The sequence below is a fragment of the Paenibacillus sp. JNU01 genome, assembly GCF_059130585.1.
Genome location: NZ_CP169723.1, coordinates 5940159 through 6055501 on the forward strand (window position 1 = coordinate 5940159; position 115343 = coordinate 6055501).

Here is a 115343-nt window from a genome sequence, read left to right on the forward strand (position 1 = left end):
TCAAAAGTTCTCTGAATGAAACTCTTTGCGGCGATAATCGTTCGGTGTAACACCGTTGAACTTTTTGAACATGCGATAGAAATAGGAACTGTTGGTGAATCCGGTCCTCTCGGCAATATCGGCAACGGAGTTCTCTGTCTCTACCAGCAGATGTTGAGCCTTGGCTATGCGGGTTTCATTAATCACGTCCGTTAGCCCTTTCAGGGTGAGCTGTTTGTAGAGCCTGCTTACATAGATGGGCGACATGCTAAGCTCATCTGCAATAGAAGTTAGACATAGGTTAGGGTCCGCATAGTCCCGCTCAATAATGCCGTTGATTTTGCGAATCAACTCTTCGTGCTTCAGTGTACGTTTCTCTTCAACTTTGGAACCAAGCTCATCAAACATACGATAGAAGTGTTCATGCACTTCACTGATGTCTTCCGCTTCTTTCACAGGCAGCATGAGTCCATCTGATACTGAATCAAGCGTGAGTTGATTATTTTTCTTAAGGGTATTTCGTACATGGTTGAGTGTCATCGTCAGATGGGATAAGGCCAGCTGGAAGACGGTGAAGGGATAAGCGGCTGTTTCACCGACGATATCTGCATAGACTTGCTTGGCTTCTTGCGTCTTGCCTGTCATTAGATGATCGACAAGCTGTCTTTCCTTACCTGCCGGGAATGCGTACTCTTTGGCGTGATAAGCCATAATGTCAGAAGTATAGATCAGACAGCCGGGTCCCATGAACAAACGATGCAGTGAAGCTTCGGCTGATCTGGTGTAGGAAGCAATACTGTCTTCCAATGAATCTTCCTCCGTGCCGATCGTACAGGAGATGGAGCATTTCAGATGGGTCATCACAGCAGCCTGCATCATGCGCAGCAGCTCTTCTATCCGGTTGTTAGCAGGTTGCTCAAGTTCCTGGTATTCCACTTTCTCGTTGAAAATGAGTGTGATCAGATCACCGCCCATATCCACAGCTTCCGCATTATAGTGGAGATCGGCTGTCTCGGTGCAGATGTTCATCATGGCGTATTTGACAAGCTGGGTCTCATCACGATACGTTTCGCAGAATTCCGTAAAATGATCAATACGCAGCAATACGAGTCTGGAAGCACGCTGAACATCAATGGAGGAACCGTAGAACTTCATCCGTTCTTCCAACATACCTCCAGTTACTGTTTCACGACCCTGCAAGGCCCCACGCAGAAAATCCTGCCGTAACAGATGAAGACTGCCACGTCGCTCTGCTTCCATCACACGTAAACGAACAAGCACCTTATCAATAGGGTGATATAGTTTTCGGGATACAAGGTAAGAGAGCAGCAACCCTGCGATGAGAAGTCCAACACAAAACAGAACGGTATGTGTACGCATACTCCGTATATCTGAGGTAATCAGATCATACGGTGTTATTCTCACATAACGCCAGCCCAGATCATCGGGAGCGGTATAGGTGATGAGTGATTTTTCTCCGTCGACCTTCTCGGTAAAATAAGCGGAATGCTCCGCATCCTGCATAATTGGCTTCATAAAAGCTTCACTGGAGAGATTTTTCATCAATGAACGATCACCAAAGTCGGATAATAGATCCCCATTCTCATTCACGATAAAGGTCTTGCCTGGTTGATCCACAGCATTCATGTTCGGACTGAGCCAATCATCCTTGATATTAACGATGACAGCATAGTTTAATTTCGCGTTGTCATTGATCGTGTCGTAACAGAGATAAGTGTAGCTGTTGACCTCTGTTTCTTCAGTAGAGCCGACCTGATATGTACGCGGGATGGGAACAAAAGGTTTATAGTCATGGAAGCGTTGGAGGATGCTTGTAATCCCCTGATCGTCGATCTCCGAGACGGACTGCTGCCCATTACGCACGTTGGAACTGATAAAAAAATCATTGCTTTTAGAGTTATATACATAGATAGATTCGATAAAGGGAAGGGACATGCGGTAGTTGTCGAGCTGCTCCATCGCCGATGTAATCTCATAGATATTTGGTTTGGAATAAAGCAGTAATGATGAGATGGTGTAGTCCTGATAAATCTGATATGACAATGATTTCGCAGTCTCGGTCATTTTGGCTACTTCACGGCTGGTTTGTGTAAGGCTGTTCATATCAGTACGATACACCTGGCGAAGAGCAATCCGATTATAGTTGACATACAAAATAGAAGAAGCCACAAGCAAGGTGGCGACGGTACTGATGATAATGCCGATCAGAATCCGTGTGAAGACCTGCTGACTGTCCTCTGAACGTTTACGCATTCTTTTTCCCCCTTGGACCTCTTGTTATGGGTGGAGAACATAGAACTTCATATACATACGCCAGACTTCATACCTGGATGAGCAGAAGAACAAGAGTATCTTGAATTATATACTATGTATGCGTTTACATCAACGCTGGACAGGCTGTTTTGCCTACTTTCTCTACATAAAGTTCAACTTTCGCAGGATTGTTCACCAGTTGCGGCCTATGCACGATATCAACATTTGTGAACGGATGCGTGTGGATGTCTGTTCATTTCACGGTTCGTTCGTTTTGTTCATAGTTCATTTCGCAGAATCGTTCATTTTCTGAGGGGAAGCTTCAGTATCCGTGAGCGAAGGGAGCACCTACAATAAAAAGAGAGCTCCACCACGCAGCACCGCAAGAAATTCGGGAGGGATCGAGCCATGCTCAAAGAATTGAACAAAAACAAAATCATGTTTCTGATGCTGTTGCCCACGCTGATCTTTTTTCTGATTAACTCGTATTTTCCAATGGTCGGTATCTATTATGCGTTCACCCGGTATGATTTTGAAGGCGGACTGTTTGGCAGTCCATTTGTCGGTTTGGAGAACTTTAAGTTCCTATGGCAATCCGGAATGCTGCTGAAGCTCACAACCAACACTGTGGGTTACAACCTCGCCTTCATTATATTAGGAAACGGACTGGCGATCTTCTGTGCGATCATGCTTAGTGAAATCCGTGGCAGGTTATTCAAAAAAATTACGCAATCCGTCATGTTCTTGCCGTATTTCATCTCATTTGTACTATTAAGTGTAATCGCTTACAACATGTTCAACTACGAGTCGGGTTTTGTGAACACGGTTCTCAAACGTTTCGAGGCTGGACCGGTGGATATTTATAATACACCTTGGATATGGGTATTTTTGATCATCATTTTTTATCTGTGGAAGAATCTCGGATACAGCATGGTCATCTATTTGGCCGCCATAACGGGGATCAGTGACGAGTATTATGAAGCTGCCCGAATCGACGGGGCCAACATTTTTCAGCGGATCTGGTACATTACGGTACCAATGCTGAAGCCAACCTTTGTCATCCTGCTGTTATTCTCGCTCGGCAGTATTATGAAGGGGCAGTTTGACCTATTTTATCAACTGATTGGTAACAATGGGGTGCTGTACAATGCTACAGATATTATTGATACGTATGTGTATCGTTCACTGAAAGTAACGTTTGATATCGGGATGGCAACGGCTGCTGGTCTGTATCAGTCCTTATTTGGATTCATTTTGATCATGACCGTCAATTATATAATCCGCAAAGTAAATGAGGACTACGCCTTGTTCTAGAACGCCCCCAGGGCAGAAGGGAGAACGATCATGAACACGCCAATGAATACTCGCACGCGTACGAATACACGTCTCAGAGATTCGGAGTTTACTTTCATGTTTCAACTGATTTCCTATAGCTTCATCATCATCTTATCCATCATGTGCCTGCTACCTTTTCTTCTGATTCTATCCGGTTCGTTTAGCAGCAACGAATCCATTGTAAGGGATGGCTATCACCTCTTTCCAACGGACTTTTCCCTGGAAGGTTACAAAATGGTGTTCAAATTCCCAACTCAGGTACTCAAGGCTTATGGGGTAACCGTTTTTACAACGGTGGTGGGGACCACGCTAGGGCTGTTTCTCATCACGATGGCCGGCTTTGTGCTCCAGCGTAAGGACTTTAAATATCGGAACACGTTCTCATTTTTTATCTACTTCACAACGTTGTTTGGTGGGGGACTTGTGCCTTGGTACATTATGCTGGCGAACTACTTCAACCTCACAGATACGTATACCGTACTGATTTTCCCGGGGTTGATGACACCGTTCCTCATTATCTTGATGAAAAACTTCATTCGTTCGGCTGTGCCGGATGAGTTGATCGAGTCAGCCAAGATTGACGGAGCTAACGACTTCCGCATCTATTTCAGCATTGTGTTGAAACTGGCGATGCCTGGGATTGCTACTGTAGGTCTGTTTCTGGCATTGGGGTACTGGAATGACTGGTTTACCTCATCGCTCTTCATTAACAATCCTGATATGTACCAACTGCAATTTTATCTCTATAACACGATGAACACGATTACTTTTATTGACCAGATGGCGATTGGCACAGGGATCACGCTTAGTCAGGATGTGCCTACGGAATCAACCAAGATGGCGATGGCGATCGTTGTGACGGGACCGATTTTGTTCCTGTATCCGTTTGTACAACGTTATTTTGTCAAAGGACTTACGATTGGTGCAGTGAAAGGTTAGAACGTGAACACGCTCTGGATATCAGGCTGCTAGCATCATCTTCGGTCTGAAACATGGCGAGTCTGCGCTAACATATAAAGGTTCACCACAAAAAGGGAGGATGCGTATGCGTAACAAAACAATTCGGCACCTGTCTCTGGTACTTGCCCTGATGTTGTTCGCCGGGGTGCTTGCCGCATGTAACAATGGTTCGGGGGGATCGGCGCAAGGAAGCGAGCAAGGGGGAACACCCGAGAATAAAGGTGATAAAGTAACACTGCAATTTTACATGCTTGGGGATGCTCCGAAAGATCTGCCTGTCATTGAATCCGAGATTAATAAGCTGGCTGAGGCTGATCTGAACGTCAATGTGAAATTCAACTACACCTCCTGGACCGACTGGGATCAAAAATATAAACTGCTGCTGTCTTCCGGACAGCCGATCGATCTGATCTTCACAGCGGATTGGACATTCTACCAGTCCTATGCCAAGAAGGGAGCGTTTCTGGCACTGGATGAAATGCTGCCTAAAGCAGCGCCAGCGCTTAAAGCTCATGTTCCTGATGACATGTGGGATGCTGTCAAAATCAATGACAAAATCTATACGGTTCCATCTACTTGGATTGAGTATGTAACCGAGGGGATTGCGTACCGCGAGGATTTGCGCGAGAAGTACAATCTTCCGAAGCCAGAATCGCTCGAGACACTCGAAGCGTATCTGGAAGGCATTAAGGCCAACGAACCCAATATGATTCCGATCGCGGATAGCAATGCCAACCATACGCACGGTATCCGTCAACTGACATCCAAGCTGGTGAATACAGCGGGTCAACTTCCATATGGATTGGATATTATGTATGACACACCTTCGACCGTGACGTCCTATTGGGGATCGGCACAACATCTGGAAGACCTGAAAACATACAAACGCTGGATGGACAAAGGATTCTTCCCGAAAAACGTACTGAATGTAAAAGATACTTCCAACTCATTGCTGCAAAATGGAAAAGCGGCTGTTGTTCTGTCCGGGGAGAACCCTAACAAATTTAATGCAGATGTTATCAAGGTGCAGTCTACGCATCCAGATTGGAAACTGGCTTATTTCCCTTACCCGAATGCAAAAGGGTTTGCACAACCTGTTCACCCGATTCACAATGGGTTTGCGATTCCACGCAGTAGTAAGAACCCGGAAAAAGCATTGGCATTTTACGAAAAGCTTGTGACAGACAAACGATATAATTGGTTGACTGAATACGGCGTGGAGGGCAAAAACTTCGAGGTAGATAATGGATACTACAAAATGGTGGGGGATGCACAAACGAACGGCTTCCCGCGTGAGGGCATGAATGGCTGGGCTTGGCGTAATCCGGAATTTATGCTCTATGATAAAACCTTTGATGATGTCCTGACCATGTTTGAGGATCTGGACAAAATCAAAAAGCCAGATATTTTTACCGGATTTGCGGAAGACTGGACTCCATATCAAGCCGAGAAAGCTGCATTGGAGCAAGTTGAGAAACAATATTTGTATCCGCTTAATGTGGGTTTGGTGGCAGACGTAGAGGCTGGGTTGAACACATTTATGGAGAAGGCAAAACAAGCGGGATTAGAAAAAATTCAGTCAGAATACACCAAGCAGTGGCAGGAGTACTTGAAATCAGCAGGCATTCAGTAAATTTGTACTTTCCTTCATACAGAAAAGGTGCCTTCAAAGTCGAAGGCACCTTTTCAATGTGGTTGCAGGTTTGTTTAAAGCCGCCGCTTAAAGGCGTAATTGGACGAGATATGCGGGAAGCAGCAAATGTTCGGATAAATTCATATATGGGCCTCTTCTGCGGATGAAGGACGAACGTCCTCCAACAGATCGAGAATACTTTGAGCGCTTTCCATTGGATGAACCTTGGCAATTTCCGCCAGATGACGTTTGCGTTTACGTACGACATCCGGATAGTGGTGCAGCAGTTTGTTCATCCATTTAATAACTACGTCAGGCGAAGATATGGGTTCTCCCAACCCTCTAGCGGTAAAATAATGGACGTTTTCTTCTTCCTGACCAGGAATAGGGTTGTGGAACAACATCGGAATTCCTTTGGCTAAGCCTTCGCTGCATGTCATTCCTCCAGGTTTGGTGATCAGCAGGTCGGAGACTTCCATCAATTTGTCCACTTCGTTGGTGTACCCGATAATATGAATGTTCTCTTTGCGATACATCGGGTTCTGTTCCATGCTGATCCGTGCTTTATCATTGCGACCCAGACAAAAAATAATCTGAATATCTTTATGCCACCGTGTCAGCAACGGATGGACCAGCTCGTCGCTGAGCATACCCCAACCACCGCCCATTACCAGTACAGTGGGCATATTTTTGAGGTTGAATCTGCTTCGGATCTCTTCTCGTCCGGGATGTTCCCAGAAGTTCGGATGCACCGGAATGCCGGTGACTCGAATTTTGTCTATAGGTACGCCACGAAGCAATAGTTTGGACTTAACCTCATCTGAAGAAACCAGATAAAGGTCTACTTCACGGTTAATCCATGTTCCATGTGCATCATAGTCGGTGATGACTGTGCAAAGAGGAATCTGTGCACCCAGACGTTTCAGTCTGGCTATGACAGCACTGGGGATCGGATGGGTACAGACAATTGCATCGGGACGTAACTGGCGCACAACGCTGCGTGTATGGGTATAGAACAGCTTGTGCAATGCGAGTGTTGTCAGCCGATTCAATGATTTTTTATATTGGTGTCTGTATACGTATCCGACAAGTTTGGGTTGGTTGGTAACCGTTTTTTTGTATGCTGTTATAATAAGAGGTGCAACCTTGGGATTTAAGAAACTTCCCAGTTCCAGCACTTTCGTCTGCACATCTGACGAGAGCTTTCGCAGATTGCTAGACAGTGCATAGGCGGCTTGAGTATGACCCGTACCAAAGCCTTCAGATAATAGTAATACTCTTTTTTTCTCCACGCTTACTTCACCTGTTCCTGCTAGGTTTTTCTGAGTCTAACATATCGGCTTTAAGACCAGAATGCAACTGTTGCAAGTGCGACTAAAGTACCTATTGTGGCACCTGCCAGAACATCGGAAGGGTAGTGTAATCCCAGATAAATGCGAGAGAATCCGACAATTAGAGCCACAGGCAACAATATTAGCAATAAGATCGGATCAGTGGTCATAAATGGAACAGTGACCGAAAAAATGGCAGTTGTGTGTCCTGATGGAAACGAATGGTCCGTCAGGGGATTCCGAAATGTAATTGTATCCGGCAAGGCCAGATAAGGTCTAATGCGGGGATACAATTTTTTTGCGATGGCTACAGGAATGTGGCTGACCGCAAGAGCGATGCAAGCTTGGAGTCCTGTTGTGCTCCATGGAGCCGGAGCAAACAGCCAGATTAACAAAGATACTGCAATAGAAGAAGTTGCTCCACCCAGATGGGTGAAATAATACAGCCAAAAATTCATAAAACGGTTATGAAGTCGGCCGTTGATCCACATAAAAACATTTCGATCATAATCTTGAAACTTTAAGAATAAACGGCTCATATTGGCCTCCTGCCAGTCAGGCCGCCTGTAATGGCGGCATTATTTCCGGTCATTTTCTGCATCCGGTTTCGTCCTGATTAATATATAACCGTTTTTCATGAACTTGAGGTTATTTCAGGTATATGTTTATCATATTTTTAAATGTTGTCCTTTTCAAGAAGAACCCATGTAAAGAACGTAAAATTCATGTTAAAGAGTGGATATATACCCATCTTAACTTTTTGACTTGGGTTAGCCAAAAAAGATACAATGATTCAACATGGCTGAAATGAGGTAAAAAAAATGTGAGTTTTGGTTTAAACTTTTTGAGGTCTGTTTGCGTTATTTGTTATAGAGCCTCTGACGAAGAATAACATGCTGATGAAAAAAGCAGGGACTTTAGAAATAAAAATCAAGTAAACGGCTGAAAATAAGATATAACAGGCATGAATGCGAGGTTGTGGTATCACGAAGTGTCTATTCAGCGTTTAAAGATCACATTTCTCGTTCAGAAAGTGGAATTGGGGTTTTGACAAATGACTGAAAAGAATACAGAATCGATAAAGCAGCCAACTGATAGCAACCAAGCTTTGAAACATTGCCTGATAAATTCACGTATTACACAAAAGAACAGGGTCATATTCTGCACATTACAAAAAAAATAAATTGCAGAATCAGGAAGAGAAATGCTTAAGTAAACTGGGTTTGAAAAAAAGGGGGTAACAGAGAACGATGTTGGACGCTATATTCGTCACGATGCAGGTCATTCTGGCACTGCTAGCCGTGTACCAATTCACGTTTTCGCTGTTCGGTCTGATTAAGAAAAAGAAAAAGAAACATTATCCAGCCACAAAATCATTCGCTGTACTCGTCGCAGCACACAATGAGGAACAAGTCATTGGTGCCTTGATGGAGAACTTGAAACAACTTGATTATCCGGAAGATCTGTACGATGTGTTTGTCATCTGTGACAACTGTACGGATGGAACGGCTCAGATTGTTAGAGAACATGGTTTGAATGCCTGCGTACGTACCAACGCTGATCTAAGAGGTAAAGGGTATGCCATTGAATGGATGCTTAAGTACCTGTGGAAATTGCCACGTCAGTATGACGCAGTTGTTATGTTTGACGCCGATAACCTGGTTGACCGTAACTTCTTGCTTGAGATGAATGATGACTTGAACAATGGTTCACGTGTGATCCAAGGATATATTGATACGAAAAATCCGGAGGATTCCTGGATTACTGCAGCTTACGGCGTATCTTACTGGTACATTAACCGTCTGTGGCAGTTGTCTCGTCATAACTTGAATATGGCGAATTTCCTCGGAGGAACCGGAATGTGCTTCGAGACCAACCTGTTGAAGGAAATTGGCTGGGGCGCAACAAGTCTGGTTGAGGATCTGGAGTTTACGATGCGTAGTGTTCAACGAAACGTGTATCCTGTTTTCAACTATGACGCCAAAGTATTTGATGAGAAGCCATTAACATTCAAAGCTTCAGCGAGACAACGTCTGCGCTGGATGCAAGGACACTTTACAGTTGCACGTAGATATTTCTTCCCGCTGCTCTGGCAGTCCATTAAGGAAAGAAGCCTGGTGAAATTTGACCTTGCCATCTATGGAGCCAATGTCTATGTTGTGTTGCTTACGTTCCTGATGACGGCTGTGATGTGGGTAGACATGGCCATATTCAATGGTCCGCACATTGCGAATATTTATGGGTACTTCCCGTTATGGGTTGGATTCGTCGCTATTGGTCTGAATATTCTGACGTTCCTGTTATCCATGGCGCTGGAGAAGGTTACCTTTGCCAAAGTTTATCTATATCTGATTTTGTTCCCAATTTATCTGCTGTCTTGGTACCCGATTACGTTCTACGCTTTCTTCACGCAGAACAACAAACAGTGGAGCCACACCCAACACACACGTGTTGTGCGGCTCGATGAGGTGCAGAGCAAACAAGGATAAGGAACATGCATACGAGACTTTGTCGACATTGGATATAACAAATGTATAATTCAGAAAAAAAAGTTGTGAAGATGTTGACAAAGCATTTCGTGGATGTTATAGTATTCAAGTGCTTTAAAACGGATTCAAAATGAATAGCAATGGAATCACAAGTAGAAGTCCGACTTCTCACCTGATCAACACTATGTTGGCTGGTCAACGATCCCAATAATTTATGAAGTGTATACTCATGAAGAATTGTGTTGATTACAGGGATGTCGGTAGCTTGACCGGCATCCCTTTTATTTTTGTGTAACTGGATATTCAAAATGACCTGGAGGTGGACGGTTATTAGTAAAGATCACATGATTAATGATGAGATTCGGGCGAAGGAAGTACGCCTTGTCGGAGCTGAAGGAGAACAAATTGGGATCACGCCCATTCGCGAAGCACTGCAAATGGCGATTGACCTGAATTTGGATCTGGTCAATGTGGCACCACAGGCTAAACCGCCGGTGTGTCGTATTATGGACTATGGCAAATTCCGCTATGAGCAACAAAAGAAAGAAAAAGAAGCCCGTAAGAACCAGAAAATTGTTGACATTAAAGAAGTATGGTTCCGTTCCAATATTGAGGAGCACGATTATCAAACGAAGCTTCGTAATGTAGTTAAGTTTTTGAACGAAGGCGACAAAGTGAAATGTTCTGTTCGTTACCGCGGACGTGAAATTGCACATGCCGCGATTGGTCAACGGATTTTGGAGCGCGTTAAGGTAGAAGTTGCAGAACTTTGTACTATTGAACGTCAACCGAAATTGGAAGGCCGCAGTATGATCATGATCTTGGCTCCTAAAGCCTGATAACATTGGAGGAGGAAACACAAAATGCCTAAAATGAAAACACACAGCAGTTTGAAAGGACGCTTCAAAATTACCGGTTCCGGTAAAGTCCTTCGTTACAAAGCTCACAAAAACCACTTGCTTTCCCACAAATCTAAACGTGCTAAGCGCGTTCTGAACGGTAACCCAGTTATGGCTGCCGGGGATGTTAGACGTTTGAAACAAGGTTTGGCTAACTTGAAAGGCTAATTCTAATTAGTACATTCCGTATGGGGGATCGGCTACGGCCGTACACATACCACGGATACATTTATATTTATTTGGGAGGTTCTTTAATATGGCAAGAGTAAAAGGCGGTTTTGTAGTACGTCGTCGTCATAAAAAGGTTTTGAAACTGGCAAGAGGTTATTTCGGTTCCAAACACCGTATCTTTAAAACAGCTAACGAGCAAGTAATGAAATCCCTGGTATACGCATACCGTGACCGTCGCAACACGAAACGTAACTTCCGCAGACTGTGGATCGTTCGTATCAATGCAGCAGCACGTATGAATGGTTTGTCTTACAACAAACTGATCCATGGTTTGAAACTTGCTGGTGTAGACATGAACCGCAAAATGTTGGCTGATCTGGCCGTTAACGACATCAATGCGTTCAACTCTTTGGCTACTGTAGCTAAAGGCAAAATCAACGCTTAAAATTGTATGATAAAAGCCGCCGTACCTATATGGCGGCTTTTTTTACGGCTTGGAAGCAATCCGAAGGTGAATCTCTGAATGAGTAGAGCGAATAGGCTATGGTCTGGCAGGGAACAATGAAAACCAGATAACCGGTGAATAACAGTCCGTGGAAATACATAAAATACGAACGGTGAAATAATACAAATGAAAACAGGTAAATTCCATTCCTCACTAAAGTTCACGATATGTTTTTGTTATATAACATCACATCGTTGTAACGTTAGCGTGTTAAAACGCTAAATTATTAAGCGTTTTCAATAAAAAAAGAACAAAAATATGTGATATTTGGTGATGAAACATCTGGATTTTAACACTGGTTGATTGTATAATCACCTCTAGTAGGCTAGTCCTAAATTTTTCTCTCCATGTCATAATGTTCGGTTTTTCGACAGATGATAGAATGCTTCAAGGGTGAGAATGCGCTTTTAATGTCGAAGAAACCATACATTCTGCATAAAAGCCATTCCTGCTATCTGTTAACCGTTCAATTGTAGGCTGGATTGGAATGAAGGATATATCATTAAGGGGGAAAAAGAGAAAATGAAAAAGATGCTCAGCTTGTCTTTGGTAATGTTGCTGGCGGTATCGGTTATGCTCGCAGGTTGTGGTAGCAAACCGAAAGAAGAAACAAATGCCGGAGGAGATACAGGTGGCACATCCACTGAAGCGAAATCCGATCTCAAAATCGGTATGGTTACTGACGTAGGTGGAGTTAATGACAAATCCTTTAACCAATCCGCTTGGGAAGCTCTGCAAGCGACTGAAACAGAAACAGGTGTAGCTGTTAAATACCTGCAAAGTAAATCCGATGAAGAGTACATTCCTAACTTGAACGAATTCGTTAAAGGCGGATATGATCTGACTTGGGGTATCGGTTTCCAATTGGCTGATGCAATCAAAACGGTTGCTGACCAAAACCCGGATTCCAAACTCGCGATCATTGACAGCGTAGTGGATTCTCCTAATGTTAAGTCCGTAACTTTTGCTGAAGAAGAAGGATCCTTCTTGGTTGGTGTTGTTGCCGGTCTGACAACAAAAACGAACAAAATTGGTTTTGTAGGCGGTATGGAAAGCCCACTGATCAAAAAGTTTGAAGTAGGATTCAGAGAAGGCGTAAAAGCAGTTAACCCTGATGCTCAATTCATTTCTAACTACACAGGTGCATTTGATAAACCTGATTTGGGTAAAGCAGCAGCAGCAACACTTTACAATGAAGGCGTAGACATTATCTTCCACGCGTCTGGCGCAACAGGTAACGGTGTGTTTAAAGAAGCAAGTGCTCGTAAAAACCAAGGTCAAGATGTATGGGTTATCGGTGTCGACAAAGACCAATCTCTTGAGTTTGGTGATGAGATTACTTTGACTTCCATGATCAAAAAAGTAGACGAAGCGGTTAAACGCGTAAACAAAGAAGTTGTTGATGGTACATTTGCTGGCGGTTCTGAGAACCTGACACTGAAAGAAAACGGTGTAGGTATTGCTGATACTTCTACTGCTAACGTATCTGCTGATATCCTTGCTAAAGTAGATGAGTACAAAGAAAAAATCATCAGTGGCGAAATCAAAGTTCCTACAGAGTAATTTTGGTCTTAGTCACAGATGAATAATCATTGAGGCCGGTCTAGACCGGCCTTATGATTGCAAAAACAGGAACATTTGATCAAGTCATCATAACAATTGTACAAGGTCACTGTGTATCAACGCTCCGGGTAGGAGCTTTTCTTTCGTTTGCGGAACCACACTATATCAGTTATAAGGGTGATTACATGGGTGCAGCAACCCCCGTCGTTGAGTTAAAACAAATTACGAAGCGTTTCCCAGGCATTGTTGCCAACGACGCTATCAGCCTTCAGCTTCGTAAAGGCGAGATCCATGCGCTACTGGGCGAAAACGGCGCTGGTAAGTCAACGTTGATGAATATTGTATTTGGTCTCTATCAGCCAGATGAAGGTTCCATTGAAGTGAATGGCAAGCCTGTCATCATCGACAGCCCTAACCGAGCGATCGATCTTGGCATCGGCATGGTGCATCAGCACTTTAAGCTTGTACAGCCGTTCACGGTAACAGAGAACATTATTTTGGGATCTGAACCAACGAAGGGTCTCAATATTAATTATAAAAAAGCAGCCGCTGAAGTTCAGCGTCTATCCGAACAGTATGGACTGAAAGTAAATCCTCATGCCAAGATTCATGATATCTCTGTCGGAATGCAGCAGCGTGTGGAGATTGTTAAAACATTGTATCGTGGTGCGGACATTCTTATTTTTGACGAGCCTACAGCCGTATTGACTCCTCAAGAAATCAAAGAACTGATGATCATCATGAAGAAGCTCGTCGCAGAAGGCAAGTCAATCATCTTGATTACGCACAAATTGAAAGAGATTATGGAAATCTCCGACACCGTAACGATTATCCGTCGGGGGAAAGTCATTGATTCCGTCAAAACTTCGGAAACGAACCCGAATGAGCTGGCAGAGAAAATGGTGGGGCGGAATGTCACATTCAAAGTGGACAAAAAACCGGCTACACCTGGAGCCAATGTGCTCGAAGTTAGCAAACTAACTTCCAAGAACAAAGAGGGTATTGCAGTTCTGAACCAACTTAACCTGAACGTTCGTGCTGGAGAGATTGTTGGTATCGCAGGCGTGGATGGTAACGGTCAAAGTGAACTGATTGAAGCCCTTACCGGACTTCGTAAAGTCGACAGTGGTTCAATTCTTTTGGAGGGCAAGGAGCTGTCCAATCATTCTCCGCGCCATATCTCGGAGTCGGGTGTAGCCCACATTCCGGAAGATCGACATAAACACGGACTTGTACTTGATTTTTCAGTGAGCGAAAATATCGTTCTGGAATCGTACTATAAGGCACCATACACTCGTAAGGGGTTCCTTAACTTTGATGCCATCAAAAAGCAGGCGAAGCGGCTTGTGGAGGCATTTGATGTGCGTACACCAAGCATCGAGACCAAAGCCCGTTCCTTGTCTGGAGGAAACCAGCAGAAGGCCATTATCGCACGTGAGGTGGATAAAAATCCTGAATTGCTTATCGCTGCACAGCCAACCCGTGGCTTGGATGTAGGGGCTATTGAGTTCGTGCAAAAGCAGCTGATTGCACAACGCGATCAAGGCAAGGCTGTTCTGCTAATTTCATTTGAGCTGGATGAGATTATCAATGTATCTGACCGAATTGCTGTCATCTATGAAGGCCAGATCGTTGGCGAGGTGCTGCCGGAAGAAACCAATGACAGGGAGCTCGGCTTGATGATGGCGGGCAGCACCCAAAAGAGAGGTACTGCGCATGAATAACGTATTGAAATGGTTTACCCGAGATTCATTTATATTGCCTGTAGTCGCCATTATTATGGGTCTGATACTCGGTGGGGTTGTCATGCTGATTGGTGGCTACAATCCAATTGAAGCTTACGGCGCATTGTTCACCAAGGTATTTGGAGACATGTACAACTTTGGTGAAGCGGTACGGGAAATGACACCGTTAATTATGACTGGACTGGCATTTGCATTTGCATCACGTGCAGGGTTGTTTAACATCGGGGGAGAAGGCCAATTTCTCGTCGGTATGACTGCTGCAACATTTGTAGGAGTTAAATTTGCAGGTTTGCCAATCTACCTTCATGCACCACTGGCTTTGATTGCGGGTGCATTGTTTGGTGGTCTGTGGGCAGCTATTGCTGGTTATCTGAAAGCATCACGTGGGGTCAATGAAGTTATCAGCAGTATCATGTTGAACTGGATTGGTCTATATCTGGCGAACCTTATCGTACGCCAATTCTTGTTGTTGAAGGGCGAGAATCGTTCGGTGGATATCAGCGAATCGGCTTCAATCAGTCTCACATGGTTATCTGAACTAATGGGTAACTCCCGTGTGCACATGGGGACATTGATTGCTCTTGTGATGGCTGTGCTCTTCTATATCTATATGTGGAAAACTAAACAAGGTTTCGAAATTCGCGCGGTAGGTTACAACCCGAATGCGGCTGAATATGCAGGTATGCATGTTAACCGGAATATCGTAAAAGCAATGTTTATCAGTGGTATGCTTGCCGGTCTTGGTGGTGCATTCCAAGTTCTTGGTGTGTTCCATTACCAGACTGTAATGTCGGGTTCACCAGGTACAGGTTTTGACGGAATAGCAGTTGCCCTGATTGGTTTGAATCATCCGTTTGGGGTGTTGTTGGGTGCAGTGTTGTTTGGTACCCTCACGTACGGATCTGCAGGTATGAGTTTTGCTGCGGATGTTCCGCCTGAGATTATTCGGATTGTGATCGGTTCGATTATCTTCTTCATTGCGGCACAAGGCATCGTGCGCTGGATACTCAAACCGTTCTATTCGAAGCGTAAGAAAGAGAAGGTGTTGTAGATGGACTTGTTGACAATTGGGCAGATTATCAATACGACGCTTGTCTTTGCTACGGCATTGATTTTTGCTTCACTCGGCGGAATTTTTTCGGAAAAATCAGGTGTTACGAACCTTGGACTTGAAGGTTTTATGGTCTTCGGTGCATTTGCAGCGGGAATCGGGGCGCACTATGCTCAAGAAGCGGGTATGGGCGGAACGACATCGGCTTGGATGGGCGTTTTGCTTGCGATTGTACTGGGCGTACTGGTATCGTTGATTCATGCCGTTGCGTCTATCACATTTAAGGCAGACCAAATTATCAGTGGTATTGTCATTAACTTTTTGGCAGCAGGCAGTACGTTGTACTTGGTTAAGCTGTTGTTCGAAGGTTCTGGTGATTCACCATTGGTTCAAGGCTTCAACAAATTTGATGTGCCATTCTTGAAAGACATCCCGTTGCTTGGAGAAGCTTTTTTCAAAAACGTATATCCAACGACATATCTGGCCATTCTTTTCGTATTCCTGACGTATTACATTATGTTTAAAACACCATTTGGTCTGCGTCTTCGTTCTGTCGGTGAACACCCAAGTGCGGCTGATACGGTTGGTGTTAAAGTACGTCGTTATCGCTATGTTGGCGTTATGATCAGTGGTGCGCTTGCAGCCATTGGTGGTGCTGCAATCACGTTGACGACAACGGGTACATTCTCACACAATACGGTTTCCGGCCAAGGTTATATTGCCATTGCAGCCATGATCTTTGGTAAATGGAATCCGATTGGTGCGTTTGGTGCGGCTGTCTTCTTTGGATTCTCACAAGCGATTCGTAACTATGTGCAGTTGTTTGAATGGTCACAAAGTATTCCCCAGGAAATTATTTTCATGTTGCCATACCTGCTTACCATCATCGTTCTTGTTGCAGCGGTTGGACGTTCTTCGGCTCCGTCTGCACTCGGTGAAGCATATGATCCGGGTAAAAGGTAACGACGTGCAACATATTGATTTACTTTCCAAAAGCTTGATGGAAAGGTCCGCCATGTGCGGGCCTTTTTTGTTTTTATGAGCTTCGGCAGGCCGCTTTTTCACGTTCACTTTGGTTCTCGTGCAGATACCCATATTTTCAGGTAGGGACAAAGAAACAGGCGAATTCAGTGATGGACGAATACACTGTTTTGAACGATCCGAGGAGGAGGGGAAAGTATGAAACAACAAGTTACGCGTGATGAAGCGATGAAATTAATAGGCAAAAATATTGTTGCAATCAAAAAAGACGGCACTCGGGTTACGGGAAAGCTGTTGAAAGTATCCGGCAACAAACTGGTACTGAAGCGTTTGAATGGCAAAAAAGTACGCACAAAAGCGATTTTGCCGTTGGTACTGTTTGATCTGCTCGCTATTGCCACACTGCCTTATGCTTATGGACCTGGTCCCGGCTTTGGTCCCGGATATGGACCTGGCCCGAAACCGGGTCAGGGATATGGTCCAGGCTACGGGCCGGGTTATGGACCAGGAGGACTTGGTGGCGGTTTTGGCCCAGGGCCTGGGTTCGGTCCTTATGGACCAGGACCACGTCCACCAGGATTTTTCTAGGGGATTCTATAATGTTTTTTCCAATTCGTAGCAGCGGCTCATCATGATGTATCGAATCGCGCTGTACCCATTTTTTTGATAAAACTGAAGCCCTTTGGTATTGCCTTCATCCACCATCACTTTCGATCTTCGACATCCCCGGGATGCCGCAAAGCTCTCTGCTTTGAGCAGCAAAGTTTGGCCGTAACGTTTGCGTTGTTCTTTCAGGCTAACAGCCATCATATCGACATAGAGCAGTTCCCCATGCATGAGAAAATGGATGAATGCCACAGCAGCTTTATCTGGCTCCGGCGAGACAACAAAGGTCATGCCCCTGTTCATTCGCAGGGGTATTTCTTTGCGGATTTTGTTAATTTCTTTTTCACTCATGTGAGAGAGAGGCACAAGTTGAGTGTCAATCAGCTTCATGATGGCGCCATCATCCAGCTTGGATGTGCGTTGCCGAATCACCATACGGAGCCTCCTTTCAGGACCAGTCGCGCTGCTCGTATATCCTATGCCCGAAGCAAGATAAAAGGTGACTGAATGAAGCGCTGGGATTAGGGCAACCTTAAAGGTTGAAGAGGGAGGAAGAAAGGTTCTCTGAATTTTTATGCAAAACAGGTATTGACTTATCGGTTGGAGGAATCATATAATGTTCCTAACATTTAACGAGAATATTTCATCGGCTATGAAGAGGACGAAGTTTTAAGGGCTCTTTTGCTCAGAGAGTGGCTGGAATTGCTGAAACCACCACCATTATCCCTTATATACGAGCTCACCTCGGAGCTGTTTTCCTGAAAAGCACTGGATGTCACTCCTTTCGCGTATTAGGGAAAATCGTATGTCTGCGTTACAGACAACAGGTATGGGAAACGACTATGTTCGTTTGAGCTATTCGTTTTGTTGTACCTGGTAAGGTCCGTTATTGCGAAATTTCGGGCAAAGTTGGGTGGTACCACGGAAGCGATAACCTTTCGTCCCTCGCAAGCATGAACTTGTTTGCAGGGATGGAAGGTTTTTTTTGTAACTTTAAATGTCAGAATGGTGTAAATTTCGAGAGGAGGATGACTGATGGGAGCTCAAATTCCAGAAGTACGGTCAACAGATGAATTACGTGAAAAATGGATGAAGCCGGAGGTCATTAGCGGATCCGAAATTCTGCTGAGAAGCTTGTTACTTGAAGGTGTTGAGTGCGTATTTGGTTACCCGGGCGGCGCAGTGTTGTACATTTACGATGCGATGTATGGTTTCGAGGATTTCAAACACGTTCTCACTCGTCACGAACAAGGAGCAATACATGCAGCTGACGGATATGCACGTGCAAGCGGCAAAGTTGGTGTCTGCATCGCTACTTCCGGACCAGGAGCAACGAATCTGGTTACGGGTATTGCAACAGCATATATGGATTCAGTACCACTCGTAGTCATTACGGGGAATGTTATTTCGAGCCTGATCGGGTCAGATGCTTTCCAGGAAGCGGACATTACCGGGATTACAATGCCAATCACCAAACACAGTTACCTGGTGAAAGATGTAAAAGATCTGTCCAGTGTAATTCATGAGGCATTCCATATTGCCAATACCGGTCGTAAAGGTCCTGTCCTGATTGACATCCCGAAAGATGTATCAGCGAACAAAACATTGTTTGAACCGACAACTGAACCTGTTATATTGAGAGGGTACAATCCACGGACAGTACCAAACAAACTGCAGGTTGACCGTTTGGCCCAAGCCATTCAGGAAGCAGAACGTCCAATGATTCTGGCTGGTGGCGGTGTGGTGTACTCGGGTGGACATGAAGAACTGTTCGAGTTTGTTGAGAAGACAGGCATTCCAATTACAACGACTCTCCTTGGTCTGGGTGCATTCCCAAGCGGTCATGAATTATGGACGGGTATGCCAGGTATGCACGGAACGTACACTTCCAATCAGGCTATTCAAAAAGCGGATCTGCTGATTAATATTGGCGCACGGTTCGATGACCGGGTAACAGGCAAGCTGGATGGATTCGCTCCACATGCCAAGATCGTTCATATCGATATCGATCCGGCGGAGATTGGTAAAAACATTGCAACTGATATCCCAATTGTGGGTGATGTGAAGACTGTGCTGGAAATAGCTAACAAAGAAGTTGGACGTGCCGAGCGTGCAGATGCATGGAGAGACCAGATCAAACAGTGGAAGCAAGAGAAACCTTACAGCTATACGGATTCAGACGAAGTGCTGAAACCCCAGTGGGTTGTTGAAATGCTGAATGATACAACCAAAGGTGAAGCGATTGTAACTACGGATGTGGGACAACATCAGATGTGGGCAGCACAATATTACAAATTTAATCAACCGCGTTCATGGGTAACTTCAGGTGGTCTCGGAACGATGGGCTTTGGATTCCCTTCTGCCATTGGTGCTCAGATGGCCAATCCGGACAGACTCGTAATCTCGATTAACGGTGATGGCGGAATGCAGATGTGTTCCCAAGAACTCGCGATCTGTGCCATTAACAATATACCGGTTAAAATTGTAATCATTAACAATCAGGTGCTCGGAATGGTCCGCCAATGGCAGGAGATCATCTATGAGAACCGCTACAGCCATATTGATCTGGCAGGAAGTCCGGATTTTGTAAAACTGGCTGAAGCATATGGCGTAAAAGGATTGCGTGCAACGAATAAAGAAGAAGCGGCACGTGCTTGGCAGGAAGCTCTGGATACACCAGGCCCAGTCGTTGTAGAATTCGTGGTACGCAAGGATGAAAATGTGTATCCGATGGTTCCGCAGGGAGCAACAATTGATCAAATGCTGATGGGGGATGCTGAGGAATGATTAGACATACGATTTCAATATTGGTTAACGATCAGCCAGGCGTCCTTCAGCGGGTATCGGGGTTGTTCGGTCGACGCGGATTTAACATTGAGAGTATTACAGTGGGTCAATCAGAAGAACCCGGACTCTCCCGGATGGTTATTGTCACCATTGGTGACGATAAAACGCTGGAGCAGATTGAGAAACAATTGTACAAAATCATCGATGTGATCAAAGTGGTTGATTTCAGCCTGAAACCGATGGTAGCCCGTGAACTTGCCCTGATCAAAGTTAAAGCAGAGCCTTCCGAGCGTCCTGAGATTCTGGGTGTGGTAGAAACATTCCGCGCATCCGTTGTAGATGTTGGTCCAGGCAGCCTGATTGTTCAGGTGGTCGGAGATACGGACAAAATTGATGCGATGATTGAATTGCTCAAGCCATACGGCATTCGCGAATTGTCCCGTACAGGCATAACTGCATTGGTACGCGGCAACGCATAAGGCTATAATGAATGAAAAGGGACGACGGTGAGCTAACATATATAGTTGATCTTATGTGAAAGTGTCAGTCCCTTACTAGTTGCAATATAACATTTTAGTGATGTAACGCTTGAAAAGATAGATACATTCCCGCATTAATGGGCGGGTGTCTGAACGGATCGATCAGACCTGAGACGCTTTGGACACTTCAAGCGAGTCGGTCCCTTGAGACACCCGCTCATTAATGAAGGGTTCTTTACAATAAAAGGAGGACTTATAAACATGCCAGTAACTACTTATTATGAACAGGATGCAGAGCTTAACGTATTGAAAGGAAAAACGATTGCGGTAATCGGTTATGGTAGCCAGGGCCACGCCCAAGCCCAAAACCTTCGTGATAGCGGATTGAACGTGGTCATCGGACTTCGTGAAGGTAAATCCTTTGACTCCGCAAAAAATGACGGATTTGAAGTTCTGTCCCCGGCTGAAGCAACAAGCCGCGCAGATGTAGTTCAAATCTTGCTTCCTGACGAAACTCAAGCGTCTGTATACAAAAACGAAATCGAACCAAACCTCAAAGAAGGCGCTGCATTGCTCTTCTCCCACGGTTTCAACGTTCATTTCGGTCAAATCGTTGCTCCAAAAAACAGTGATGTATTGCTGGTAGCTCCTAAGTCCCCTGGTCACATGGTACGTCGTACTTACGTGGAAGGTTTTGGTGTACCGGGCTTGATCGCGATCGAGCAAGATGCAACGGGTAAAGCTAAAGAAATCGGTTTGGCTTATGCTAAAGGTATCGGTTGTACACGCGCAGGGGTTATCGAAACTTCCTTCCGTGAAGAAACAGAAACTGATTTGTTCGGTGAGCAAGCTGTTCTGTGTGGTGGTGTAAGTGCATTGGTAAAAGCGGGATTCGAAACTTTGACAGAAGCGGGTTACGCTCCTGAAATGGCATACTTCGAATGTCTGCACGAACTGAAGCTGATCGTTGACATGATGTATGAAGGCGGACTTGCAAGTATGCGTGATTCCATCAGTAACACAGCTGAGTACGGTGACTATGTAACTGGACCTCGCGTTGTAACGGAAGATACGAAGAAAGCAATGAAAGAAGTACTGACGGATATCCAACAAGGTAAATTCGCACGTGACTTCATTCTGGAGAACCAATCCGGTCGTGCATTCTTGACAGCAACTCGTCGTAACGAAGCTGAACATCCAATCGAAGTGGTTGGCGGACAATTGCGTGAGATGATGCACTGGATCAAGAAGTAAGCATTAACTTTTAGAATATGCACTTTAAGGTATTCAAGTAAACTTAAAGCTTTAACTGGGAATAGCGGCCGTGCTTATGCGTGTGCCGCTATTGCTGGTTCAGAGAAACATTATAATACAAGTACAGGAGGTGCGAAGCGTGCGTAAAATCTATGTATTTGACACAACGCTGCGTGATGGAGAGCAATCCCCGGGAGTCAATCTGAACACTCGTGAAAAGGTGGAAATTGCCCATCAGCTCGAGCGGCTTGGCATTGACCGGATGGAAGCTGGTTTCCCGGCGGCATCTCCAGGCGACCTGGCAGCTGTCAATGCAGTAGCAAAAGCGGTTAAAAATGTTACCGTAATTGGCTTGTCCCGTTCCAGAGAGCAAGACATTGATGCGGTTAAGGAAGCACTTAAAGGTGCACAGGACCCATGTATTCACGTTTTCCTGGCAACTTCACCTATTCACCGCCAACATAAATTGCGTATGGACAAAGGGCAGGTACTGGATACAGCTCGTTCTGCGATTCGTTATGCGAAGAAAACATTTTCGAAGATCGAGTTCTCACTTGAGGATGCAGGTCGTACTGAATATGATTTCCTCGTGGAAATGGTGAATATGGCTGTTGAAGAAGGCGCAGCCGTAGTGAATATTCCGGACACGGTGGGTTACCTCAGTCCATATGAATACGGAAACATTTTCAAACATCTCAAGGAGAATGTGCACGGGATTGAAAAGGTACAGCTGAGTGCCCACTGTCATAATGACCTGGGTATGGCGACGGCCAATACACTAGCAGCCATCCTCAACGGGGCCGATCAGATCGAAGGTACGATCAATGGCATTGGTGAACGTGCAGGTAACACGGCGATCGAGGAAATTGCTATGGCGCTGGAGACACGTCAGGAATTTTTCCAGGCGAAAACCTCGTTGCAGTTATCTGAAATTGCACGGACCAGTCGTTTGGTTAGCCGTTTAACAGGTATGGTTGTGCCAGGAAACAAAGCCATTGTTGGGGCGAATGCCTTTGCACATGAATCCGGCATTCACCAGGACGGCATGCTGAAGGAAAAAACAACGTACGAAATTATGACGCCAGAGTCCATCGGTTTGAAGGAAAGCAAGCTTGTACTGGGTAAACATTCCGGTCGTCATGCCTTCCGTGAGCGGTTGATCGATCTTGGCTATGAGTTGGAAGAAGAAGCTTTGAATCGGGCATTTGCCCAGTTCAAAGAGCTGGCTGATAAGAAAAAAGAAGTTACTGACGAAGATCTGCTTGCCGTAATTGAAGAGAAATTGCAGGATGCACCCGAGGTGTATAAACTGGAATCGATCTTTGTTACGTACGGAGATGAATCGGTACCAACAGCCAAAGTCCGCATTGCAACGCTTGACGGGGATACGGTTGAGAAGCAGGCGGAGGGTAATGGATCGGTAGATGCGATCTACAATGCGATTGACCAAGTAAGTGGGGAAGACGTAACGTTGTCTGACTATTCGATCAAATCGGTAACACATGGCAAGGATGCATTGGGTGAAGTACATGTTGTGCTGACTCAAAATCAGGTTTCCGTACAAGGGCGTGGTGTAAGCACAGATATATTGGGTGCAAGTGCACGTGCCTATGTAGACGGTCTGAATCAATTAATTGAGAAACGCAAGACATACACAAATCGTGTAAATGTGAACCTGTAGGCTCCGTTCCGGTGCAGCAATGTACGCTGACAGGAAGATGTATCTCATTTCGAATGGATATAGAAGATCGTGCGGCCTGCTTTGTTCCGTTCAGTGAGGTACGTAAAGAGTCTGACTCTCCTATGGAGGGTCAGACTCTTTTGCTTTTAATATATATAATTAGGGCAGGTCCACACAGTGTAGTTTCTACGGTGACCTCGTGCATTACCATACGCTATCAAGTTATTACCACGCGTATGCATTAGGTGCATGTCCACCTGGACCTGGGAAAATCTCATCCAGACGTTTGAGCACGGCTTCATCCAAAGTCACATCCAGACATTTGAGTGCGGTCTCAAACTGCTCGAGTGTACGCGGTCCAATAATTGGAGCGGTTACTGCGGGATTGGCTGCAACCCATGCCAAAGCCACCGTATCCTGTGGTTCACCGAGATCACGACAGAGCGCTGCGAAGTCTTCAAGCTGAGTCTGTTGCTGCTCAATTCGTCCCGCGATGCCGCCACTGCGTGTTCCTTCCAGCTTCTGCAGAGCATTACGTCCCAGTAACCCACCATCAAGCGGACTCCATGGAATGACGCCGAGGCCCAGTTCTTTGGCAGCAGGCAGTACTTCCAACTCAGGCAAACGACAGTTGAGGCTGTATTTATGCTGTTCGGAAACAAGGCCAAGGAAATGGCGGTTGTTGGCTTCGCTTTGAGCGATTGCAATCTGCCATGCAGCAAAGTTGCTTGAACCTACATAACCGATTTTACCTTGATGAACGGCATTCTCAAATGCACCCCACAGTTCATTCCATGATACAGCTGGGTCAACATGGTGCATCTGATACAGTTCGATATGATCGGTCTGCAAGCGGCGGAGGGAACCCTCCAGATGCCGTCTGATTTTATAGGCAGAGAGGCCAGCTTCGTTGTTGGGGCCATCTGTATCATCATGCATGGAGCCATAGACTTTGGTGGCCAAAACTACTTTTTCACGTCTGCCACCGCCCTGATTGAACCAGCGTCCGATAATTTCTTCGGTAAGCCCAGAATTTTCACCCCACCCGTAGATGTTAGCGGTATCAAAAAAGTTTACCCCTGCATCGAGTGCTGCGTCCATAATGCGGAAAGCTTCTTTTTCATCTGTAGCAGGCCCGAAATTCATGGTACCGAGACAGATTCGACTGACCTTGAGGCCTGATTTACCCAAATACGAATATTGCATGTTGCTTATCCCTCCTGCGTACCTGATTTGAATTCAGCTATATTTTACCCTACCGGGAGGGTCAGGAACAACTTGTGAAAGTTAATCTCTATCGGCTTATAGGTAAAATCTATTAAAGTCATAGATTGTATATCTTGGTCAAATGACCTTGGAATATGATACAAAAGAGAGAGTTAATATGAGACGTTACTTTATGAATAATAATGAATGAAATATAAGGAGTGGACAACCCAATGGCAGACGTGAAAAAAATTGCAGTTATTGCAGGTGACGGAATCGGCCCTGAAGTCGTAGCTGAGGCTGAGAAAGTTCTTAAACGTACGGAGGAAGTATTCGGTTATCGTTTTGAGACAGAGCATGCCCTGTTTGGTGGAATCGCGATTGATGAGAAGGGTACGCCTCTTCCAGAAGAAACACTGAGCGTGTGTAAAAGTGCAGATGCAGTCCTGCTTGGAGCGGTTGGCGGTCCAAAATGGGATAACAACAGCAAGGAGCTTCGCCCGGAAACAGGCCTGCTGGGTATTCGCAAAGCACTCGGATTGTTCTCCAACCTGCGTCCGGCTGTCGTATTTGATTGCTTGAAGGATGCCTCAACGTTGAAGCCGGAAGTACTTGAAGGTACAGATCTGATGGTGGTACGTGAATTGACAGGTGGTATCTACTTCGGTGAGAAGTTCAGACGTGAAAGTGCACAGGGTGAAGAGGCCGTAGATACTTGTGCATATAATGTAACAGAAGTGGAGCGAATCGTTCGTCAGGCATTCGAAATTGCGCAAGGACGTCGCAAGAAGCTGGCTTCTGTAGACAAAGCCAACGTATTGGAAACTTCCCGTCTCTGGCGTGAAGTTGTGAATCGGGTAGCACCGGATTATCCGGATGTTGAACTGGAGCATGTGTTGGTAGACAACTGTGCGATGCAATTGCTTCGTCGCCCAGCCAGCTTCGATGTTATTGTAACGGAAAACATGTTCGGAGATATCTTGAGTGATGAAGCAGCGATGCTGACGGGTTCCATCGGTATGCTTGCATCTGCATCACTGGGAGAAGGCAGCTTCGGACTCTATGAGCCGGTACACGGTTCTGCACCGGATATCGCAGGTCAAGGCCTCGCTAATCCGATTGCAACCATTCTCTCTTTGGCGTTGATGTTCCGCACAACCTTTGGTTATGCAGAAGGTGCGGATGCCATTGAAGCAGCTGTGTCGAATGTATTGAACGCAGGACACCGCACGAGTGATATTGCTGTAGACAAGAGCACAGCGATCAGCACGACCGAAATGGGCGATTTGATTGTAGCGGCTATTCAGAAACAGGCGTAATTATATTATCAAGAACATGGCAGCCCTTTGTTTCCAGTTATGGAATGTACAGAGGGCTGTTCCTTTATGATTTTTGGCACGAAAAATCCTTATTTATAATTATTATAAAAAAATAATGGTTATAATCTTGACTTTGGGAAGTCCGGATGATAACATTTTACTTGTACTTGTTATCAAGTATCAAATCATTTTAATTACAGGAAAGGCGTTCGCGTTTTTCTTGATGATGAGCAATCCATATGGATGCTTACATAATCCCAAAGGAGGAATTTTTAGTTATGGCAGAACGTTTGGTTGGTAGACCAGCACCGGATTTCGCAATGGAAACAGTATCGGGAGATGGACAAGATTTTGGTTCCGTTAAACTGTCCGATTATCGTGGCAAATGGCTTGTATTCTTCTTTTATCCTTTGGACTTCACATTTGTGTGCCCAACTGAAATTACAGCTTTGAGCGTTGCTTCCGAGCAATTCAAAGCTTTGGATACTGAAATCCTTGGCGTGAGCGTAGACTCCGTACACAGCCACAAAGCATGGATCAACACACCTGTAGATAGCAATGGTCTGGGTCAGTTGAACTTCCCGCTGGCTTCCGACATCACGAAGCAAGTGGCTAAAGATTACGGCGTTCTGATCGAAGAAGAAGGCGTAGCATTGCGCGGCCTGTTCATCATCGATCCAGAAGGCGAATTGAAATATCAAGTGGTTAACCACAACGATGTAGGCCGTAGTGTTGAAGAAACACTTCGCGTACTGCAAGCACTGCAATCCGGCGGATTGTGTGCAATGAACTGGAAACCAGGCGACAACAACCTGTAAGGCCAGGTTAACTTGAACGGTTTTTGTTCAAGCCCTCATCCCGTTAGGGATTGAGGGCTTTTTGCACCCTTTTGCCAGAAGTTATCACGAAGTTAATCAAAAGTGTTTGAACAAGCAGCTAAGCGTGTTAATAATATATTAGAAGAAAGTCTTCTTTTTATTTGTTGAAAGAGGAATTGATGGCCAGTAAGGCGAATAGGGTATGGAAACCCGGTAAATATTCCGGTGCTCTGCATTTATAATCTGTACATGAATGTGATACACTGATGGAACTATTCCTTTTCGGAAGTGCTGGAAGTGTACGGGATGCATTTTAACAAAAAAAGTCCCGGCACGTAATAAGGAGGGTGAACAAAAATGAGTTACTGTTGTGGGGCAAGTATGGTTGGAACGAAGGGCACGCTGAAGCATTACCGCACCCAGGTTCATAATGTTCCCCTGCTGTTTTGCCCGGTGTGTCATCGGGTTGAGGTGCATTATAAAGTGGAAAACGAATATGAAATTCTCGCCGAATATGCGCATGGAGACGGTGCATCCGAGATCGACTTTCAAGATTATGTTACAGAAGATGAGGATGCCATTTTCGAAAACTGTGTAAACCGTGAGAGCGAGGATGCCATGGTCATTGTGCAGCGCCAGATTGATATGGCTCTGGATTTGCTCAGGCTCGCCAAAGAAACCAAAGACGAGAAGTGGGAAAGTGAACTTAAACGTCGATTAGCTGTGATGAGTCAGCGCAGACTGAAAATTCAGCATAATAAGACCGGACTATAGATGAATTTGGATATATCACAAATTAAAGATATTAAAAACGAAGCTGATTTGCCTAAGGGGTGAAACGGCTTCGTTTTTGTGCTGTTGTTCTGGAACTAATTCGAGGTTTTTTTTAAAATAATTTCCATTCGACACTTTCTCCGATTGACTCTCTTCTATAAACTTGTCTATGATAAAAGCAGACTTGCAAAAGAGGCGGAGCAAAAAAATGTTCGTGTTTGGGAATAGGAGAAGGTCGGAATGGAACAAACGTATATGATTTTCCGGATCGAGTGTTGGTTACCGGGAATAGACCAGCTTGAGTTCCGGACATGCCATCCATATTTTCGGCTCAGCCCCCCAACGAAAGGGCACCGGTAATGAAAAATAAAATCGGCCCTTCCTGTTTCTGTGATGATATGATGTCCGAATGGCAAGTTTATCATTTACGTGAAAAGGAGGAACCTGACATGATTAGTGAATTTCAGGATACAGTGCCTCAACCAACGGATGGATTCCCGCCTGTGCATCTGGATAACAACAAGTACGAGAATGTACTGGAACATCTGGATAGCGGTATTATGTTGTTTGACAGTCACGGTGTATTGACGTTTATTAACGTTCAGATGGCAAAGTTGTTGGAACTTCCGAGAAGTCTGTTGAGCGGCTGCACCCTGATGCAAATGCTGCATCATCCGCAGATGAGCCGATTCAAGAAAAAGAAAATTTTACGTATTTATCGGGAAACCATTTTTCATCGTAAGCGCTATCATGAGTTGATCGATGAATACGGCAGGCATTGGCTGGTTACTGTAACGTACGGTGATCAGATGGATGGCGACTTTTTGTTCAGCGTCAAAGATGTATCTGATTATAAACAAATCGAACAGACCGCTTATCAAAATGACAAACTTGCGATGCTGGGGCGGATTTCAGCATCTATTGCTCATGAAATTCGTAATCCGTTGACTGCAATCCGTGGGTTCATCCAACTGCTCAGGCCCCATTTGCTGCAGCTCGGCAAAGACGAGTACGCGCGAATCATACTGACGGAGATTGATCGGGCGAACGACATCATCTACGAATTTTTGAATTCTTCCAAGCCATCGGCTCCACAGAAGACCGTGATGTCTGTCGACTCTTTACTCAAAGAGGTGGTCCTGCTGACAGAAAGCGAAGGTTTGATGAAGGGATGCGAGATCGTCCTGGATGAAGGGGATGCCCCGCTGAATGTGTCCATTGATGTCAAACAGATTAAGCAGGTTATTTTGAATATGGTGAAAAATGCAATGGATGCGATCGAGGAAGTCGGTGAAGAACATACCGGTCTAATTCGAATATCTACTGCCACGGAAAACAAGTTCGTGCAGATCTCCATCGCGGATAACGGTCATGGGATGGACCATAATACGCTTGTACGTCTGTTTGATCCATTCTTCACGACCAAGGAGAGCGGAACGGGACTTGGACTGTCAGTAAGTTACCGAATCATCAAGAACCATGGAGGTACCATCTCTGTGGATAGCAAAAAAGGCGAGGGTACGCGGTTTATGATTATGTTGCCTTTGGTATTTTGAGAAGTGCGGGGAGTCAAGGAGTCGGCCATCTGCCGACTCCTTTGTTTTATGTTGCCAATTAGGGTTATAGTTAGTAATGAATGCGAATACATAAGCTCCATAACGGAAGGATGAGATGCAGATGGAAATCCAAGGAATGGAACGAATGAATCAACAATTGATGGATCACGTGGGAAAAGTAATTGTGGGAAAAGAGCATACCATAGAGCTGGTGATGACCGCGATTATAGCGTCAGGACATTTACTGCTGGAGGATGTACCGGGTACCGGGAAAACGATGCTCGCCAAATCGGTGGCCTCTTCATTGGACTGCACCTTCCAACGGATACAGTTTACACCAGACTTGCTGCCCTCTGACTTAACAGGAATTCACTTTTTTAATCAAAAAGAAGGTGATTTTGAATTCAGACCGGGGCCCTTGTTTGCCAATCTTGTACTAGCCGATGAAATTAACCGGGCTACACCGCGTACGCAATCAAGCTTGCTGGAGTGCATGGAAGAGCGCCAGATCAGTATCGACGGCTCAACGAGACAGCTGGAACGGCCATTTATCGTTATCGCCACCCAGAACCCCGTAGATAATCAGGGAACTTTTCCGCTACCTGAGGCTCAGATGGATCGTTTTATGATGAAAATTCGCATGGGTTATCCAAGCAGTGAAGAGAGTGTAGAAATCTTGAGACGTACGGTAGCCAGACGCTCTGTTGATGATCTCACGGCAGTGATCAGTCGTGAAGAACTTTTGAAGGCGCAGGATACGTATAAAACCGTGCAAATCAACGAAGATTTGCTACGATATATCATTCAGTTAACGGAAGCGACAAGGCAACATCCTGAGCTCTCACTTGGCGTAAGTCCACGCGGGGCTCAGGCATTACTTAAGGCAAGTCAGGCATGGGCTGCACTGCATGGCAGAGACTTTGTTTTGCCTGATGATATTAAGGTTCTGGCGGTACCTGTGCTGGCCCACCGACTTGTATTTCGTAACCGGATCAGACAACAAGAAGGCTTGGCGGAGCGTATCATCCAGGAACTTCTGAATCAGACAGAAGTGCCTACGGAGAATCTCGCTACAAGCGGGCGTTAATCTTATGGCATTATTATGGCTTGTCCTTGTTGGAGGCATTGTCGTTGTTATACATGGTGTGTGGTTCGGACGACCTGCACTGCGAAAGCTCAAGTACAGTAGACAATTCAGCAAGCTGCGTTGTTACGCTGGAGATGAACTTGAGATGGTGGAGACGATATCGAATGAGAAGCGAGTCTCCGTACCGTGGCTCAGACTTGAATCGATGATGCCCGTGTCGTTTGTATTTCGTTCCGGCTCAGGTATGGATATTAGCCAAGGCGAAATCTATCAGAACCACAAGAGTATTTTTACGTTGAAACCGTTTACTCGTATTACGCGCAAGCATCCTTTTACATGTACTCAGCGTGGGATTTATCCATTAAATACAGCAACGATGACAGGTGGGGATCTCTTTGGCGTGTGGCGTTCCACCAAACCGATTCCTTTGCAAATGTCTATGGTCGTGTATCCTTCATTAGTGAATGCAGAGGATCTTCCTGCAATTTATCAGGTATGGCAGGGAGAAGTGGAAGTATCACGATGGATCGTTGAAGATCCTTTCTTGATTCTGGGTGTTCGGCCTTATGGCGCAGGTGACCCCATGAATCGCATTCACTGGAAAGCGAGTGCACGTACAGGTGAATTACAAGTCTACAAGCAGGGATGGACAGCTGATCCGCAATCCTGGATTATAGTCAATATTCAGGAATCTGCAGATATGTGGAGTGTTGTCACTCGACCCGAAAAGATTGAACGGGCACTCCGTTACGCTGCCACGGCTGCAGTGGATGCTATCGGTAGAGGGCTACCGGCAGGCTTCGCCCATAATGGTTATCATGTGGGTGGCGGCCGCGATACACTTCGGATTGAGCCAGATTATGGCACACCCCATCTGGAAAGATTATTGGAAGCTATGGCGGAGACAGAGCTGAAATGCATGGTACCCATGGAGCAATTCCTGAATGATGAAGTGCGGTTGAATGAAGAAGCACAACAAATCCGTAGCTATCTGCTGATTACATCCTATGTATCTGCCGCTATGGAGCATGAGATTGCACGTCTGCATGAACAAGGGCATCGTGTGACGATTCTCCCGGTAGAAGACGTAAAGGGGAATACGAAGGCGGTGAGTGCATGAGCAGCAGACAGGCAGCGACGACCAAGGGACTCATAGCGATGTTTGCCGTCTTGATGGCTGGTATATACCTATTTCCGATATTTACACTCGCTTCATTCTATGCCATGGAACATTTGCCGTATATATTATTCATCCTGGTTGTTCTCGTGGGTTGGTTGGGACAATTCATTCAGTATAAAATTCCGGGTTTTAGCGAGAAAAGTACATTTATTCGTGGAGTAACGGCACTTTTCGTAGGATTTTTCTTCGGACTCGTTGTAGGAATGAGCCTCATTCTCCCGATGCCGGATATCATCACATTGATACTGTGTGGAGTCATCTCGGCTTATGCAGGTCTGACCTTCCAGCCAGTCTTTCATTCTGTATTGTTATGGCGTTTGCAGATTATGGGTGTAATCAGTGCGATTGTACTTATGATTGCTTCGAATTCATTGGAATTCATGCAGCCGATACGAACCTATACCCTATGGATCTATATTGCGGGAGTGATCAGCTTTGCCTTTTGGCTGGTTGGACGATATATGCTGCAACTGGACCAGGCAATGCTCAATGATGGCAAGAGAAGATTGGTTTTACGAGATTTTGCACGTGCGAATCATCAGCGGTTCATGTGGATGTTTATTGTCATCGTCGCGATCGGTGCTTTCCCAAGTCTCGCATCATGGCTGGGACCGCTACGTGACCGCTTGCTCGCATGGATCAGGGGATGGTTTGGCCCGATATCCGGCGAGGAGCCACGATTGCCAATGGACACTCCTGATCAGCAGCTAAATCTCCCGAATGACTGGAGAGAGCCCCCATCCGAGCCCTCAGTCTTCTGGAACATTCTGGGGTGGGTAGTGATGTGTGCTGTAGCAGGAGCAATCCTGTGGCTGCTTCTGAGGTTGGGACGAAAAACGATAAACAGACTCATGGAACGATTCAAGGGAATGTTACAACCTGGTGAAAAGAAGGCAGAACCACGAACGGAGTATATCGATGTGAGTGAGACACTTGATGCGCCAGCAAAAGTTCGGAAGAATTGGTTTCGGAGAAAAGAAGTGGTACCTGCTCAGGAGACTGAACGTGTTCGGTATTACTATCGGACTTGGATCGATAGAGCTACTCATCGAGGAGTGGGAATACAGGGGACGCATACTCCGCTCGAGGCTGCACAGACCATTATTCAGAATGGTGTGAAGCTAGAGGAAGATGAGCTGTCTGCGAGACTGCCAGATGCGTATAACAGCGTGCGGTATGGAGGAAAGGTTCCAGATGCATCAGATATGGTTGAGATTGATCGAATCTGGAAATCTTATCGAAGTAAATAAGTCCGGAATCCCTTTACTTTTCTTGTCACGTTCAAGTATCATGAGAGGAATACACAAGTTGGTCAGAAAAGGAGCAGACATTAATGAAGACAAATCATTGCAAAATTGTAGATTGTACGATCCGTGATGGCGGATTGGTAAATAATTGGGACTTTAGCGTGGACTTTGTTCAACAGCTGTATGCTGGGTTGAATGAAGCTGGCGTTGATTATATGGAAATTGGATACAAAAACTCTCCGAAGTTACTGAAAGGTGCTGAGGAAGCAGGACCATGGCGTTTCCTGAATGATGATTTCTTGCGTAAAGTGATTCCTCAAAAAGGCAATACCAAACTGTCTGCACTGGTTGACGTTGGACGTGTGGACGAGAATGATATCTTGCCTCGCAGTGAGAGCATGCTGGATCTGATCCGGGTTGCCTGCTACAGCAAAGATGTAGATAAGGCGCTTGCGCTGGTTCAAACATTCCATGATCGTGGATATGAAACTACACTTAATATTATGGCACTCTCTAATGTTATGGAGAATGAGCTGCTCGAAGCATTTGAATTGATCAAAGAAAGTACTGTGGATGTTGTCTACATTGTCGATTCTTACGGTAGTCTGGATCATAATGATGTGAAATATCTGGTAGAGAAGTTCAAGACTCATTTGCCTAACAAACGTCTTGGTGTTCACACACATAATAATATGCAGCTTGCGTTTTCTAACACATTGGTTGCGGCGGAACTTGGCGTTGAGCTGCTTGATGCCTCTGTGTATGGTATGGGACGCGCGGCAGGAAACTGTCCAACCGAATTGCTGGTAGCTCATCTGAAAGGAACTAAATACAATCTGCGTCCAGTACTTGGTGTATTGGAACAGTTGATGGTTCCACTGAGAGAAAAAGAAGAATGGGGTTACATTCTGCCTTACATGATTACAGGGGCGTTGGACGAGCACCCACGTTCAGCGATGGCGATTCGCTCATCGGAAGACAAGGATAAGGTCGTTGATTTCTATGATAAATTAACAACGCCAGAAGTGAATTTTGATAAGTAATATAGTCTGATATACAGTTGCAAATTAGGAAAACATGGACTCTAACTGGAGATCCATGTTTTTTTAGTTCTTAATGCCTTGTTTTTCTCTATATTTATGAATAAATATTCCTAGGAGTGACTATTTTTTAGTTCACGTATGCAGATTTAAATGTTATTATGTACCAGATAGCATGTGTATGCATGTGAATTGAACGTTGGTTAATATGTTTTTTTGTCGAATCATGTAGTAAGCTGTTGAGTTTGGTTAATGTAATTCAGGATAGGTGACCCCGGGAAGGAAAACACGGCATGAAGGTTAATCTGCAAGATCAGAGAAAAATAATTTGGGTCGCTGTTTGCGGCTTATTGTGTTTCCTCGCAAGTCAATGGTTCCGTTCCTCTTCAAGCTCTGATCTGACCCTATCGGGTTACCCGGTTTTGACACTCTTGGGTGGATTCGCTGCGGCAGCGGCCTGTATCGGTATCTACAATCAAAGCTGGTTGTTTCGGACACAGAAGCTAACTCTTCGGAGAACATTATTGACAACACTCTTTTTATTGATTGGTCTGTTTGAACTGGTTCATATCGTTTCATTTGCAGAAGAGATTCCAAATGGAGCCATGATGGAATCAGAGTTCTCCTTAATGATGTCAACCATGGGATCTTTGGTGTGTTCAGTAGGTTTGCTGCTCGTATATACCCTAAATGAGAAAGAAATTGCATTACCACGAAGGTTCTTGCTCTTCAGTGGAACATTGGGTGCCTTTGTTATTTTGTACATATTGGCGATTCAGGAGTGGAGCATGTTGCCAAATATGCTTGATGGGGATGTGCTTGGTGGAATCTTCACCCGGGTTCATTTTATGGTCGGGTTGCTCTATGCCATTATTGCAGTTCTTTTGTTTGTACAATGGAAAAAATCCAAAGATGGTGATGTACCAACCATTCTATGCGGCATCTTATGTTTCTTTTTTGGAGAATGTTATTTTGTTTCAGCAACGGGGGTGAATGATCTCAATCTGCTGCTGGGGTTGCTGAGTAATTGTATGGCATATTTTTTCATTCAAAAAGGACTGTATACGTCCGTAGTGGACACACCTTTCCTGCAACAGCAGGTCGCGGAGGCCAAGATGAACTATATTGCTCATCATGACGATGTAACAGGACTTCCAAATCGTCGTCGGCTTTCACAACGATTGAAAATAATGATGGATGATGCCGTGGTCGAGGAACAGCTTGTTGCTGTACTGGTCCTGAATATTAACCGGTTCAAGACCATTAATGATTCGCTCGGACAGCAAGCAGCTAACCGTGTTTTGCGTCAGGTAGGTCAACGACTGAAACATTCGTCACTTCCAGGAGAAGAAGTCTTTGGGCTGGGAAGAGATGAGTTTGCGTTGACAATGACAGATTTCAGTTCAACCAATACGGCGTTGCGACGGACAAGATCCATTCTTCAACTTTTTGAAAAGCCCGTTTTGGTTGATGGCAATGAGTATCACCTTACCCTTGGAATCGGTATGGCCATTTTCCCGCATGATGGTGAGTCGCCACAGGAGATCATTCAGAATGCGGATACGGCTCTGCACAGTGCCAAGGAACAAGGAATGGAACTGAATCGTTTTGCCCATGCGATGCAGATGAAGGCACAGGAGCGTTTGCAGCTTGAGAATGATCTGCGCAAGGCGTTGGATCGAGGTCAGTTCTACCTGGTCTATCAGCCGCAGGTTAATCTGCAAAGTGGTCTGATCGTGGGTATGGAAGCATTGGTTCGTTGGCAGCATCCGCAGCGAGGCTCGGTATCTCCGGCGGAATTTATTCCTCTGGCAGAAGAAAGTGGGCTCATTGTGCCTCTTGGCGAATGGGTGCTTCGTGAAGCGTGTGCACAGAACAAACAGTGGCAGGAAGCTGGTTATCGTAAGCTGTGTGTTTCGGTGAATCTGTCGATGAGACAATTCAGGCATTCCCATTTGTTGGACAATATCAATGGCATTCTCAAGGAGACAGGACTAGAGCCCGTATGGCTTGAACTGGAGATTACAGAGAGCATGACATTTGATAAAGACCGATCCTTCGAACAGTTGCGCAAAATCAAAGAAATTGGTGTGCATATCAGTATTGATGATTTTGGAACGGGATACAGCTCGTTGCACTATCTGAAGGATCTGCCGATTGATCGGCTCAAGATTGACCGTTCATTCGTTAATGAAGTCATGGAGGACAGCAATAACGCTGCGATTGTATCTACCATCACTTCAATGGCGCATCATTTACAATTGAAAGTGACTGCCGAGGGCGTGGAGAACGAAGACCAGATGATCTTTCTCCGCAATCAGCACTGTCATGAGGCTCAGGGCTATTTCTTTAGCAAACCGATTAAAGCCGCTGAATTTGAAAAGCAGTTTTTGAGAGATGTGGATAAGCCCACAGGATAGGGAACAGCGGGGGCGCAAGAGTGCTCCTGCTTTTTTAATGTTGATACGTAATGAAAAAAATGGAAAACATGACTTGCATGCTATAAAGGATCATGGTATATTATTATTTGTAAAATCACTGTTAACTTCCTAAGGAACTTAACAATTAAATCTTCATTCATGCGGGTGTAGTTCAATGGTAGAACTTTAGCCTTCCAAGCTAATAGCGTGGGTTCGATTCCCATCACCCGCTTAACGAAGCAAAACCGAAGTCCTTGCGATGCAAGGGCTTTTTTTCTGTCATAAAAGAAACTTTTGAATAAAAGCAATCATCAGAAGACTGCATGTCATCAGATTGGTGAGTAGTATGTATTCTTTCAGAATAATTTATAACCTTTGCTTTTTTACAATGATCTGGTACAATAACGGAGAAATTGATACTACACATGAATGAGAGGTAACCATACGTCCCATGAAGTAAAACACATGAATTGACCCCAGTTAACTGCAGACAGTTTTATGACGCAGTCAGCCAGAGCGGCTGAGCAATGAGGGGATTCGTGTGTCCAAATTCAGCTATGGGATCAGGTATGGAACAAGTAGACCTTGGAGGTTTACGTGTACCCTGTGTTTGGGGTTTCTTTGTTCATGCCGTAGCTTACCTTAGATCTGTCTTTGAATGCTTGATCCAACCCTGAATTGCCAAACCGCCGGCTGATGCCAGCGGTTTTTTTGTTTAGCAAAAAGGATGCAGGAAGGATGAGGCCTCATGATGACATTGGTACGCTTACATGAAGTATCAAAAGAATGGAACGGCATTGAATTGTTTACAGGATTGAATTTGGAGATTAATGAGGGCGAGCGACTTGCCATTCTGGGTCGTAACGGATGCGGCAAGACGACGTTGTTACGAATCATTTTGGGAGAAGAGCACGGTGGTGGACGGATTGAACGGCATATTCCGCAGCAGGATTGGGGATTCATGCGCCAGCGCTCGGAGATTGAGACGGGCATGAATGTATTGGATGCGGTCCGGCGTGAGAGCGGTCAGATCTATGAAGTGAAACGGAGTTTGGAAGAACTGGAGCAACGTTTGAGCATTAGCACTGAAGCGGATGATGAGCTGCTTGCAGCCTATACGCAAGTGATGGAGCAATATGAACAGCTTAACGGCTACATGTGGGAGACTGAAGTAGAGAAGGTACTGACACGTCTTGGACTATCCGCAGAGCATTGGAACAGACCCTATCATTCTTTGAGCGGTGGACAAAAAACAAAGGCTCGCCTGGCAGGACTTCTTGTCAGCAAGCCCAAATTCCTGATCCTGGATGAACCGACGAATCATCTGGATGAGGGAAGCATGCGCTGGCTTGAAGAGTGGTTATCCTCATACGAAGGTACGCTGTTATTTGTATCTCACGATCGAACCTTTATTGATGAGGTAGCATCAGGAGTGATTGAATTCAGTGCAGATGCCCTGACCAAATACAAAGGCGGATACTCCGAATACAAGCTCCACAAAGAGCGTGAATTACGGGAACAGGAAACGATCTACCGCAGGCAGGAGCTGGAGCGTAAGGCTTTGGAAGAAACGATTCGAAACTACCAGGAATGGTTCCATAAAGCGCATAATTCAGCGACCGATGTGGAGGTGAAGATCACCCAGAGCTTCTACAAGGCCAAAGCCAACAAAAATATTTCACGTTACCATGCAAAACAAAAACAGCTGGAACGTTTGGAGCGGGAACGGGTCGATAAACCTCGTGAAGCTGCAAAGTTGAACATGGAATTGCAGATGAATCCACTGGCTGTACGACAGCTTGTTGCCCTGGATGAGGTGAGTTTTTCATATACGGGTAACGAGCCAGTGCTTCGTAACCTTCGAATCACCGTTGAACGCGGAGATCGGCTTGCAGTACGAGGTCCTAATGGAACGGGCAAGACGACACTGTTAAAGTTGATGATTGGTGAGCTGGAAGCGTCGCAGGGCAAGGTAACACGGCATCCACAGCTGAAAATCGGATACTTTTCACAGGAGCTGGAAGGGCTTCCCGAGAGTTTAACATTGCTGGATAGTTTGCTTACCCTCCCATCCATGACACAAAGTGCGGCACGTACCATTCTGGGATGTTTCCTGTTTTCAAGGGATGACGTGTTCAAGCGTATTGGGGATTTGAGCATGGGGGAAAAGTGCAGAGTGGCATTTCTGAGACTGTATTTTGGTGGAGCGAATCTGCTGGTGTTGGACGAACCGACGAACTATCTGGACATCGATACCCAGGAAGTCATGGAGAATGTATTAAAACAGGCTTCAGGTGCTTTGGTACTTGTATCTCATGACCGGATGCTGACGAAGACACTTGCGAATCGATTGTGCGATCTGGAAGCTGGGGGCACAGCAACCCTGTTTGAAGGAGGCGTGTCGGATTGTGAGCAGTCCAGCAAACTTCGGGAGCGTGCGCTGGAGACACGGGAATCCGATGACGAGCGGTTGCGATTGGAGATGCGCCTGTCGGAGTTGCTGTCTCCTGTGAGCACTGCTGGAAAAGACAGTCTGACACAGCCCGAGCATTCGAATGAGCGAGCAGTCGAGGCAGCTGAGATTCGCAAAATCCAGCAGCGTCTGAAACAATTGAAAGATAAGGGCGCAAGCATAAATTAGAACATGGACGGCTTGCTATTTCGATCTATTTTGCATATAATTATGAACGATCATCGATGATTACATCGATATAGGGTATGTGTTCAAAAAGAGTGGTTTTCAGTACCGAGAAGATGGGATGAAGATAGAAATGGAGTAGCGGAGCGTAGGAAAACTACGTGAGCAACGGACATTTCGGCTGAATGCCATATTCGATGCTGATGATGCCGCGAGGCATCATTCGTAATCAAAAGCGGACTTTTTGACAACCTCTAAAGCTTTAACTAACAAGCAAACGTGATGATGGAGATAAGTAAGCAGTGCCTCTGGACAGGGAGGAAGCGCCGTAGATTGAGAGCGTTTCTGTAGAACAAGGCTGCCGAAATTCACTCCGAAGCGGTTCCCTGAACCTGTTTGTGTGCAGACACAGAGGCAACAGTAGGGGCAAACGGTTAACGGTCGTTATTCCGTACAAAGTGAGACAAAACCAGTTGCAGGCCAGAAGGTCCGTGCAGCAATGGATGTCTAACAAGGGTGGTACCACGGTCTTTTCGTCCCTTCAGGGGAGAGAAGGCCTTTTTTTGTTGCAAAAACACCACAAAAAGGGGGCAATTACACATGAAAGAACGTTTAGAGGCATTGAAGATCGAAGCACTGGAGCAGTTGTCTGGTGTGAATGATCCACAGACGCTCGGTGATCTGCGTGTGAAGTATTTGGGGAAAAAGGGTGCATTAACTGAAATTTTGCGAGGTATGGGTGCACTTAGTGCGGAGGAACGTCCGGTTATTGGTCAAGTAGCCAACGATGTTCGGGCTGCCATTGAGGAAGTCATCGACAGCAAGCAGGATCAGTTCCAGAAGGAAGAGACGGCGAAGCGTCTGCAATCCGAGAAAATTGATGTGACTTTGCCAGGACGTCGTGGACGTCAAGGCGGACTGCATCCACTGACGAAAGTGGTACAGGAGATCGAAGATATTTTCATCGGGATGGGATACCGCGTAGCGGAAGGTCCTGAAGTGGAAATGGATTATTACAACTTTGAAGCATTGAACTTGCCGAAGAATCACCCGGCGCGCGATATGCAGGATTCCTTCTATGTTACCGAAGACTTGTTGATGCGTACCCACACATCTCCGGTTCAAGTACGTACCATGCAGAGCATGAAGGGCGAAGTGCCTGTCAAAGTCATCTGCCCAGGTAAAGTGTACCGCCGTGATGACGATGATGCGACGCACTCTTTCCAATTCAACCAGGTTGAAGGTTTGGTTATCAGCGAAAACATTCGTATGAGCGATCTGAAAGGAACCCTGCTGCAATTCGTGCGCGAAATGTTCGGTTCCCACACGGAGATTCGTCTGCGTCCAAGCTTCTTCCCGTTCACGGAGCCAAGTGCGGAAGTGGATGTAACCTGTGTACAATGTGGCGGCAGCGGCTGTCGGGTATGTAAGCAAACCGGCTGGCTCGAAATTTTGGGCGGCGGTATGGTTCACCCGAAAGTACTGGAAATGGGTGGTTATGATCCGGAAAAATACAGCGGTTTTGCATTCGGAATGGGCGTGGAACGTATCGCCATGCTGAAGTATGGTGTCGATGATATCCGTCACTTCTACAATAGCGATCTGACCTTCTTGAAGCAATTCGGAAGGCTGTAACTTAACAATACAATGGATCAACAAATATAGAGCAAGCGTTATGAACCGGGAATACCAATTTATAGATGAAGGAAGTGAACGTCCATGAGAGTATCGACAGATTGGCTGTCTGATTATATTTCCCTTGAAGGTGTGACGCCACAGGAATTGGCAGAGAAAATTACCCGTGCGGGTGTCGAGATTGATGTAGTGGAGAACCGCAACAAGGGCGTGAATAAAGTTGTTGTAGGTTATGTGAAGAGCAAAGAGAAACACCCGGATGCAGACAAACTGAATGTGTGTGTTATCGATGCCGGTCAGGAAGAAGATCTGCAGATCGTGTGTGGTGCGAAAAATGTGGATGCAGGTCAAAAGGTAGTCGTAGCTTTGGTTGGAGCGAAGCTCCCAGGTGGATTGGATATCAAAAAAGCCAAACTGCGCGGTGTGGTATCCCTTGGCATGATCTGTTCTGCGAAAGAGCTCGGCATGAACGATAAATTGCTGCCCAAAGATCAACAGGAAGGTATTCTTGTTCTACCGGAAACAACAGAGGTTGGCACGCCGATCAGCCAGGTTCTGGGTCTCGACGATCATGTACTTGAACTGGACCTGACACCGAACCGTTCCGACTGTCTCAGCATGCGTGGTGCAGCTTATGAAGTAGGTGCCATTCTGGGTCGTGAAGTGAAGTTGCCGAATCCCAAAGACCAACTGGTTGAAGTGGGTGATGCAGCTGCGAATCATATCTCTGTAGAGATTAAGGCACAGGAGCAATGCAGTCACTATGCGGCTCGTTATGTAACCGGCATTAAGCTGGGTGCTTCCCCGCTCTGGATGCAAAACCGTCTGATGGCTGCAGGTGTTCGTCCAATCAACAATATCGTTGATATCACGAACTATGTCATGCTGGAATATGGTCAACCGTTACATGCATTCGATGCGGATAAGCTGGAAAAAGGCCATATTGAAGTGCGTATGGCCAACGAAGGCGAAACGATCGTTACGCTTGATGGACAGGAGCGCAAGCTGGAGCCGCACATGTTGCTCATTACGGATGGCGTGAAACCTGTAGCCATCGCTGGGGTTATGGGTGGCGAGAATTCCGAGGTATCGGAAGGTACGGTGAATCTGCTCTTGGAGTCCGCCAAATTCGACGGCGGAACCGTTCGGAAAACGTCGCGCCAACTGGGGCTGCGTTCCGAAGCAAGCATGCGTTTTGAGAAGGAAGTAGACCCGGGTGCGGTGATTACGGCTTTGGATCGTGCGGCTGAACTGATTCAGCGTTATGCTGAGGGTGAAGTGCATCAGGGAATTGTGGAAGCTGGGGCAGAAGCGGCGGAGAAACGTGTCATTCAATTGTCGCTGAACAGGCTGAATCGTTATCTGGGAACAGATCTGTCTTTGCTTGAGGTGAAAACGATCTTCGCTCGCTTGCACTTTGCATGTGGTGATGCTGAGCAAGGACTGCTGGATGTGGAAGTGCCAACACGCAGAGGGGATATTACACTTGATGTAGACTTGTTCGAAGAGATTGCGCGCTTGTACGGATACGACAACATTCCAACCACATGGATTGAAGGACCGACAACTCCGGGGGCATATACACGCTCTCAAGCGATGCGCCGCACTATTCGTGGAGTGCTCTCAGGCAGTGGCTGGCAGGAAATGATCAGTTATTCCTTTGTGCACCCGGATAAAGCGACATTATTCCCGGCGTTGACACAAGGCAGTAAAGCCGTGAAACTCGCGATGCCGATGAGTGAAGACCGCAGTGTGCTTCGTACGAGTATTTTGCCGCAAATGCTGGATGCAGCGGTGTATAACATGAACCGTAAACAGGATTCACTGGCTGTATTCGAAGTGGGCAGCGTGTTCTTCACCGAAGAAGATCAGCTGACCAAGCAACCCCATGAGATCCCAGTACTGGGCTTGCTGCTCACCGGGAATCGTGCAAACCAGCAGTGGAATGTTGGAGCGGAGAAAGTAGATTTCTTCGACCTGAAAGGTGCACTTGAGCAACTGTTCGCTTATGTAGGCCTGGAACAACGCATTCGCTTGGTAGCGAACAGCCCCGAAGGCTTCCATCCGGGACGTTCTGCATCAGTTTATCTGGAAGGCAAGGATGGCGTAGAAGGCACATTGATCGGTACATTGGGTCAGTTGCATCCGGAACTGCAACAGCAGTATGATCTGAATGATGTGTACATCGCAGAGATTGCACTTGAATCGATCTACAATGAAGCAGACGCTGACATTCGTTATCGTGAACTTCCGCGTTTCCCAGCCATGGAACGTGATATCGCGGTTGTTGTGAATGAGGATGTTGAAGCGGGAGATATGCTGCGCGCCATTCGTGAATCGGCGGGTGAGTTGTTACAAACTGTACAAGTATTCGATGTGTTCACTGGAAGTAAGCTGGGTGAAAACAAGAAGAGCGTGGCGATGGCACTGGTATACCGGAATCGTGAACGTACACTGACCGATGAGGAAGTTACTGAAGTTCATGCCCGTGTAGTGGCTCGTCTGGAAGAGCAATTCGGAGCGGAATTGCGTAAATAGGACAGAAGAACATTTTTTGAACAAAGATTAGCAGGAATTGTTTGAAGTCACATCGAATCCTTAGCATTAGAGGATCGATGTGACTTTTTTGTGATTACAGCTTAGAATCAACATACAGACTTGAAGGAGGGCACAACTGTGACTACACCTGATCGTACACGCGTCACCGTAGAGATCTACGGGACTTCCTATAAACTGGTTGGCAGCAGTGCCGACTATATGAAACAAGTAGCTAACCTGGTAGATGAGCGTATGAGCGCGATCTCCAAGCAAAATTCCCGTCTGGATACTCCGCGTATTGCGGTGCTGGCGGCTGTACATATGGCTGAACAGTCTCTTCAGACACAGGAAATCCGGAATGAGCTGAAGATGCTTACTGGAGAACGTACAGAACTGAGAAACGAATTAAATCGATTGAACGCCATACAAAATGAACATCAACAAGAATTGGAACGGCGTGACCAGTCTCTAGCTGAATTGCAGAAGCTGAAGCTTGAAGCAGAGCAGGCGCTGCAAAAAGCTGAGACGGACAAGCAAGCAGAAATGGACAAGTTAAACACACTGCTTGAGCAGGAACGTGCCCAGGCAACGGAGCGAGTGCAGAAATTGCAGGCCCAGGCAACGGCACAACTCAAGGAAGCAGAGGCCAAGGCGGCAACACAACTCAAGGAAGCAGAAGCGAAGGCAACGAGACAGCTGAAGGAGATGGAAGAAAAAGCGGCTAATCAGCTCAAAACTGCACAGGCACAGGCCGCTTCTCAGCTAAAAGAAGCTCAGAATCGTTCTGCCGCCGAATTGCAGCAGGCGCAGGCCAAAGCTGCGGCTCAATATAAGGAATTGCAGGATAAGGCTGCCGCTCAATTAAAAGCAGCCGAGAGTCGTGCCATTGCAGAACGTCAACAAATAGAAGCCGAAGCTGCACAACAGGTTCAGACAGCCAAGGAAGAAGCCGAGTCCGCCATTTTGTTAGAGTTGGAGCAAGCAGAGAATAACCTGAAAAAAGCTCAGGAAGAAGCGGCACTGCAATATAACGAACTTCAGCAACAGATGGAGCTTCGTCTCCAGCAGGTTGAAGAAAAAGCGCTGGAACAGACTCAGGCTCTGACGGATCAAGCGAATCAGGAGCGGGCTGCCTTGCAGGAACAAGCGGAGCAGAAGCGCCTGAACCAGATAAACCAATTAAATGCAGAGTTCAAAGCCTTATCCGAACAGTCGGAACTCGAATGGATGGAGAAAGAAGCAGCCCTTGAGGAACAATTGCAACAAGCCAAGGAAGCAGCAGCATCTCAGGCAACCGAAGCCGCTGCAGTGGCAGAGGCCTTGTTGCAAGATGAACAGAGCAAGCTCAAGCAGCAGCTTGAGGAACAACGTAAACAGGCGGAGACTCGACTGTTAGATGTCGAGGAGCAATTGGAAGAAGTAATGACCCAGCTCATCAGTGCGCAGGACACAGTTGCAGCGCAAGAACAGCAGCTCCAGCACGAGCGTGGTCAATTGGAAACGTTGCGTCATGAGCATGGAGTCCGTATACAGGAGCAGGAAGTTCAAAGTCGCCGAATTACGGAACTGGAACAACAACTGGAGCAGTTGAAAGAGGACCGGTCTCAGTTGCAGGAGCTTCTGCGTGAAACGGAGCAGGCTGCCCAGCAATCCCGTGATGCACAGCAACAATGGAAACAGAAGTATAATGAAACTGTAGAGAGAGAAACCTCTCTTACAGCGCAGCTGCGCAAACTTCAGGAGCAGCACGCACAGCTTGAACAGGAAGTCCAAAACCTTCGTGAGGCTGAAGTGAAGTCGGAAGAGGAGCAGCGCAGGTTGCATAAGGTGCTTGAACAGGCTCATGCCGCGGTGCGTACATTGCAGAATGAGATCGGCACACTTACGGAACGTGAGCAATCCTGGAAAGACCTTGCTGAACAGCGGTTGGCTGAGATCGGGGACCTGGAGAACCAGATTCTCGAAGTTGCTGAACAAAATGAAACATTGGAATCTGGTGTGCAATCCCTTCATGATGAATTGTCCGTAGTGAAGGAAGAGTCTCGTTTTAATCATGAAGAGGCTGTCCATTACCAGAAGGATGCTGAGCTCTTGGAAGAAAAACGCAAAGAGCTTGAAGTTGAGTTAAATGTTGTTCGGGAAGATCTGGACCGACTTCAAGATAATTATAAACAAATCCGTAACGATTACAGTGATGCATTACAACGGGAAGAGAGTTACAGTTCCAAAATTGATGAATTGAGTTCAGAGAAGCAAGAGATTGTGAGAGCACTTGAAGAAGCAAGACAGTCTTCAGCAAAACTTTCCGAGCGCTACTCCGAGCAAGAGAACCAACTGGCCCAGACCGAGGAAGAAGCGCTGGAGTGGCAGATCAAATACGAAGAACTGTCGGTCAAACAGGCTGAATTGGCATCCCGCCTAGAGCAGTTGACGAGACGTGAAGAAGAACTTCGCTCAAGCGTTGAACAAGCAGAGCAGAACGACCAAGTATGGAAACGCCGTGCGGATGAATGGTCGGCTCAGGAGCAATCCTGGCAGGAACGTTGGGCCGCGCTTGAGAATGAACTGACGGTTTGGAAGAGTGAGAGTGCTGCAAGTAGCGAGTTGCTGGAGGGACTGGAGCAAGAACGACAACAGCTGGACAAGTTACGTGCAGAAGCAACGCAAGAGAAAGAGATGATGGAAACCGAATTGCTTGAGATGGGAGAGCGTTACGAATTAGCAGCAAACCAATTACGTTTGTTACAGGTGGAACGCGAGATGGAGCAGGAGAAGGCAGAGCAACTGAACACGGAATATCGTCAGTTGCATGATGAATATAAGAAATTGCAGACGGAATATAACGAATGGATTGAATTGATTGAACAGGACCAGACCTAGCGGAATGAATGTAGCAGACCTGGCTCGTGGGCAACGTACTCTGGTACAATTTGTTATACTAAAGAAGGAGCTCCCGTCGCTGCGGGGGCTCCTTGTCTTGAAACCTATTCTTCAACAATAATTTTGGAGATCATGCTGCTGTGTCCTGAACCACAGAAGACAGAACAGGACATTTCAAACTCACCAACCTTGTCTGGGGTTATGACTTTGGAGCTATTTCTGGTATCCAGTTGAAGATTCAGCTCAGGCACAAGTATACCGTGATTTCCATTTACATTTTCATAAACAATCTTAACCGGAACGCCTTTTTTGAGTCGGTACTCAGGTTGATCGAATTCGTAGTTGCTTGCCTTGATGACCAGTTCTTCACTGGCTGTAACTTCAGCATCGGATCCATTACTTCCAGATTCTGCGGACTGCTTCGTCCCTCCGCATGCGGCGAGGACCAGAATTAACATACAGGCAGCAAGCCATGTTATGCCTTTCTTCATCATGTGCCTCCTTAAGCTTGATATGGATAAAATTTGAATGATTGCTCCAGTCATCATACCGCAATATGTGGATGCCTGTACACGCTGCGTATGTCGGTTTTTTGAAAATTGTGCGTCTATGTCATAGAGGGGTACTGCCCAAATGAAATAAACCTCTTCCGGCACGGAGCCTTCAGAGGTTTAAGCGAATATTCATTGGAACGTTAAGGTGAAATGTAGATTAACTTTTGGAGCTTCGTCCTGCATCAAAAGGGGTGGATACCGGGATGAATAGATCGATAATCCCGATAACCAGCGCAGCGAGAATGGCACCGAGCAGGCTGACTTCAACATGATCTACAACATATTGACCAAGCCAAATCACCAGTGCGCTAACGATAAATCCGACAATACCGCGACCAAACGGGTTGACCCTTTTGCCGAAGATACCTTCAACAATCCAGCCGAGCAGGGCAATGACGAGAGCAAGCAACAGGGCGCTCCAGAAGCCACCAACGGCGAATCCGGGAACGATCCAGCTAACCACCATTAATACTATTGCGGCGATGATAAATCGCACGACATGTCCCAGGAAATTCATGGTGTTTACCTCCTTTTATTCGGATTGAACTGAGCAGGGCAACTCCAAGGGGATGGAGAGGTTGCACAATCCTGACACCTGTAGTTTGTGGTGCTATGGTTTAAGTTATGTGTGGAAGGATTCGTTAAATAGCGTAAGAAAGTTTCTTTCGTTATAATACAGATATAGTTTGGAAGGAGTTGTACACTTGGACACGAAAATTTTACACACATTGGAATATCGCAAAATTTTAAATACATTGCTTAGCTTTGCCCAGACGACTATGGGAAAAAAGAAAGCGGAGCAACTTGAATCAAGCAGTGAACTTGAAGAAGTGAAGCGGTTGCTGCAGCAAACCGATGAAGCCTTTACATTCGATCGCTTGAAAGGCTCCCCGTCGTTTGGGGGAATTGTAGATATTACAGCTTCCATCAAACGAGCTGAAATTGGAGGCACACTTAACCCTCACGAACTTTTGGGAATATCCAACACGACCTTTGCGGCGCGGCGATTGAAACGTCAGATTGGTACTTTGCATGAAGATGAGCCCATCGAATCTCTGTTCTATATCAGTAACCAACTGTCAGAGCAAAAAACGCTTGAGGATGCCATCAAAATCTGTATTGACGACAATGCAGAGGTTGCCGACAGTGCAAGCGTAACGTTGGCTCAGATTCGTCGTGAGTTGCGAGGCGGTGAAGCGCGTATTCGCGAAAAGCTGGATTCCATGATTCGATCCTCTACTGTATCCAAGATGTTGCAGGATCAGCTCATCACCATCAGAGGAGACCGTTTTGTTATTCCGGTAAAAGCTGAATATCGTTCGTACTTTGGCGGGATTGTGCACGATCAGTCCGGTTCGGGTGCGACATTGTTCATTGAGCCGGAATCGATTGTAGCCATGAACAACAAATTACGCGAAACCCGGATTCGGGAAGAACGCGAAATAGAGATTATTTTGCAGAAATTGACGGCACTTGTCAGTGAGCAGGGTGAATGGCTGCTGTATGATGTCGACTTGCTGGGATCGCTTGATTTTATCTTCTCCAAAGCACGTCTGGCTCGTGAACTGAAAGCAACATTACCACGCATGAATGACCGCGGGTTCCTCAAACTGAAGAAGGGCCGTCATCCATTGATACCGATCGAAAACGTGGTTCCAATCGACATAGAGTTGGGCAATGATTACACATCCATTATCGTGACAGGTCCGAATACGGGTGGTAAGACGGTAACGCTCAAAACGATTGGATTGCTGAGCCTGATGGCGATGTCCGGTTTATTTGTTCCGGCTGAGGATGGCAGTCAGCTATGTGTATTTGATGCGATCTATGCAGACATTGGGGACGAGCAGAGTATTGAGCAGAATCTGAGTACGTTCTCCAGTCATATGACGAACATCATTCGCATTCTGAAGAATATGACGCCGAAGAGTCTGATATTGCTCGATGAACTTGGAGCAGGAACAGACCCGGCTGAAGGGTCCGCACTGGCGATCTCCATGCTGGAGCATATGCACCGGACGGGATGTCGCATGGTTGCAACCACCCACTACAGTGAACTGAAAGCATACGCTTATGAGCGTAAAGGTGTCATTAATGCCAGCATGGAATTTGACATTAACACATTGAGTCCAACCTATCGCCTTCTGGTAGGTGTACCGGGACGAAGTAATGCATTTGCCATTGCAGAGCGACTGGGACTGCCAGGTTACATTCTCGACTACGCTCGTGGCGAAGTGAAGGAAGAGGATCAACGGATTGAGCACATGATCGCTTCTCTGGAAGAGAACCGTCTTACAGCTGAACAAGAGCGTGAGAAGGCGGAGAGCTTGCGCCAGGACATGGAGAAATTACGCAGTCGTCATCAGGCGGAACTGGAGAAGCTGGAACAGCAGCGTGATCGCCGGATTGAAAAAGCAGAAGAAGATGCACGCAGCATTGTGGACAAGGCACGCGCGGAAGCGGAGAAGATTATAGCAGATCTTCGCCTGTTGGCTATGGAGGAAGGTGCTTCCGTGAAGGAGCACAAACTCATTGCTGCCCGCAAACAACTGGACGAGGCTGAACCGGAGAAACGCAGGAAAACGGTCAAGAAGACGGCAACAGCGCCGAAGACTCGTGCCATCGGTCCTGGTGATGAAGTGCTTGTCTACAGTTTGAATCAAAAAGGCCATGTTGTAGAGATGTCGGGCAGTAAAGACGCTATGGTACAATTGGGGATTATGAAAATGAAAGTATCCCTGGATGACCTGGAACTACAACAATCGGCTCCAGCAGCCAAACCGAAGCAAAAACCGGTAACCGGTATGAAACGCACACGTGATGACAATGTGAAAAGTGAATTGGATCTGCGTGGCACCAACCTGGAAGAAGCCCTGATGGAGACAGACCGATTCATTGATGAAGCTTTCCTTGCCAACCTGGGCCAAGTTTATATTATTCACGGTAAAGGTACTGGAATTTTACGTTCCGGTATTCAGGATTACCTGCGTAAGCATAAACATATTAAAAGTTACCGGCTGGGCAATTACGGAGAAGGCGGAAACGGTGTGACCGTCGCAGAATTGGAATAGCCGGTCCATGAATCAATGATATTCTGCGACCTTATTCATGAAGGTCGCAGATGGGGAGAGGGGAACGGTGCGTGATAAAAAGCATTGACCAATTGCTGTCTCATCCTTTGGGGATGGTACTCGGTTTTTTCTCGGTAGCGATTATGGAGCTGCTTGTATTTCTGGCTTGCTTCGAACTGGTGACCAAGTATAAATGCTGGACGGAGATCAAGAAGGGCAATGTGGCGGTTGCGATGGCTACAGGAGGCAAGATCTTTGGGATCTGCAACGTACTGCGGTTCTGTATACAAGCCAAGTCTTCGGTATATGAAGCCATGACATGGTCTTTTGTTGGGTTTGTTCTTCTGCTTACCGCCTATTTTTTGTTCGAATTCCTGACACCCGTGTTCTCCATTGATAAGGAGATCGAAGCGGATAACCGAGCTGTCGGATTGATATCCATGATTATTTCAGTCTCGCTGTCGTTTGTTATTGGCGCGAGCATTATCTAGGGGGAACGGTCATGAAGATATTGATACGGATTCTGTTTGCGGCATCGATCGTGTTTTTTGCCATCGGTGTGATCTATGTGATGAATACATGATGAGATGAAAGAGAAAGGTTGATTGAATATGGAAACAACAATATGCCCTTGGTGTCAAACGGAAATTGTATGGGATGAGGAACTTGGCCCTGAAGAGGAGTGTCCATACTGCCACAATGAATTGAAGGGATATCGAACGCTCAACATTAACATTGGTGATGAAGAGAACGATGATGCAGAGGACGACATCTATGATGTGGATGATGTAAAAGATGAGGAACAGACTACGGATCTTACAGATCTGTGGGGGGATGAAGTTGAACTCAAATTGCCGGAGCTGCGAACGTTGACCAAATATGCCGATGAGGGTAATGACCTCATTCAGTATGAACAAGGTGTTCAGAAGCAACTTGATCATCAGGAAGAAGTGCCTGAGTGCCCGAATTGCCGGGAATTCATGATTCTCGCAGGTACACAAGCTGCAACGCAGGATAATTTCATGCCAGTTGCTAACGCAGTTTCAGGCGAAGGGGCGCTATTGTCACCTCCTTTTAAGGTGCTGACCTATATATGCTCGGGATGTTTCCAAGTTCAATACAGTCTGTCTGAGGATGACCGTCTGCGTCTGATTCAGAACCTGAGTGCGCAAGAGTAAGCTTCACGTAGATACGAACCACAATTTCAAAGCAATCCTGAAGATTCATCATGTTTTCCTCTTGCTTGGGGCACGTTAACCCTAAGACCTACCTGTACACAGTTCACTTCAGGTGGATGAAGGAGGAGCAGATGAAGATTACTTTAGGCCGACAATCCATTCTGCTTTTGGGCGTGAATGGATTGTTTGCGTTAGCCGGAGCACTGTCGGGAACCTTTTTGAATGTGTTTCTGTGGAAAAGCCGCCCGGATTATGCCATGTTGGGATGGTTCACTCTCAGCCAGCAACTGACCATTGGACTGACATTCTGGCTTGCTGGCAAATGGGTCAAGGAACACAATAAAATGAGTGCACTTCGACTAGGTACTGCGCTGTCGGGCATATTTTATATGATCGTCCTCTGGGCTGGCTCCAAAGCAGTAGACTGGATATGGCCATTGGGTATTCTATTAGGTTGTTCACTGGGGCTGTTCTGGATCGCATTTAATGTTGTGTATTTTGAAATAACGGATCGGGAAAACAGGGATCTATTCAATGGCTGGGTCGGGTTACTTGGCTCGATGACCGGAATTATAGGTCCGTGGTTCTCCGGTCTGATTATTACTCGCATGACAGACAACACAGGATATCGGCTCATCTTTACGGTATCACTCGTCATTTATGTGATAGCGGTAGTCTTCAGTTTTTTTCTGAAAAAAAGAAAGGTGAGCGGTACATACCGCTGGTCTGAACCCTGGATACAGCTATCCAAACCGAATAGTCCCTGGAGGACCTTAGCCTTGGGGTTATTCGCTCAGGGCGCACGGGAAGGTGTCTTTGCCTTCCTGATTGCACTGTTGGTATATTTGGCCACAGCACAGGAGTACAAATTGGGGCAGTTTTCACTCATCACTTCAGCTGTGGCACTCGTAAGTTATTGGGCAGCCGGGAAGTGGTTCAAACCACAGTTCAGATCGAAAGGCATGTTCATCGGGGCCCTCATTCTGCTCGTTGTGCTGCTTCCTCTTCTCTTGAAAGTGACCTATGGTACATTGTTAATCATGGGAATTGGGAGTGCTGTTGCGATGCCGTTGTACGTACTTCCAATGATATCAGCGGGATTCGACATGATGGGCACCAGTGGTGAAAATGTGGAGAAAAGGGTTGAACTTGTCGTTTTGAGAGAATTATGCCTGATGCTTGGCAGACTATTTGGATTGGCCATATTCATTGTGACGGTCATAAATGCTCCGTCTCTACACATGTTAACATGGCTTATTATTATCCTTGGTGCTTCTCCACTTATCGGATGGATCTTCATGCGCAAATTATTGAACCGGACGGAGGGGCAAGAGCCTGCGGCTTAGCAGGTCTCGAAATACAAACAGGGTACAGCGACAGGAAAGAGAACTTTCCGCGTGCTGTACCCTATTTGTATTGATTTGTTTTCCTGTTACACAGGAGATGGTTTACTTGTGCGTGTGAGTGAGAACAGATCCATATCAGGATTCTGTTTGCCGACAATGGCATCCACAATTAAGGAAGCAGCAATCATGCTGTATACGGTCCCGTTACCTCCGTATCCTTCTACAAAATATGAATGTGGATAATCGGGATGGGTACCAATCAGAGGGAGACCATCATTCGTATTACCAAACACGGCACCCCAGGCATAATCGACTTCAAGATCATCTAAAGGGAAATAGGAACGTACCTCTTCCAGGAGTGTATCTCCCCGGTGTTTTGCCCGTATTTCACGTTGATCCTCCCGAGGTATTTCTTCATCCAAACCGCCTGCGATGATTCTTCCGTCGGGTGTTGTTCGCATATACAAATAGGGGCGTGCCGTCTCCCAAATCATGCTGTGTTCAGACCATTCACTAAGATCAGACAATGGTTTGGTAGCAATCGCATAAGTCGTTTTCAGATAGGCTCCACGATCCTTTTTGATGTCCTGTGTCTCGTAACCGGCAGCAAATATAACCTTCTTGGCACGGATTTTACCGTTGGAAGTGTGACATAATACACCTTCTTCATCGTACTCACAGTGTATCATCTCCGTCTGGCCATAAATTCGAGCGCCATGATTATTTGCGGATTCAAACAAGGCATGAACAAAACGATAGGGGTTCACTTCTGCATCTCCCATCGTGTATAGGGCAGCGGGTTTACTGAAAGGAAAATGCTTGCTTATTTTGTCAGCATCCCATAATTCAGCTTCAAAACCATAACGTTTCAGCGTCTCGTATTCTTCCTTCAGTAGAGTTACATCATCTTCGCTACTTGCAAAACAAAGACTTGTTCGAGGGATAAACCAAGGGTCTGTATCTAAACTGTCTGCAATTTGAGCAAGCTGTTTCATGGCCTCACGACATAGCTCATAAAAGCGTACGCCTGTCGCTTCACCAAAAGTATGGATACATGAGGTTAGTGTTTTGTCATTGGTATATTGTAAAAGACCTGTATTGGCAGAACTGCTGCCGTGGGCAATATCTCTCTTGTCAATGACAACGGTATTAATACCCTGCTCCGTGAGTAGTTTAGATGTCAATGCGCCCCCCATGCCTCCACCAATGATGAGGCAGTCACAAGAGATGTCTTCTTGCAGAGCAGAATAATCAAATGTTGCATTAAAAGTGGAGGGCCAAAAAGGTGTGCCATAGACCAAATCCATTAGAAACATCTCCTTTACGAATTCAATTTGTATACTTTTGTGTGACCGGGTTAACAATAATTGCGCATAAACTATATGCCGAGGAGGCCAGCGAAACATGCAGAATCATACGATGCAAGCACTGAGTCCCAAGGAATTAAACTATATTGCGGACTCAATCACCAATGAAGAACTGCTGATTAAGCAGTGTGCAGCAACAGCTTCCATCACACATAATCCACAAATTCAACAGGCACTGAATCACTATGTTCGCTCACATGAACAGCATCTGAACACGCTTGTCAATGCGCTTCAGCAACATCAGTCACTTGCCCCGACACAAGCTCAGTAATTGAAGACTATTCTAACTGTATAGGAGGAGAATACATGTATTCACAATCTTTATCACCTAATGGCTCTTTTATGCAAGAGCAAGATCTGCTGAAGTCGATTCTTGCAGATTTGAGACGAACCTCGCGCGAATATACGACTGCGACTACGGAAGCATCCTGCCCGATGACACGTCGAATGTTCACCGATTTAACGAATGATACTCTGAGATTGCAAGGAGAGCTGTTCAATCTGATGCAGCAAAACAACATGTATTCTGTGTCGGCCAAAGCACTCCGTCAGGATGTGGACAAGCAGCTCCAGTCTGCACAACAGGCCCAACAGAAGTGTCAGCAATTCATTCAGGAAAAGAATACGCAGAACAGCTCGTACAGCCAAGCTCCTAATGTTCCTCAGCATCAGCCGAATTACGGTAACCCTTATTACATGTAACCTTTGCAAAAGGGGTTTGAAGCACCTAACATTCCAGGACCATACCACCGCCTGCCCGAATTCAGGGCAGGCGGTCTTTTGTCTATGCATCAACGTTAAATTCATGTAATATAAGTATTAATTCATTTTCAGGAACCTGTATGACGCTGGAGGGAAAACCATGAAAGATTTGAACGATCTGCAATTAAAAGTTCTGGATCTGTTGAAGGAAGACGCGAGAAGGACTCCCACACTGCTGTCGACGCTGCTGGGGGAGTCGGAAGACAAGATCAAAAATGCTGTGGCACAGCTTGAACAAGACCACGTCATCGTGAAATACGCAACCGTCGTGAACTGGAGCAAAATAGATGATGAAAAAGTAACCGCCCTGATTGAGGTTCAGATCACGCCGGAGCGTGGTCGTGGCTTTGAAGGGATTGCCGAGCGCATTTATCTCTATCCGCAAGTGAAATCCGTATATCTCATGTCAGGTGCATACGATCTGCTCGTTGAAGTGGAAGGTGGCAACCTGCGTGAAGTCGCTAATTTTGTGTCGGAGAAACTGTCTCCGATAGACTCTGTACTTTCAACCAAAACGAATTTTATACTTAAAAAATATAAGCAGGACGGGATTATCTTTGAAGACCATCAAGAAGACAACCGTCTCATGATCTCGCCGTAAAGGAAGATGTGTCATGATAGTGAATGAACAGACAACCGGGAACAATAAGAAAATGACAACTTATCTGGCACCCCTCGTGCAGCAGATACCTCCATCCGGAATTCGTAAATTTTTTGATCTGGTTGGAGACAACAAGGATATTATTACATTGGGTGTGGGTGAACCTGATTTTGTTACACCTTGGCATATGCGTGAAGCCTGTGTCTACTCGCTGGAAAGAGGTATGACCAGTTACACATCCAACGCAGGTATGCCGAAGTTGAGAGAAGCCATCAGTGAATATCTGGATACTCAGTTTGATACCAAATACGATCCCAAGGATGAGATTATTGTCACCGTGGGTGGCAGTGAAGCGATTGATCTGGCTTTGCGCGCGTTAATCGTACCTGGCGACGAGATTCTCATTCCTGAACCTTCCTACGTGGCTTATTCACCAATCGCTTCAATCGGTGGCGGTATACCGGTTGGGGTTGAAACCTACGCAAAAGATCAGTTCAAGTTAACGGCCGAAGCACTTGAAGCTGGCATCACACCGAAGTCGAAAGTGGTTATTCTGTGTTATCCGAGTAATCCCACTGGGGCCATCATGACGTATGAAGAGTGGCTGCCGATTGCTGAAGTGATTAAAAAGCATGATCTGATTGTAATCGCTGATGAAATCTATGCTGAATTGACGTACACACAAAAACATGTTAGCTTTGCAGCTATTCCTGACATGAAGGAGCGAACAATTCTCGTAAGCGGATTTTCGAAGGCATTTGCAATGACAGGTTGGCGGATCGGTTACATGTGTGGTCATCCTGAGCTTATTGCAGCCATGCTCAAAATCCATCAGTATACAGTAATGTGTGCACCGGCCATGGGTCAGGTTGCTGCACTTGAGGCATTGACGAACGGTTTGGGTGAGAAAGATCGGATGGTAGAATCGTATAATCAGCGTAGACGTTTAATTGTGCAGGGATTCAGGGATATTGGACTTGATTGTCATGAACCTCAGGGAGCATTCTATGCATTCCCGAGTATTCAAAAGACAGGTATGAGTTCCGACCTGTTTGCTGAGCGATTGTTAACAGAGAATAAAGTTGCTGCTGTTCCCGGCAATGTTTTTGGCCCTCAGGGTGAAGGCTTCTTGCGCTGTTCTTATGCTACTTCTGTAACCCAATTGAATGAAGCTTTGGAACGAATCGGAAACTTTGTTTACAAACTGCAAAAAGAGGGTTAATACTAAAGTAGAATCTTTTTACAAATGTGACATTGTTATCGTTGGAAAAAAATAACTTTCTTTTACAAAATAATGTGATATAATTTCAATTTGAAATAAGTTTTCATATATTTGGAAAACATTTTTCCAAGGAGGGGTTAGCTTTGTTTTGTGTTGAATATGATTTACCGACGAATCGTGGGCACGTTCTGGCAGAAGGCGATCATGGCGACCGATGGTCGGTGAAACCCGATAACGCATCTTTGCATGACATTTCCTTGGAAGATGAAATTCATATGCTTCGTCGCAAGATGGAACAGATCTTCCTCGAAGAGAAATCATTCACATCCGATATTGTAATTGAAATCAGCAGTTTGCTGGATTTAAAGATTAATGAGTATATGAAGGCTAACCCGATCAAAGCAAAATAACGTTTATGCCGGATTGAAACGTTTCATTAATCGAATTAGAGAGGGAGACCTGAGAGGGTCTTCTTTTTTTGTGTGTGCAAAGGCAGGGTGATCGCCCGATCAAACAGGTTATTTTTTTGCGTGGAACAATTGTGATATATTGGACGTAGGAGACTAAAGGGGGAACTGGAATGAAGAGATTTTGGGGGCTTACTGCGATCGTTTCTATTGTTTTTCTGCTTGCTGGTTGTGGTGGTAAAGATGGTTTTTCCATTTTTATCATTGATAACCAAGGAAATCCATCTGTAATCTCAGAACAGTTACAGGCTAATCTGCAACAGAAACTGGGCGAGGAACCCAAGGTGGAAGTGATCACCAGTGCGATGTATGATGTTCAGAAAATTATGGTTGAGTACGCAGCTGGAGGACATGATATCTTCATTTTGCCTGAATCTGACATGAAACAATATGGAAGTAATGGTTCCAATATTCCGCTGGATGATACTTTTGACCCCAAGAAGTTTGAACGGGGTGTATTTGAGGGTGGAGTATTGGTAGAGAAGGGTGAAGGAGATGGAGGTTCAGATATCAAACAAGAATCACATCTTTACGGCATTCCGCTCGAAGATATGAAAATGTTTAAAGATGTAGAATATGCTGCGAGCAATCTGTTCGCTACCATTCCAGTGTCATCTTCCAATGTCGAAGAATCCAAGAAAGTGCTGAAGGCGCTGACAGAGTAAAGAAAATTCAGAATGGCTATGGAAGGAGGGAAGCGGATTGCTGATTACGGTCACAGGCGGCATAGGTAGTGGTAAAACCCGGTTTGCCCTCAAGTACGCAGCCGGGATTAGCCGGGAGGGTGTATATTTATCCACTGGTGATCATGATCCCGTTATTCCCGAATTGCCATCCGCTCATTATCGTGCCATTCATGCCGGGAACGGTCAGCATCTGACAGAGGTGATCACCCAGATTAATCGGGAATCCAATCTGTTTTTGGCGGATCAGCGAATTGTAATTGTAGATAGTCTGACCTCCTGGATGGCTACCAGTTTCAGAGCAACCGAGGATCTGAATCAGCAGCGATCAGAGACACAGCTTTTGCTTGATGCGTTATTGTCTTATCAGGGGAAGCTGCTTGTGATTACCAATGAAATGCATGGCACATTACATCCTACCGAGGAAGAACGAATATTTACAGCGAGAATGGCTTCGGTTAACCGGATGCTGCAGATACATGCTGAAAAGATGTACATGCTGGTATCTGGTCTGGCTATCGATCTTAAGAGTCAGGGCATGCGCAATGAAGATGAACGATAGTGAGATGACATAAACGGGTGACATAAAGAAGCCTCCTTAACCACGAATGGGTGGCGAGGAGGCTTTATTTAATCATCGTTCTTTATTTTTTCTTTTTGCTACGTCTGATCCACCAGATGATACATCCGATAACAATAATGGCTAGCATGACGTACACCACGATGGAATAGACGTCCATAAAGTGCAAAATGCTCTCCCACGATGCGCCTAGCGCAGCACCGACGCAGACAAGAATGACATTCCAGATCAATGTACCAATGGTTGTAAAGAGAAGGAATAAACCAAATTTCATATTGGACATGCCTGCCGGAATGGAGATAAGACTACGTACGAGGGGAACCATTCGGCAGAATAATACGGTCCACATGCCATATTTGTCAAACCATGCATCGACACGGTGAATATCCTCTTTTTTGATGCGTAGCACATGTCCCCAACGTTCCACAATTTTCTCAAGGCGCTCGACGTCAATGAGCAGACCAATACCATACAGCATGACAGCACCAAGGACGGAGCCGATGGTAGCAGCGATAATAACCCCTGGAAGAGTTAGACTGGTGTAAGTGGTCATGAAACCGCCAAAGGGCAAGATGATTTCGGATGGAATCGGGGGGAATACATTCTCAAGAGCAATAATGAGTGCAATGCCTATGTAGCCGTATTGTTCCATGAAATCGGTTATCCAGTTTTGCATAATCGTCTCCCTTTGCTTTTGGTTTCCTTCGATTTGTCGTATACTCGGCAGAGCACACCAATTCTTATATACGTGTACAGCGAGAAACTGGTTTCTGAAAAAATAGCATTCCCGTATTCATTAATGATATTAACAATTGGAGGGATAACGATGGGCATATATACACGAACAGGTGACGAAGGTCAGACCTCGGTTATTGGTGGACGTGTCATCAAGGATGATGACCGAGTAGAGGCTTATGGTACGATTGATGAATTGAACTGTTTTGTCGGTCAGGCGATTAGCCTTATTGACTCAGCTCAGGGCGAATTCGACGATCTGCGTGAACATCTGCTGGAAGTGCAGCAGGAATTGTTCGATTGCGGGTCGGATCTGGCCTTCGTGAAGATTAGTGAGACCAAATATAAGGTGAGAGATGAAATGGTCACACGTCTGGAGCAATGGATTGACCAGTATGATGCAGAGAATCCGAAAGTGGAACGCTTCATTATTCCAGGTGGCAGCCAGTTATCCTCTGCTTTGCACGTATGCCGTACCGTATGTCGCCGCGCAGAACGTCGCACGGTAACACTGGGACAACATACGGATATTAATCCGTCTGTACGGCGGTATCTAAACCGACTGTCTGATTATTTCTTCGTGGTTGCACGGACGGCCAACGCGAGACAACAGGTGGCCGATATTGAATATGTGCGGAGCAAAAAAGTCTTCCGCCGCAAAGAATGAGCCAATACTATTCTCCCATTGTCTACACGGTGACCGAGCAAGAAGATGGCTGGCTGCTGAAGACCGTGCTTCAGCGGCGGCTGCTGGTGTCCCGCAAGCTCTTGTCCAAAATCAAGCTGACGGAACAAGGCGTTATGCTTAACGGGGAGCGCGTATACATTAGCGTCAAGGTAGCTGCAGGTGATGTCGTTGAAGTTCGGATGGAGCAAGAGGAATCGGATGATATTTTGCCTGAACCTATCCCCTTTACCGTTCTGTATGAAGATGAGCACTTACTTGTTGTAAACAAGGATGCAGGCATCATCGTTCATCCGACACATGGACATTACACAGGTACTTTGGCGAATGGAGTCGTTCATTACTGGAAATCCAAGGGTGAGCGATTCCGGTTTAGACCAATTCATCGTCTTGATCAGGAAACGTCAGGTGTGCTGGCTATAGCCAAGAACCCGTATGTGCACCAGCACGTATCTGAACAGATGATTGCAGGGACGGTAGACAAGAAATATATTGCGTTTGTACACGGCAGCCCCGTCCCGGAACAAGGGTCAGTGGATGGGCCGATTGACAGGGATCCTGAAGAGCCACACCGCCGAATTGTAACGCCTGATGGTTACGCGGCGAGAACGTTGTATACGACGTTAACACGTTGGGCAGAGGGCACCGCCAGTGCAGTAAGTCTCAAGCTGGAAAGTGGAAGAACCCACCAGATCCGGGTACATATGACGTCCATCGGTTGCCCGTTGATCGGAGATCGGATGTACAAGACACTACCTGAGCATGAGATCAATGAGCAGGCCATGGCTGTTCGGGAAGAACGGGATAGCTGGATCGAACGTCAAGCCTTACACGCCTGCGAATTGACGTTTGAGCATCCAATTCTACAGGAACGCATGACGTTCCATGCCCCTTTGCCAGCAGATATGGCCGCGCTAGAGAATCGTTTGAATGATGACGCAGCTCCCAGAGAAGAATTGTAGGAAGCCTGCAACGAGGCTCTTAGATTTCCTTAGATACGCCCTCTGTGTAGTAGGTGTCGTAGCTTTTTGTACGGTCCATCTTGCTAGGCCCTTTCTGCTTAAGTTTCAACGCTAGTAAGCTATTCCATTGTGAGGGGTGCTATAATGCACTCGAACAACATGCCGTAGGCTAATCTTTATGGTTTAATGTGTTGATGTTTACCCATTTCATGTTAAATATTTCATGAATTCAAATCTCAAAAGCTTTTAAGGATATAAAAGCTGTAAGACTTTGACCCAAAAAATATAGCGAATGAGTGTTTTTGAACACATTCGCAAAAAATCAGTAAAATTACATGGCGATGGTATCGATTTGGAGCGACTTTTGGATTTGCGAAGCAAACCAAGGGAAGCGAGAAGTCGAAACCGGAGCCACACGAAACCGGAGCATTTGGAGGTAAATAAATGAGCAACTTAAAAGTATATCAATATGCCAAATGCGGCACATGCCGCAAAGCTGTAAAGTGGCTTGAAGCGCAAGGACATGAGCTGGAGCTAATCCCCATTTTTGACACACCACCATCAGAATCTGAACTAACAGAATTGATCCAGAAAAGCGGGCTCGAGGTGAAAAAGTTCTTTAATACGAGCGGGGAAGTGTACAAAGAACAACAATTGAAGGACAAGCTGCCAGGCATGTCCGCTGATGAACAGATTCGTTTGTTGGCTTCCAATGGTCGGTTGATCAAACGTCCGATTGTTACGGATGGAGAAAAGGTGACAGTTGGTTTCAAGGAAGAAACGTTCGAGCAGGAATGGAATAACGCATAAGCGTGCTGAATACCAGCCTTGAATTGTTCAAGATTCAGGGCTTTTTTGGCTGAACGATGGTTGGCGGAACTATGCTATAATGATAGAATTAGTTTCGTATTTTATATGCTAGATCAGGATAGGAGAGAACAAATTCAAGTGAATCAACGTAATGAACCTACTTTGTTGCTGGTGGACGGTATGGCGGTGTTGTTCCGTGCTTTTTATGCGACATCTGCAAGCGGATATATCAGACGTACAAAGGCAGGATTGCCTACCAACGCAGTCTACGGATTTATCCGTTATTTCTGGGATGCGGTTCAGACTTTTGGGCCAAGTCATGTCGTATGTTGTTGGGATATGGGCGGTAAGACGTTCCGCGGTGAAGAATATGCAGCCTACAAAGGCAACCGGTCTGAAGCTCCGGATGACCTGATTCCCCAGTTCGCCCTGATTCGTGAAGTCATGGATAGCCTGGGTATTCCGAATATAGGTGCACAAGGATTCGAAGCTGACGATTGCATCGGGACGCTTGCTAAGTATTATACCGAAGAGACAGATATGAATGTTATGGTACTGACGGGTGACCACGACATGTTGCAACTGATTAATGATCGCACGAGTATCATTATTATGAAAAAAGGCCATGGCAACTACATGGTGTACAATCCTGAAACGCTCATGGCAGAGAAACAACTGACACCTCGCCAAGTCATTGACATGAAGGGTCTGATGGGAGATGCCAGTGACAACTATCCCGGAGTACGGGGAATTGGTGAGAAAACAGCGTTGAAGCTTGTACAGGAATATGGCTCCATTGAAGGGATTTTGAGCAACATGGATAAACTGACCCCTTCGGTGCGTAACAAGATTGAGAATGATCTGGACATGCTTCATCTGTCCCGCAAACTGGCAGAGATTCATTGTGCTGTTCCGGTTGCCTGTGCGCTGGATATCTGTGAATTGCGTCTTGATCCGGATATGGTGATGGACAAGTTTGAACAACTTGAGATGAAGAGCCTCGGCTCTTGGATGGGAGTGGCAATAGGGTGAGCAACATGAAGAACGTACGATCAGGCAAAAAGTGGTGGACAGGGGCTATGGCCCTCGTCCTGGCCTTGCCAATAATTCTTTCGGGAGCAGTAAGTGCGCCACAGACAGTGGATGCCAAAGCAGCAATTAGCACCAAAGTACAGAAAGTAAAAGCAGCAGGACGTAATTTTACCGTACAGACCGTTTCGATTCCGAAGGGAACACCGGTTACCGTTGGACTCGCGAAGAAGCAAGTTGGCCAGACGGCTACATTGCCATCGATTGTGAAAGCCTATGGTGCACAAGCAGCCATTAACGGAGCATTTTTCGAAGCATATAACGGAGCGCCAGATCCATACGGCATGTTAATAGCAAATGGTAAGGTCATACATATTGGAAGATACGGAACATCCATCGGATTTAAGGAAGATGGCTCGGCGATCATGGATTCACTTCAGGTGAGTTTGACAGGTAAAGTAACAGATACAAAAGGCAAATCACGCAGTTGGTATGCGACATTTATTAATCGAACACCCTCTGCGAATGCAAGCATTACGATGCTGTATACACCTGAACGAGGTGCGACAGTCGGGTTCAAAGGTGGTACTGCAGTAGTCATGGAGAAAGGCATCGTGACCAAAAAAGTCCCTAACACCAATGTAGCCATTCCTAAGAATGGCTCTGTGCTGGTCTTCACAGGCAACCAAAAGTCCTCTTCAGATCGTTTCACCGTTGGCTCAACCGTAGAAATGAATTACAAATATACGAACGCAGCAGGTAAAGAGATTCCTTGGCAAGATGTGGTGACCGCTGTGGGAGCAGGTCCGCGTCTGGTGAAAGACGGCAAGGTAGCTGTAAATCCGACGAGTGAAGGTTTCAAGGATGCCAAGATTCTTAATGCTTCCGGAGCCAGAAGTGGTATCGCAATCATGGCGGACGGTTCTGTTATGCTGGCTACCGTTTCCGGAGCAACAATCAAGGAGTGGGCAGCGGTGATGCAAAAGCTTGGGGCGAAGCAGGCCATGAATCTGGATGGTGGCGCATCTTCAGGCATGTACGCCGGGGGCAAAATGCTGACCTCACCAGGTCGACTTTTGAGTAATACACTCGTGTTTGGTGGCTCTGTTCGTTAAAAGAAAGTGATTATGGGAGGGATGACGCAAATGACACTCACATCTGATCGAAAGCCAGAGGAGGGTAGTACAGCTGTTCTGGCCATCAATGTAGGACTGCCGCAACCGCTCTCTGGGCAGAAGCGTGAAGTGCTGAGCGGCATTGTGAAACACCCTGTATCCGACGCGGTTTTCCTGTCATTCACTGGAATGACAGGGGATGCGCAGGCGGATCTGGTGCATCATGGAGGCCCTGACAAGGCCGTTTGTGTATACGATTACAGTCGTTATCCGGAGCTGGAACAGTTGATGGATCGCAAGCTGGACTGGGGAGCTTGTGGAGAAAATCTGACGGTTGAAGGCTGTGCCGAAGAAGTCGTTCGGATTGGTGATGTCTACGAGTTGGGCGAAGCCACAGTGCAGGTCAGTCAGCCCAGACAACCTTGCTTCAAGCTGGGCGCACGGTATGATTTTAAGGAACTGCCTGTATATTTTCAGGAGAGTGGATATACCGGCTTTTACTTTCGTGTCCTGCAAGAAGGTGAGGTAAGGCCTTCATCGACATTTCGACGGATCAGCACCGATCCTGCATCAATGACCGTTCTTGAAGCCAATCGAATTATGCATCAGGGGAAAGAAAATGTCGAAGGTATCCAGGCGCTGCTGGCCATTTCTGCGCTGTCAGACAGCTGGAGGCAGACGTTAATGAAACGATTGTCCAAGCTGGAGAACAAGTAGCAGGATAACTATAGTGTCATCAAGTAAAGCACGAAAAATGATTTCCTTTTTAAACTAACTTGGGAGTGTGACTAACATGACGATCTTAGGCGCAATTGAAGCAGGCGGAACCAAATTTGTATGTGGTATTGGCACAGAAAACGGAGAAGTTCTGGAACGCGTAAGTTTTCCAACAACAACACCGGAAGAGACAATGGCTCAAGTGATTTCGTTTTTTGAAGGCAAAGGCATTGAAGCTCTGGGCGTAGGTTCATTTGGTCCGATTGATCCGATTGAAGGAAGCCCGACGTATGGCTATATCACAACAACACCGAAGCCACATTGGGGACAATATAACGTGATTGGCAAGCTCAAGGAGCATTTTGATGTACCGATGACATTTGATACGGATGTGAATGGTGCGGCACTTGGAGAAGCAACCTGGGGCGCTGCACAAGGTCTTGAGAGCTGTCTGTATATCACGGTGGGTACAGGTATTGGTGCAGGTGCTGTAGTTGGCGGTAAAATGGTCCATGGATTGTCACATCCAGAGATGGGACATATCATTGTACGCAGACATCCCGAGGATACATATGAAGGTTTCTGTCCGTATCATGGCGACTGCCTCGAAGGCCTTGCAGCAGGCCCAGCCATTAACAAACGTTGGGAGCAACCGGCTTATGAACTGCCTGCAGATCATAAAGCATGGGAGATTGAAGCACATTATCTGGCACATGCACTGATGAATTATGTTCTCATTCTCTCTCCACAGAAGATTGTTATGGGTGGCGGAGTAATGAAGCAGGAGCACCTGTTACCGATGGTTCGTAGCAAACTGCAGGAGTTGCTGGCTGGATATGTTCAGCATCCCGCACTTCAATCCGAGATTGACCAGTATGTTGTTTCACCGGGACTTGGTGACAATGCGGGACTATGTGGTTCGCTGGCGCTTGCCAAACTGGCATTAAATAAGTAGATCAATAAGAGATTGACGAATTTTACCATTGTGGTATGATATGGACAACAGCATAGTACGGTTAATGAGGAAGCACCTCTCTTGCATGGATTTTGCAGGAGAGGTGTTTTTTTGTGCTGCCTTTAGGTAGTGTAGCTAACCCGTTTAGGCTGAAATGTTAAAGGGAGGGAACGGAGATGGAAGTCATTTTCATGAACAGATTGTCCAGAATGTCAGATCAAAATGCAGAGTATGCACAGCTATGGATTGGGGAAGAGGAAGATGGTTGGCAGCTGGGATGGAGTCGCTACGAGGAAGGAGAACGTGAGGACAGCATCTGGTATGAAGGGACTTCTTGGGAGGAACTGCTTCATATTTATCGTCATCAGCTCGCCATACAGATGAGTGAGGGATACCGACCGCAGTTACAGGGGTTATTTCATGAGAATGATGATTTGAAGTTGCGCAGTTATGGTGGGCAGCGACTCCATTGTTACAGTGAGTTATACGGCAATGAGCAGTTATATACGGATTTGTGCGCCTGGCGTAGAAAGAGAGCCGTGTCTGACAGGAAGGCACCGTATTTTATTGCAACGAATCGTCTGCTGCGTTTGATCAGTGCCTTTGTGCCGCAATCGATGGATGAACTGATGCAATTGCCGGGCGTAGGGGAGAGCAAAGCGACCGACTATGGTGCTGAATGGATGGAGATTACGAACGGGTTGGAGCGTTCAACGACATTCCCGCTTGAATGGGTGTACACGGCGCTGAAGGAAGAAGAGTATGAGAACTGGTTATACAAGCAGAGAGAGCAGAAGTACAAACAGGAACTTGATAAGTTCACCACGCGCAAGCAGGTGCTTGAAGGCATGAAGGAAGGGCATACGTTAGAAGAAATCGTTAATCGATCCGGATTATCCCGACGCGAGTTGATTGAGCTGTTAGAGGCACTGGATCTCGAAGGTTATGACACCGATTGCCTTCTTGATGTGGAGCTTGCTGTGATGCCAGAGAACGAACAAGAGGCTGTATGGAGTGCATATGAGGAGCTGGGAGATACGTTCCTGAAGCCAGTATTACATAAGGTGTATGGAGCGGAGAAGCCCGACGGAGGAAGTCTGGAGCAGGTCTATGAAAAACTGCGCATGATTCGCATCCGCTTCCGTCGGCATGCAGAGACAGAGCGGAATGTAAGTTAGTTGCAGGGTATAGAAAAAGACGACGCGTTCCTCCAAGAGGAGCGCATCGTCTTTGTTATTTCGTACGAGTTCATACCCAGTCTTTTTTGCGGAAAATGAAGAACATGCTCAGGCCCAGTGTAACCATCAGGCCAATCACAACAAAATAGCTGTATTTCCAGTTAAGCTCGGGCATATTCGTAAAGTTCATACCGTATATACCGGTAATAACCGTCAGCGGCATGAAGACCGTGGTAATGGCGGTAAACACACGCATGATCTCATTCGCCCGGTTCGCTATACTGGATTGGTAGGCTTCTCGCAAGTTGCCCATCAGGTCGCGATAAGTCTCAAAGGTTTCCGATATTTTTACGGCATTTTCATAGATGTCACTGAAATACTTTTGCAGTTGATCATCGATGAGACGCAGGTCTTTTTTGTTCAGTGTGTTAATGACCTCTTTCTGAGGTCCAAGGACTTTTTTCAGCCACAGAATCTCACTGCGCAGCCCGATGATTTCATTCAGATGTGACTTTTTGGTATGCATCAGAATGTCTTCCTCAAGCTTCTCAATCCGTGCTTCAATTCGGTCACCTACGGTGAAATAATTATCAACAATCAAGTCAACCAGCAAATAGAGCAGACGATCCGGTGTACTGATTTCCTGTTCCCACAGGATTGGTTTCAGTGTGCGCAATTCGCTGACCTTTTGCTTCGTAACACTAATAATAAAATGTCTGCCGAGGAACAAGTTGACTGCACGCAGAAAAATCTCTTCATCATCGAAACGTATGCTATTGATCACAATAAAATAATGGTTCTCATAAATTTCAATCTTCGGACGTTGTTCTTCGTCACTAAGACAGTCTTCCACAGCCAGATCATGCATCAAGAACAGCGGTTGAAGTACCGCCAAATCGTCTACATCTGCATCAATCCAGTAAAATCCTTCCGCTGGTGGAGTCAGCGCCTGCTGAATATCGTCCACCGGAATAAACACACCGTTGTTTACCAACCGGATTTTCATCGTTAATCTACTCCTTCTGCACCCGCCAACTCGGCGGATATTATCATTATGGGCGCAAAAAGAACAAATCAGCCGGTCGGCAGCGGAGCCTGGAGATCAGGGCTGCGTTCACTATATAATCAAACGGAAGTCACGTCCCGCTGCCGGCATGCTGATGTCAATTCTCTATGCAGTTTGTCGGAATTCGGCTGCCAGTCAGGCCTCGGGTCGCCATCCATTTAATATGTCACCTCTCACATAAGGGTTTATAACACCTTGTTTAGTATACCGCTGGTACAAGGTGCTTTCAAGCGCAAAAATGTGTCTATTTCGCGCCCTGAGGCAGTGTATGACAACGGATGAAGAACGGTTCCGATCTGGACAGCAGACATAGAACTGCACCTTGACGTAAAGGCATTAATGTAATAAAGTAGACGGTGAACCATATTAAATTACAATCTAATACAGCGAAATCTTATCAAGAGTAGGTGGAGGGACTGGCCCGATGAAACCCGGCAACCGGCGGTATACCGCACGGTGCTAATTCTTGCAGCGACCTAGTGTCAAGTGGCACTGTTGTAACTGAGAGATGAGAGAGGCGCATATCTATTTACATATGACCTTTCTCGAAATCCGAGGAAGGTCTTTGTCATATGCCCCGACTTCTCAGCAGTGATTTTCGCTAAGGAACTTGAGGTTGTTTGTAACGTTGGATGAAAGAGCAATTCAATGTTTTTACAAGCTCAAGGCAGTCTGTCACTGTATTGATGTGAAGACATCAAGCCAGTGGCGGCTGCATCTATCTATGCACAAGGAGGAGTTAGACTTACCATGCCAATCAAAATTCCGGATACTTTACCAGCAAAAGAAGTACTTGAAGGAGAGAATATCTTCGTCATGGATGAAACTTCTGCATACCAGCAGGATATTCGTCCACTCCGTATCGCTATATTAAACCTGATGCCGACAAAGGAAACGACCGAAACACAATTGCTTCGTCTGGTCGGAAACACGCCTATTCAGGTGGATGTTGTTCTCGTACACCCCAAATCCCATACGTCGAAGAATACGTCTCAGGAGTATTTGGATCTGTTCTATAAAACCTTCGACGAGATTGAACACCGACGTTTCGATGGCATGATTATTACGGGTGCCCCGGTGGAACAGATGGATTTCGAAGACGTGAACTATTGGAATGAGATCCAGGAGATCTTCGAATGGACCAAAACCAATGTGACTTCAACCCTCCACATATGTTGGGCTTCCCAAGCAGGTTTATACCATCATTTTGATGTGCCGAAAGTACCACTTGATGAAAAGTGCTTTGGCGTTTTCCCACATACGATCAATAAACCACATGTTCCATTGTTGCGTGGATTTGATGAAGTATTCAACGTTCCACATTCCCGTCATACGGAAGTGAGACGCGAAGATATTGAAAAGAATGAAAATTTAGAGATTTTGGCTGAATCCGAGGAAGCGGGTATCTTCCTGGTTGCGACCAAAGACGGCAAACAAATTTTTGCCACAGGTCATGCCGAGTACGACCCGTTCTCATTAAAGTGGGAGTATGACCGGGATGTAGCCAAAGGATTGGATATTGCACTACCTAGACATTATTATCCGAATGACGACCCTTCCCGTATACCACCGGCTACTTGGCGAGCTCATGCCAACTTATTATTCTCTAACTGGCTCAATTACTATGTGTATCAAGAAACACCTTACGATATTGGCCCGCAAATCTAATCGAGATTACAGGAGGATGCAGCAATGGAAGACAACAACAAGTTGAAAATCGAAAGCCGCTTAGCACAAATAGGGTCCATCAATGAACCGGTAACAGGCGCCATTAACTTTCCGATCTATCAATCCACTGCGTTTCGCCACCCGAAGCTAGGACAAAGCACGGGGTTTGATTATATTCGTACGACGAATCCAACCCGTAAGGTATTGGAAGAAGCAGCCGCAGCGCTGGAGTCCGGTGATGCGGGGTTTGCCTGTAGCTCGGGTATGGCTGCCCTGCAAACGATCTTTGCCATGTTTGGTCAAGGGGATCATCTGATTGTATCGTTGGATCTATACGGTGGAACCTATCGTCTGCTTGAACGCATTCTGTCTCGTTTTGGCGTAACTGCCAGTTATGTAGATACGAATGACCTGGCAGCACTGGAGAAGGTTCGTCAGCCAAATACCAAAGCGGTATTTATTGAGACACCAACCAATCCATTGATGATGATCACCGATGTGGAAGCCGTTGCTTCCTGGGCGAAAAGTTACAACCTGTTGACCATTGTTGACAACACGTTGTTGACTCCATTTTTCCAACGTCCGATTGAACTGGGTGCCGATATCATCATTCATAGCGCTACCAAATATCTGGGCGGACACAATGATGTGCTGGCCGGACTAATTATAACCAAGGGTGAGGCATTATCTGCAGAGATGGCGTTCCTGCATAATTCCATTGGAGCGGTATTGTCTCCAAGTGACTCCTACCAGTTGATGAAAGGCATGAAAACGCTGGCTCTTCGCATGGAGCGTCATGAGTACAATGCGCTTACCATTGCCAAATATTTGCTTGAGCATCCAGCAGTGGGTGAAGTGTATCATCCAGGCCTGTCGGATCATCCAGGGTATGAGATACAAAATAAACAATCCACAGGTAACACAGGTATTTTCTCTTTTAAAGTGAAGGATGCACGTTACGTTGAACCATTGCTGCGTCATATCAAACTGATTGCTTTTGCCGAAAGTCTCGGTGGAGTGGAATCACTCATGACCTACCCAGCGGTACAAACGCATGCGGATATTCCGCTTGAAATTCGTGATGCTGTAGGTGTCGATGACCGACTGCTCCGGTTCTCTGTAGGCATTGAACATGCGGATGATCTGATTGCAGATCTTGGCAATGCTCTGACAGCTGCACAACAGGAAGTTGAAGGAGGCGTGCACTCATGAGTGAGTCCAACAACAAGCCCAATTCTGAATTGAAATTTGATACCAAATTGCTTCATTTTGGTGATGAAATTGACAAAACAACTGGAGCCTCCAGTGTGCCAATCTATCAAGCCTCAACCTTCCATCATTTTGATATCTTCAATCCGCCTCAACATGATTACAGTCGTTCGGGTAATCCGACACGTCAGGCTCTGGAAGATTACATCACACTGCTGGAGGGCGGAGCGCGAGGATTCGCCTATTCATCGGGGATGGCTGCGATCTCCAGCGTGTTCATGATGTTCTCCGCAGGGGATCACATGATTGTAACGGAAGATGTATATGGAGGCACATATCGGTTGCTTACTTCCATATTAAGCCGTATGCAGATTGAGACGACTTTTGTGGACATGACCAATATAGATGAAGTAAAAGCGGCGCTCAAGCCGAACACCAAGGCAGTTTATATGGAAACACCGTCCAACCCTACTCTGCGTATTACGGATATCGCTGCCGTAACTGACTGGTCGAAGGAACATGACCTGATCACGATTCTGGATAACACCTTTATGACACCGTACTATCAGCGTCCAATTGAGCTTGGTGTGGATATCGTCGTACATAGTGCTACCAAGTTCCTAGGGGGGCATAGTGATGTGCTGGCAGGCTTAGCAGTTGCTCGCACGGAATCACTTGGCGTACAACTGAAACAGTTGCAAAATGGACTTGGAACTGTACTCGGGGCACAAGAATCCTGGCTTCTGATGCGCGGGATGAAAACCTTGGGGGCTCGTATGGCTCATAGTGAACGGAGTACAGCCAGACTTGCGGCATGGCTTAATGAGCGCAGTGATATTACCGCTGTCTTTTACCCTGGACTGGAGGATCATCCGGGCCGAGAGGCACATGAGCGCCAGTCAACAGGATATGGAGCTGTCGTTTCATTTGACGTCGGTTCAGGAGATCGTGCAAAAGCAGTTCTTAACCGGGTGAAGCTACCCATTGTTGCTGTAAGCCTGGGAGCTGTCGAGAGTATTCTGTCCTACCCAGCGATGATGTCTCATGCAGCAATGCCGGCTGAGGTTCGCCGGGACCGTGGCATTACAGACGGGTTGCTGCGTTTCTCGGTAGGTCTGGAAGATATCGAAGATCTGATTGTAGATTTGGAACAAGCACTTCAGGAATCCTAACAAAAGGGAGTGTCCAAATACCCTTATGAGTATCACTTAAGTTCGGATAAATTCCATTCCATATGTAAAAAATTTTACTTATTTTTAAAGCACCTGTACATAAGGTGCTTTTTTTCACATGTAACCTGTGTTACGATATGTGGAGTACAGAAATGCGATGTTGCCACCAGAACTTGCTTCTTTTGAACAAGTTGGGACGGATCGTTATATAATTTCTCTTCATGAGGGAGGCTTTTTTACGATGAGTACGGTAGACCGTATCTTAGATAAAGCCCTTCGGGGCGAACGTTTGGACTTGGAAGACACGATTCAGTTATTTGAATCCAATGAAGTGGACAAAATCGGGGCAGCTGCTAATGTCGTTATGAAACGCATGCACCCTGAGCCATACAGAACATTTGTAATTGGGCGTAACGTCAACTACACGAACGTGTGTGATGTGTACTGCCGTTTTTGTGCTTTCTACCGCAGACCTGGTTCAGATGAAGGTTATGTGCTTCCAGATGAAGTTATTTTCCAGAAGATTCAGGAAACGGAAGATGTGAATGGTACCGAAATTTTGATGCAAGGTGGAACGAATCCAAACTTGCCTTTCAGCTATTATACAGACCTGTTGAAAGCCATCAAGGAGCGTTTCCCGAACATCACGATGCACTCGTTCTCACCTGCTGAGATTATGAAAATGGTTGAAGTCTCCGATGGCCTTACATTGGAAGAGGTTGTTCGTGCTATACACGAAGCTGGACTGGATTCCTTGCCTGGCGGCGGCGCTGAAATTCTGGATGACCGTACACGTCGGAAAATCAGCCGTTTGAAAGGTTCATGGCGGGATTGGATGGACGTTATGCAAACTGCACACCGCATCGGCATGAATACCACGGCAACGATGGTTATCGGCCTTGGTGAATCGATGGAAGAGCGTGCTTTACACTTGCTCCGTGTACGTGAAGCTCAGGATGAATGTATTGCGAACAAGTATGATTCCGAAGGTTTCCTGGCGTTCATTCCTTGGACTTTCCAGCCAGACAATACCAACCTTAAGCTGGAGCGTCAGACGCCGGAAGAGTACTTGAAGACTGTAGCCATCAGCCGACTGGTGCTTGATAATATTAAGAACATTCAATCCTCTTGGGTAACCATGGGTCCTGAGATCGGTAAGAAGTCGCTTGAATTTGGATGTAATGACTTCGGCAGCACCATGATTGAAGAGAACGTTGTATCTGCTGCGGGTGCAACTTACAAAGTGAACATTGAATCCATTTTACGTTTGATTCGAGAGGCCGGTTATATTCCCGCACAACGTAACACCCGTTACGACATCTTGCGCATGTTCGATGAAGAGAATACCGTGCATGAAGATTTCGTAATGCAGAACTAATTATAATATTTGTATACCACTTCCATATATGCTGATCGTTAGATGAGTATTTATGAAGCATGCCCGCTGATTACTCCGTCTGGAGGAACGGCGGGCTTTTTGATTTTTTCTGGAGATTGAGGTCATTAAACAGTACATGTTACGCAATTGGCGATATTTTATATTGTAATTGAACTGTTACAATGAAAAGGAACTTGTGTAGTCAGACATGTTGGAAGGGGCAAACCAATGAAGAGAAGAACACTTGGAAAGACCGAACTGGACGTTCCTGTATTGAGCTTTGGAGCATCCTCACTTGGCTCTGTATTTCGTGACATTGACCGGGAAGAGGGAATTCGCACTGTACATGCTGCTGTAGATGCCGGAATGAATTACATAGACGTTTCGCCTTATTATGGATTGACAAAGGCAGAGACGGTGTTGGGTGAGGCTATCCGCAGCTTGCCGCGCAGTTCATATATGTTATCAACCAAAGCCGGACGGTATGGGGAAAATGAGTTTGATTTTTCACGTAAGCGTATTCAGGATAGTGTACAAGAGAGCCTCAAGCGATTGCATACCGATTATATTGATATTTTGTTCCTGCATGATATTGAATTTGTGCCAGCAGAGATTATTATCGAAGAAGCTTTTCCAACGTTGCTGCGTCTGAAAGAACAGGGAGTTATTCGTCATGCGGGCATTTGCGGATTACCCTTGCCATTGTTCGAGAAGGTTCTGCCACAGATCAATGCGGATGCGATCATCTCGTATTGTCATTATTCATTGAACGATACCTCATTGTTATCTTTGTTGCCTTTGTTGGAAAAGGAAGAAATTGGCCTCGTGAATGCTTCGCCTCTTTCTATGGGCTTGTTAAGCACCCGAGGTGCTCCTGCTTGGCATCCGGCAGGTGAACGGGTGAAGCAGCTCTGTCTGGAGGCTGCACAATTCTGTGCAGATCATGGCAGTGACATTGCCAAGCTGGCCGTGCAATTTTCCACGTCGAATGAACGTATTCCAACTACACTGGTGAGCAGTGCTAACCAGCGTAATATCGTCAATAACGCAGCCTGGATCGAAGAACCGATAGATCAAGGGCTGCTGGATGAAGTGCTGCGCAAATTGGCTCCATTGCATAACGAGACGTGGTCAAGCGGGCGTCCTGAATATAATGCGGAGTTATAACAACATGACATTAGAAACATTCAAGGGGGAACAATGATGAGAGCCATTGTGTGTGAAGAAATAGATCGTCTAGAGCTGCAAGACCTGCCTCAACCGGAACGTGCAGAAGGAGAGGCGCTGGTTGCGATAAGGCGGATTGGAATCTGTGGAACAGATCTGCATGCATATAAAGGCAATCAGCCATTCTTTACCTATCCTCGCGTGCTGGGTCATGAACTGGCGGGTGTTATTGAAGAGATCGGTCCGAACGATGCAGGGCTACGTCCAGGGGATCAGGTAAGCATTATTCCATATCTGCATTGCGGTCATTGTATTGCTTGTCGCAGTGGAAAAACCAATTGTTGTGTGTCCATGCAAGTCATGGGCGTCCATGTAGACGGAGGCATGAGAGAAAGAATCAGCGTGCCGGTCTCACATCTGCTTTCAGCAGAAGGTTTGACACTGGATGAGACCGCAATGGTAGAACCCTTAAGCATTGGAGCCCATGCGGTCAGGAGAGCGGGAATTAAGCCTGGTGAGCATGTAGTTGTGATTGGAGCTGGCCCGATTGGGCTTGGCGTCATGGCATTTGCCAAACAATCAGGTGCCCATGTTATTGCCGTTGACCGTAACCTGGACAGGCTCGAGCTTAGCCGGACTTGGGCTGGAGCGGATGAATTGGTACAGGCCAATGAACAGGCTGTACAACAAGTGGCTGAAATTACGGGAGGCGACTATGCTACAGCGGTCTTCGACGCAACCGGTAACGTGAATTCCATGAATGAGGCCATTCAATATGTGGCGCACAGTGGTCAACTCATTTTCGTCGGACTGGTGAAAGCGGATATTACTTTCCATGATCCTGAGTTTCACAAGCGGGAGATGAGCATGCTGGGCAGCCGAAACGCAACCCGTGAAGATTTTGAACAAGTCTTGTCAACCCTGCGTCAAAAGAAATTAAGTATGAATGGTTATATCACACACCGAGTGGAGTTTGATGAGTTACCTGCTACAATCGACCAATGGCTCTTGCCAGATTCACATGTAGTCAAAGCCATCGTTGAGCTATAATCACAAGTAAATCGGATAACAGAAAAAAACGCTCTCTGACCTTGGTGGACAATACCATCCATAGGGAAAGAGAGCGTTTTTTTATTTGTCCGGATTGGTCATAATGCCCGCATGCGGATCAATGTGACGCACAATGGACTTCAACCAGACCATCTCCAGAACATGTACCTCATAATAAAGTGCACCGGGGATCTGTCTGATCCATCCTTCCGTCATCGCGAGTTGTGTTGAGTCAGAAGTGGCTTCCAGCGTTCCAGGTTCACGGCGCAGACGTTTGCGTACAGCTTTTTCAACCTGAGAGCTTTGTGTGGTCAAAATACATACTTTACGTTTGGAAGAGAAACCCCTGAACGCAATGTAGACCATTTCATAAGCAATAAGGTAGGCGATTACGGAATACATCGCTTGGTCCCAGCCAAAGACAACACCTGCGGCTGTCAGTATTAACAAGTTAAGCAGCATGATTATTTTTTCGATAAGCATCCGTTTTCCGCTAAATACACGTTCAGGTGGGCGGGAAGAGGGATCACCGATTTCTAGCGTATCCAGTGTCCCGCCGTACCGCACGACGAGCCCAATTCCAAGTCCGAGACATAATCCGCCAAACATGGCGGCAGCCAGCGGGTGCTCTACAAGTGGCGGCATGGGATGAAGCACAATGGCACCGATCGAAAAGACAACCAGACCCAGCACAGTAACCAATACAAAGTTCTTCTTCACAATCTTGTAGGACAGAAATATGAACGGAACATTGAATAAAAATAGGAATAATCCAATCCTCATTTCCGTCCAGTGGGCGAAGAGGGAGGAAATGCCTGTAATGCCTCCAATAATGATCTTATTGGGATGTAAGAACAATTCAAGTCCCACGGAGGCCAGAATTCCACCCATAATCACGAGCAATAGGTTTAACCAGCGGCGGGTGGATGATATTCTGGTCTTGGCGGTGGCTGGCACCGGATTAGCCGATATCAGAGGTGCTTTCATAGGTCATCCTCCTTTGTGCGGCTTTCGAGCCATTCTCCCTGGGTTAGTCACAGAAAGACCGGCGCAGAGCCGCGAAGTACGATCGTATGTCTGTTCTGCACAGACATAGGCATTACCCTTCTTTCTGCAGTACCTTTGGTTCTTCTTTCTTTTTCCGAGGATCTTTGAACTTGAATATTTTATCCAATAAACGGAATACATGTTTGGACTCTTTGGTTAATAAAGGCCCCAGAATGGCCAGAATTAGGACATACAGTGCGGCAAATGGTTGAATCATTGGCAGCAGTCCTCCGGCTTTACCCATGTTGGCCAAGATGATGGAAAATTCACCTCGTGACACAATGGTTAATCCAATATTGGCTGATGCTTTGGGCGATAGGCCTGCACTGCGACCGGCCATCATGCCTGCAAGGAAGTTACCGAACAATGTAATAACAACTGCAATCAGAGCTAACCATACGGCTTCGCCACCCAGAGACAACGGATCAATGGACAGTCCGAAGCTGAAGAAGAAGATGGCTCCGAAGAAGTCACGGAACGGCAGAATCAAGTGCTCAATCCGTTTCGCGTGTTCTGTTTCAGCAAGCACCAGTCCAACCAATAATGCACCGATCGCTTCGGCAACATGAATGGTCTCAGAGAAGCCGGCTACGAGGAACAAAGCTCCGAATACAACAAGAGAGAATAGCTCATTCGATCGTATTTTAAGCAACTTGTTTAGTAGCGGCGTTGCTTTGCGTCCAAGAATTATGACGATAAGCATGAATCCGAGGGCAATAAGTGCGGACATGAGCACGCCTCCGATGGAGGATGAATCACTAAGCACAAGTCCGGACAAGATCGAGATATATACAGCGAGGAATACATCTTCGAACATGATAATACCCAATATCATCTCTGTTTCCGGATTGGCTGTTCGTTTCAAATCAACGAGTACCTTGGCCACGATCGCACTGGAAGAGATGGTAGTTATACCTGCGATAATAAGTGCTTCTGCAACTGGGAAACCGGACATAAAACCGAATATTAATCCCAGCGTAAAGTTAATTCCGATATAGATCGAGCCGCCAACTGCAATAGAGCGACCCGATTTAATTAAACGACCTACCGAGAATTCAAGTCCGAGGTAGAAGAGAAGAAACAGAATACCGATCCGACCCATGAAATCAATAAAAGGCTGGCTTTCAATGAAGCGGAAGTCCAGATGCCAGATTTTCATGGCATGTGGCCCAACGGCCATCCCGATCAGAATATAAAACGGAACGACCGAAAATCTTAGTTTTGCTGATAAAAGGCCGGCTGCCGCAATGAGCACAAGGGCCAGACCTACTTCGAATATCAGATGATCCATCTATTTACCCCCTTCCAGTCAGGAGGAGGGATTTAAACAGTTTCTGCTGATTGCGTTCGCCAACGGCTACTACCGTGGATTCTGCACTGATAACTACCTCCGGACCTGGGCTGATGTGTTTTTTGTGATTTTTTTCTACAACGGCAATAACCGTCGCCCCAGAGTTTTGACGTACATCCAATTCACCGATGGATTTGCCGATACATCCGAAGGATGGTTCGATTTTGTACCACTCGATAATCAGGTCGTCAAACGTGACTTCAATATTTTCAAGCTGCTTTGGCTTGTAAGTTAATCCACCTACAATAGCAGCAATTTGTCGTGCTTCGTAATCGTCAAGTGTGATCATCGAGATGCTTTGATCGGGATCATCATACTCGAAGTGGTACATTTCCCGGCGACCGTCATCGTGAATAATAATGACAATTTTATCACCGCTGCTTGTTTCAATCTGAAATTTTTTGCCGATTCCCGGCAAGTCTGTTTCGCGTACATCCATGGATTGTTGCCTCCTTATATTTAGGGGCTGGCCACAGAAGACAGGCTTATTTCCCGAAAATGTATAATCTGCTGCTCTAGGGAACATCAAAAGATGCGGGTAAACAGAGCCAGAAATTCCTGACACAGCCATATGATTTGAATTTGTAAGTGTGGGTACAACAAAAATAGGTTCGTTCGTTAAGGCGATAAACATCGCTTTGTATCTAACGTGTGCAATAAGGGTTATAAGATATGCACAAGCGCACCGTCTTTAATACAGAGGTGTCTCCATGCAAAAGCAACCTGTAAATACGTCGTAACGGCTACTGAAGAGCGTTCGCGTATTTTGGTGCTATAGGGGTGAGGGATACATACATACTGGTGAACTTAATAGGTAGCAGAAATAATCTGCGTTTAAACAAACAATACCACGGTTTAAAGGACAGACCCGTTGTAGGGATTCGCAGCATTAATAACAATGCGAGGACAAGAAAGACAGGCTTATTATGCGTAACCGCAATCAGCTTGGTCATGACTTGTGGATATTTGCGAATAACAGGTTTCTGCTGGATTTCGGGTATTTGCAACAGCACTTCCTTGTTGGAAGTTGCTTCAACAGACACCCCAACAGCAGATTCGGACTGCGTCGGAATAGGGAAGCACAAGGCTTGGAAAACGCACAAAATGATAATGATCGTGTAGTGGAGTATTCTAGGTTGTTGTCGCATTTTGGCTTCCCTCCTTTTCCGTGAAACATACTGTTATTAAAATAATAACACATTTTTGTCTTAACTCCAAACCTCTTCATAATATACTGAGAAATCATGACACGCTTTCCATCAATCCGCTTCGTATATCCCCATCGGCCTTGCCATATACTTTGAAGAGGAAGGAAAGGAGTGATTCTTGTGGAACTGTTTGCTGTATGGACCGATGTATCTGGGCAAGAGGAAGCGGATCAATTTTATCGTTGTGTCAAGGAAAAAACCAAAGGTTTACATATAAGTAAAAGAGGATTCAGGCTTGTCTTCAAACATAATGATGGAAGAGCAGCCTGGGTGTGCAGAGGGAATGAGAATCACGAAGACTTCCAGCAATGGCTTCCCCGGATCAGTGATCTGCTCTCCCTTGGGCTCGCCGATTTCATTATGGAGACACAAGAACGTAACATGGTGGAGGATATGATCGCCAAGGCATGTTCTGTCATGGATGAGCATGAGGTGGAGAAGGTCAATCGAATCTGCATGCCACTACTATTAAATGGTGATCTGGATCAACCTGGACTCCGGGAGCGCCGTCGTACTACGTTGGCTAGTGGACTACGGCAGGATTTGGAGGATGTTCACTTTTTTCACCTTGAAGGCATTATCAACTTCCGCATACGGCCATATAAACAGGAGCTTCAGGAATTAGTGGAGTATGCGCTGGATGAGTTCTGGATGGATCGGCAGTATGAAGAATTTATGGGGCTGTTAAAATATTTTGTATTTTTTCAAGAAGCCAAAGTACCTCTGGTTCATCTTGTACACAAGGGAATGCATGAATTTCAGGTCCTGGATGCTGGACTTAATCTGTTACCCGTGCAAAAGGATGAACAGGTTGTTGTGGAAATGCCGGGTCTGGAACTGGAGATGGATATTGAAGATATGATTGTAAGTACACTCATCTCGATCTCTCCTGAGAAAGTTATGCTGCATACACGTACCCCGGATCTGCCGATCATCTCAACCATATGCCAGATCTTTGAAGACAAGGTACAAATATGCCATCATTGCCCGGAATGTGAAGTGCTGCGTTCAGGATTGTTGACAGGTCTTGACGCAAGTGATCTCGGCAATTATAATAACTGTTGATCCATGATTTTTTCATGTGAACCATTGAACCAAAAGCGTTGACAAAGACAATGACCACACGCACGATCGGTGCAGAGAGAGGAACCTTGGCTGAAATTTCCTCCGGATATCACGTATGGTTTACCCCTTTGTAGCTGCAATTTTGAAAGTGGAGTTAGAACATCACCTTTTTTGGGGATTATCCGCGAGTAAGGATCTGCCGGGTCATGCCCGTTATCGTCATGCCAATGAGGGCTGTGTCTCCGAATAGGATGAATCAGCTGAATTAGGGTGGAACCACGAGTATATATCACTCGTCCCTTTGCCGGGACGGGTGTTTTTTGCGTTCCTTTGCAAAATGATTGGAATAGCATTAGATAATCAATCCATGAACATTAGGACATGAAGGTTACATTAACAGGAGGAATGAGACAAATGGCAGTTAACATTAAATTACCGGATGGTTCGGTACGTGAGTACGCGGAGGGCAGCACCATTGAGGACGTAGCGGCTTCGATTAGCAGCGGATTGCGCAAAAATGCCGTAGCCGGCAAGCTGGATGGTATCGTGGTGGACTTGTCCACAACACTTCATGAAGGAGCATTGGTGGAGATCGTAACTTTGGATTCACCAGAAGGACTTGAAGTGATGCGTCATAGTACAGCTCACTTGATGGCTCAAGCCGTGAAACGTTTATTTGGTAACCAAGAGGTACGCCTTGGTATTGGCCCGGTCATCGAAGATGGTTTTTACTATGATATGGACCTCGAACACCCGCTCAATCCTGAAGATCTGCAAAAGATCGAGAAGGAAATGGAGCGTATTGTAAACGAGAACTTGCCAATTGTACGTAAGGAAGTTAGCCGCGAGGACGCGATCAAAACGTTCGAAGAAGTGGGCGATCCCTACAAACTTGAGTTGATTCGTGACTTGCCCGAAGACAGCGTGATCACGATTTACGAGCAAGGTGAATTCTTCGACTTGTGTCGTGGTCCTCACGTGCCATCGACTAGCAAAATCAAAGTGTTCAAACTGATGAATGTCGCGGGTGCTTACTGGCGTGGAGATAGCAAAAACAAAATGCTTCAACGTATCTATGGTACGGCTTTTGTGAAAAAAGCACAGTTGGACGAGCATTTGCACTTCCTCGAAGAGGCTCGCAAACGGGATCACCGCAAGCTGGGTAAAGAGCTCGAAATGTTCACATTCTCCCAATTGGTTGGCCAAGGTCTGCCAATCTGGTTGCCTAACGGTGCGAAGCTGCGCCGTACCCTGGAGCGTTATATTGTGGATCTGGAAGAAAGCCTTGGATACCAGCATGTATACACACCGGTTCTGGGGAACGTGGAATTGTACAAAACATCTGGACACTGGGAGCACTACCAGGAAGATATGTTCCCGAAAATGGTTATGGATAACGAGGAACTCGTTCTCCGTCCAATGAACTGTCCTCACCATATGATGGTGTACAAGTCCAGCATGCACAGCTACCGTGATCTGCCAATCCGTATTGCTGAGCTTGGCATGATGCACCGTTATGAAATGTCAGGAGCGTTGACAGGTCTGCACCGTGTACGTGCAATGACTCTGAATGACTCACACATTTTTGCACGCCCGGATCAGATTAAAGAAGAGTTCGCTCGTGTTATCGAATTGATTCAAACGGTGTACAAGGATTTCGGTATCAACGAATATCGTTTCCGTCTGTCGTATCGCGATCCGAAGGATACCGAGAAATACTTCCAGAACGACGAGATGTGGGAGATGTCCCAACGCATGCTGCGTGAAGTTGTGGAAGAGCTTGACCTTCCATTCTATGAAGCAGAAGGTGAAGCTGCGTTCTACGGTCCGAAGCTGGATGTGCAGATCAAAACAGCATTGGGCAAAGAAGAGACATTGTCTACAGTCCAACTGGACTTCCTGTTGCCTGAGCGCTTTGAGCTTGAATATGTGGGAGATGACGGACAGAAACATCGTCCGGTCGTTATTCACCGTGGTGTAATCAGTACGATGGAACGTTTCACAGCATTCTTGCTGGAGAACTTTGCAGGAGCTTTCCCGCTGTGGTTGTCTCCGGTTCAGGCCAAAGTGATCCCGGTATCCGGAAACTTCGACGATTATGCGCGTGAAGTGGAAGCGAAGCTGAAACGTGCGGGAATCTCTGCTGAAGCTGATCTGCGGAATGAGAAGCTTGGATATAAAATCCGTGAGGCGCAGCTTGAGAAAATGCCTTATATGTTTGTTGTCGGTGAGAATGAGCGTAATGCAGAAGCGGTATCCGTGCGTAAGCGTGGAGAAGGCGATCTGGGCATGAAACCGGTCGATGAAATTATTGCACAATTGAAAGAGGAAATTGCAACACGTTTGGTGTAAATGAACCATGGATCTATGGGATAACCATTGCATAAGCTGAGCTGATTTATCTGAATAAACGCCTGAGTAACTTGGGAACTCCCTTGTTGTTCAGGCGTTTTTTCGTCGTTTTCAATTTTGAAAAGTATAGATTAATTGCTTTTTGGAAAACCTTTGCAGTGAGGGGGAGGTTGTACAATGAAAAAGCAATTCTCAATTCAAAAGAAAACGATACGGTGTTTACTGGTTGGTTGTGTAATGTTCGCCGGAATAATGATCAGCCTGAATCAGGCGGATGCGTATACATTTGAAGAGGAAAGTGCAGTACTTCATGTCGAGAGTCGAAGCAGTGAGACTTCGATTGAGCGTTCGAGCAAGTCTAATCAAGAATTTTCGGAACAGGCCGACCATCTATACAGCGATGAGGCCCAACTGACAACCATGGTATACATGGCTTTACTGTGGTCACCACAACCGATGGTCATTCCAAAGCCGGAGCTTCCAGATAAACAAGTGGGTAATCCATCTATGCCTGTGCTTGCCCCACGTTCAGAACAGGTTCTTGGCACACAGAAGGTGACAGCAACAGGATATACGGCAGGTGTGGAGTCTACAGGTAAAGGCCCCAAACATCCACAATACGGAATTACGTATTCCGGTGTCAAAGTACGCCGTGATAAAGAAACCGTCTCCACGATTGCAGCTGATCCAAAGTTGTTTCCAATGGGCTCCATTCTATATATTCCGGGCTATGGATACGGGATTGTTGCAGATACCGGTTCGGCGATCAAAGGCAATAAAATTGATCTGTATTTCCCGACAACCAAGCAAGTGTATAAGGAGTGGGGCAAAAAGGATGTGGAGGTACAGGTGATCAGGCAAGGCGCTGGAAAGTGTACAGAAAAGATGCTCAGCGATTTGGCTGATGCGATCAATGTGTACAAATCTGTACCGGATTCTTGGTTGGACAAGGCCATTTAATTTCACATGTGAACATGAATAACAGAAGTGCTCTCTCCACATAATACTGACTGGGGACGAACCCCGCGGTGCAGCAATGCATCGTAAATATGAAGAGAGAGGTGATTCGTTGTGGCTAAAAAATCACAAGGGTATCAAACGCCGAACGAGAAGTACAATGCAGAGTTTGGAGAAGAGAATACAGCATCTAAAGTGAAGCAATCCGCTCAAAACAAAGTTCAAGATAATTTCCAAACACCTGATGAAAAATTCAATGCCGAGTTCGGTGTAGAAAACACAGGCCAAACTGGCCAAGGTCAAGGCAAAGCATCCAAATACAAAAAATAAATGAAGATTCATTAACCCAATGATGATTCAGCACCCTGGAGCAGCAGCTCCAGGGTGTTTTACATATGCGAAGTTTTTACAAAAATATCCTCACATCTCAGTCTTGAGACCGAGATGACTTCCACCTGCCGCCGCTGTTCTCATTGCCTTGTCTGAGTTACACTGGATACATAATAAAGACGAAGGAGACATGAGCGATGAAACGATCTACGCGTGACCGCTGGTGGGTTGGCATACCTCTTATTGCTATAGGTGCAATGATCTTGTTCAGACAATTGGGATATGACATTGATGTAGGATATATTTTCAGAACATATTGGCCGTTATTTTTAATCTGGTGGGGGGCCAAGGGAATCTCCGAGATTCGTCGCAACGGGGGTTATGCTTTTATTGGACCGGTCATCGTACTGGGGATTGGTGGTTACTTTCTTGCCCGTAACCTGGGATGGATTGATTACTCCATGGGGGAGTTCATCCGTTACCTGATCCCGGTTATGCTAATTGGCGGAGGATTATTCGTACTGATTGGGCCACGACGTCGCGACCGGAAACATCATGATAAAATGCAGCCACCTCCAGCACCTGAGCAACCTTATAAACCGTTGTCTCCTGAGGATCTGGAAATGCCATCTTCGTTTGACGAACAGTTCGAGAAAACTTTTGGCAAACCTAAGCAGGAACAGAAGAACGCCTCATATGGCCCTCATTTCACAGGATCAACAGATTCATCATCACAAGAGCATCAATATAAGAAGAAATATCAATCGCATAACTCAAGTGATACTGGATATGAAAAACATTATGATGATGACTACGGGAATGGTTATGGGGATTATGGCAGTGGCAATACCATCAATAAATCAGCGTTCATTGGGGATTTGTATATGGGACAGGAAGTGTTCTCGTTGAAACCGATGAACATCTCGGCCTTTATCGGAGATACCGTTATTGATTTGACCAAAGCACAGATTCCATACGGTGAGACGAAAATTGTCATTTCTTCATTTATCGGTGATGTGAAAGTATTTGTACCAGAAGATATGGATCTGGGTGTGACGGTGACGACGAATTCATTCATTGGAGACATGTCATTGTTGAATCAGAAACGCGGCGGATTCCTGAGTAGTGCGCAGGCTGAAACTGCCCATTATCGTGAGGCAAGCAAAAAGGTGCGCATTATTGTAAGTGTGTTTATCGGAGACGTCAAAGTTAATAAGGTGGGTTAATGCATGATTCGAACAATTCTCAAGGCCAATAAGTGGGAACTGATGATGTATTTTGCGTTAACGGGTCTGATTACGCTGGGTGGATTCTATCTATTATATGGAGAGGTGTTGATGGGGGCTGGCCGTCAAAGGGCATGGACCTATGTTGCCGTTATTGTGCTGGCCACCGTTATCACCGGATATATCGCCGCATTACGACTTCAGCGCAAGATCGACCTGCTCGATCTTAACATGTTGAAAGTGTCCAAGGGTAATCTGGCGGTACGCATGCCTGAAGCGGATGACGCTTCGTTCGGTCGTGTCTACCAGGAGTTCAATGTCATGATGGATTCGATTGAGAAAAAGATGAGACTGCTTCAGCGTCTCGGTGAGCAGGAAGTGATTGAGAAGGAGCAGGCCTCGGAGCGCGCTGTGCTTGAAGAGCGCAAACGAATGGCAAGGGATCTCCATGACACGGTTAGCCAGCAGCTGTTTGCCATGCATATGTCGGCGTCATCCTTACCACGTCTGCTGGAGATGAATCCGGAGCATGGCGGTAAAGTGCTGGACCAGTTAATTCAGATGTCACATATTGCGCAGCGACAGATGCGAGGACTCATTGCCCAACTTCGACCGGTGGAGCTGGAAGGGCGTGATCTCAGCGCGGCACTGGATAGCTGGTTTCCTGATTATTGCCGGCAGAATGGTCTTAAAGGTGTGAAAGAGCTGGAACTGGATGGCGGAATCTCGGATGCCATTGAGCACCAGCTGTTTCTTGTTATTCAGGAGGCGGTTGCCAATGTTGTGAAACATGCAGAGGCAGGCGTGGTCAGTCTGTCCATACGGGAGAGTGAACATCAGATCAGCATGAGCATCAGCGATGATGGTCAGGGATTTTTGCATCAAGCCGAGCGTCCAGGTTCATATGGGTTATCTACCATGCGTGAACGGGCCGAGAAGCTTGGGGGGCAAGTCCAGATTATATCGAAGCCGGGAGCGGGAACGACGGTACGGGTATTGATCCCGAAATTTCCGAATGTTTCTGAATGAATTAAGGGGGAGACGAAATGAGTGGGAAAGTAAACGTAATGATTGTGGATGACCATGACATGGTACGAATGGGCTTGAAAACGTATCTGATGCTGGAACCTACTTTTCATGTGATGGGAGAAGCAGGCCATGGGCAGGATGCGCTCGATCAGTTGCGCAAATTAAATGATAATGAAATGCCCGACTTGATCCTCATGGATCTGATGATGCCGATCATGAATGGCGCAGAAGCAACACAAGCTATCATGACTGAATTTCCAGGGATGAAGATCGTGATGCTCACCAGTTTCCTGGAGGATGATCTTGTTGTGCAAGCGATTGAAGCGGGTGCGGTAAGTTATGTGCTCAAGACAGTCTCTGCTGAAGAATTGATCTATGCTCTTCAAGGGGCTTACAGAGGCATGCCTGTTATGACAGGTGATGTGTCGCAGGCATTGACTCGGGGGATCAGGCAACGTACAGCGAGAGAGAGTGAATCTGGTTTGACTGAACGGGAAAAGGAAGTGCTGTTGCTTATTGCAGAGGGGAAAACCAACAAAGACATTGGAGAAGAATTACATATCAGTATCAAAACCGTCAAAACACATGTGAGCAACCTGCTGATGAAATGTGAGATGGACGATCGAACCCAATTGGCAATCTATGCGCATCGTCAGGGCTGGGTGAAAACGAAAGGATAAAATCCCGTTATGACGGGAAAAACAATCTATTCTTCCGTGCTTTTATCTCCTTTTTAATTGTTTTTAAGGTACGGTTAAGGTTTAAAGTACAAAATAAGGACAGTTAAAGAATATCTCTTGGGAATAAGAGATTGGGAGGTAGAGAGGCATGGACGAACGCAATTATAGATCGAACCGTCAAGACGAGGAAAACGAAACCAAACAAACGGAGAATCGCAATTCTTCCGGAACGGACGAATCCTCCTATTATTATTCTTATGGACCTTTTCAGTCCGTGAATCAGGAAGATACAGCAAACCACATGGGAAGCAATAATCAACGTGAAGAAGGAAATGTAGAGATTACAAAACCTGATCCGGTGAGACCCGTACCTACTTACTACAATAATCAATCCTCCGAGCAAGCGACAAGATCAACAGGAGGCGGTGGAAACGGCTCAGGTAATGGTGGAGATCAAGGGAATGGCGGCAAAGGCAACTGGAACTATAATAACCGCAAGCCGCGTTCATCTGTAAGATCACTGTTGTTCTCTTTTATTGCCGGCATGCTGGTCATTACCGTTCTCATGTACACAGCCGATAGAACAAACATGTTCACACCGGAGACTGCACTTACGAACACGGAAAATCAAAGCTCGGGACAGGAAGCGTCCACAAACACAGGCGGAGGCAACAATGTGACAGCATCGTTACTGCCAACAGGCAAAGAAGATGTCTCATCCGTAGTGACGAGTACAAGTCCAGCTGTTGTCAAAATCGAAACACTCGCGAAACAGTCCTCGCGTACAGGAATGGGTCAGGGTGGATCGAACACAAGTGATCCGTTGTACCAATACTTCTTCGGTAATGGGGGCGGAACGGAAGGCAATCAAGGTCAGAGCCAGCAACAACAGCAAGGCAGTAATCAATTAGTACCCCTAGGCATTGGTTCAGGATTCATTTTTGACAAAGAAGGATATATCCTGACGAATCAACACGTAGTTCAGGGTGCGGACGTAATCCAGGTAACCTTGGAGAACAACAGTAAACCTTATGAAGCTAAACTTCTGGGAAGCAGCTTCGATCTGGATTTAGCTGTACTGAAAATTGAGAAAAACAGTGGTGACGATGCGTTCCCTGTAGCTCCACTGGGTGACTCCAACAGCACTCAAGTCGGTGAGTGGCTTGTAGCGATCGGTAACCCTGAAGGATTCGAACACACGGTTACAGCAGGTGTGCTGAGTGCCAAAGAACGTACAATCAGCATTCCAGATGAAGAAACAGGAAAAACACGTGAGTACAGCCATTTGCTGCAAACAGATGCTTCGATTAATCCGGGTAACTCTGGTGGTCCGTTGCTGAACCTGAATGGGGAAGTTATCGGAATGAACGTTGCAGTAAGCGCAGATGCACAAGGGATTGGCTTTGCGATCCCATCGAGCGTTATCTCTGAAGCCGTTAAATATCTCAAAGAGAACAAAGAAGTTCCCAAAGAGCCAGTACCATTTATCGGTGCATCTCTGATGGCTCTCACGCCTGAAGTAGCTAAACAAATGGGAACAGACATTACCGAAGGTTCTGTCGTAGCCAGCACGATCTTCCAATCACCGGCTTACCAAGCAGATCTTCGTGCATATGACATCATCACTGGTGCTAATGGTACGCCGTACGCCACAAGTCAGGATCTGATTGATTTTATCAAGAAACAGAAAATTGGCAGTGAAGTGACATTGAACGTGGTTCGTGACGGTAAGAAAATGGATCTGAAAATCAAAATCGGGAATAAAAATGATTTTGATACTTCACAAACAACAGATACCCAACAGCAACAACCATAAATATCGGGTAAGGATCGAAAGAGCGGAAGGGTTTGAAGGCCCTTCCGCTTTTTTTGCCCTGATAAAGCAGGGATATAAAGGACCAGTGAAGAATTTGAGACGCCTACTTGAAGATGCAGATTGTGCTTCTGCCTGTTACAATGGGATAAAACGTTAGGATAAAGGAGAAAGACCATGCGCTCAACTATTTTGATTGTGGATGATGACGAAAAAATTGTATCCATGCTCCGCCGGGGCTTGGCTTTTGAAGGATATGAGGTACAGACTGCTTCCAACGGAGCCGAAGGCCTTAGTAAACTGATGGACAAGGAGCCGGACATTGTTGTGCTGGATGTGATGATGCCGCAGATTGACGGATTTGAGGTATGTCGCAGATTGAGAGAAGCAGGCAGCAAAGTGCCTGTGCTAATGCTGACTGCCAAGGACGAGGTACAGAGCAGGGTGACCGGACTGGACACGGGAGCCGATGACTACCTTGTAAAACCTTTTGCGTTGGAAGAATTATTGGCGCGTGTCCGGGCATTGCTGCGCCGCAAGTCAGATAGCGCAAGTACGCCGGACAACCGCTTAATGTATGAAGATATCATTTTGGACAATGACTCACGTGAAGTACTCCGAGATGGGCAACGTCTGGAACTGACTGCCAAGGAATTCGAGCTGCTCAATCTGTTTATGCAAAATCCAAGACGGGTACTGTCCCGTGATCTGATTATGGATAAAATCTGGGGTTATGATTACAGCGGTGAGTCTAACGTGCTTGAAGTATACATCGCCATGCTCCGACAGAAGACCGAAGAATACGGTGGCAAACGTCTAATCCAGACCATCCGGGGAGCCGGTTATATTCTGAGAGGTGACTCCTGATATGTCCATCCGGTTAAGACTAACCGCATGGTATTCTGGCATTTTGGCGGCTGTGCTTATTTTTTGGGGCGTTGTAATCTATGCCTTTGTTTATTTTAACTCCTACCAGGAAGTCGAACAGCAATTGAAGGTGAAGAGTGCCCGGATTACGGAGCAAATTGGTGTTAATCCTCTTTCGCAGTCGTTGGACCTGGACCCATTTACAGAGAGCCAGCTTCAAGAGGCTCAAATATATATTCAACTCTGGGATTATCAGAGTCGTTCGGGCATAATTTCCGGCAATATGAAGAAATTACAGATTCAGTTTCCGGTATTGAAATCCAATGAAATTCTTGAAAAGCGTGGCATATCGAAGATCTATGTGGATGGCACACCGTTTCTGGTGAATCAGCTCCCCCTTTCTCTTCAAGGTACCAATGAAGTACGTGGAATTCTTCAGGTAGGAGCCAATGTAAGTTCACAGGAGCGCCTGCTGGAAGCGTTGCTTAATATTTTGGTTTTTGGCTGGCTGGTAGCGATGGCCCTCGCTATTACCTCAGGTCTTGTTCTGGCCCGCAAGTCGATGCGTCCGCTCGTGAATGTCATTGATGCCGCAAATCAGATTCAATCAGGAGATGACCTAAGTGTACGTATTCAATATGCGGGGCCTAAGGATGAGATCGGGCGTCTGATCGAAACGGTTAATAATATGCTTGAGCGTACAGAATTGTCATTCCGCGGTTTGGAGGAGACGAATGCTGCCCAGCGCCGCTTTGTATCCGATGCATCGCATGAACTGCGTACACCGCTGACTACCATTCGGGGGAACGTGGACTTCCTGAAGAAGCTGTGGGATCAAGAGGGAACAGACCGACCGAATCTGGATGAAGAAACGGTCAGACAGATGTCCGTCGAGGCGTTGGAAGACATGGCCGATGAAGGAAAACGCATGAGCAGGCTGATCAGTGACATGTTGTCATTGGCGAGAGCGGATACAGGGCAAAAAATTGAACTGAATCCGATCCCGCTGCAGATATTGGTACAGGAAGTCGCGCGAAGATCGCAATTCCTGGATCACCATGCGGAGTGGCGTACAGGTGATCTGTCAATTCTCAATGGTATCTATGTGAACGGTAGCAAGGACTATCTGCAACAGATGCTGTTTATTTTCATCGAAAATGCGTTTAAATACACACCTGACGGCTCTGTAACGCTGGATGCCGTATTATATAAAGGTCAGGTGGGACTACGCATCAGCGACACCGGTATTGGCATGGATCGGGATGAAGTGCCGTTTATCTTTGATCGCTTCTATCGAGCGGATGAATCCCGTGGGGCTACCCCCGGCATAGGTCTGGGACTTTCGATTGCGAAGTGGATTATTGAGGAACACCAAGGATCGGTCGAGGTTGTAACCAGACGTGGAGAAGGAACAACCTTTATTATCTGGTTGCCGGTGGTCTTTGCTCCGCCTATCGAATAAAGGTATAATAGACAGGACTGCAATTACATCGGCAATGTTGTCGAGAAAGAAAGCGGGTGGCAACCAAGTGGAAGTACTACGAATTTCGCCGCGTGGATATTGTTACGGCGTTGTGGATGCGATGGTGCTCGCGCGTCAAGCGGCACGCAATCTGGATTTACCACGACCTATTTATATATTGGGTATGATTGTGCATAACCAACATGTGACGGATTCCTTTGAAGAGGAAGGTATTATTACATTGGATGGTCCGAACCGAATGGATATTTTGAGCCAAGTGGAGAGTGGCACGATTATTTTTACAGCTCATGGTGTATCTCCAGAAGTGCGTAAGCTGGCAAGGGATAAAGGACTGACAACAGTGGATGCAACATGCCCTGATGTCACCAAGACACATGATCTCATTCGGGAGAAGACGGCAGAGGGTTATCAGATCATCTATATCGGCAAAAAGAATCACCCTGAACCAGAAGGTGCCGTAGGCGTTGCACCAGATCTCGTTCATCTGATCGAGAAGGAAGAAGAGATCGAAGCACTGAACATACCTCCAGGCAAAATCCTTATTACGAATCAGACCACGATGAGCCAGTGGGATATCAAACACATCATGAGCCGGCTGTTGGAGAAGTTCCCTGGCGCTGAGATTCATAATGAGATTTGTCTCGCAACTCAGGTGCGTCAGGAAGCTGTTGCTGAACAGGCAGGTCAAGCAGACCTGGTTATTGTAGTGGGTGATCCTCGCAGCAATAACTCCAACCGTCTGGCTCAAGTGTCGGAGGAGATCGCGGGGGTTACGGCCTACCGTGTATCGGATGTCTCCGAGATTCAGCAAGAATGGCTGAAAGGTGTCAATAAGGTGGCGGTTACTTCGGGTGCATCAACACCTACACCGATTACGAAGGAAGTCATCCTTTACTTGGAGCAGTATGAGCATGACAAGCCGGAGACGTGGGAGATTAAGCGTACCGTGAACATGAGCAAATTGCTGCCCCCAGTTAGAGAAAAAACACGCACACCGTAGTGTGAAGGCAATGTAAGTCTACGTGTATGTGAATTGCAAACGAGATGTGAATAAGAAGAATCCTGTTATGCAGAACCGAATTTGGTGCCTGCGGAGCAGGGTTCTTTTTAATATAGGATAAAGAAGGTGTACCTTGACGCAACAGGAGATCTATGGTATATTCACTTTAACGGATAAAAGCTTAAAAGCGAACAAGCGTTTAAGCGCGACAGAGTTTATATATTTAATCAGACGCACGTTAGAAACTTATTGTGCTCTCATACAAGGAAGGATGGGAATTAATATGATCGTTATTGCAGGCAAAGCCACACCGGAGGAACAGATTCAGGATATCGTAGCAGTTATTGAAAAAGAAGGGCTTCAGGTGCATATCTCTCGCGGAGAGGATCGTACTATTATTGGGTTGATTGGCAAAGTTGAACCTAAAATGCAAGAGCATCTTCGCCAAATGAAAGGTGTCGAGAATGTTGTGAAAATCTCGAAGTCCTACAAGTTGGCAAGCCGTGACTTCCATCCGGAAGATACGGTGATCTCCATCAAAGGTGTAGATATTGGCGGAAAAGAACTTGTCGTCATGGGTGGACCGTGTGCAGTTGAATCCGCTGCGCAGATTGATGAGATTGCGGGACTTGTAAAAGCTGCAGGTGGGCAAGTGTTACGTGGGGGTGCATTTAAGCCGCGTACAGGACCTTACAGCTTCCAGGGAACGGGCGTAGAGGGATTGATCATGATGGCAGAGGCAGGTAAGAAACATGACCTGCTGACCATTACAGAAGTCATGACACCTGAGTATGTGGATATTTGCGCCGAGTACGCAGATATTCTGCAAGTAGGTACACGTAACATGCAGAACTTTGACCTGCTGCGCAAATTGGGCGAGTGCGGCAAACCGGTATTGTTGAAACGTGGCTTCAGTGCAACATATGATGAGTTGTTGAATGCGGCAGAATACATTCTTGCGGGTGGTAATCCAAATGTCATGCTGTGTGAACGTGGTATTCGTACGTTTGAATCTTACACACGTAATACGCTTGACCTGTCAGCGATCCCTGTTCTACAGTCTCTGAGCCATTTGCCGGTTATTTCTGACCCGAGCCATGGTACTGGACGACGTGAACTGGTGGAGCCGATGACAAAAGCTTCTGTTGCTGCGGGTGCCAATGGCCTGATCATTGAAATGCATACCGATCCGGATAACTCCATGACAGGAGATGGTGTGCAATCCTTGTTCCCTGATCAATTCGCGAACCTGTTGCAGGATCTGGAGAAATTGGCACCAATCGTGGGTAAATCATTCAGTACAGCTAAACAACCAGCAGCATTCTTCCCGGCACGTGTAGGCGTATAATAGAATTCATAGTCAAAGTCTGGAACATCATCCGGGCATCTCATCTGGTCTCGTTTATTGCGACGGAATCAGATAGATGCTCGGTTTTTTGCATATTTTGCAGCTTTGAACGTATTTATTAATCAATAGTGATAAGAAACATTTATGATGTGAAGTTTTTTCCATGATTTAGGATAAAAAAGGGGTCGCTTTACCGCATTAAACCAGTTAAATGTATATAAATTGTGTTGTTATCTGAATTTACGTTATTTATAAAATGTGAGTATAGCTAACATACTCGCAAAAAATACCTTACATAAGTATTGACGATGTCAGGTTTTAAAATTTATAATGACGACAGAAAAAAATTCGAATTTAGACATTTTCTTAGTGGGGTTGTTTAATGTTCGGAATATTTGGGAGGACGAATACATGTCGGTTGAAAACGTATTGAAATCAATTCAAGAGAACAACATCGAGTGGGTAGATTTTCGTTTTGTAGATTTAGCTGGTCGTGCACATCACATTTCCTTGCCAGCTTCGGCTGTTGATGCAGACACGTTCGTAAATGGAGTAGCTTTTGACGGTTCTTCTATCCAAGGTTTCCGCGGAATTGAAGAGTCCGATATGGTTATGATGCCAGACCCTGAAGCGACTTATGTCGATCCGTTCACTGCACACCCTACATTAAATGTTATGTGTGATATCTTCACTCCAGACGGCGAGCGTTATGAGCGTGACCCACGTAGCATCGCTGTTAAAGCAGAAGCTTATTTGCAAGAAAGCGGTGTAGGTACAGCGGCATTCTTCGCACCTGAATCCGAGTTCTTCATCTTCGACGATGTACGTTATGAGAGCGGCACGAACAGCTCTTCCTACTACGTAGATTCCGAAGAAGCTTCATGGAACACGAACCGCAAAGAAGAAGGCGGAAACCTGGGCTTCAAAGTACGCACTAAAGGTGGATATGTTCCAGTAGCTCCAGTCGATACACAACAAGATATTCGTAGCGAAATGTGTCGCCTTTTGGAAGAAGCGGGTCTGTCGATTGAGCGTCATCACCATGAAGTGGCGACAGCAGGTCAAGCCGAAATCAACTTCCGTTTTGATACACTGAAGAAAACAGCAGATAACCTGCTTGCATACAAATACATCGTGCACAACACTGCACGTCAATATGGTAAAGTAGCAACATTCATGCCAAAACCATTGTTCGGTGATAATGGTAGCGGAATGCACGTTCACCAATCCATCTTTGATGGCGATTCCCCATTGTTCTATGACAAAGCGGGATATGCTAACCTGAGTGAAATGGCTCTGCACTACATCGGCGGTATCCTGTACCATGCTCCGGCACTGATCGCTTTGACTAACCCGAGTACAAACTCGTTCAAACGTCTTGTACCTGGTTACGAAGCACCAGTTAACTTGGTTTACTCCAAAGGTAACCGTTCCGCAGCAGTTCGTATTCCGGTTGCAGCTGTGACACCAAAAGGTTGTCGTATCGAGTTCCGTACACCAGACTCCACAGCTAACCCATACTTGGCATTCTCCGCAATGTTGATGGCTGGTCTGGATGGAATCAAACGCAAAATCAACCCAACTGAACTTGGATATGGTCCGCTCGACAAAAACATCTATGACCTGTCTGATGCAGATAAAGAAAATATCCGCAGTGTGCCAGCTTCCCTCGAAGAAGCACTGGATGCATTGGCAGCGGATAACGAGTTCTTGACTGAAGGCGGCGTATTCACAAAAGAATTCATTGAAAACTACATCAACCTCAAGCGCGATGAAGCGAAAGCAGTAGCGATCCGCATTCATCCGCACGAGTACAGCCTTTACTTCGACTGCTAATCGGTCGGGGTCGGAACAGAACTTGTTGCAACTTAAAGCCTCCGGGACACAATCTCGGGGGCTTTTCCTTGAATTAAACAATGTAGTGCTTTAACTTTGCAGGGTGATAAAGGAATTTGATGGCCTGAATTGAACACTTCAGTGCATATTGCCCTTGAAGCAGATAGAGAATACTGATATCATAGCGATAATATTCACTTTGAGTGCATTTCGCACAAATCCATAGAGCGACTTTCAATAAGTAAGATATAGATCAAAATTATTCAATTTGTCTATATCTTATACCCGTGAGCGAGTCTAATCGAATTGTGCAAAATGCTGTTTGTATGTCAGAGTTACGGATGGAAAGGGCGGGGGATTTTGTGACAAAAAGAGCGTATAACTTTAATGCAGGACCTGCGGCGTTACCACTTGAGGTACTGGAGCGTGCACAGGCGGAATTTGTAGATTTTCGTAATACAGGCATGTCGATTATGGAGATGTCTCACCGTGGAGCGGTGTATGAGTCTGTACATAATGAAGCTCAGGAGCGGTTGTTGTCGCTTCTAGGCAATCCAAAAGGATACAAGGTTCTCTTTCTGCAGGGCGGTGCAAGCACTCAGTTCGCGATGTTGCCAATGAATCTGCTCGGTGCAGGTCAGACTGCAAGTTACGTGATGACCGGCAGCTGGGCCAAGAAGGCTCTGTCTGAGGCGAAATTGATCGGCGAGACACATGTTGCTGCATCTTCGGAAGCAGAGAAATTCATGAAATTGCCGGATGTTTCGAATCTGAGCCTGCCTGAACGTACGGCTTATGTGCATCTTACTTCCAACGAAACGATTGAAGGTACGCAATTTAAGTCATTCCCGGATACCGGTTCAGTACCTCTGATTGCCGACATGTCGAGTGATATTTTCTGTAAACCATTCGATCTCAATCAGTTTGGTATGATCTATGCAGGTGCACAGAAGAACCTGGGACCATCGGGGATTACGGTTGTGATTGCTCGTGAGGAACTGGTGAGTGAATCGCCTAAAACGATTCCAACCATGCTTCGTTACAGTACGCATGTAGACAACAACTCCCTATACAATACGCCGCCATCCTTCTCAGTATATATGGTAAATGAAGTATTGAAATGGATTGAAGAACAGGGCGGATTAACTGGTATTGAGCAAAAAAATACGAAAAAAGCTGAATTGCTTTACAACGCAATTGATGCTTCCGGTGATTTCTACCGTGGTTGTGTGGAACCGGAAGATCGTTCCCTGATGAATGTAACCTTCCGTCTTGCTTCGGAGGAACTGGAGAAGAAGTTCATCAAGGCATCGGAGGAAGAAGGATTCGTAGGTCTGAAGGGACATCGCAGTGTGGGTGGTCTACGTGCCTCCATTTACAATGCGGCTCCTTATGAGAGTGTAAAGGCACTGACAGACTTCATGAGTCACTTCCAGAAGACAAATGGATAATTAAGTAGGGGTACGGAGTCATGGACCATAGTGTCTAATCCTGTGCCTTACCAGAGCCTTCCACATTGACGTGTGGAGGGCTTTTCTTTAAGATTAGAGGGTTGTCATCAACACGAATTGAAAAGGAGATTGAACACATATGGCTTTACACATCGTTCTGGTTGAACCAGAAATTCCGGCGAACACAGGAAATATTTCGCGTACTTGTGCGGCCACCGGGACCCATCTGCATCTCGTGCGTCCACTTGGATTTCGAACAGATGATGCTACATTGAAACGGGCAGGGCTGGACTACTGGCATGCCGTTCATATTGAATACCACGACTCATTTGCAGAGGTTCAGGAAAAATATCCGGAAGGTCGCTTCTTCTACGCAACTACGAAGGCGAAGAACCGATACAGTGACTTTAATTTTCAAGATGGGGATTTCCTCGTTTTCGGTAAAGAGACCAAAGGCCTCCCACCTGAATTAATTGCTGCAAATCCCGATACATGCATGAAAATGCCAATGACTGGTGACGTTAGATCATTAAACCTGTCTAATTCGGCAGCAATTATTGTATATGAAGCGTTGCGTCAGCTCAATTTTCCGGGGTTAGAAGGATAATTTCCGGTTATAAATAACGGCTAGAATTCGGTAAAAAAACATTTTTCAAAAAAAAGGACAAAAAATGTTTATTTCCAGCAGGATTCGACAAAATCTTGGCGAATCTATAAACATAGTACAAATGTACCTAGAAATTTAGAGTAAGATAGGAGAGGTGTGCCGTAGCTATGAAGCCAGCTGGAGTAGTTCGCAAAGTTGACCAATTAGGTAGGATCGTATTGCCTAAATCTTTGCGTAAAAGGTATCAAATGAATGAGGGAGATCCTGTAGAGATCTTAGTACAAGGGGACCATATTATCTTGGAGAGATATCGTCCAAAATGTATTTTCTGCGGATCCATCGAGGAAGTCAACGAGTTCAAAGAGCGTTACATATGCGCACAATGTTTAGATGAAATGACTCAGCTTCCACAGCACGGGTAAGAAGTAACGCCATGGGGTTTATTAACCCCGTGGCGTTTTTTTTGTTTTCAGTATTCAGTGCATGGTTCAGTTCCGCGGAAATATAAGAAGAATATAATTTTTAACGCTGGTTGCATATAGGTAAAATCTCATCCCACACGGCATTCAGGATGCCTTGCATGTTTTCTTCCTCGCTGTTAATACATATGACAGCTTCCTTCGAGGGAAGGATGATACATAACTGACCATAGGCTCCATCGGCGCGGTAAGCCTCATGGGAACACATCCAGAACTGATATCCGTAACCTTTTCCCCAATCACCATCTCCAGTCGTTTCGATCTGCCGGGACGTAGCTTGTCTGATCCAATTCGCAGGTATAAGCTGTGTGCCTTCCCAAAGGCCCTCCTGGAGCAGTAACTGTCCAAATCGACTCAGTTCCTCATTGCTTATCCAAAGTCCTGCACAGCCGAGTGTTACCCCCAGTGGAGAGGTTTCCCACTCTACATCATGAATGCCCAGAGGCTCAAATAATCGCGGAGTCAGGTAATCTTTCACGGTTTGGCCGGTGGCTGCCTGAAACATGGCTGAGATCATAAACGTATCCCCGCTGCTGTATGTAAATTGTTCTCCGGGCATCCGATCCAGAGGGAGAGACATATAATGTTTCGCCCAATCTTTCTCGGTCAAAGAAGCTCGTTCATCAGCCCAAAGAGGCGGCGAATCATGACCAGAAGACATTCGGAGCAGGTCACGTAACTTCAATTCCCGTGGAGATGGGAGCTTGTAATGTGCACTCGATACATGATTATAGGTGAAATAATCACCAAGTGTGGCATCCAGATGTAACAGACCTTCTTCAAGCGCAAGACCAACAGCCATGCATGTGAAGGATTTACTTATGGAATGTTGTACACGGCGTTGATCCCTATCCCTGTCCCAATAGGCAAGCAGATGCCCTTTTTGTAATATGCGAACGGAGAACACGTTCAATTGTTGCTTAGTAATGGTATGAATGAAATCTTTGAGTTGCTCAGACATATTAACCTCCCTAATATCAGGTGAAACCTGAGTAAAATCGGTTGGTGAAACGTTTCCGTAATTCGAATGCAAAATCAGAACTCATGTTAGTATAAACCTGGTTTGGTGTCAATTAAAGTTGTGATAACACTGACTAAAATTTCATTTTTTCGTAATAATAGTGTCTTTCGGCGCAAATTTAGACGTAAAAAAGCATTTTTTCGAGAAAATAACGCGAAATTTGTAAAAAGGTTATTGACAGGATTTACTCATCGGGCTTATGATTTATTCGAAACGATTCGAAGAAATCGCTTCCACCTTAAAAGTGTTGTAATGAAGACCAAGTGAATCAACGTTGGCTATGTTTTGAAACGATTCGAGAAAATCGTTTCGATAACCCATCGTAATACAAGGGAATCTACAACAGCCTGCAAAACAACGCCAGAGCAACGAATGAGTAAAGACAGCAGGCGATGATGAGAGGGGTTACATTATGGCACATATAACGATCGAAACTGGATCGCCAACCTTATGCATGAATACCAGCATACATGTTGTGTCCAGTGACTCCGGAGAGACTTCAGGCGGTACCCTATATCTGTTGCACGGAGCAGGCGATAATGCGAGTACCTGGCAACGATTAACCACAATTGAGATGTATGCAGCGCAATATGGTTGCACCATCATTATGCCGGAAGCGAATCGAAGCTATTACACCGATATGGAATACGGCCTGAATTACTTCCACTACATCACTCAGGAGTTACCTGAAGTATGCGAGCGTCTACTCAATCTGAATCCTGATCCGGAGAAAACGTATGTCGGCGGTTTATCCATGGGCGGATATGGTGCACTGAAATGTGGACTAACTTATCCAGAGAAGTATCGCAAAATAGTGTCTCTATCCGGGGTGACGGATATTCAGACACGGCTTCATGATCCCCATATGCCAGCGACCATGATCAAGGAAATGAAAGCGGTTTTTGGAGAACGTTTACAGGTAAAAGCCGATCAGGATATTTACGCACTGTCGGCCAAGCTGCTGGAACAGGGTGTTCCTTTACCTAATATCCTCAGTTGCTGTGGCGATCGTGACCCCTTCGTAGAGATGAATCGTGATTTCGCGAAATACATGCAGGGGACCGCTTTTGATTTTCGGTATGTGGAGACGCCGGGGGCTCATGAATGGAGATTTTGGGAGCACCACCTGAGAACGATGTTTGATTTTCTGTACAATGACAAGACCAAAGTAGAGTGAGGAGATGCAATGTGAAACCTGCAGCCGAAGGACCTAGCAAAAAGCTGAAGGGAAACGTGAAGGGCAATTCGCTCTGGACTGAAATCTGGAAGCACCGTATGACATACACCCTGCTTATTCCGGGGCTTGTCTGGCTAATCCTGTTTGCCTACATGCCGATGGGTGGCCTGTCTCTGGCATTCAAAGATTACAAGGCCAACCTGGGCATCTGGGGAAGTCCATGGAGCGGATTCGAGAACTTCAAATATGTTTTCCGTGATCCAACCTTTATTGACGCAGTATGGCGTACGCTGTACATCAATATTCTGAAACTGATTATTCAATTCCCGTTCCCGATCATTCTGGCGTTGTTGCTGAATGAATTGCGGATGCGCAGAGGGAAAAAATTGTTCCAAACCGTTCTTACGTTCCCTCATTTTCTGTCCTGGATCATCGTATCCGGCGTAGTCATCAATGTGCTCGCATATGACGGACTGGTAAACAGCGCGCTCGGATTACTCGGATTGCCAACGATTAATTTCCTTGGATCCGAATCTAACTTTGTACCGATGTTGCTGTTAACTGATATTTGGAAATCAAGTGGATGGGGCGCAATTATATTCTTGGCTGCCATTTCCGGTATTGACCAGGATCAGTATGAATCAGCACAGATCGACGGGGCTTCCCGTATGCAACAGATGTTCAAAATTACGTTACCGAACATCCTTCCAACCATCACAATCATGTTTATTCTTTCGGTTGGTGGATTGATGTCTTCCGGGTTTGACCAGATCTTCAACTTGGCAAATGCCGCTACCAAAAATGTATCGGAAGTACTCGATGTATATATCTATCGGATTACGTTCCAGTCATCAACCGATTTCTCATTCTCGACAGCGGTCAGCTTGTTCCGTTCCCTGGTGAATATGGCCTTGCTGCTTCTTGCTGACAGATTTGCCAAGTGGCTTGGCGGAGACGGTTTGTTCCGATAAGAGAGGAGGATAAATGAGATGAGCAAGAAAGCTAACAAAAAACCGAGAATTGGTACTGAAAGAATGACACTTCTCGATTACATTATTTTCGCCGTATTACTCGTGCTTGCCCTGATGATCCTGATTCCGTTCTGGAATGTTATCATGATCTCGTTTGCAACACAGAAAGAATATGCTGACAATCCATTCTTGATGTTCCCTAAACAATGGACATTGGATTCCTACAAGGCGTTGTTCGCTGACGGAACGATTCTGTCGGGATACAAAAATACCATTATATTGCTAGTCATCGGCTTGCCGCTCAGCTTGTTCCTGACAACAAGCATGGCATATGGCCTTAGTCGCAACAAATTCCCGTTTAAGAAATTTATCTTTTTCCTGGTACTGTTCACCATGATCTTTAATGGCGGTATCGTACCGCTGTACCTGATCATGAAATCACTTCATCTTACAGGTACGCTCTGGTCCGTTATCCTGGCGGGAAGCTTCAGTGCTTTTAACATGATTCTGATGATGAACTACTTCTACACCTTGCCTGAATCACTGATGGAATCGGCGAGACTGGATGGAGCAGGAGAGTGGAGAATTCTGTTCTCTGTCGTTCTTCCGCTGGCTACACCAATTATGGCTACAATCACGTTATTCTACGGTGTGGCTTACTGGAACAGTTGGTACGATGCGATGATATTCCTTCGAAAAGCGGATCAGTTACCGCTCCAGAATGTACTGCGAAACATTATCGTGACATCTACGACGAATGCATCAAATGCATCCAGTGTGGATGCTGCCCAGGCGAGCAACTTCTCCATGGGTATGAAGATGGCAGCTGTATTTGTCACCATGGTACCAATTATGTGTTTCTTCCCAATGCTGCAAAAACACTTTGCCAAAGGGGTATTAACAGGGGCAATCAAGACCTGATTATACGTATAGGATTTTGCAATAAAATCTGACTAAAAAACATGGGGGTAAAACATGAAAACGAACAAAAAGTTGTCAGTAAGAGCTCTCTTTGCCATCACGCTTAGTGTAGTTATGCTGATGGTGACCGCTTGTTCCAGCCAAGGAGCTTCAGGTGGTAACGAAAAAGATGCAGAGGGAAATTACAAAGATAACCTGACCATCTCTGTAGCTAACTTGACAGAAATCAAAAACGGAAACCTGGATAATGACTTCCACAAGTTCTGGACAGACAAATTCAATGTAACATGGGACTACAACTATATCGATTGGGATTCGTGGGGCGAGAAGCTTCGTCTGTGGATTAACTCTGGCGACTTGCCGGATGTAGCGGTATGGAACTATGTACATGGCGATGCCATTAACAGCATTGAACAAGGTTTGTTCTACAAATTCCCGGATGACTGGAAAGAACGCTGGCCTAACGTTGCAGCAGCTTACAATTTGACGGGTCTTGGAGACAAGCTGGAAGAATTGACAGGTGGAACATACGTCCTGCCTAGACCAATCTATTTCGAGAACAAACCAGCTGACCCACTGACGAACCAAATTGGTGTCATTGCGCTTCGTAAAGACTGGGCTGAAGCCGTTGGTTTTGAACTGAAAGATGCTTATACAACAACGGAATTGAATGAATATGCTGCGCTGGTGAAAGAAAAAGATCCAGGCAAAGTAGGTAACAAACTTGTACCATTGTCCTACAATGCAGCAGATGCCATGACAAACATGATTATGCCAAACAGCGTACATGCCATGACCGACACACCGTTCTACAAGGGTGAAGATGGCAAGTTCCACTGGGGACCAGCAGATCCTGAAACGCTGACAGGACTTAAATTGATGCAAAAAGCGTATAAAGATGGATTGCTCAATCCTGAGTTCTACACATGGAAAAACAATGAAGGTCAAAACAACTTCAAAGTAACAGGAACAGCCGCTGTAACAAGTCTGGGTGGACTCGCTTCGTACAGACAAGGTCTGGATTCGGATATGAGAAAAAATCTGGGTGTAGATAGTGATGAACTGGTACACACAGCAATCGTAGTGGGCGATGACGGTAAATACCGTAACATGGAGCAAGCCAACTTCTGGTCCGCATTGATCTTCAACCCGGACATCAGTGACGAGAAATTCGAACGGATCATGGATCTGATCGATTACTCCGCAACCAAAGAAGGACAGTTGCTCATCAACATGGGCTTTGAAGGAACGGATTGGAAATATGATGAGAACCAAGAACTGGTTAGCTTGTTGCCAGAAGGAACAGTATTGGAAGATAAATACCCGGCACGTTTCGAAGGTCTGTATCTGCTCGGTGACGACTTCAGCGTTGTAAACCCAGCAATCAAAAAGGATTACCGTGATAGAGCCGTGAAATTGTTCCAAGAAAAAGCAAAACTCGGTACAGAAGGCAAATCGCTTGCAGCATACGATTGGGATGTCAACCTGTATGATTCCAAAGCGAAGAGTCAGGCTTCATTCGATTACCAGAACGAATATGCCAACCTGATCCTCAAAAACGGAGATCTGGAGGCAAACTGGAAAGAATGGGTGAACAGTAAAATGTCCCTGGTTCAACCTTATCTGGATGAGCTAAACGAGAAATTCTAGTAATCGTTCAGTCATTAATTTTGAACCCGGTGCGCGGTCTCTCCCCGAACGCAGCCGGGTTCTTTATTTCAACAACTTGTAAGTGGAGGATACGAACAGATGAATAACGAGCAGCTGCTAGACCTGGTAAAACAGATGACGTTGGAGGAAAAAACAGCTCAGCTTCTTCAGTTGACTGCCAACTTCTATGAAGGAACAAATGTCGAAGGCCAGATCACAGGGCCGATGGAAGAGATGGGAATTACGGAGCAGTCCGTGGATGCCAGTGGGTCCATTCTGGGGTTGTCTGGTGCACAGGCCATCATTGATGTACAGCAAGCTTATATGAAAAAAAGCCGTTTGGGCATTCCGCTCTTGTTCATGGCTGACGTCGTTCATGGTTTCAAAACCATTTTCCCGATTCCACTGGCGATCGGTTGCTCATGGGACACAGAACTGGCTGAGAAAAGTGCTGAAATTGCAGCGCGTGAATCAGCTGTTTCCGGTTTGCATGTTACCTTTGCACCTATGGTGGATCTGGTTCGTGACCCGCGTTGGGGCCGTGTGATGGAAACGACAGGAGAAGACCCTTATCTGAACAGCTTGTTCGCGGCTGCATTTGTACGTGGATATCAGGGCGATAGCTTGAAGGATGAGCCTGATCGTCTTGCAGCCTGTGTTAAACACTTTGCGGCGTATGGAGCGGCTGAGGGTGGTCGGGATTACAATACGGTGGACATGTCCGAGCGTAACCTGCGTGAGTACTATTTGCCAGCGTACAAAGCTGCATTGGATGCGGGTGTAGAAATGGTCATGACTTCGTTCAATACGGTTGACGGTATTCCGGCAAGTGGCAATGAGAAGTTGATGCGCGGCATTTTGCGTGACGAGTGGGGCTTTGATGGTGTGCTGATCTCGGATTGGGCTTCCATTCGTGAGATGATTGCGCATGGCGCTGCGGAAGATGATCGTGAAGCGGCATACCGTGCCATTCGCGCAGGCGTAGATATGGAGATGATGACACCTTGTTATGTACATCATTTGCCTGAGCTAATTGAGAGCGGTGAAGTGGAAGAGAAGCTCATTGATGAAGCCGTTCTGCGAATACTGCAACTGAAAGAGAAGCTGGGATTGTTCGACAATCCGCTACGTGCAGCTGATCCGGTTCGTGAACGTGAGATCGTGTTCTCCAAAGAGCACCGTCAGGTATCATATGAACTGGCAACCAAATCGGCTGTCCTGTTGAAAAATGATGATAGTGTGCTTCCGCTTCAACCTGACGCTAACGTAGCCCTTATTGGTCCTTTTGCACAGAGTCCTGATATTCTGGGCTGGTGGTCCTGTGAAGGAGTTAAGGAAGATGCAGTCAAGCTTGGAACAGCTCTGCAAGAACGCTTGACGGGTGGGAAAGTTCAGTTTGCTCAAGGTAGTGATGTTCATACGATTACAGCTGAGCAGATAGCGGAAGCCCTTCAAGTGGCAAGCAAAGCGGATCTCATTGTCCTTGCTCTGGGTGAAGACTCGGAGATGAGTGGAGAAGGTGGATCACGCACGGATATTCGTCTGCCAGCAGCCCAATTGGAATTGGTTAAACAGCTCAAAGCAGCGGGAAAACCTATTGCTAGCGTTATTTTCAACGGACGTCCATTGGATCTGCATGGTGTAATCGATGAATCGGATGCCGTTCTTGAAGCCTGGTTCCCAGGTAGTGAGGGCGGGGCAGCGATCGCAGATGTTCTGACAGGTGTAGTGAATCCATCTGCACGTCTGACGATGTCCTTCCCGCAGTCCGTAGGTCAGATTCCGGTCTATTACAATCATTTCAATACAGGTCGTCCGTTGAACCCGGAGAAAACGGAAGAGCGTTATGTCTCGAAATACATTGACAGTCCCAATGAACCTTTGCTTCCGTTCGGTTATGGTCTTTCATACACTTCTTTCTCTTATGGTGATCTTGAAGTGTCCAGTAACGAGATGACTGCCGAAGAGCCTTTGAGTATCCAAGTACGTGTAACAAACACGGGTGATCGCACAGGTGTAGAGACTATTCAGTTGTACATTCGGGATGTAACGGGTGAAGTCGTTCGTCCTATGCGTGAACTGAAAGGATATGTGAAGCTTGCATTGGCTCCAGGAGAGAGTGGTATAGCTGCGTTTACGTTACATGAAGAACAGCTTCGCTATCACCATTCCGATTTAAGCCATCGCAGTGATCGAGGTGAGTTCCATATTCTTGTGGGTGCAAACAGTCGGGACACTCAGAAGAAATCATTCAGACTCGTGTAATCCGGTGAATGGAAATAGTAATGTGTCAGGCCTTTCCTTATGGAAGGCCTGATGAACATAACAGGGGAGCGAAGAATGTGGTCAGTATCAAGGATATCGCCAAACAGGCGGGAGTTTCCATCTCTACGGTGTCATATGCGCTTAATGGTAGCAACAAAGTGACCGATGAGACGAGTTCCAAAATTTTGGCCATTGCCAAAGAGCTGAACTATGTTCCAAATGCCGCTGCAAGAACACTGAAGAAGAGAGAATCCAAAATTCTGGGTGTATTTTTGACCGATTTTAGAGGAGATGTGTATGGAGACTTGCTGAGTGGCATGAAAGCTGTATGCAATGCTCAAGGCTATGACCTGATCGTGTGCAGTGGTAAACAATCCCATCGCATGCTTCCAGAGAGGATGATTGATGGTGCAATCATTCTGGATCATACGTTTGCAAGTGAGGAACTGATGCAATACGCCGATCGGGGCCACAAAATCGTTGTATTGGACCGTGAGATGGATCATCCCAACATTAATCAGGTTCTGTTGGATAATAAAGCCGGGGCGACACTTGCGATGGAACATCTTATTGAGCAGGGACATAAGAAAATCTACGTGGTGACAGGACCGGAAGGTTCGTTTGACTCTGTGCAGCGATTAAAGGCTGTGAGACAGGTTGCGGAACGTGAAGCCGATGTGGAATGGATTGAGATCACGGGAGATTTTGAAAAGAGTGGTGGAGAACAAGCCGCAGATCAGATTGTGCAGGAGTATGATGGGCCCGCAGCAGTATTCTGCCTCAATGATGAGATGGCTATTGGCTTGTGTGATCGTCTGGCAGAAAGTGCACTTGGCGTTGGTCAGGAGGTCGATGTCATCGGATTCGACAATATTGAATTGAGCAAGTACGTCCAGCCGAGATTGGCAAGCATTGATTATTCCAAACGCAAGTGGGGATCACTCGCCGCTGAACAATTGATCAAAATTATTGCTGGAGAACCCGTCGATCATGAACGAATCTATGTGACATTAGTTGAGGGTGGGTCAGTGAGTGGACCTATGCCTTCTGATGCTGTTATATCCATGCGGAATGAACGGGCGGTAAGCTATTGATACCGAATATGCGTATCCTGACTGGATTGATGCGTGGAACAAACGGCACAGCAAGAGGCAAGGCTTAGAAGAATCGAATCATTCTTTTAAGCCTTGCCTCTTGTTATTTCAAGGATGAAGCAATAGAAAAAGCCTCTCCGGAGAGAGGCTTGGCCTTTTACAAGCCTTTTGTCTTGTCATTGTTGTAGGATGAAGTGAGAATGCCTGTAATGAAGAGAGTCAATACAATTGCAATAATCCAGAATGTCAGTGAAAATGACATACCCTTCGCACCTCCTGCACAAGCTCATTTTCTTCTATTATAACCATTATAGGTAGAAAAGAAATGCTTCATCCTATTATTTGTAAAATAAAAAGTGTGTGGGCACCGGTCTTAGACTGCCATCCGACGGGTTATTTACAACCCGATTATTCAGAATAAGCGAGGAAGATCCGCCGCCATCCAGATTATAGGCGTCGATAACCCCAAGCTTGTACAGCCGTCCTTGCAACTCTTCTAGGGTAGCACCGGAACTTCCGCCTTCATTATATCCATCGACTACAATGATCAACAATTGATCATCCTTATAATTGCCAATGACCGTACGTGGTGCTCGTTTGGGTGATACTTTCCACTTATCGGGAATTGTGGTTTTACGCCCATTCTGCAACAGCACCGGAACAAACGTAGCCCCAAACTGTGGCCGCAGGCGATCCAGTGAATTTTTATCGAAGAACTTGCCTCCGACCAGCTTGCCGGCATCGTTAAGTCCTACAAAAAACAGGTCTTTGAAACTGGCCTGAAAACCGTTCACGTATTTCCCATCCATAACCGTTGTGCTAAGTGGGTAACGTTTGCCGCCACTGTCAGCAAATCCACCTGCGTTGATCCCGGCAATCGCGCCGTTACGCTTCACAGCCTGCATGGTTGTCTCAGAACGGCCAGGTTCACTGTCCAGAGCCATCTGCATAGCAGTGGGGTCTTTTAGCTTAATCTTCATGGCATAGCCCTTATAGGTGCCAGGATTCACTCTGTACAGTTCAATCGTTAGCCGGTCACTGTCTACCCGTTCAAATGGAACGCCAAGCTTGGATGTAATCCGTTTGTTGTAGATCGTTTCCGGACGATCCGCCTGAGCGGAAGCCTTCTGTACGAGTGTAGACATCGTACTTGTTGTTTTATTATAGAGCTGTGTCGTTCTTTTAATAGAAGAAGAAGTCTGGACAGCAGCCTCTTTTGCCCCGGCAAGCTCTTGGCTAATTGCTTGGGCCCGGGGTGTAATCGTATCCTCTGACAGTTCGGCAGAAATCAAACCTCCGGGTTCGAGCGGAGGACGAAGCAACAGCAGGCATAATATCAATCCAACAAAAGGAGCGAGTGCAAGCATAAAAAAACGATTAACCTGTTTGACGGGTGTAATCATTTGAGCAGGTCCATCTTTTTCTGGAGTGTCTCCAGTTGTTTTTTGACTTCGCTCAGCTGGGTATAGAGTTTGTTGCTGTTATCCGTTTTGTCACTTGCATTATCCTTGGTGAAAGTCAGCAATTCATTGAAGGATTGAACTTGTCCCTGCAGGTCTTCTACTTCCTTAGATATCGTTGTTAGCTGATTTTCGTAGTCGGTTTTTAACGCTGTAATCTGCTGCTGATTATGGGCCTGAAGCTGGTTAATCATCTGTTGCTGGAGATGGTTACTATAATAGTAGGTTCCAACGACTCCCAGTGCAATGAGCACAATCCACATTACCAGAAACAGCTTGATTGAAGATCCGGCCTTGCCTTTGGCGCTCCGGGTGTGATGGATGTCAGAGGGCGGGGCAGATGGTTTCATATCATCACTCCTGGTCATTTATAGGTACAAAAATTTTTCCAGTCCTCATTCTATCATGCCCCTATTGATTACGCAAAAATGAAATTCTTTACTTAATAGAGTAAAAAGAGATTGCATCGGAAGGAAGTCCTAGGATACAATTTCTTATAGATGCAATAAGTAGGAACTTTGGGCAGGTTTTTCGACTTTTTTAGATAGAAATGCAGGAAATTTATACTATATTTTTACCTTTCCGGGGATGGGAAGATGGACGTCATGGTGTTTTTATAACAAAATACGGTGAAAATAGAGCTTTTTTATCGGCTGCATCCTGTGTTTTTCTATTTTTCGACATAATCCGACCTATGCTTCTTCTATACTCGGACTGTCGCATAGACGATGGCATCATCATGACAGAAGCTAGAAGCTATTTGTCCAATACATAACAGGGGGAACAACAATGAAAAAAGTATGGCAGGTGGTCATCGTAGATATCCACCCCACCAGCATGCTCGGTACAAAATTGATTTTGGAAGAGCAGCAAGATCTGACGGTACGTGGCATGACCTCGACCGGAACAGAAGGGCTCGATCTAGTGAATATGCACCAGCCTGATCTGATTCTGATGGATTATCGTCTTCCAGAGGGCCCGGCCGATCAATATATTGCCCAGATGAAGAATCTGTCAGCTCACAGTCACATCATCATTCTTACGGATGAAGATAATGTGAAGCTGTTTCGTCATCTGATGAGTCTTGGTGCAAGCGGCATGTTATCCAAACAGGCTTCCCCTAGCCAGCTGATTCATCTGATCTCTGGGTTACGTGAGGGCCATGTGTCCATTCCATTGGCGTGGTTAAACAGTGCGGAGTGGGCGCAACCTGTGGAGTCTCCGACAGAATCACGTGTAATTGAATTAACAGAAACCGAAACTTTTATCATGGAAAGAATTGTTCAGGGTGTAACCTATGATAAAATAGCGAATGAGATCAACGTTAGCAGACGTTCCATTGATAATTACCTGCGTAAAATATACGTGAAACTGGAAGTAAGCAGCAGAGCACAGGCCATTGAACGTTATGCCTTGCATGCAAGACAAGTGAAGACGGGATCCTGACGAATCGGGTTTGTTCTTCTTATTATCACAACTGGTCGATATGCATCCGGTCATATTCGATGGCGAGCACGAATAGGTTGTAGGGCTGCGGACTGCGAGTACAGTTTCGGAATAGGGATGAAAGGGGAACGGATCGATGAAATATTTCTTTGCTTCCCGTACCAACAGGCTTTTGTCATCACCACTGAGGGATATACGTGAGATGTCTGGCAGAGATTATTTCATTTCTCTGGCAGAAGAATTGCCTGCGGAGGAGTTGTTTCCTTTCAAATTGTTGGAAGAAGCAGCGGTGTCTGTCTTTAGTTCAGGCCCCTCCGCATTGCAATATGGAGAGCCAGCAGGCTACACCCCCCTAAGAGAGTGGCTGAACAAGGACTGGAATGCACGCAAAGGCATACGAACGGTACCCGAGCAGATTCTGTTGACCACTGGTACCCAGCAGGCCATCGATCTCGTGATGCGTCTATTACTTGAGCCAGGAGATTCCGTACTGGTTGAACATCCCACATCTCCAGGCTGTCTTGAGGTTCTGGAAATGCAAGGAGCCAAGATTGTGCCCGTAATGGGTGATCGGGACGGCATACTACCAGACCTTTTGGAGCATCACATGCAGCAGGTTAGACCGAAGCTGCTTTTTGCTGCACCCAGTTTCTCAAATCCGACAGGTGCTTTGTGGAGTATGGAGCGTCGGGAGGCTGTCCTTGAACTGTGTTCGCGCTATGGTGTACTGCTAGTGGAAGATGATTCTTACGGGGAGCTTCATTTCGATGGCCTGGAGCCAACGGAATTCTATCGTAAATACCCTTCACTCTTTGCACTGGATACTGCAGATCAGGGTGGACATGTTCTATACATTGGTTCATTCAGCAAAACGGTAGCGCCCGCTCTTCGAACCGGATGGGCCGCGGGACACCCGGCACTGATTCAGGCCATGGCCTCAGTTAAACGGATTGCCGATGGTCAGTCCAGCCCGATGAATCAGCGGCTGTTGTATCAATTGCTTGCCCAGTCCCCGTTTCGTTGGAGTGATCACCTGTCCATGTTGAATCGGGAGTATAAGACAAGACTCAAACTGATGCTTGAACTGTTGAAGAGACCAGGCTGGAAAGGGTGTCAATACAACATTCCTGAGGGTGGAATGTATCTGTGGGTACAGTTGCCGGAAGGATTGGATAGTGGCGCTCTGCTTAAGGCTGCTCTGCCCAAAGGGGTATCTTTTCTGCCTGGATCGCTATGTTCTACAGGTGTACAGGATCAACGTTACATTCGATTAAATTTTAGCCATCCGGGTCGGGATGAACTGCTGCTCGGCATGAATCTGATCAGTGAAGCCATTTCCGAATTTACGGCTCGTAGCTAAGACAGATCCAAAATAGATTGTGGCAAAATTAAAATTGGTTCATGACCAAAGTGATTACGTTATTGCATCCACTAACATTTTTATATATAATATGAATTAATGAGTTGTTGGTTTCTTTATATAAGCTACAATGGTGGCCAGTTCAGAAAGAGCACTCATATATTTTATCTAACGGGGGAAAATTCAACATGTCTAATATTTTATTCGTTAAAGCAAATGACCGTCCTGCAGATCAAGCAGTCAGCGTTAAATTGTACGATGCATTCTTGAGCGCATACAAAGAGTCCCACCCAGGTGACACAGTTACTGAGTTGGATCTCTACAATACAGAATTCCCATTCTATGGTAACACTGCAATCACAGGTACTTACAAAGCAGCTAACGGTTTTGAACTGACAGCTGACGAGCAAAAAGCAGCTTCACTTGCAGCACAGCTTCAAGATCAATTCTTGGCAGCTGACAAAGTGGTATTTGCATTCCCGCTCTGGAACTTCACTGTTCCTGCACCATTGGTAAACTACATTGCTTACCTGAGCCAAGCTGGTAAAACATTCAAATACACTGCTGAAGGTCCTGTAGGACTTGCTGGCGACAAAAAAGTAGCTTTGCTTAACGCACGTGGTGGCGTGTACTCCGAAGGTCCAATGGCAGCTGCTGAAATGTCCCTGAACTTCCTGAAAACAGTTCTCGGCTTGTGGGGTATTCAAAGCCCTGAAGTGGTTATCGTTGAAGGACATAACGCTTCTGCAGATCGTGCTGAAGAGATTGTTACTGCAGGTCTGAAATTGGCTTCCGAAGTAGCAGCAAGCTTCTAATAACAATTTTCTATATGTAACACATAAAAACACCTGTTGTCTCCTCTGGAGATTACAGGTGTTTTTGCATTCTCATTTTCATATCACGTACTTCGAGTGTTTCCATATCAGTTATGGCCTGTATTTTTCAAGTATTGCTCCGCGGTTTCAGCGATATGTGCAAGGTCGCCCTTATGTTCACCAGATACGGAATACGTTACATCAAGTTCATTAATGGTTCGTTCAATCATATTATTATCCTCAAGCATGTGTGCATGCTCGGTTAACGCTTGTACTCCCTTAATCGTCAGAATATATTTCCCTCGGGAGAGGCGTTCAAACCAGCCATAATAATTCTTTTGCAGAATCGCCGCGGCAGAACCTACACCCGTTTGTCTGGCGAGTATGACGGGAGATGATTCTCCGTTCGTTCGCAGAGCAGATGCGACTCGTAAGGCCTTCTCACGATATGCCGTGACCAGCTGTCTGCGTGTGCTGCCTCCCGTATTATAATCACCACTGCGTTCGTCGAATTCCTTAAGCAGGCGTTTCCGCCGAACACCACTTTTGCGAGCAACCTGATTGCGGCCAGTGAGGGGAGTCTGTGCAGAAGGCTCACATAATACATCAATTAGGGGAGGTTTGGTTTTGTAAAATGTGACTGTCAGCAGCCCCAGACCAAGCTGTCTGCATAATGCAGTCAGTTCGCTCCAGCGTTGGTTCACGGCTCCACGTTTGCTGCGATTGCGCTCGACGGCCAAATACACGAACGGGCTAAGCTTCAAGCGCTGCATGCCTTGCAACAACAGGGAGAGATTAAATGTTTTTTTCATCTCCACAATCAGTGGTTCCTCCTGATCCGATCTGACCCCTACGAGGTCACAATGTCTAACTTCCGCCTTTACGTCGAAGCCACGCTGCTCGAAGAAAGCCTTCACAGGCGAATATAATTCGGTTTCGTATTGCACTGCCATCGTTCGTGCTCCTTTCCCAAAGTAGTCAGAGTTCTGACCGCATTGTCCGGTTTCCTGAATTAGAACCCTCATTATATCATATTCGTTCTTTTTTTTCTGAACGCACAAGATGTCTGATAGAACAGGGAAAAGCCAAAATTCGAAGCCATGGATTGAAAAAAAGAGGTCAACTTATCCGAATTGCCGCATAGGTATGTAATACACTTTTCACAACAAAACAAGATGTTTGGACAGAGGGTGGCGGGACTTCACAGGACCGCAAGATTGGTATTCAAGCAGGAGCCGCAATTCTATTGATTTCTTCATACCATTCGGAATGGTTGACAATCACACTAAAGGAGCCATGGGAGGTACCAAGCATGAATATTTTTGAACGCGTTGCGGAACATCGGGCAGAGAGTGACCGTTTGACATGGAACGGAACATTTGAAGATTATATTGAACTGCTGAGAGAGGACCCGACTCCGGCAATGACGGCTCACGCCAGAGTGTATGAAATGATTGAATCGTTTGGCGTGGAAGAAGTAGGTGGGCATAAGCGGTACAAGTTTTTTGAGCAGGAGATCTTTGGATTGGATCGATCCATTGAAAAGCTGGTTGAAGAATACTTTCACTCAGCAGCACGCCGCCTGGATGTACGTAAGCGGATCTTGCTGCTTATGGGTCCCGTAAGTGGAGGTAAATCGACGCTGGTGACGTTGCTGAAGCGGGGGCTTGAACAATTCTCGCGGACAAAAAAAGGTGCTATCTATGCTATTGATGGATGCCCGATGCATGAGGAGCCACTGCATCTGATTCCATTGGAACTTCGTCCTGAAGTGGAAAAGGAAATTGGAGTTCGTATTGAGGGGAACCTTTGCCCATCTTGCCAAATGAGACTCCGTACCGAATATGGCGGTGATATCAGCAAGGTGCCTGTGGAACGGGTTATTGTTTCCGAGGATAATCGGGTGGGGATAGGAACATTCAGTCCTTCCGATCCGAAATCGCAGGATATTGCCGATCTGACGGGTAGCATCGACTTCTCCACCATTACCGAGTTTGGTTCTGAATCCGATCCACGTGCCTATCGTTTTGATGGAGAGTTGAACAAGGCGAACCGCGGATTGATGGAGTTCCAGGAGATGTTAAAATGTGATGAGAAATTTCTGTGGAATCTGTTGTCGCTTACACAGGAGGGGAATTTCAAAGCAGGACGTTTCGCCTTAATCAGTGCAGATGAGATGATTGTGGCGCATACGAATGAATCGGAGTATAAGTCTTTTATCTCCAACAAGAAGAATGAGGCACTGCAATCCCGGATGATTGTCATGCCGATTCCATACAACCTGAAAGTATCCGAGGAAGAGAAAATCTATGCCAAGCTCATTCAGCAAAGTGACATGAAGCATGTTCATATTGCACCGCATGCATTGCGGACTGCAGCCATTTTTTCCATACTTACCCGCTTGAAGGAAACGAAGAAACAAGGCATGGATCTCGTGAAAAAAATGCGGATGTATGACGGTGAGGAAGTGGAAGGTTATAAAGAAGCCGATCTGCGAGAGATGCAAAATGAGTATCTGGATGAAGGGATGTCCGGCATTGATCCGCGGTATGTCATCAATCGGATCTCCAGTGCTTTGATCAAGCAAAATCTTCAGTGCATTAACGCGTTGGACATTCTGCGGGCCATCAAGGACGGTCTGGACCAACATGCTTCCATTACGAAAGAAGAGCGGGAGCGTTATCTGAATTTTATTGCTCTTGCACGCAAGGAGTATGACGAACTGGCCAAGAAGGAAGTACAGAAAGCATTTGTGTACTCATTCGAGGAGTCGGCGAGAACATTATTTGAGAACTATCTGGACAACATTGAAGCATTCTGCAACTGGTCCAAAATTCGTGATCCACTCACGGATGAAGAAATGGACCCGGATGAGCGTTTGATGCGTTCCATCGAGGAGCAGATCGGAATCTCCGAGAATGCAAAGAAAGCATTCAGGGAAGAGATTCTAATCCGAATCTCGGCGTACTCCCGTAAGGAGCGCAAATTCGAGTACAGCAGCCATGACCGTCTGCGTGAAGCGATTGAGAAGAAGTTGTTTACAGATCTGAAAGACATCGTCAAGATTACAACCTCCACCAAAACACCAGATGCAACCCAATTGAAACGAATGAATGAAGTGATCAAACGCTTAATTGAAGAACATGGATATACCGCAGCCAGCGCCAATGAACTGCTACGCTATGTGGGCAGTCTGCTTAATCGCTAATCGGCAACGAACCATTCCGGATCAGGCTTCTGATGTCTGCTGTGAGGCTCCTTCACAGCAGAGTCAGGGCCTTTTTAGTTCCATAAGCATCTTATTAATCTGAAATACTGACAAATAAGGTTAATTTTACGGTGAATTAGTTCTAAAGGTGTATGTAAGTTTGGGTATTTTAGTCTATAATCAATACATATATTTACAATTTAAAGTAATGGTGTTTATTAAGGAGCTGACTGAACCAGATATGAGCAGTATTTCCGCAACAAGACAGAAGCAACTTGATTACATGGGATTAACCGCAAGAGATCTGGCACTGCTTGCCGATCATCGGCCTGTTTTTAAAAAAGTCGTGAATGAAGTGGTGGATCATTTCTACAATCACGTGGGGAATTATCCTGATCTGGTAGATCTGATTGCCCGATTCTCTACAATTGATCGTCTAAAGGAAACACAGAAGATGTACTGGTTATCGATGACGGATGGAATCGTGGACGACGCATATATTGAACAACGTATTGCGATTGGGCTTGTGCATTCCCGTATTGGCCTGTCCGAAGATTATTATCTGGGTACCTATATGGTTTACCTTGATATTGCAACGAGCATATTCCAGCAGGTTATCCCTGATTCCTGGCATCTTGTCATTCAGGCGCTCAGTAAAATGTTTAATCTGGATTCACAGCTTGTCCTTGAGGCATATGAGAAGAAAGAAAAAGAAAAGTTACATCAGCTTGCCGATGATCAACAACATACTTTGCAGGCGATCACGCAAATTACCCAAGAGCTTACAGGCATGATCAGTGAACTGAATGAAAATGCGCTGGCTATCTCGAATGTGGCCAAAGAAACAGCTGCTTCTCAGGATCAGGCTCAAGTTCTGCTCACGGAGTTGACCGGGGAGATCCAGCAGATTGGAAAAATGGGTGAACTCATTCGCGAGATATCGGATCAGAGTCATCTTGTCGGCCTGAATGCAGCGATTGAAGCTGCTCATGCAGGAGAGTTCGGTCGTGGCTTCGAGGTCGTCGCCAGTGAGGTGCG

Annotated in this window: 99 protein-coding genes, 1 tRNA gene and 1 riboswitch (1 of these 101 only partly in view); of the genes, 82 read left to right on the top strand and 18 right to left on the bottom strand. The window is 46.0% G+C overall.

What is annotated here, in order from left to right; genetic code table 11:
• On the bottom strand, nt 1-2253 hold the full coding sequence (locus tag NLBNIHML_RS26135; protein ID WP_494353166.1) for an AraC family transcriptional regulator: 2253 nt from the start codon (nt 2251-2253) through the stop codon (nt 1-3).
• A 408-nt stretch (nt 2254-2661) separates the two neighbouring features.
• Here NLBNIHML_RS26135 and NLBNIHML_RS26140 point away from each other — a divergent pair, with 408 nt between their 5' ends.
• The 3 genes from NLBNIHML_RS26140 to NLBNIHML_RS26150 all read left to right on the top strand — a co-directional run bounded on the left by NLBNIHML_RS26140 (nt 2662) and on the right by NLBNIHML_RS26150 (nt 6181).
• Nucleotides 2662-3567, top strand: coding sequence for an ABC transporter permease (locus NLBNIHML_RS26140; RefSeq protein WP_017689672.1), 906 nt, complete (start codon nt 2662-2664; stop codon nt 3565-3567).
• A gap of 96 nt (nt 3568-3663) precedes the next feature.
• The gene (locus tag NLBNIHML_RS26145) at nt 3664-4527 is read left to right on the top strand and encodes a carbohydrate ABC transporter permease (protein WP_370511436.1); all 864 of its coding nucleotides are present in this window, start codon (nt 3664-3666) and stop codon (nt 4525-4527) included.
• A 100-nt stretch (nt 4528-4627) separates the two neighbouring features.
• On the top strand, nt 4628-6181 hold the full coding sequence (locus NLBNIHML_RS26150; RefSeq protein ID WP_494353167.1) for an ABC transporter substrate-binding protein: 1554 nt from the start codon (nt 4628-4630) through the stop codon (nt 6179-6181).
• A 140-nt stretch (nt 6182-6321) separates the two neighbouring features.
• Here NLBNIHML_RS26150 and NLBNIHML_RS26155 read toward each other — a convergent pair whose 3' ends face one another.
• A complete protein-coding gene (locus NLBNIHML_RS26155) occupies nt 6322-7473 on the bottom strand; it encodes an MGDG synthase family glycosyltransferase (protein ID WP_494353168.1) in 1152 nt (383 codons plus the stop codon).
• 50 nt (nt 7474-7523) lie between these two features.
• Nucleotides 7524-8051 (bottom strand): phosphatase PAP2 family protein, encoded by a 528-nt coding sequence (locus NLBNIHML_RS26160; RefSeq protein ID WP_494353169.1) that lies wholly within the window; start codon nt 8049-8051, stop codon nt 7524-7526.
• Nucleotides 8052-8762: 711 nt separating this feature from the next.
• On the opposite strand from NLBNIHML_RS26160, the gene NLBNIHML_RS26165 reads away from it, so the two are divergent.
• From NLBNIHML_RS26165 to NLBNIHML_RS26205, 9 genes are all read left to right on the top strand, one after another.
• Complete coding sequence (locus NLBNIHML_RS26165) at nt 8763-10001, top strand: glycosyltransferase family 2 protein (RefSeq protein WP_339240801.1); 1239 nt, start codon at nt 8763-8765, stop codon at nt 9999-10001.
• Between the two features lie 344 nt (nt 10002-10345).
• The gene (infC, locus tag NLBNIHML_RS26170; protein WP_062833422.1) at nt 10346-10840 is read left to right on the top strand and encodes a translation initiation factor IF-3; all 495 of its coding nucleotides are present in this window, start codon (nt 10346-10348) and stop codon (nt 10838-10840) included.
• A 24-nt stretch (nt 10841-10864) separates the two neighbouring features.
• Nucleotides 10865-11068: a 50S ribosomal protein L35 gene (rpmI, locus tag NLBNIHML_RS26175; RefSeq protein WP_017689665.1), complete on the top strand. Its 204-nt coding sequence runs from the start codon at nt 10865-10867 to the stop codon at nt 11066-11068.
• 88 nt (nt 11069-11156) lie between these two features.
• A complete protein-coding gene (gene rplT / locus NLBNIHML_RS26180; protein ID WP_017689664.1) occupies nt 11157-11516 on the top strand; it encodes a 50S ribosomal protein L20 in 360 nt (119 codons plus the stop codon).
• 582 nt (nt 11517-12098) lie between these two features.
• Nucleotides 12099-13139 (top strand): BMP family lipoprotein, encoded by a 1041-nt coding sequence (locus tag NLBNIHML_RS26185; protein WP_494353170.1) that lies wholly within the window; start codon nt 12099-12101, stop codon nt 13137-13139.
• A gap of 185 nt (nt 13140-13324) precedes the next feature.
• A complete protein-coding gene (locus tag NLBNIHML_RS26190) occupies nt 13325-14863 on the top strand; it encodes an ABC transporter ATP-binding protein (protein ID WP_192134643.1) in 1539 nt (512 codons plus the stop codon).
• Nucleotides 14856-15935, top strand: a complete 1080-nt coding sequence (locus NLBNIHML_RS26195; RefSeq protein ID WP_339240805.1) for an ABC transporter permease — start codon at nt 14856-14858, stop codon at nt 15933-15935. Before NLBNIHML_RS26190 ends, NLBNIHML_RS26195 begins: the two co-directional genes overlap by 8 nt.
• Nucleotides 15936-16898 (top strand): ABC transporter permease, encoded by a 963-nt coding sequence (locus NLBNIHML_RS26200; RefSeq protein ID WP_494353171.1) that lies wholly within the window; start codon nt 15936-15938, stop codon nt 16896-16898.
• 216 nt (nt 16899-17114) lie between these two features.
• A complete protein-coding gene (locus NLBNIHML_RS26205) occupies nt 17115-17504 on the top strand; it encodes a hypothetical protein (RefSeq protein WP_494353172.1) in 390 nt (129 codons plus the stop codon).
• Nucleotides 17505-17510: 6 nt separating this feature from the next.
• On the opposite strand, the gene NLBNIHML_RS26210 is transcribed toward NLBNIHML_RS26205, so the two are convergent.
• A complete protein-coding gene (locus NLBNIHML_RS26210) occupies nt 17511-17954 on the bottom strand; it encodes a GNAT family N-acetyltransferase (RefSeq protein WP_445252650.1) in 444 nt (147 codons plus the stop codon).
• A 603-nt stretch (nt 17955-18557) separates the two neighbouring features.
• Here NLBNIHML_RS26210 and ilvB point away from each other — a divergent pair.
• From ilvB to NLBNIHML_RS26230, 4 genes are all read left to right on the top strand, one after another.
• Nucleotides 18558-20309, top strand: a complete 1752-nt coding sequence (gene ilvB / locus NLBNIHML_RS26215; RefSeq protein ID WP_339240813.1) for a biosynthetic-type acetolactate synthase large subunit — start codon at nt 18558-18560, stop codon at nt 20307-20309.
• Nucleotides 20306-20788, top strand: coding sequence for an acetolactate synthase small subunit (gene ilvN, locus NLBNIHML_RS26220; protein WP_339240815.1), 483 nt, complete (start codon nt 20306-20308; stop codon nt 20786-20788). The genes ilvB and ilvN overlap by 4 nt, the downstream gene beginning before the upstream one ends.
• A gap of 261 nt (nt 20789-21049) precedes the next feature.
• On the top strand, nt 21050-22042 hold the full coding sequence (ilvC, locus tag NLBNIHML_RS26225) for a ketol-acid reductoisomerase (RefSeq protein WP_192134654.1): 993 nt from the start codon (nt 21050-21052) through the stop codon (nt 22040-22042).
• 139 nt (nt 22043-22181) lie between these two features.
• Entirely contained in the window at nt 22182-23723 is a 1542-nt protein-coding gene (locus tag NLBNIHML_RS26230; protein WP_339303278.1) for a 2-isopropylmalate synthase, read from the top strand.
• Nucleotides 23724-23948: 225 nt separating this feature from the next.
• Here NLBNIHML_RS26230 and NLBNIHML_RS26235 read toward each other — a convergent pair whose 3' ends face one another.
• Nucleotides 23949-24929 carry an aldo/keto reductase gene (locus NLBNIHML_RS26235; protein ID WP_339240818.1) on the bottom strand — a complete coding sequence of 327 codons (981 nt, stop codon included), beginning with the start codon at nt 24927-24929 and terminating at the stop codon, nt 23949-23951.
• 233 nt (nt 24930-25162) lie between these two features.
• Here NLBNIHML_RS26235 and leuB point away from each other — a divergent pair, with 233 nt between their 5' ends.
• The 14 genes from leuB (at nt 25163) to NLBNIHML_RS26305 (ending at nt 46061) form a co-directional block, all read left to right on the top strand.
• A complete protein-coding gene (gene leuB, locus NLBNIHML_RS26240) occupies nt 25163-26248 on the top strand; it encodes a 3-isopropylmalate dehydrogenase (protein ID WP_339240821.1) in 1086 nt (361 codons plus the stop codon).
• A gap of 278 nt (nt 26249-26526) precedes the next feature.
• Entirely contained in the window at nt 26527-27066 is a 540-nt protein-coding gene (locus tag NLBNIHML_RS26245; protein ID WP_091032840.1) for a peroxiredoxin, read from the top strand.
• Nucleotides 27067-27423: 357 nt separating this feature from the next.
• A complete protein-coding gene (locus NLBNIHML_RS26250; RefSeq protein WP_017689649.1) occupies nt 27424-27840 on the top strand; it encodes a hypothetical protein in 417 nt (138 codons plus the stop codon).
• Between the two features lie 449 nt (nt 27841-28289).
• A complete protein-coding gene (locus NLBNIHML_RS26255; RefSeq protein ID WP_150364819.1) occupies nt 28290-29396 on the top strand; it encodes an ATP-binding protein in 1107 nt (368 codons plus the stop codon).
• A gap of 121 nt (nt 29397-29517) precedes the next feature.
• On the top strand, nt 29518-30483 hold the full coding sequence (locus NLBNIHML_RS26260; RefSeq protein ID WP_339260008.1) for an AAA family ATPase: 966 nt from the start codon (nt 29518-29520) through the stop codon (nt 30481-30483).
• 4 nt (nt 30484-30487) lie between these two features.
• Nucleotides 30488-31603 (top strand): DUF58 domain-containing protein, encoded by a 1116-nt coding sequence (locus NLBNIHML_RS26265; RefSeq protein ID WP_339260010.1) that lies wholly within the window; start codon nt 30488-30490, stop codon nt 31601-31603.
• Nucleotides 31600-32913, top strand: coding sequence for a hypothetical protein (locus tag NLBNIHML_RS26270; protein ID WP_339260011.1), 1314 nt, complete (start codon nt 31600-31602; stop codon nt 32911-32913). Before NLBNIHML_RS26265 ends, NLBNIHML_RS26270 begins: the two co-directional genes overlap by 4 nt.
• Nucleotides 32914-32996: 83 nt before the next feature.
• The gene (locus tag NLBNIHML_RS26275; protein ID WP_339198382.1) at nt 32997-33953 is read left to right on the top strand and encodes an aldolase catalytic domain-containing protein; all 957 of its coding nucleotides are present in this window, start codon (nt 32997-32999) and stop codon (nt 33951-33953) included.
• 290 nt (nt 33954-34243) lie between these two features.
• A complete protein-coding gene (locus NLBNIHML_RS26280; RefSeq protein ID WP_339260013.1) occupies nt 34244-36370 on the top strand; it encodes a bifunctional diguanylate cyclase/phosphodiesterase in 2127 nt (708 codons plus the stop codon).
• Between the two features lie 161 nt (nt 36371-36531).
• Nucleotides 36532-36602 (top strand) — tRNA-Gly (locus tag NLBNIHML_RS26285).
• 516 nt (nt 36603-37118) lie between these two features.
• Nucleotides 37119-39011, top strand: coding sequence for a ribosomal protection-like ABC-F family protein (abc-f, locus tag NLBNIHML_RS26290; protein WP_494353173.1), 1893 nt, complete (start codon nt 37119-37121; stop codon nt 39009-39011).
• A 597-nt stretch (nt 39012-39608) separates the two neighbouring features.
• Nucleotides 39609-40643, top strand: coding sequence for a phenylalanine--tRNA ligase subunit alpha (gene pheS, locus NLBNIHML_RS26295; RefSeq protein WP_017689641.1), 1035 nt, complete (start codon nt 39609-39611; stop codon nt 40641-40643).
• An 84-nt stretch (nt 40644-40727) separates the two neighbouring features.
• Complete coding sequence (gene pheT, locus NLBNIHML_RS26300; RefSeq protein ID WP_494353174.1) at nt 40728-43181, top strand: phenylalanine--tRNA ligase subunit beta; 2454 nt, start codon at nt 40728-40730, stop codon at nt 43179-43181.
• A 138-nt stretch (nt 43182-43319) separates the two neighbouring features.
• Nucleotides 43320-46061 carry a hypothetical protein gene (locus NLBNIHML_RS26305; RefSeq protein WP_494353175.1) on the top strand — a complete coding sequence of 914 codons (2742 nt, stop codon included), beginning with the start codon at nt 43320-43322 and terminating at the stop codon, nt 46059-46061.
• 104 nt (nt 46062-46165) lie between these two features.
• On the opposite strand, the gene NLBNIHML_RS26310 is transcribed toward NLBNIHML_RS26305, so the two are convergent.
• Both NLBNIHML_RS26310 and NLBNIHML_RS26315 read right to left on the bottom strand, forming a co-directional pair.
• Nucleotides 46166-46555 (bottom strand): cupredoxin domain-containing protein, encoded by a 390-nt coding sequence (locus tag NLBNIHML_RS26310; protein ID WP_342572402.1) that lies wholly within the window; start codon nt 46553-46555, stop codon nt 46166-46168.
• Between the two features lie 217 nt (nt 46556-46772).
• Nucleotides 46773-47132, bottom strand: coding sequence for a phage holin family protein (locus NLBNIHML_RS26315; protein WP_017689637.1), 360 nt, complete (start codon nt 47130-47132; stop codon nt 46773-46775).
• Between the two features lie 187 nt (nt 47133-47319).
• Here NLBNIHML_RS26315 and NLBNIHML_RS26320 point away from each other — a divergent pair, with 187 nt between their 5' ends.
• The 4 genes from NLBNIHML_RS26320 to NLBNIHML_RS26335 all read left to right on the top strand — a co-directional run bounded on the left by NLBNIHML_RS26320 (nt 47320) and on the right by NLBNIHML_RS26335 (nt 52210).
• Nucleotides 47320-49686 (top strand): endonuclease MutS2, encoded by a 2367-nt coding sequence (locus NLBNIHML_RS26320; protein WP_494353176.1) that lies wholly within the window; start codon nt 47320-47322, stop codon nt 49684-49686.
• A 50-nt stretch (nt 49687-49736) separates the two neighbouring features.
• Nucleotides 49737-50177, top strand: a complete 441-nt coding sequence (locus NLBNIHML_RS26325) for a DUF350 domain-containing protein (RefSeq protein ID WP_339240835.1) — start codon at nt 49737-49739, stop codon at nt 50175-50177.
• 120 nt (nt 50178-50297) lie between these two features.
• Complete coding sequence (locus tag NLBNIHML_RS26330; RefSeq protein ID WP_339240836.1) at nt 50298-50864, top strand: hypothetical protein; 567 nt, start codon at nt 50298-50300, stop codon at nt 50862-50864.
• Between the two features lie 131 nt (nt 50865-50995).
• A complete protein-coding gene (locus tag NLBNIHML_RS26335) occupies nt 50996-52210 on the top strand; it encodes an MFS transporter (protein WP_494353177.1) in 1215 nt (404 codons plus the stop codon).
• 86 nt (nt 52211-52296) lie between these two features.
• Here the strand turns inward: NLBNIHML_RS26335 and NLBNIHML_RS26340 are convergent, their stop codons facing one another.
• Nucleotides 52297-53517 (bottom strand): NAD(P)/FAD-dependent oxidoreductase, encoded by a 1221-nt coding sequence (locus NLBNIHML_RS26340; RefSeq protein ID WP_494353178.1) that lies wholly within the window; start codon nt 53515-53517, stop codon nt 52297-52299.
• A gap of 97 nt (nt 53518-53614) precedes the next feature.
• On the opposite strand from NLBNIHML_RS26340, the gene NLBNIHML_RS26345 reads away from it, so the two are divergent.
• The 7 genes from NLBNIHML_RS26345 to NLBNIHML_RS26375 all read left to right on the top strand — a co-directional run bounded on the left by NLBNIHML_RS26345 (nt 53615) and on the right by NLBNIHML_RS26375 (nt 57874).
• Nucleotides 53615-53848: a hypothetical protein gene (locus NLBNIHML_RS26345; protein WP_339240841.1), complete on the top strand. Its 234-nt coding sequence runs from the start codon at nt 53615-53617 to the stop codon at nt 53846-53848.
• Between the two features lie 35 nt (nt 53849-53883).
• Entirely contained in the window at nt 53884-54279 is a 396-nt protein-coding gene (locus NLBNIHML_RS26350) for a spore coat protein (RefSeq protein WP_494353179.1), read from the top strand.
• 160 nt (nt 54280-54439) lie between these two features.
• Complete coding sequence (locus NLBNIHML_RS26355) at nt 54440-54940, top strand: Lrp/AsnC family transcriptional regulator (protein WP_237176219.1); 501 nt, start codon at nt 54440-54442, stop codon at nt 54938-54940.
• A 13-nt stretch (nt 54941-54953) separates the two neighbouring features.
• Nucleotides 54954-56162, top strand: coding sequence for an aminotransferase class I/II-fold pyridoxal phosphate-dependent enzyme (locus tag NLBNIHML_RS26360; RefSeq protein ID WP_339260031.1), 1209 nt, complete (start codon nt 54954-54956; stop codon nt 56160-56162).
• Nucleotides 56163-56350: 188 nt separating this feature from the next.
• On the top strand, nt 56351-56572 hold the full coding sequence (locus NLBNIHML_RS26365; protein WP_179198508.1) for an aspartyl-phosphate phosphatase Spo0E family protein: 222 nt from the start codon (nt 56351-56353) through the stop codon (nt 56570-56572).
• Nucleotides 56573-56742: 170 nt separating this feature from the next.
• Nucleotides 56743-57294, top strand: a complete 552-nt coding sequence (locus tag NLBNIHML_RS26370; protein WP_339240844.1) for a hypothetical protein — start codon at nt 56743-56745, stop codon at nt 57292-57294.
• A 37-nt stretch (nt 57295-57331) separates the two neighbouring features.
• A complete protein-coding gene (locus tag NLBNIHML_RS26375) occupies nt 57332-57874 on the top strand; it encodes a bifunctional adenosylcobinamide kinase/adenosylcobinamide-phosphate guanylyltransferase (RefSeq protein WP_339240845.1) in 543 nt (180 codons plus the stop codon).
• 82 nt (nt 57875-57956) lie between these two features.
• Here NLBNIHML_RS26375 and NLBNIHML_RS26380 read toward each other — a convergent pair whose 3' ends face one another.
• Nucleotides 57957-58568, bottom strand: a complete 612-nt coding sequence (locus tag NLBNIHML_RS26380) for a DedA family protein (RefSeq protein ID WP_339260033.1) — start codon at nt 58566-58568, stop codon at nt 57957-57959.
• Between the two features lie 150 nt (nt 58569-58718).
• Between NLBNIHML_RS26380 and NLBNIHML_RS26385 the strand changes: the two genes are divergently transcribed.
• From NLBNIHML_RS26385 to NLBNIHML_RS26420, 8 genes are all read left to right on the top strand, one after another.
• Nucleotides 58719-59294, top strand: a complete 576-nt coding sequence (locus NLBNIHML_RS26385; RefSeq protein ID WP_339260035.1) for a cob(I)yrinic acid a,c-diamide adenosyltransferase — start codon at nt 58719-58721, stop codon at nt 59292-59294.
• Nucleotides 59291-60274: an RluA family pseudouridine synthase gene (locus tag NLBNIHML_RS26390; protein ID WP_339260036.1), complete on the top strand. Its 984-nt coding sequence runs from the start codon at nt 59291-59293 to the stop codon at nt 60272-60274. The genes NLBNIHML_RS26385 and NLBNIHML_RS26390 overlap by 4 nt, the downstream gene beginning before the upstream one ends.
• Before the next feature lie 444 nt (nt 60275-60718).
• A complete protein-coding gene (locus tag NLBNIHML_RS26395; protein ID WP_339240850.1) occupies nt 60719-61084 on the top strand; it encodes an arsenate reductase family protein in 366 nt (121 codons plus the stop codon).
• Between the two features lie 138 nt (nt 61085-61222).
• Nucleotides 61223-62116 carry a 5'-3' exonuclease gene (locus NLBNIHML_RS26400; RefSeq protein ID WP_339240852.1) on the top strand — a complete coding sequence of 298 codons (894 nt, stop codon included), beginning with the start codon at nt 61223-61225 and terminating at the stop codon, nt 62114-62116.
• A 5-nt stretch (nt 62117-62121) separates the two neighbouring features.
• Nucleotides 62122-63228, top strand: coding sequence for a phosphodiester glycosidase family protein (locus tag NLBNIHML_RS26405; protein WP_339240853.1), 1107 nt, complete (start codon nt 62122-62124; stop codon nt 63226-63228).
• 30 nt (nt 63229-63258) lie between these two features.
• Complete coding sequence (locus NLBNIHML_RS26410) at nt 63259-63945, top strand: MOSC domain-containing protein (RefSeq protein WP_494353180.1); 687 nt, start codon at nt 63259-63261, stop codon at nt 63943-63945.
• 76 nt (nt 63946-64021) lie between these two features.
• The gene (locus tag NLBNIHML_RS26415) at nt 64022-64900 is read left to right on the top strand and encodes an ROK family protein (RefSeq protein ID WP_494353181.1); all 879 of its coding nucleotides are present in this window, start codon (nt 64022-64024) and stop codon (nt 64898-64900) included.
• 176 nt (nt 64901-65076) lie between these two features.
• Nucleotides 65077-66078, top strand: a complete 1002-nt coding sequence (locus tag NLBNIHML_RS26420) for an HRDC domain-containing protein (RefSeq protein ID WP_339260042.1) — start codon at nt 65077-65079, stop codon at nt 66076-66078.
• Between the two features lie 70 nt (nt 66079-66148).
• Here NLBNIHML_RS26420 and corA read toward each other — a convergent pair whose 3' ends face one another.
• Nucleotides 66149-67084, bottom strand: coding sequence for a magnesium/cobalt transporter CorA (gene corA / locus NLBNIHML_RS26425; RefSeq protein ID WP_062833460.1), 936 nt, complete (start codon nt 67082-67084; stop codon nt 66149-66151).
• Between the two features lie 451 nt (nt 67085-67535).
• Nucleotides 67536-67659, top strand: a riboswitch (SAM riboswitch).
• 235 nt (nt 67660-67894) lie between these two features.
• Here corA and metA point away from each other — a divergent pair.
• The 6 genes from metA to NLBNIHML_RS26455 all read left to right on the top strand — a co-directional run bounded on the left by metA (nt 67895) and on the right by NLBNIHML_RS26455 (nt 74788).
• Complete coding sequence (gene metA, locus NLBNIHML_RS26430) at nt 67895-68812, top strand: homoserine O-acetyltransferase MetA (protein WP_494353182.1); 918 nt, start codon at nt 67895-67897, stop codon at nt 68810-68812.
• Between the two features lie 24 nt (nt 68813-68836).
• Nucleotides 68837-70024 carry a PLP-dependent transferase gene (locus NLBNIHML_RS26435; protein WP_342572410.1) on the top strand — a complete coding sequence of 396 codons (1188 nt, stop codon included), beginning with the start codon at nt 68837-68839 and terminating at the stop codon, nt 70022-70024.
• Nucleotides 70021-71193: a trans-sulfuration enzyme family protein gene (locus tag NLBNIHML_RS26440; protein WP_339240860.1), complete on the top strand. Its 1173-nt coding sequence runs from the start codon at nt 70021-70023 to the stop codon at nt 71191-71193. The genes NLBNIHML_RS26435 and NLBNIHML_RS26440 overlap by 4 nt, the downstream gene beginning before the upstream one ends.
• Nucleotides 71194-71434: 241 nt before the next feature.
• Nucleotides 71435-72571 carry a cyclic dehypoxanthinyl futalosine synthase gene (gene mqnC, locus NLBNIHML_RS26445; protein ID WP_339240862.1) on the top strand — a complete coding sequence of 379 codons (1137 nt, stop codon included), beginning with the start codon at nt 71435-71437 and terminating at the stop codon, nt 72569-72571.
• 228 nt (nt 72572-72799) lie between these two features.
• Nucleotides 72800-73738, top strand: a complete 939-nt coding sequence (locus tag NLBNIHML_RS26450; RefSeq protein WP_494353183.1) for an aldo/keto reductase — start codon at nt 72800-72802, stop codon at nt 73736-73738.
• 36 nt (nt 73739-73774) lie between these two features.
• Nucleotides 73775-74788, top strand: coding sequence for a zinc-binding alcohol dehydrogenase family protein (locus NLBNIHML_RS26455; RefSeq protein WP_494354765.1), 1014 nt, complete (start codon nt 73775-73777; stop codon nt 74786-74788).
• A gap of 81 nt (nt 74789-74869) precedes the next feature.
• Here NLBNIHML_RS26455 and NLBNIHML_RS26460 read toward each other — a convergent pair whose 3' ends face one another.
• The 4 genes from NLBNIHML_RS26460 to NLBNIHML_RS26475 all read right to left on the bottom strand — a co-directional run bounded on the left by NLBNIHML_RS26460 (nt 74870) and on the right by NLBNIHML_RS26475 (nt 78334).
• Complete coding sequence (locus NLBNIHML_RS26460; protein WP_494353184.1) at nt 74870-75775, bottom strand: YitT family protein; 906 nt, start codon at nt 75773-75775, stop codon at nt 74870-74872.
• Nucleotides 75776-75887: 112 nt separating this feature from the next.
• Nucleotides 75888-77126: a cation:proton antiporter gene (locus tag NLBNIHML_RS26465; RefSeq protein ID WP_339240867.1), complete on the bottom strand. Its 1239-nt coding sequence runs from the start codon at nt 77124-77126 to the stop codon at nt 75888-75890.
• 4 nt (nt 77127-77130) lie between these two features.
• The gene (locus NLBNIHML_RS26470) at nt 77131-77625 is read right to left on the bottom strand and encodes a cation:proton antiporter regulatory subunit (RefSeq protein WP_091032736.1); all 495 of its coding nucleotides are present in this window, start codon (nt 77623-77625) and stop codon (nt 77131-77133) included.
• Nucleotides 77626-77929: 304 nt separating this feature from the next.
• Nucleotides 77930-78334, bottom strand: coding sequence for a hypothetical protein (locus NLBNIHML_RS26475; protein ID WP_342572413.1), 405 nt, complete (start codon nt 78332-78334; stop codon nt 77930-77932).
• Between the two features lie 171 nt (nt 78335-78505).
• Between NLBNIHML_RS26475 and NLBNIHML_RS26480 the strand changes: the two genes are divergently transcribed.
• The 16 genes from NLBNIHML_RS26480 to NLBNIHML_RS26555 all read left to right on the top strand — a co-directional run bounded on the left by NLBNIHML_RS26480 (nt 78506) and on the right by NLBNIHML_RS26555 (nt 96860).
• Nucleotides 78506-79459, top strand: a complete 954-nt coding sequence (locus NLBNIHML_RS26480; protein WP_339240871.1) for a putative sporulation protein YtxC — start codon at nt 78506-78508, stop codon at nt 79457-79459.
• 414 nt (nt 79460-79873) lie between these two features.
• On the top strand, nt 79874-81811 hold the full coding sequence (gene thrS / locus NLBNIHML_RS26485) for a threonine--tRNA ligase (RefSeq protein WP_494353185.1): 1938 nt from the start codon (nt 79874-79876) through the stop codon (nt 81809-81811).
• Nucleotides 81812-81988: 177 nt separating this feature from the next.
• On the top strand, nt 81989-82771 hold the full coding sequence (locus NLBNIHML_RS26490) for a 3D domain-containing protein (RefSeq protein WP_339260052.1): 783 nt from the start codon (nt 81989-81991) through the stop codon (nt 82769-82771).
• Between the two features lie 111 nt (nt 82772-82882).
• Nucleotides 82883-83098 carry a hypothetical protein gene (locus NLBNIHML_RS26495; RefSeq protein ID WP_494353186.1) on the top strand — a complete coding sequence of 72 codons (216 nt, stop codon included), beginning with the start codon at nt 82883-82885 and terminating at the stop codon, nt 83096-83098.
• A 197-nt stretch (nt 83099-83295) separates the two neighbouring features.
• A complete protein-coding gene (liaF, locus tag NLBNIHML_RS26500; RefSeq protein WP_339260054.1) occupies nt 83296-84324 on the top strand; it encodes a cell wall-active antibiotics response protein LiaF in 1029 nt (342 codons plus the stop codon).
• A 3-nt stretch (nt 84325-84327) separates the two neighbouring features.
• Complete coding sequence (locus NLBNIHML_RS26505) at nt 84328-85353, top strand: HAMP domain-containing sensor histidine kinase (RefSeq protein WP_339240879.1); 1026 nt, start codon at nt 84328-84330, stop codon at nt 85351-85353.
• 17 nt (nt 85354-85370) lie between these two features.
• Nucleotides 85371-86033: a response regulator gene (locus tag NLBNIHML_RS26510; RefSeq protein ID WP_339240881.1), complete on the top strand. Its 663-nt coding sequence runs from the start codon at nt 85371-85373 to the stop codon at nt 86031-86033.
• Between the two features lie 148 nt (nt 86034-86181).
• Nucleotides 86182-87849 carry a S1C family serine protease gene (locus tag NLBNIHML_RS26515; RefSeq protein WP_339240882.1) on the top strand — a complete coding sequence of 556 codons (1668 nt, stop codon included), beginning with the start codon at nt 86182-86184 and terminating at the stop codon, nt 87847-87849.
• Nucleotides 87850-88023: 174 nt separating this feature from the next.
• Complete coding sequence (locus NLBNIHML_RS26520; protein ID WP_339240884.1) at nt 88024-88713, top strand: response regulator transcription factor; 690 nt, start codon at nt 88024-88026, stop codon at nt 88711-88713.
• A gap of 1 nt (nt 88714) precedes the next feature.
• Complete coding sequence (locus NLBNIHML_RS26525; protein WP_494353187.1) at nt 88715-90175, top strand: sensor histidine kinase; 1461 nt, start codon at nt 88715-88717, stop codon at nt 90173-90175.
• A 67-nt stretch (nt 90176-90242) separates the two neighbouring features.
• Entirely contained in the window at nt 90243-91196 is a 954-nt protein-coding gene (locus tag NLBNIHML_RS26530; protein WP_342572415.1) for a 4-hydroxy-3-methylbut-2-enyl diphosphate reductase, read from the top strand.
• Nucleotides 91197-91479: 283 nt separating this feature from the next.
• Complete coding sequence (gene aroF / locus NLBNIHML_RS26535; RefSeq protein WP_150364800.1) at nt 91480-92544, top strand: 3-deoxy-7-phosphoheptulonate synthase; 1065 nt, start codon at nt 91480-91482, stop codon at nt 92542-92544.
• A gap of 411 nt (nt 92545-92955) precedes the next feature.
• The gene (glnA, locus tag NLBNIHML_RS26540; protein WP_074094318.1) at nt 92956-94380 is read left to right on the top strand and encodes a type I glutamate--ammonia ligase; all 1425 of its coding nucleotides are present in this window, start codon (nt 92956-92958) and stop codon (nt 94378-94380) included.
• 362 nt (nt 94381-94742) lie between these two features.
• On the top strand, nt 94743-95831 hold the full coding sequence (gene serC, locus NLBNIHML_RS26545) for a 3-phosphoserine/phosphohydroxythreonine transaminase (protein WP_339240891.1): 1089 nt from the start codon (nt 94743-94745) through the stop codon (nt 95829-95831).
• Nucleotides 95832-95970: 139 nt separating this feature from the next.
• Nucleotides 95971-96438: a tRNA (uridine(34)/cytosine(34)/5-carboxymethylaminomethyluridine(34)-2'-O)-methyltransferase TrmL gene (trmL, locus tag NLBNIHML_RS26550; protein WP_017689589.1), complete on the top strand. Its 468-nt coding sequence runs from the start codon at nt 95971-95973 to the stop codon at nt 96436-96438.
• 167 nt (nt 96439-96605) lie between these two features.
• Nucleotides 96606-96860, top strand: a complete 255-nt coding sequence (locus NLBNIHML_RS26555) for an AbrB/MazE/SpoVT family DNA-binding domain-containing protein (protein ID WP_036610032.1) — start codon at nt 96606-96608, stop codon at nt 96858-96860.
• Between the two features lie 100 nt (nt 96861-96960).
• Here the strand turns inward: NLBNIHML_RS26555 and NLBNIHML_RS26560 are convergent, their stop codons facing one another.
• Nucleotides 96961-97878, bottom strand: coding sequence for a serine hydrolase domain-containing protein (locus NLBNIHML_RS26560; protein WP_339260056.1), 918 nt, complete (start codon nt 97876-97878; stop codon nt 96961-96963).
• Nucleotides 97879-98350: 472 nt separating this feature from the next.
• Here NLBNIHML_RS26560 and NLBNIHML_RS26565 point away from each other — a divergent pair, with 472 nt between their 5' ends.
• From NLBNIHML_RS26565 to NLBNIHML_RS26590, 6 genes are all read left to right on the top strand, one after another.
• Nucleotides 98351-99115 (top strand): alpha/beta hydrolase, encoded by a 765-nt coding sequence (locus NLBNIHML_RS26565; RefSeq protein WP_494353188.1) that lies wholly within the window; start codon nt 98351-98353, stop codon nt 99113-99115.
• A gap of 11 nt (nt 99116-99126) precedes the next feature.
• Entirely contained in the window at nt 99127-100086 is a 960-nt protein-coding gene (locus NLBNIHML_RS26570; RefSeq protein WP_017689585.1) for an ABC transporter permease, read from the top strand.
• A gap of 18 nt (nt 100087-100104) precedes the next feature.
• Nucleotides 100105-101007, top strand: a complete 903-nt coding sequence (locus NLBNIHML_RS26575; RefSeq protein ID WP_253432871.1) for a carbohydrate ABC transporter permease — start codon at nt 100105-100107, stop codon at nt 101005-101007.
• A gap of 54 nt (nt 101008-101061) precedes the next feature.
• Nucleotides 101062-102657 carry a type 2 periplasmic-binding domain-containing protein gene (locus tag NLBNIHML_RS26580; RefSeq protein WP_339240895.1) on the top strand — a complete coding sequence of 532 codons (1596 nt, stop codon included), beginning with the start codon at nt 101062-101064 and terminating at the stop codon, nt 102655-102657.
• 99 nt (nt 102658-102756) lie between these two features.
• Nucleotides 102757-104922 (top strand): beta-glucosidase BglX, encoded by a 2166-nt coding sequence (gene bglX, locus NLBNIHML_RS26585; protein WP_472479049.1) that lies wholly within the window; start codon nt 102757-102759, stop codon nt 104920-104922.
• Nucleotides 104923-104999: 77 nt separating this feature from the next.
• Nucleotides 105000-106016 carry a LacI family DNA-binding transcriptional regulator gene (locus NLBNIHML_RS26590; protein ID WP_472479047.1) on the top strand — a complete coding sequence of 339 codons (1017 nt, stop codon included), beginning with the start codon at nt 105000-105002 and terminating at the stop codon, nt 106014-106016.
• A 338-nt stretch (nt 106017-106354) separates the two neighbouring features.
• On the opposite strand, the gene NLBNIHML_RS26595 is transcribed toward NLBNIHML_RS26590, so the two are convergent.
• Together NLBNIHML_RS26595 and NLBNIHML_RS26600 are read right to left on the bottom strand one after the other, a co-directional pair.
• Nucleotides 106355-107419, bottom strand: coding sequence for a phosphodiester glycosidase family protein (locus NLBNIHML_RS26595; RefSeq protein ID WP_339240898.1), 1065 nt, complete (start codon nt 107417-107419; stop codon nt 106355-106357).
• Nucleotides 107416-107826 (bottom strand): hypothetical protein, encoded by a 411-nt coding sequence (locus tag NLBNIHML_RS26600; RefSeq protein ID WP_339240899.1) that lies wholly within the window; start codon nt 107824-107826, stop codon nt 107416-107418. The genes NLBNIHML_RS26595 and NLBNIHML_RS26600 overlap by 4 nt, the downstream gene beginning before the upstream one ends.
• 439 nt (nt 107827-108265) lie before the next feature.
• Here NLBNIHML_RS26600 and NLBNIHML_RS26605 point away from each other — a divergent pair, with 439 nt between their 5' ends.
• From NLBNIHML_RS26605 to NLBNIHML_RS26615, 3 genes are all read left to right on the top strand, one after another.
• Nucleotides 108266-108922, top strand: coding sequence for a response regulator (locus tag NLBNIHML_RS26605; RefSeq protein ID WP_339240900.1), 657 nt, complete (start codon nt 108266-108268; stop codon nt 108920-108922).
• Between the two features lie 136 nt (nt 108923-109058).
• Nucleotides 109059-110282 (top strand): aminotransferase-like domain-containing protein, encoded by a 1224-nt coding sequence (locus NLBNIHML_RS26610; RefSeq protein ID WP_339240901.1) that lies wholly within the window; start codon nt 109059-109061, stop codon nt 110280-110282.
• A 188-nt stretch (nt 110283-110470) separates the two neighbouring features.
• Nucleotides 110471-111097 carry an FMN-dependent NADH-azoreductase gene (locus NLBNIHML_RS26615; protein ID WP_169478771.1) on the top strand — a complete coding sequence of 209 codons (627 nt, stop codon included), beginning with the start codon at nt 110471-110473 and terminating at the stop codon, nt 111095-111097.
• Nucleotides 111098-111204: 107 nt separating this feature from the next.
• Here NLBNIHML_RS26615 and NLBNIHML_RS26620 read toward each other — a convergent pair whose 3' ends face one another.
• Nucleotides 111205-112050: a DUF2161 domain-containing phosphodiesterase gene (locus tag NLBNIHML_RS26620; RefSeq protein WP_472479042.1), complete on the bottom strand. Its 846-nt coding sequence runs from the start codon at nt 112048-112050 to the stop codon at nt 111205-111207.
• 359 nt (nt 112051-112409) lie between these two features.
• Here NLBNIHML_RS26620 and NLBNIHML_RS26625 point away from each other — a divergent pair, with 359 nt between their 5' ends.
• Nucleotides 112410-114305: a PrkA family serine protein kinase gene (locus NLBNIHML_RS26625; protein WP_339260066.1), complete on the top strand. Its 1896-nt coding sequence runs from the start codon at nt 112410-112412 to the stop codon at nt 114303-114305.
• A 241-nt stretch (nt 114306-114546) separates the two neighbouring features.
• Nucleotides 114547-115343 carry the 5' portion of a protoglobin domain-containing protein gene (locus tag NLBNIHML_RS26630; protein ID WP_339260068.1) on the top strand. 211 nt of this gene lie beyond the right edge of the window, so 797 of the gene's 1008 nt are visible here — the first part of the coding sequence; its start codon is at nt 114547-114549; the stop codon falls past the right edge of the window.

Coding starts and splice junctions, on each gene's coding strand:
- NLBNIHML_RS26135 (WP_494353166.1), bottom strand. CDS start 2,253: ATGCGTAAACGTTCAGAGGACAGTCAGCAGGTCTTCACACGGATTCTG.
- NLBNIHML_RS26140 (WP_017689672.1), top strand. CDS start 2,662: ATGCTCAAAGAATTGAACAAAAACAAAATCATGTTTCTGATGCTGTTG.
- NLBNIHML_RS26145 (WP_370511436.1), top strand. CDS start 3,664: ATGTTTCAACTGATTTCCTATAGCTTCATCATCATCTTATCCATCATG.
- NLBNIHML_RS26150 (WP_494353167.1), top strand. CDS start 4,628: ATGCGTATGCGTAACAAAACAATTCGGCACCTGTCTCTGGTACTTGCC.
- NLBNIHML_RS26160 (WP_494353169.1), bottom strand. CDS start 8,051: ATGAGCCGTTTATTCTTAAAGTTTCAAGATTATGATCGAAATGTTTTT.
- NLBNIHML_RS26165 (WP_339240801.1), top strand. CDS start 8,763: ATGTTGGACGCTATATTCGTCACGATGCAGGTCATTCTGGCACTGCTA.
- infC (WP_062833422.1), top strand. CDS start 10,346: ATGATTAATGATGAGATTCGGGCGAAGGAAGTACGCCTTGTCGGAGCT.
- rpmI (WP_017689665.1), top strand. CDS start 10,865: ATGCCTAAAATGAAAACACACAGCAGTTTGAAAGGACGCTTCAAAATT.
- rplT (WP_017689664.1), top strand. CDS start 11,157: ATGGCAAGAGTAAAAGGCGGTTTTGTAGTACGTCGTCGTCATAAAAAG.
- NLBNIHML_RS26185 (WP_494353170.1), top strand. CDS start 12,099: ATGAAAAAGATGCTCAGCTTGTCTTTGGTAATGTTGCTGGCGGTATCG.
- NLBNIHML_RS26190 (WP_192134643.1), top strand. CDS start 13,325: ATGGGTGCAGCAACCCCCGTCGTTGAGTTAAAACAAATTACGAAGCGT.
- NLBNIHML_RS26195 (WP_339240805.1), top strand. CDS start 14,856: ATGAATAACGTATTGAAATGGTTTACCCGAGATTCATTTATATTGCCT.
- NLBNIHML_RS26200 (WP_494353171.1), top strand. CDS start 15,936: ATGGACTTGTTGACAATTGGGCAGATTATCAATACGACGCTTGTCTTT.
- NLBNIHML_RS26205 (WP_494353172.1), top strand. CDS start 17,115: ATGAAACAACAAGTTACGCGTGATGAAGCGATGAAATTAATAGGCAAA.
- ilvB (WP_339240813.1), top strand. CDS start 18,558: ATGGGAGCTCAAATTCCAGAAGTACGGTCAACAGATGAATTACGTGAA.
- ilvN (WP_339240815.1), top strand. CDS start 20,306: ATGATTAGACATACGATTTCAATATTGGTTAACGATCAGCCAGGCGTC.
- ilvC (WP_192134654.1), top strand. CDS start 21,050: ATGCCAGTAACTACTTATTATGAACAGGATGCAGAGCTTAACGTATTG.
- NLBNIHML_RS26235 (WP_339240818.1), bottom strand. CDS start 24,929: ATGCAATATTCGTATTTGGGTAAATCAGGCCTCAAGGTCAGTCGAATC.
- leuB (WP_339240821.1), top strand. CDS start 25,163: ATGGCAGACGTGAAAAAAATTGCAGTTATTGCAGGTGACGGAATCGGC.
- NLBNIHML_RS26245 (WP_091032840.1), top strand. CDS start 26,527: ATGGCAGAACGTTTGGTTGGTAGACCAGCACCGGATTTCGCAATGGAA.
- NLBNIHML_RS26250 (WP_017689649.1), top strand. CDS start 27,424: ATGAGTTACTGTTGTGGGGCAAGTATGGTTGGAACGAAGGGCACGCTG.
- NLBNIHML_RS26255 (WP_150364819.1), top strand. CDS start 28,290: ATGATTAGTGAATTTCAGGATACAGTGCCTCAACCAACGGATGGATTC.
- NLBNIHML_RS26260 (WP_339260008.1), top strand. CDS start 29,518: ATGGAAATCCAAGGAATGGAACGAATGAATCAACAATTGATGGATCAC.
- NLBNIHML_RS26265 (WP_339260010.1), top strand. CDS start 30,488: ATGGCATTATTATGGCTTGTCCTTGTTGGAGGCATTGTCGTTGTTATA.
- NLBNIHML_RS26270 (WP_339260011.1), top strand. CDS start 31,600: ATGAGCAGCAGACAGGCAGCGACGACCAAGGGACTCATAGCGATGTTT.
- NLBNIHML_RS26275 (WP_339198382.1), top strand. CDS start 32,997: ATGAAGACAAATCATTGCAAAATTGTAGATTGTACGATCCGTGATGGC.
- NLBNIHML_RS26280 (WP_339260013.1), top strand. CDS start 34,244: ATGAAGGTTAATCTGCAAGATCAGAGAAAAATAATTTGGGTCGCTGTT.
- abc-f (WP_494353173.1), top strand. CDS start 37,119: ATGATGACATTGGTACGCTTACATGAAGTATCAAAAGAATGGAACGGC.
- pheS (WP_017689641.1), top strand. CDS start 39,609: ATGAAAGAACGTTTAGAGGCATTGAAGATCGAAGCACTGGAGCAGTTG.
- pheT (WP_494353174.1), top strand. CDS start 40,728: ATGAGAGTATCGACAGATTGGCTGTCTGATTATATTTCCCTTGAAGGT.
- NLBNIHML_RS26310 (WP_342572402.1), bottom strand. CDS start 46,555: ATGATGAAGAAAGGCATAACATGGCTTGCTGCCTGTATGTTAATTCTG.
- NLBNIHML_RS26315 (WP_017689637.1), bottom strand. CDS start 47,132: ATGAATTTCCTGGGACATGTCGTGCGATTTATCATCGCCGCAATAGTA.
- NLBNIHML_RS26325 (WP_339240835.1), top strand. CDS start 49,737: ATGGGGAGAGGGGAACGGTGCGTGATAAAAAGCATTGACCAATTGCTG.
- NLBNIHML_RS26330 (WP_339240836.1), top strand. CDS start 50,298: ATGGAAACAACAATATGCCCTTGGTGTCAAACGGAAATTGTATGGGAT.
- NLBNIHML_RS26335 (WP_494353177.1), top strand. CDS start 50,996: ATGAAGATTACTTTAGGCCGACAATCCATTCTGCTTTTGGGCGTGAAT.
- NLBNIHML_RS26340 (WP_494353178.1), bottom strand. CDS start 53,517: ATGGATTTGGTCTATGGCACACCTTTTTGGCCCTCCACTTTTAATGCA.
- NLBNIHML_RS26345 (WP_339240841.1), top strand. CDS start 53,615: ATGCAGAATCATACGATGCAAGCACTGAGTCCCAAGGAATTAAACTAT.
- NLBNIHML_RS26350 (WP_494353179.1), top strand. CDS start 53,884: ATGTATTCACAATCTTTATCACCTAATGGCTCTTTTATGCAAGAGCAA.
- NLBNIHML_RS26355 (WP_237176219.1), top strand. CDS start 54,440: ATGAAAGATTTGAACGATCTGCAATTAAAAGTTCTGGATCTGTTGAAG.
- NLBNIHML_RS26360 (WP_339260031.1), top strand. CDS start 54,954: ATGATAGTGAATGAACAGACAACCGGGAACAATAAGAAAATGACAACT.
- NLBNIHML_RS26370 (WP_339240844.1), top strand. CDS start 56,743: ATGAAGAGATTTTGGGGGCTTACTGCGATCGTTTCTATTGTTTTTCTG.
- NLBNIHML_RS26380 (WP_339260033.1), bottom strand. CDS start 58,568: ATGCAAAACTGGATAACCGATTTCATGGAACAATACGGCTACATAGGC.
- NLBNIHML_RS26385 (WP_339260035.1), top strand. CDS start 58,719: ATGGGCATATATACACGAACAGGTGACGAAGGTCAGACCTCGGTTATT.
- NLBNIHML_RS26390 (WP_339260036.1), top strand. CDS start 59,291: ATGAGCCAATACTATTCTCCCATTGTCTACACGGTGACCGAGCAAGAA.
- NLBNIHML_RS26395 (WP_339240850.1), top strand. CDS start 60,719: ATGAGCAACTTAAAAGTATATCAATATGCCAAATGCGGCACATGCCGC.
- NLBNIHML_RS26405 (WP_339240853.1), top strand. CDS start 62,122: ATGAAGAACGTACGATCAGGCAAAAAGTGGTGGACAGGGGCTATGGCC.
- NLBNIHML_RS26410 (WP_494353180.1), top strand. CDS start 63,259: ATGACACTCACATCTGATCGAAAGCCAGAGGAGGGTAGTACAGCTGTT.
- NLBNIHML_RS26415 (WP_494353181.1), top strand. CDS start 64,022: ATGACGATCTTAGGCGCAATTGAAGCAGGCGGAACCAAATTTGTATGT.
- NLBNIHML_RS26420 (WP_339260042.1), top strand. CDS start 65,077: ATGGAAGTCATTTTCATGAACAGATTGTCCAGAATGTCAGATCAAAAT.
- corA (WP_062833460.1), bottom strand. CDS start 67,084: ATGAAAATCCGGTTGGTAAACAACGGTGTGTTTATTCCGGTGGACGAT.
- metA (WP_494353182.1), top strand. CDS start 67,895: ATGCCAATCAAAATTCCGGATACTTTACCAGCAAAAGAAGTACTTGAA.
- NLBNIHML_RS26435 (WP_342572410.1), top strand. CDS start 68,837: ATGGAAGACAACAACAAGTTGAAAATCGAAAGCCGCTTAGCACAAATA.
- NLBNIHML_RS26440 (WP_339240860.1), top strand. CDS start 70,021: ATGAGTGAGTCCAACAACAAGCCCAATTCTGAATTGAAATTTGATACC.
- mqnC (WP_339240862.1), top strand. CDS start 71,435: ATGAGTACGGTAGACCGTATCTTAGATAAAGCCCTTCGGGGCGAACGT.
- NLBNIHML_RS26450 (WP_494353183.1), top strand. CDS start 72,800: ATGAAGAGAAGAACACTTGGAAAGACCGAACTGGACGTTCCTGTATTG.
- NLBNIHML_RS26455 (WP_494354765.1), top strand. CDS start 73,775: ATGAGAGCCATTGTGTGTGAAGAAATAGATCGTCTAGAGCTGCAAGAC.
- NLBNIHML_RS26460 (WP_494353184.1), bottom strand. CDS start 75,775: ATGAAAGCACCTCTGATATCGGCTAATCCGGTGCCAGCCACCGCCAAG.
- NLBNIHML_RS26465 (WP_339240867.1), bottom strand. CDS start 77,126: ATGGATCATCTGATATTCGAAGTAGGTCTGGCCCTTGTGCTCATTGCG.
- NLBNIHML_RS26470 (WP_091032736.1), bottom strand. CDS start 77,625: ATGGATGTACGCGAAACAGACTTGCCGGGAATCGGCAAAAAATTTCAG.
- NLBNIHML_RS26475 (WP_342572413.1), bottom strand. CDS start 78,334: ATGCGACAACAACCTAGAATACTCCACTACACGATCATTATCATTTTG.
- thrS (WP_494353185.1), top strand. CDS start 79,874: ATGGCAGTTAACATTAAATTACCGGATGGTTCGGTACGTGAGTACGCG.
- NLBNIHML_RS26490 (WP_339260052.1), top strand. CDS start 81,989: ATGAAAAAGCAATTCTCAATTCAAAAGAAAACGATACGGTGTTTACTG.
- liaF (WP_339260054.1), top strand. CDS start 83,296: ATGAAACGATCTACGCGTGACCGCTGGTGGGTTGGCATACCTCTTATT.
- NLBNIHML_RS26505 (WP_339240879.1), top strand. CDS start 84,328: ATGATTCGAACAATTCTCAAGGCCAATAAGTGGGAACTGATGATGTAT.
- NLBNIHML_RS26510 (WP_339240881.1), top strand. CDS start 85,371: ATGAGTGGGAAAGTAAACGTAATGATTGTGGATGACCATGACATGGTA.
- NLBNIHML_RS26515 (WP_339240882.1), top strand. CDS start 86,182: ATGGACGAACGCAATTATAGATCGAACCGTCAAGACGAGGAAAACGAA.
- NLBNIHML_RS26520 (WP_339240884.1), top strand. CDS start 88,024: ATGCGCTCAACTATTTTGATTGTGGATGATGACGAAAAAATTGTATCC.
- NLBNIHML_RS26525 (WP_494353187.1), top strand. CDS start 88,715: ATGTCCATCCGGTTAAGACTAACCGCATGGTATTCTGGCATTTTGGCG.
- aroF (WP_150364800.1), top strand. CDS start 91,480: ATGATCGTTATTGCAGGCAAAGCCACACCGGAGGAACAGATTCAGGAT.
- glnA (WP_074094318.1), top strand. CDS start 92,956: ATGTCGGTTGAAAACGTATTGAAATCAATTCAAGAGAACAACATCGAG.
- trmL (WP_017689589.1), top strand. CDS start 95,971: ATGGCTTTACACATCGTTCTGGTTGAACCAGAAATTCCGGCGAACACA.
- NLBNIHML_RS26555 (WP_036610032.1), top strand. CDS start 96,606: ATGAAGCCAGCTGGAGTAGTTCGCAAAGTTGACCAATTAGGTAGGATC.
- NLBNIHML_RS26560 (WP_339260056.1), bottom strand. CDS start 97,878: ATGTCTGAGCAACTCAAAGATTTCATTCATACCATTACTAAGCAACAA.
- NLBNIHML_RS26565 (WP_494353188.1), top strand. CDS start 98,351: ATGGCACATATAACGATCGAAACTGGATCGCCAACCTTATGCATGAAT.
- NLBNIHML_RS26575 (WP_253432871.1), top strand. CDS start 100,105: ATGAGCAAGAAAGCTAACAAAAAACCGAGAATTGGTACTGAAAGAATG.
- NLBNIHML_RS26580 (WP_339240895.1), top strand. CDS start 101,062: ATGAAAACGAACAAAAAGTTGTCAGTAAGAGCTCTCTTTGCCATCACG.
- bglX (WP_472479049.1), top strand. CDS start 102,757: ATGAATAACGAGCAGCTGCTAGACCTGGTAAAACAGATGACGTTGGAG.
- NLBNIHML_RS26595 (WP_339240898.1), bottom strand. CDS start 107,419: ATGATTACACCCGTCAAACAGGTTAATCGTTTTTTTATGCTTGCACTC.
- NLBNIHML_RS26600 (WP_339240899.1), bottom strand. CDS start 107,826: ATGAAACCATCTGCCCCGCCCTCTGACATCCATCACACCCGGAGCGCC.
- NLBNIHML_RS26605 (WP_339240900.1), top strand. CDS start 108,266: ATGAAAAAAGTATGGCAGGTGGTCATCGTAGATATCCACCCCACCAGC.
- NLBNIHML_RS26610 (WP_339240901.1), top strand. CDS start 109,059: ATGAAATATTTCTTTGCTTCCCGTACCAACAGGCTTTTGTCATCACCA.
- NLBNIHML_RS26615 (WP_169478771.1), top strand. CDS start 110,471: ATGTCTAATATTTTATTCGTTAAAGCAAATGACCGTCCTGCAGATCAA.
- NLBNIHML_RS26620 (WP_472479042.1), bottom strand. CDS start 112,050: ATGGCAGTGCAATACGAAACCGAATTATATTCGCCTGTGAAGGCTTTC.
- NLBNIHML_RS26625 (WP_339260066.1), top strand. CDS start 112,410: ATGAATATTTTTGAACGCGTTGCGGAACATCGGGCAGAGAGTGACCGT.